Origin of the sequence: Nocardioides sp. Root151 (genome assembly GCF_001427925.1) — a bacterium.
In the GTDB taxonomy this organism is placed as follows: domain Bacteria; phylum Actinomycetota; class Actinomycetes; order Propionibacteriales; family Nocardioidaceae; genus Nocardioides.
The window spans coordinates 452438-565393 of record NZ_LMGG01000007.1 but is presented as its reverse complement, the minus strand read 5'-3'; the positions used below and the strand labels follow the sequence as shown (position 1 = coordinate 565393).

The window sequence follows — 112956 nt, the reverse complement described above, 5'->3', positions numbered from 1 at the left end:
GCGTCGGCGTACCTCGGCGACCGCGTCGCGGAGCGCCGCCCGACCGATGCCGCTCAGCGTGGCAAGGAGGTTCAGCTGATAGACCGCGGTCTGGTAGGGGAAGCGCTCGGAGAAGACCAGCACGTTTGCCGCCTCGACCCACACGTTGTCGAAGGTGGCCGTGCCACTGCCGGTCCCCCGCTGCCCGAAGCCGTCCCAGTCGTCAGTGACGCTGAAACCCGGCTCATCGGTGCGCACCAGGGCGATCACGAAGGTTCCGTCCTCGCGCAGGGCATAGACATCGGCCCACTCGGCGAAGATCGTGCCGGTCGTGTAGTACTTCGTGCCGTTCAGCCGGAAGCCCTCGCCGTCGGCGCTGAGCACGGTCTGCTGGGTGTCGATCGCCGTCGACCCGACCTCCGACCAGGCATTCCCACCGATCTCACCGGCCACGAAACGGGCGAACCAGGTCGTCTGGTCGACACCGATCACGTGCTGGTGGAGCCGGTCCTCGGCCAACGCGAAGTGACCTCGCAGGGCCTGCGGCAGGTTGTTGTCGACCGCGGCCAGGTCGATCCACAGCTGGGTGAGCTCGGGCCAGCTCAACCCGGCCCCGCCATGCTCGACCGGCACGCGCAGTGCGCCGTACCCGGCCTCCTTCAGCCAGTCGACCTGCTCGCTCGGCAAGGTGCCGTCGCGCTCGCGCTCGACCACCCCGGCGGAGATCTTCTCGAACAGCGGCTGGTACGACGTCCGCACCTCGGCGAGCTTCGTGTTCAGCGCCGCCGCGTTCAGCGCGCCTTCATGCGGAGTCGTTTCGTTCAGGGCCGTTTCATTCAGGGTCATGCGGTTCACCTCGGAGGTAGTGAAGGGAAGTAGTGGTGGGACGGGAGACGGAGAACGGCCGGACGACCGCCGGGAGCGCACCCGCCGATCGTCCGGCCGCAGCTCAGGAGGACGGTCCGATCACGTGTACCAAGTCGGCTCGGGGATCTCGCCGAGCAACGCGTGACGTCCGACCTCGGCGCGCTTGTGGGCGACCGGGTCGTGGAGGCTGTGGGTGCGGATGTTGCGCCAGAACACGTCGAGGCCGACCGAGTTCGCGGTCGCCCGGGCCCCGGTGACCTCGAAGATGCGGTTCGTGACCTCGAGGCCGGTGTCGATCGCCACCTGCTTCGCGGCGGCGATCACGACGGCCGCCTCACCGCGCTCCTGCTCAGTCACCGTGTCGGCGTGGGCGTTGATCCGCTCGATCAGCACGGCGGCACGCTCGGTGATCGCCTCCGCGGCCCACAGCTTGGACTGCAGGTCGCCGTACGTCTCGAGGATGTAGAACTCCTCGTGAGCACTGGCCTTCACGTCCGTCGCGTAGGGCCAGGCGCGAGTCTTGTCCCGGGTGTAGGTCGTCGCGGTCGACAACGCGCCCTGGGCGATGCCGACATAGATGTTGGCGAAGATCAGCTGGATCAGCGGCACGTTCAAGGTGTTGTAGACCCTCGGCCGGAACACCCGGTCGACGTAGCCCGCAGCGGCCTCCCACGGCACGTGGACGTCGACGATCTCGACACCGCCGCTCTCGGTGAGGCGTTGGCCGAGGTTGTCCCAGTCGCCCAGGAAGCGAATGCCGTCCTGGTCGGTGGGCACGATCGCGAAGACGTGGTTGTCGGTGCCGTCCAGCACGCCTTCGAGCACGGTGACGTCGGAGACCTGCCCACCGGTCGAGAAGGACTTCTTGCCGTTGTAGACGAGCTCGCCGTCGACTTCCGTGATGACCAGGTCACTGTCGCGCGGGTTGACCGCACCACCGAAGAACCACCGGTTCTCGACGGCCTGCTGCTCGACGGCCGCGACCTGCTCGGGGGTGCCGACCAGACGGACCGCCCAGAACCACAGGTAGTGGTACCCGATCAGCTGGCCGATGGAGCCGTCCCCGGCGGAGATCGCCCGAATCACCCGATTCGCCGTGGTCCAGTCCTGCCCGCCTCCGCCGTGCTCGACCGGTCCGAGGAGGGTGACCAGACCCGAGTCCTTCAGCAGTTGGACCTCGGCGTGCGGCGTGGCGTTCGCGCGGTCACGCTCCACGGCGTCGATGGCCAGTTGAGTGGCCACGGCTTCGGCACGAGCCACCCACTCCGCGGGGCTGCTGGGCAGTGGGTCGGCCCAGGTGGCGGTGGCCGGTGTGGTGATCGACATGTGTTCGCCTCTCAGAAGGTACGCAATTTGAATTATGTCTAGTGAACTAGTCTACAATTCTGAATGCAAGGAAAAGGCACGCACGGCCGGTCAGCGAATCTCCGAGGGGGCGAGCGGCGCGGCCTTCCGCCGGTCGGTTGTCCAGAAGGAGTCACAGGGTGCGGATCGAACAGCTGCAGTACATCGCGGCAGTGACCCAGCACGGGTCCCTCCGCAAGGCCAGTGAGTCATTGCACCTCTCCCAGCCGGCCCTCAGCGAGGCCGTGAGCAAGCTGGAACGCGAGCTCGGCGTCACCCTCCTCGACCGACGCCGCTCGGGCTCGAAGATCAGTCGCCAGGGACGCGACCTTCTGCAGAACATGGTCGAGGTGCTCGAGGCGGTCGGCCGCCTGCGCACCGCCGCCGGCGACCAGAACCTCACCACCCGGATGGTGCGCATGGGCACGGTCAATGCCGCCACGTCCACCCTGCTCGTGCCGGCCGTCCGCGACTTCCAGCAGGCCAACCCGGCCACCACCGTCGAGGTGGTCAACACCCAACAGGCCGAGATCCACCAAGGCCTCGCCGAGGGCGCGCTCGACCTCGGCCTGATCAACGTGCTCGAGGGCGACGACGTTCCGGTCGACCTCGACGGCACCCGGCTGATCCACGGCCGGCCGGTCCTCATCTGTCGCCACGACCACCCGTTGGCGGCGTACGACGAAGTCACCGTCGGCCAGCTGCGCGAGCACCAGTTCGTCGTGATGCGCGCCGGCTACCTGATGCACCGGTTCGTGCACCGGCTCTTCGGCAGCGACATGCCGCCAGTGGCGTTCAGCACCGACGGGGCCGAGATGGGCAAGGTGATGGTCGCCGAGGGGCTCGGCGTCACCGTGCTGCCCGACTACAGCGTGATCGGCGACCCGATGGAACGTGCCGGCCTGATCACCCACCGGCCGATCACCGGCGACTCCACCGGTGTCGCCCTGATGATGCTGCAGCGCCGGGGCGAGCATCTGCCCCAGGCCGTGCGCGACCTGCAGGCCAGCCTGGTCGCGCACTCCCGCGGGTACCACCGCGCCAGCTGAGCCCACCCTGCCCGAGGGAACCGGTGGTACGCCGCGGGCGTCCCATCCTCATGAAGACCTCTCCCACGAAGTTCGCGGTGGCCCTGCTGGCCGCCGGACTGATTGCACTCACGGGTTGCTCCTCGGGCGACTCCGACTCCTCCGGCGACACCAGCCGGAATGCGGTCGCGGCCGATGGCCTGGCCGCCGAGGACGCGCCGAGCGAGGGCGACGGCGAGGCGACCCTGAAGACCCAGTCCGATTCCGGCTCGGACGCCGGCGGCACCCGCGACAACGGCGGCGCCAACCGACCGGCGCCGGCCACCAAGGCCATGATCAACACCGGCACCGTCTCGCTGGCCAGCCCCGACACCGAGAAGGCGCGTTTCGACCTCCAGAAGGTGGTCGACAGCCATGGCGGCACCATCGCCGAGGAGGAGACCTCGACCGAGGACGACGGCACCATCCGTCGCTCACGCGTGGTCGTTCGCGTGCCGGCGAGGGAGTTCGCCGACGCAATGAAGGAGCTGAAGAAGGTCGCCGAGCTCACCGGTTCCAGCCAGGGCTCGGAGGACGTCACCACCCAGGTGATCGACACCGAGGTGCGGGTCCGCGCCCAGGAGAAGAGTCTCAAGCGCATCGAGCTGTTGCTGGCCCGGGCCGAGAGCATCGCCGACATCGTCTCGATCGAGGCCCAGCTGACCTCACGCCAGGCCGAGCTCGACTCCCTCAAGTCACAGCAGGCCTACCTCGAGGACCAGACCAGCCTCTCCACGATCACGGTCCACCTCGAGCACCAGACCGCGGCGGCGGCCAAGGAGAAGAAGGACGACGAGCACAACGCGTTCGTCGGCGGCCTGCTCGACGGGTGGCACGCGCTCACCGGCGTCGGTGCCGGCCTCGCCACGGTGGTCGGGGCGCTGCTGCCCTTCGCCGTGGTGCTCGGCATCCTGGGCTACCCGGTGCTGGTGCTGGCACGCCGACTGCGCACCCGTCAGCAGGTCGCCCCGCAGGTCGCGAACGCCGAGTAGGTCAGAGCGGGTACGCCTGGACGAACTCCGTCAGCGCCTTCAGCTGGTCGGGGTTCGTCGAGGGGATGACCCCGTGGCCGAGGTTGAAGATGTGGCCCTTGGCGGCCCGGCCGGCCTCGATGATCTCGGCGGCACGCGCGGTCATCACGTCGGTCGGTGCGAAGACCAGGGTCGGGTCGAGGTTGCCCTGGACGGCCCGGTCACCGACCGCCCTGATGCCGTCCGCGAGCGGCGTACGCCAGTCGACACCGACCACGTCGGCGCCGGCCTCACCCATCAGCGGCAGCAGGTTCGACGTACCGACGCCGAAGTGGATGCGCGGGACGCCGAGCTCGCCGGCAGCGGCGAGCACCTTCGCGGAGTGCGGCATGACGTGCTCGCGGTAGTCGCCCGGGGTGAGCGCGCCGGCCCACGAGTCGAAGAGCTGTACGGCGGACGCACCGGCCTCGACCTGCACCTCGAGGTACGCCGCGGCGATGCCACCGATCTTGCGCATCAGCGCGTCCCACACGTCGGGGGCGCCGAACATCATCGCCTTGGTCTTCGCGTGCTCCTTCGACGGACCGCCCTCGACCAAGTAGGACGCCACCGTGAACGGGGCGCCGGCGAAGCCGATCAGTGGAGTGGCGCCGAGCTCGGCGACCAGGTTCTGCACGGCCTTGGTGATGAAGGGGACGTGCTCGGGAGTGAGGTCGGGGATCGCGGCGACGTCGGCCAGCGTCTCGACCGGCTTCGCGACCACCGGGCCGATGCCGGGCAAGATGTCGAGGTCGACACCCACCGCCTTGAGCGGCAGCACGATGTCGGAGAAGAAGATGGCCGCGTCGACGCCGTACCGGCGGACCGGCTGGAGGGTGATCTCGGTGACCAGGTCGGCGTCCATGCACGACTCGAGCATGCCGATGCCCTCGCGGACCTTGAGGTACTCCGGCAGGGAGCGCCCCGCCTGCCGCATGAACCACACCGGGGTGTGCGGAACGGGCTCGCCGCGGGCGGCCCGGAGGAAGGCGGAGTCGTGCAGGTCGGTGGAGGCAGTCACACCGCGAATCTTCGCAGGTCAGGCGGCGTGGCACACAACGGACCCTTCGGACTCGCCCTACTGTGGAGGGCATGGTGGTCCGTCAAGAGGCGCACCCCGGGTCGGGTGCGGGCCTACCCCCCGAGGATTTCCGGGTTGCGGTCGAGAGCATGCGAGCAGCCCGGCTGCGTCCCGAGGTGCTGTGTGAGTCAATGCCCGCGCCCCAACGCATCGCTCCCTACGCCAGCGCACTCTCCGCAGACGTCACCGTCGACGACGCCGACATCGGCACCGGGCGCATCATCTTGTTGCACGACCCGGCCGGCAACGACGCCTGGGCGGGCACGTTCCGCTTCGTGGCCTACGCCCGCGCCGAGATCGACCCCGAGATGGTCACCGACCCGATGCTCGGAGCAGTCGGCTGGTCCTGGCTGACCGAGGCCCTCGAGGCCCACGGCGCCGAGTTCGTCGCCCCCTCCGGCACCGTCACCCGCGTCGCGACCGAGAGCTTCGGCTCGATGGCCGACGAGGACGCCACCGCACAGCTCGAGGTGCGCGCCTCATGGACGCCGGCCGGTCCCGACAACGGCAACTTCGACGTCTCGGCCCACGTCGAGGCGTGGGGCGAGCTGCTCTGCACGGCGGTCGGGCTCGAGCCCGTGCCCGAGGGAGTGACCGCCATCCCGAGCCGTCGCGGCCAGCGCGGTCCCGCCCAGTGAGCGATCCGGGCGACACACCTGACGAGGCCTCCGCCGAGGCGGCTCCGGAGGGCACCACCGACGCGGCCCCGGAGCCCGAGCCGGCTCCCCTGCTGACCCTGCGTGACGGACTTCCTCCGGTGATCGACACCGACGCCGGGCTGGCCGACGTGGTGGCCCGCTTCGCCGCAGGCACCGGGCCGGTGGCGATCGACGCCGAGCGGGCCTCCGGCTACCGCTACTCCGCCCGCGCCTACCTGATCCAGCTGCGGCGCGAGGGCTCGGGCACCGCACTGGTCGACCCGATCGCGTTCGACAACCTCGACGACCTGCAGGTCGCCCTCGAGGGCGTGGAGTGGATCCTGCACGCCGCCACACAGGACCTCGCCTGCCTGGCCGAGGTCGGCCTGCGCCCGTCGTCGCTCTTCGACACCGAGCTCGCCGGCCGGCTGCTCGGCTATCCCCGCGTCGGGCTGGCCACCCTCGTCGAGACCACGCTCGGCATGCACCTGCGCAAGGAGCACTCCGCGGCCGACTGGTCGAGGCGCCCGCTGCCCGAGTCGTGGCTCGAGTACGCCGCACTCGACGTCGAGCCGCTCATCGAGCTGCGGGCCGTGATGGCCTCCGAGCTCGACGAGTCGGGCAAGGCCGGCTGGGCCCGCGAGGAGTTCGACCACCTACTCGACTTCACCCCGGCCGTGCGCGCCGAACCCTGGCGCCGTACGTCGCAGCTGCACCGGGTGCGTGGACGTCGCGCGCTGGCCGCCGTACGCGCGCTCTGGGAGACCCGCAACCGCATCGCCGAGCAGCGCGACGTCACGCCCGGCCGCATCCTGCCCGACTCGGCGATCATCGCCGCCGCGCTGGCACTGCCCGTCGACAAGGCCGCCCTGCTGGGCACCAGCGGCTTCCACGGCCGCGGCGCCGACCGCTACTCCTCACAGTGGGTGGCCGCGCTGGCCGAGGCCCGCGGGCTGTCCGAGAGCGAGCTGCCGCAACGCGGACCGCGCGGCGACGGGCCGCCGGTGCCGCGCACCTGGATCGACAAGGACCCGGTGGCCGCACGCCGGCTCACCGCGGCACGCGCCGGGATGGCCACGCTCGCGGAGACCAACAACCTGCCGGTGGAGAACCTGCTGACCCCCGACACGCTGCGACGCGTGCTCTGGACCCCGCCCGGGACCCGCGAGCCGGCTGCGCTGGCGCAGGCCGTGCAGGAACAGCTCGCCGGTCACGGCGCGCGGCCGTGGCAGATCGGGCTCGTCGAGCCGGTCCTCACCGCCGCCATCCTGGCTGCCGACGAGGAACCCGAGGACGCAGACACGCCAACCGACGCCCCGTCCTCCGACGGATAGTCCCCAACGCCTGGCTCCCGGGAGGGGTCAGACGTTGGGGACTGTCGGTCAGTTGGTGGCGGTCTCGGAGGGTTCGTCCTGGTTCTCCAGGATCGACTTGGAGGCCTCGTCGATCGCCTCGGTCAGCTCCTCGAGGTTGAGCACCCGGTTGAAGAACAGCTTGTAGATCGGGGCGTGCACGGCCTCTTCGAGGTCGTCCCACGAGTCGAGCAGCGGCGGCTGGACGATGTTGCGGACGGTCTGGTTGAAGACCGCGGCGTGGGCCGGCAGCTGGTCGGGCTGGAGGAACGCCTCGCCCTCGGCGACCTCGTTGTTCGACGGCACGAGGTAGCCGGCCTCGGCGACCCGCTCGACCGCCTCGGTCGAGATGATGTCGACGATGAAGTCGGCCGCCGCGGAGACGCTGGAGGGTTCAGCGCTGATGCAGAGACCGCTCACATCGCCCACCGTCGTCTGGCTGTCGAGCACCGGCATCGGCATCACGTCGAAGCTGAGGCTCGGCGTCTTGCGCAGCTCGGGCACCATGTTGCGGTAGCCAGCGATCATGCCGAGCTTGCCGGTCTTGAAGCGGTCGAGCGCCGACTCCTTGCGCAGCTGGCGCGGGGTCAGGTTCACCTTCGACGGGCGCAGCACCCGCAGCGTGCGCGACAGTGCGTCACGGCTCGCGTCGTCGGAGAGGGTCAGCGTGGTGGGGTCGGCCGGGTCGTCGAACAGCTGGCCGTCACCGGAGTAGACGAACGGGGCCAGGCCCTCGAGCGTCGGGTCGATGTAGACACCCTTCGCACCGGGGCGGCTGGCGGCGAACTCGGCGGCCGCGTTGAACTGGTCGAGGGTCCAGGCGGCGTGCGAGGCCGGGGAGTCGAGGCCCTGCTCCTTCATCGCATCCCAGTCGATCAGGTTGGTGTTGTAGTAGATGACCATCGGCGAGACGCCGTACGGCATGCACTGCAGGCGACTGTCGAGGGAGAACGAGTCGATCGCGTCGCGCTTGTAGTAGTCGCCGAAGTCGACGCCGCGCGAGTCGAGCAGCTCCTCGAGGGGCTGGTTGAGGCCCTGCTTGGCCACCTCGGCCAGGTCTCGCTGGGAGAGCAGGTAGACGTCCGGAGGGTTCTTCGCGTTGAGTCGGTCGATGACCTCGTCGGCGTCCGCGGCGTGCTGCAGGGTCACCTTCATGGTCGGGTGGTCGACGTTGAACTGGTCGACGGTCGACTGCATCGCCTCGACCTCTTCGTCGGCTCCATAAGCCATGAAGCTCAGCTTGACCGGGTTCTTCACGGTCCCGACCGGGTCCTGCTGGGGCTCACCCGTCTCGGTGTCGCACGCTCCCGCCAGCATCGCCAACAGAACCGCTCCACACACCATTGCCGCACGAGTCTTCACGCCCGAACGCCCTTTCCTCGCTGCACCATGTCCCGACACGATATCGGGACACACCGAAGCGTCGACCTGCAGCACATGCATTCACCCCTACGCTGACCGCATGGCATCCCTTCCCCGCCCCCTGTCCCGCGTGGCAGTCGGTCTCTTCGCCGCGCTGGTGCTGACCTCCTGTGGCAGCGAATCGGGCCCCGACGACACCTCGGGTGCGGACCCTTCCGACACCGCATCGGTCGAGGCCTCCGACGTGCCCAGTGAGAGCGCCCCGACCGAGACCGAGTCCTCCCCACCGCCGAGCTCGTCGAGCGCCTCGTCCGCACCGAGTACGACGACCGAGGCTCCGGTGACCTCTCCCGTCGACGACCTGTTCCTCACCGCCGACGAGATGCCCGGGCTCAACGACATCACCGTCTGGACCGACGCCGGAACGAAGCCCGAAGGCAGTGACCCGTTCGGCGACTGCGCGAAGTTCTCGCTGGTCGACTCGGGTGCCGACGAGGCCTGGATCCGCACCTTCAAGGCCGACGGCAACCAGCGCGCCGCCCAGCTGATCGCCACCTTCGCCGATGACAAGTCGGCCTGGCGGGTGGAGCAGGTGCTACGCGGGTGGCACCGTGACTGCGCCGCCCAGCTGAACGCCGACGTCGAGCAGGTCAACCCGCTGCAGGCCGCGCAGGTGTCGGCCGGCAAGTCGTTCACCTACCTGCTCCAGTTCGGTCAGAAGGACGCCCAGGACCACCACTTCAACGGCGTCGCGGTGAACCGGGTCGGCTCACGCCTCTCGATCGTGCTGATCGACAACCAGGGCCAGGACTACAACTACGAGCCCGGCCAGGAGCCGGCCCAGCAGGCCGCCCGCGCGGTCGCGGAGAAGCTCGGCTGACGTCCACGAGCGGGTCAGGCGTTCAGGCGGGCCAGCTCGTCGGCGCTGAGCTCGAGGTGGGTGGCCTCCGCCGTGTCGCGGATCGACGCGGGGCGGCTGGCCCCGGGGATCGGGATGATGCTCGGCGAGCGGGCCAGCAGCCAGGCGATGCAGGCCTGCTGCGGGCTCACGCCGTGGGCCTCCCCCACCTCGGCGAAGGCCTTGAAGTCGTCGGCCAGGTCGGCCGCGTGGCGCATGCCGCCCATCGGGCTCCACGGCAGGAACGCCAGCCCGAGCTCCTCGCAGAGCTCCAGCTCCGGCTCGCTGCTGCGGAAGCTGGGGCTGAACTGGTTCTGCACGCTGACCAGCGCGTCACCGAGGATGCCGTGCGCCTCCCTGATCTGGTCGGGGTCGGCGTTGGACAGCCCGACGCGCTGCACCAGCCCGTCGTCGTACAACTCCTTGAAGGCGCCGATGGTCTCGGCGTACGGCACCGCCGGGTCGGGGCGGTGGTGCTGGTAGAGGTCGATCGACTCGACGCCGAGCCGCTTGAGCGAGCCCTGCACGGCCTCGCGGATCCATTCGGGACGCCCGTCGACCGGCCAGTCGGCACCGTCGCGACGGATGCCGCCCTTGGTGGCGATGAGTACGTCGGGTGAGCCGGCGGCGCGCAACGCCTCGGCGATCAGCTCCTCGTTGTGGCCCAGCCCGGGGCCGTCGGGCGCGTAGCAGTCGGCGGTGTCGATGAACGTCACGCCGACCTCGAGCGCCGCGTGCACGGTCGCGATCGCCTCGTCGCGCGGCGGCAGCTCACCGGTCGCGAAGCGGACGCGGGACAGCGGCATCCCGCCGAGTCCGATGGCACTGACGGAGCGGTCACCCAGCTGTCGTGTCTGCATGCCTCCAGACGCTACCCGTCGAGTGTGCCGTGGGCCCGTGCGCCTTCGACGACCCGCTCGAAGACCTCGCGGTCGAGGGCGGCACCCTCGCGACGGAGGCCGCTGTCGGGAAGCCGCAGGAGACGGTTGAGGCGCACCTCGCTCGGCCGGCCCTCGCGGTCCCAGCCGCCGGTGCCGACGTCCATCCAGAACCGACCCTCCTCGGCCTCCTGGACCTCGTCGCGGTCGTGGTCCTTCGAGGTGAGCTGCAGGGCCAGCCACGTGTCGCCGTCCTTGCCGAGCAGCACGACCGGACGGTCCTTGCCCTGGCTGGCGTCCTCCTCGTAGGGAACCCAGGCCCACACCACTTCACCCGGATCCGGCTCGCCGTTCTCGACCGGTGCGTACGTCGCGTCCATGCGAGCGACCCTAACTTCCCGGTAACCGGCGAAGTTGCCGCGGATGGTTGGTGCGGCGATTACAATTGCCGAAGTACGCCGGACCGCGGCAGCCCCGGGTCCCAAAATTAGCCGCTTAGAGCGGCCACGCGCCGTGAGGCGCTCCCGGTCCGGCGTACTCAGACCACGTTGCTGAACAGCGCGGAAGATCCCAGTCACCTGATGACCGGGATCGTCCGCGTTGTCCGGAATGCCGCGATCAGGCCAGGCCGACGGCCAGCTCCTGATGGGCGGCCGTCTCGAGCTGTTCGGAGAGCACCAGCATCTGCCGCGCATCGGGACTGTGCAGGTGGGCGCGACCGACCGCCACCACGCGGGCGAAGGCCGAGGCCCGCAGGAGCACGTCGGCGAAGGCGCTCTCGGAGATGCCGGTCAGCACCGTGTCGATCATCGTGCGGACCTGGTCGGGCCCGGGCGGGTCGGCGACCCCGGCCACGACGCGGGCGACCTGGGCGGCGGCGCGTCCGGCCTCGAACTGGGACGACGCCAGCTGCGGCGAGGCGTGCACCCAGGCCCGCAAGACGTAGAGACGCCAGAGGCACCCCGCCAGCGAGTCGGACGGCGCACCGGACCACAGGTCGGCCAGCGTCTCGAGTCCCTCGGTCTCGGCCAGCCGCAACAGGCGCTGCGCCACCTCGCGGTCGTCGCTGTCCCGGGCACCTCGCACGAGGAGGAACGCGGCGCGGTCGGCCGCCTCGGAGACCAGCGCCGGATCAGTGCCGCCGACCATGCCGTCGAAGAAGTCGGAGGTCTGCATGGTCGGGCGGTGGTGCGGGCGTTCAGTCACCCGACCACATTACCCACGGGCCGCGAAGCCGGTGGGCCGGCACTTGTGCGGTGCTGTGGTCGCTTCCGCCGCGTCACAACGCGTGTGGAGCGACCATAACCCCGCGTTACTTGGGCAGGGCGGGGTTCAGCCGAGGGCCTTGCGGATCCGGGCGTCGCTGACGGTCTGCGCGGTGCCGAGGTGCTGCGCCCACAGCGAGACGCGGTACTCCTCCAGCATCCAGCGCACCTTGCGCAGCGCAGCACCCGGCGGGCGCCCCTGGGGCAACGCCTCCACGCGGTGCAGCCACGCGTTCTGCAGCTCGCTCATCTGGTCCATCACCTGCCGGTCCTTGGCGACCTGCGAGTCGAGCCGCTCCCGTCGTACGTCGATCGCGGCGAGGTAGCGCGGCAGCTCACGCAGCTGCGGCAGCCCGGCGTCGGCGACGAAGCCCCGGTGCACCAGCCGGTCGAGCTGGGCCCGCATGTCCGTGATCGCGGAGAGCGTGGACATGTCGGCCCGGCCGCTGAGCGTCCTGTCGGTGCGCCGCCACGCCTCCAGCACCCGGAACACGTCGTGCATGACGCCACGCACGTGGGCGGGCAGGTCCGTCGCCACGACCGCGGCGAGGGCGGCGTACTCCTCCGGTGTGCGAACCGGGGGGCGGGCGTCGATGGCCTGCTGCAGCACGGCCGCGCGGCAGTCCTCGAGCAGCTCGGTGACGTTCGGGTACGGCGACCCGGCCAGTGCCAGCTTCTCGGCATTGCCCAGCGAGTCGAGGATCTCCTTGACCGGCGACGGGGTGCCGAGCAGCAACAGGCGGCGTACGCCGAGGCGGTGCCGGGCCTCCTGCTCGTCGGCGGAGCCGAAGACCTGCAGGCCCACGGTCGAACCCTCGTCGACCAGCGCCGGGTAGCCGCGCACCTCGTGGCCGGCGCGCACCTGGGTGAACGACGACTCGATGACGCCGAAGGTCCAGGAGGTCTGGCCGGTGACGGTGATCCCCGAGTCGGCGGCGACCTCGGCCATCGCGGCCGCGAACTTCGGGCGCAGCGGTTCCTTGAGCGCCTCGAGGTCCTTGCCACGGGCCTGCTCGCGACCCGACTCGTCGACCACGCGGAACGTTGGCCGCAGGTGCTCGGGGACCTTGTCCCAGTCCCACGCGTCGCGGGGCACGACCACGCCCGTGGTGGCGCGGAACCAGCGTTCGAGCGCCTCGAGCAGCGGTTCGTCACCGGCGGGTACGGCGGCCAGGAACTCGCGGGCCTTGTTGGGTGCGGGGACGAAGTTGACCCGCAGGTTCTTCGGCAGGCTGCGGATCAGCGCGGTGACCAGCTCTTCGCGCAGGCCGGGCACGTTCCAGCTGAACTGGTCGGCCTCGACCCGGTTGAGGGTGGCCACCGGGACATCGATGGTCAGGCCGTCGTCGACCGAGCCGGGCTCGAAGTGGTAGCCGATGTCGAACGTCAGGCCCTCGGCGTGCCACAGCTCGGGGTAGTCGTCGGCCTGCACCTCGTCGGCTGTGTCGTGGGTGAGCATGCGCGGGTCGAAGGTGAGCAGGTTTCCGTTGCGTTGCCGCTCCTTCTTCCACCAGGTGTCGAAGTGCGCGCCGCTGACCACGTCGGCGCCGATCCGCGCGTCATAGAAGTCGAACAGCGTGTGCTCGTCGACCACGATGTCGCGGCGACGGGCGCGGTGCTCGAGCTCCTCGGCCTCCTTCAGCAGGGCCAGGTTCTTCGCGTAGAACTTGTGGTGCGTCGACCACTCGCCATAGACCAAGGCGTGCCGGATGAAGAGCTCGCGGGCCAGCTCGCGGTCGACGTTGCCGTAGTTGATCAGTCGATCAGCGACGAGCGGTACGCCGTACAACAGGACCCGCTCGCGGGCCATCACGGCGGCCCGCTTGGCCGACCAGTGCGGCTCGGAGTAGTTGCGCTTGACCAGGTGGGCGCCAAGGCGTTCGGCCCACTCAGGGTTGATCGCGGCGTTCTGCCGGGCCCACAACCGGCTGGTCTCGACGAGCTCGGCGGCCATCAGGAACTGCGGGTTCTTCCGGGCCAGGCCGGAGCCGGGGAAGATCGCGAAGCGGGCACCGCGGGCACCGAGGTACTCGCGCATCGGACGACGGCCACTCTTCGGCTTCCCGGCGGGCTCCTTCTCCTCCAGCGCGCCGATGTGGGAGAGCAGACCGGAGAGCAGCGCCTGGTGGATGCCGTCGGAGTCGGGAGTATCGGCAGTCGAGTCTTTTTCGGTGGTCGAGTGGCGAGCGCCAGCGAGCGTATCGAGACCCATCTCCCTGCACACCTGGCGCAACTGGGACTCGAAGTCCTGCCATTCGCGCACGCGCAGGTAGTTGAGGAACTCCTTCTTGCACATGCGGCGGAACGCGCTGGACGACAGGTCCTTCTGCTGCTTCTTGAGATAGCGCCAGAGGTTGAGCCACGACATGAAGTCGGACTCAGGATCCTTGAAGCGGGCGTGCTGCTGGTCGGCCTGGGCCTGGAGGTCGGCCGGACGCTCGCGCGGGTCCTGCAACGACAGTGCGGCCGCGATGACGACCACCTCGCGCACGCAGCCGAGTCTTTCGGCCTCGAGGATCATCCGACCCAGGCGCGGATCGATCGGCAGTCTGGCCAGGCGTCCGCCGAGCCTGGTCAGCTTGGGGCCGGTCACGGCGCCGAGCTCTTCGAGAAGCTGGGTGCCGGCCTGCACGTTGCGCTTGTCGGGCGGCTCGACGAACGGGAAGCGGCCGACCTCACCCAGGCCGAGCGAGGTCATCTGGAGGATCACCGAGGCCAGGTTGGTGCGCAGGATCTCGGGCTCGGTGAACTCGGGACGCGCCTCGAAGTCCTCCTCGGAGTAGAGCCGGATCGCCACACCCGCCGCGACACGACCGCAGCGGCCTGAGCGTTGGTTGGCTGAGGCCTGGCTGATCGCCTCGATCGGCAGCCGCTGAACCTTCGTGCGCACCGAGAACCTGGAGATGCGGGCGACACCGGAGTCGACGACGTAGCGGATGCCGGGCACGGTCAGCGAGGTCTCGGCGACGTTGGTGGCGAGTACGACGCGGCGCCCGCGGCCCGACCTGGGCGCCTCGAAGACCCGGTGCTGCTCTGCGGAGGAGAGCCGCGAGTAGAGCGGCACGACCTCGAGCCTGTCGCGCAGGTTGAGGTCTCCCAGCACGTCGGCGGTGTCGCGGATCTCGCGCTCGCCCGGCAGGAAGACCAGGATGTCGCCGGGGCCCTCGGCGGAGAGCTCCTTGACCGCCTCGACGATCGCCTCGGTCTGGTCGCGTACGACGACCTCGCCCTCGTCGTCGACGCCGTCCTTGTCGGTCGTGCCCGCCTGGATCAGCGGCCGGTAGCGCACCTCGACGGGGTAGGTACGGCCGGAGACCTCGATGATCGGCGCGGGGGTCTCGATACGCTCGCTGGCGCTCGCTACTCGACCACCGGAATCGAGTCCGAAGTGCTTCGCGAAGCGCTCGGGGTCGATCGTCGCCGAGGTGATGATCAGCTTGAGGTCGGGCCGCTTGGGCAGCAGCCGCTTGAGGTAGCCGAGGATGAAGTCGATGTTGAGGCTGCGCTCGTGGGCCTCGTCGATGATCAGGGTGTCGTACTTCTTGAGCATCCGGTCACGCTGCAGCTCGGCGAGCAGGATGCCGTCGGTCATCAGCTTCACGCGGCTGGCCCGGCTGGTGCGGTCGGTGAACCTGACCTGGTAGCCGATCACGTCACCGAGCTCGGTGCCGAGCTCTTCGGCGATGCGCTCGGCGACAGAACGCGCGGCGATCCGCCGGGGCTGGGTGTGCCCGATCAGCTTGCCCTCGCGGCCGCCCAGACCACGGCCCAGCTCGAGGCAGATCTTGGGCAGCTGGGTGGTCTTCCCGGAGCCGGTCTCGCCGGCCACGATCACCACCTGGTGGTCGCGAATGGCCGCAGCGATGTCCTCGCGACGGTCGCTGACGGGGAGGTCTGGGTAGGTGATCTTCAGGTCTGGCTGCACAACGTCGACCATTATCCCGGTCGACGCCACCGGGTTTCGCGGCGGCGCCGAACCCGGGCCAACCGTCGGGCCGGCGGACACGGGTCAGGAGGTGGTGCTGTCCTGCTGGCCGCCCTGGCCGGGCGGCGTCATTCCGTTCTGGCCGGGCATCTGCTGGCCGTTCTGGCCGGGCATCTGGCCGAAGTTGCCGGGGCCGTTGCCTCCGGGGCCGCGCATTCCTCCGGGCCCGTCGTCGGATCCGTTGCTGATCGCACCGAGCGCCGCACCACCCGCGCCGCCGAGGATCACGCTGGCCAGGGCCACCGCCGCCACGCCCCGGTAGCCGAGCACGCGGTCCTTCCACGGCCTCCGCTCGGCGGGTACGGCGGCCGGCGCCGGCGCCGCGAACTGCTGCGTCGACTCCTGCGGGACCGGTCGGTCATCGGGCTGCTGGGCGCCGTACGACGCGGCGTCGCTCCCCGTGGCCCGTCCGGGCACGTCGGGGTGCTGGTTCTCGTCAGTCATGTCTCCGAGCGTGCGCCGGAGACCTGTGCGCAGGCTGTGTGGGCGATGAAGCCAGCCTGTGCTTGCACAGGTTCACAGGGAGCACACAGGAACCTGACAGACTCTGCCCATCGGCGCGCGAGAGGTTGGTCACCATGGAGCTCACCAGACCTGACGGATCCCCCTTGCGCGTGCTCGTCGTTGACGACGAGGTCAACATCGCCGAGCTGCTCGCGATGGCGCTGCGCTACGAGGGACTCGACGTACGCCAGGCCCACACCGGCAGCAAGGCGGTGGCCGAGTCGAAGGCCTTCCGCCCCGACGCGGTGGTGCTCGACATGATGCTGCCCGACTTCGACGGCCTCGAGGTGCTCAAACGGATGCGCGGCACCGATCCCGACGTACCGGTGCTGTTCCTGACCGCGCGCGACGCCGTCGAGGACCGCATCGCCGGCCTGACCGCGGGCGGCGACGACTACGTCACCAAGCCGTTCTCCCTCGAGGAGGTGGTGGCCCGGCTGCGTGCCCTGATGCGGCGGGCCGGGGCATTGAACGCGCAGCAGGACAACGTGCTCACCGTCGGCGACCTCACCCTCGACGAGGACAGCCACGAGGTACGCCGCGGCAAGGACGAGGTCTCGTTGACCGCGACGGAGTTCGAGCTGCTGCGCTTCCTGATGCGCAACCCACGCAGGGTGCTGAGCAAGGCGCAGATCCTCGACCGGGTGTGGAACTACGACTTCGGCGGCCAGGCCAACGTGGTCGAGCTCTACATCTCCTACCTGCGCAAGAAGATCGACGCCGGCCGGGAGCCGATGATCCACACCATGCGCGGCGCCGGCTACGTCCTGAAGCCGGCATGATGCGCTGGCGCAGCCTGACCTGGCGACTGGTCGGCATCGCGGTGCTGCTGGTCGCGGTGACCAGCATCCTGATCGCCACGGCGACGACGCTGGCGATGCGGGCAAACCTCAACGCCCAACTGGACAAGGAGATCCGGACCACGTTGGACCGCGTGTCCGACGCGCCCCGAGTCCCAGCCGGCCAGACTGCGGGCCCCCTCCCCGACGGGGAACGAATCGGTCCCCCGCTCGGCACGATCACCCTGCAGGGCACCGGGGCGGGGTGGACGCGCGGAACCGTGGTCGTCGAGGTGAACGGCGCAACCTTCGGTGCGGCCGTCACCCTGTCCGACGAGCAGCTCGCCGCGTTCGCCGATGTCACCGACGACTCCCCCGAAACCCTGAACGTGCCCGACCTGCCCCGCTACCGCGTACTCGCGAAGACCACCAGGGACGGCGAGCGCGTGCTGGTCGGGATGACGACGGAGGAGGTGGACGGCACCCTGAGCGACCTGGTGCAGTGGGAGATGCTGGCCACCGTGCTCGGCGTACTCCTCGCGGCGACAGCCGGCAGTTTCGTCGTACGCCGGCAGCTGCAGCCGCTCAACGACGTCGCCGACACCGCCCACCGGGTGGCCGAGCAGCCGCTGGCATCCGGCGAGATCGACCTCACCGACCGGGTGCCCGAGCACCTGACCGACGAGCGCACCGAGGTAGGCCGCGTGGGAGCAGCCCTGAACACGCTGCTCGCCCACGTGGAGTCGAGCCTCGATGCCCGGCACCGCAGCGAGCAGCAGGTCCGCCAGTTCGTCGGCGACGCCTCGCACGAGCTGCGCACGCCACTGGCCACCATCAAGGGGTACGCCGAGCTGGCCCGGCGCCGACCGGACGACGCGGCGGGTGTGCTCGCCGCGCTCGACAAGGTGGAGGCCGAGTCCGGCCGGATGACCACGCTGGTCGAGGACCTCCTGCTGCTGGCCCGACTCGACTCGGGACGCCCGCTCGACTCCGCCCCGGTCGACCTGACCCGCCTGCTGCTCGAGGCGGTGGCCGATGCCCGCGTGCTCTCCCCCACCCATCAGTGGCGGCTCGACCTTCCCGCCGAGAGCGTCACCGTGCTGGGCGACGAGCAGCGGCTGCACCAGGTGGTGACCAACCTGCTCACCAACGCCCGCAAGTACACCCCCGCCGGCACGACGGTCACGGCCCGCGCCCGGCCCGGTGAGATCACGATCATGGACGACGGCCCGGGGTTCGCGCCGGAGCTGGCCGACACCGCGTTCGAGCGTTTCGTCCGCGGCGACGAGGCCCGCAACCGCGCGGGCGGCGTGGGCCTCGGCCTCTCGCTGGTCAAGGCGATCATGGAGGCCCACGGCGGCACGGTCGAGCTGTCCAGCCGGCCCGGCGAGACCCGGTTCACGTTGAGGTTCCCGACTCACAGGTGAGGGACAGGTTCCACCCACGGCTGACCCAGCCGAGCCGCCGAATGTTGCGGCATGGACACCCAGACCCTGCTGCCCGTCGTACGACCACCTGACCCGGGGACACCAGCCCGGCCAGGACCGCCCGCTCCCCGCGCGGTCCCCCGACCCGTGTGGGAGCGGGCGGCCCTGGCCGGGTTGCTGCTCGGCACGGCCGTGCTCTACCTGTGGGGCCTGTCGGAGTCCGGGTGGGCGAACTCGTTCTACGCCGCCGCGGCGCAGGCCGGCTCGGAGTCGTGGAAGGCGTTCCTCTTCGGCTCCTCCGACGCCGCCAACTCGATCACCGTCGACAAGACGCCCCTGTCCCTGTGGCCGATGGCACTCTCCATCCGCATCTTCGGGCTGTCGTCGTGGAGCCTGCTGGTTCCCCAGGCGCTGATCGGCGTCGGCTCCGTGGCCCTGCTGCACGCCACCGTGCGCCGTACGACGGGATCGGTGGGGGCCGGACTGCTGGCCGGGGCGATCCTGGCGTTGACCCCGGTGGCGGTGCTGATGTTCCGCTTCGACAACCCCGACGCGATGCTCGTGCTCCTGCTGATCGGCTCGATCCACGCAACCGTCCGAGCCCTCGAATCACCGCGCGCCATGCGGTGGTTGGCCCTCGGCGGGGCACTGGTCGGGCTCGCCTTCCTCACCAAGATGCTGCAGGCCTTCCTGGTGCTGCCGGCACTTGCGGCGGCGTACGCGCTCTTCGCCGTGGTGCCGTGGCGCCGTCGCATCGGCCACCTGCTGGTCGCCCTCGGGTCGATGATCCTCGCCGCCGGCTGGTGGATCGCGGTCGTCGAGCTCTGGCCGGCGTCGTCGCGGCCCTACATCGGCGGCTCGCAGGACAACTCGATCCTCGAGCTGACCCTGGGCTACAACGGCTTCGGCCGGCTGACCGGCGACGAGACCGGTTCGGTCGGCGGCGGCAACGGCTGGGGAGAGACCGGCTTCTGGCGGATGTTCAACTCCGAGATCGGCGGCCAGGCCTCCTGGCTGCTGCCGGCCGCGCTCGTCCTGGGCATCGCCGGGCTCTGGTTCTCCCGGAAGAACGGAGTCGCCGGACGCCGGGCCCGGGCCGGTCTCACCCTCTGGATGGGCTGGCTCGTGGTCACCTGGCTGACGTTCAGCTACATGGCCGGCATCTTCCACGCCTACTACACGGTCGCCCTGGCCCCGGCGGTCGCGGCAGTCGTCGCCATCGCCCTGCACGGGCTGTGGCAGAAGCGCGAGTCGCTCGTCGTCTCGGGGGTCCTCGCCTTCGTCACCGCCCTCACCAGCGCCTGGGCGTTCGTGCTGCTCGACCGGGCCGGCGACTGGCACCCCTGGTTGAAGTACGTCGTGGTCACCGTCGGCCTGGCCTGCGCGCTGATGCTGGGCGTCGTACGCATCCTCCCGCAAAGGGTGGCCGTCGTGGTCGCGGCCGGCGCACTGGTCGCCGTCCTCGCCGGGCCGTTCGCGTTCTCCCTCGCCACCGCGGCGACGCCGCACACCGGCTCGATCCCGAGCGCCGGGCCGAGCGGCACGGGCGGGATGGCTGGCATGGGCGGCATGGGTGGCGCACGCCCGGGCGGGGCGGGTGGCCCGGGCGGCACCGGCACCGGCACCGGCACCGGCAGCCTGCTCAACGGCAGCGACCCCTCGACCGCGCTGACCGAGCTGCTGCTGCAGAACTCCGACGCCTTCACCTGGGTGGCCGCGGCGTCCGGATCCAACGCGGCCTCCGGCTACCAGCTGGCCACGGAGGAACCGGTGATGGCGATCGGCGGCTTCAACGGCAGCGACCCGAGCCCGACACTGGCGCGGTTCCAGGAGTACGTCGCCGACGGCGAGGTCCACTGGTACATCGCCGGCGGAGGCATGGGCGGCATGGGCGGTGGCATGCGCGGTTCCGGCGCGTCGTCCGAGATCTCGCAGTGGGTGCAGGAGAACTTCACCGCGCAGACCGTCGACGGGGTCACGCTCTACGACCTCTCCGAAGGCGTCGCGTGAGTGCCGTCGAAGCCCTCGAGCCGGCACCCGTGCTCGAGGTGGTGATCCCGGTCCACAACGAGGAGGTCGCCCTCCCCCGGGCCGTCGCCATGCTGACCCGCCACCTGGCCGAGCTGCCGTGGACGTGGCAGGTCACCATCGCCGACAACGCCTCCACCGACGCCACTCCCTTGGTGGCCCGCCGACTCGCCCATGAGTACGACGGCGTGCGGGTCGTGACGCTCGCCGAAAAGGGCCGCGGCCGTGCGCTCAAGCAGGTCTGGCGCGAGTCGCAGGCCGACGTGCTCGCCTACATGGACGTCGACCTCTCGACCGACCTCAACGCCGTGCTGCCGCTGGTGGCCCCGTTGATCAGCGGGCACTCCGACGTCGCGATCGGCTCCCGACTCTCCCGCGGGGCACGGGTCACAAGGGGGCCGCGGCGGGAGCTGGTCTCCCGCTCCTACAACGTGATCCTGCGCTCCACGCTGCGGGCCCGGTTCCGCGACGCGCAGTGCGGCTTCAAGGCGCTGCGGCGCGACGTCGCCGAGGTGCTGCTGCCGTTGGTGGAGGACGACACGTGGTTCTTCGACACCGAGCTGCTGGTGCTGGCCGAGCGCTCGGGGCTGCGCATCCACGAGGTGCCGGTCGACTGGGTCGACGACCCGGACTCGCGCGTGGACGTCGTACGCACGGCGCTCGACGACCTGCGCGGCATCCGGCGGTTGGCGTGGTCGCTGGCGACCGGCCGACTGCCGATGGAGGCGGTGCGCGCCCAGCTCGGCACGGCCCGCGCGCAGGGTCGACCGGGTACTCAGCTCGCGCTGTTCGCCTGCGTGGGCGTGCTCAGCACCGCGGCGTACGCCGTGCTCTACCTGCTGTTCCGGCAGCTGATGCCGGGGCTCTGGGCGAACGCACTGGCCCTGCTGGTCACCGCGATCGGCAACACCGCCGTCAACCGTCGCTTCACGTTTGCGGTCAGCGGCGGCGGACACCTGCGGCACCATGCCCAGGGGCTCGCGGTGTTCGGCGTCGGGCTGGCGATGACCAGTGGGTCGCTGTGGCTGCTCGAGGCGGTGGAGCCGACCGCGTCGCATCGCGCCGAGGTCGTCGTACTCACGATCGCGAACCTCGTGGTGACCGTGATGCGCTTCCTGGCGATGCGGCTGTGGATGTTCGCGCCGCGACTCAGGACGGCTGGACGACCTCGACCAGGGCCGGCAGCGAACCGGCCAGCAGTTCGAGCACCTCGTCGCGACTGACCCCGTCGGGGTTCTCCGCCCAGGTGAGTGCCACGTCTTCGGCGAAGGCCGACCAGGCGTGCACCATCAGACGCGTCGCGGGAGTGTCGGGCAGGATCATGCCCTCGGCGTCCTCGTCGAAGAGCCGGTCGGTCAGCGCCCTGCGCGCCTCGTCGTAGATCGCGCGGATCGACGCGGTGCCGGCGGCCGCACCCTTGACCAGCGAGAGGTAGCCCTCGTAGTTGGCCACGACATAGTCGAGGTAGGCCGCCATCGAGGCCAACAGCCGTTCGAGCGGCTCCCCCTCACCCGGCGGCGCGGTCTGGGCGATCAGCTCGTCGGCGGCACGGCGTACGACGGCCTCATGGAAGTCGTGCTTGTTGCCGAAGTAGTGGTAGAGCAGCCCGCGCGAGATGCCGGCCTCCTCGGCGAGGATCTCGATCGAGAGCTCATCGAGCGAACGTGTCGCGAGCAGGGTGACCCCGAGGTCGAGCAGCTGCTCGCGGCGGGTCTCCGGGTTGAGCCGGATCCGCGGGGTGCTGGTCATGCGCCCCACCCTACTGAATTCTTTTCAACAGGACTATTGACGGTTGTTCAGTAAGCCGCGTACCGTCACTTGGCATGACCACGACCACCGTCAAGCACCTCGTCGTCGGCGCCGGCTTCGCCGGCCTCGGCATGGCCGTCAAGCTCGACGAGGACAACGAATCCGACTTCCTCGTCGTCGAGAAGGGCTCCGACGTCGGCGGCACCTGGCGTGCCAACGACTACCCCGGCGCCGCGTGCGACGTACCGAGCCAGCTCTACAGCTACTCGTTCGCGCCCAACCCCGACTGGTCGATGTCCTTCTCGCCGCAGCCCGAGATCCAGGCCTACATCCGGCGGGTGGCCGACGAGTCCGGCGTGCTCGACCGCTTCCGCTTCGAGGTCGCCGTCGAGAAGGCCGTGTGGGACGACGACGCCCAGCAGTGGCAGGTCACGCTCTCCGACGGCAGCGAGGTCACGGCGACCAACCTGATCTCCGGCGCCGGCGGCCTCTCCGAACCCCGACTCCCCGACATCGACGGCATCGAGGGCTTCCAGGGCGAGGTCTTCCACTCGGCCCAGTGGAACCACGACATCGACCTGACCGGCAAGCGCGTCGCGGTCATCGGCACCGGCGCCTCGGCGATCCAGATCGTCCCCGAGCTGCAGAAGGTCGTGGGCCACCTCGACGTCTACCAGCGCACCGCGCCGTACGTCATCCCGCGCAACGACCGGCGCTACACCGGCCTCGAGAAGCTCGCCTTCCGGCATCTGCCGCTCGTGCAGAAGGCCTACCGCACGGCGATCTACTGGGGTCGCGAGCTCTACGTGCCCGGCTTCACCCTCGAGCCCAAGCTGGCCTGGCCCGCGAAGCAGATGGCCCTCACCAACATCGCCCGCGGGATCAAGGACCCCGAGCTGCGCGCCAAGGTGACGCCCGACTACGAGATCGGCTGCAAGCGCATCCTGATCTCCAACACCTACTACCCCGCCCTGGCCTCCGACAACGTCGAGGTGGTCACCGACGGCATCTCCAAGATCACCGGCGACGCCGTCGTCACCTCGGACGGCGTCGAGCGCCCCATCGACGTACTCGTCGTGGCCACCGGGTTCTTCACCACCGAGCAGCCGATCGCCGAGGCCATCACCGGTCGCACCGGCGCGACGCTCGCCGAGACCTGGCGCGACACCGGCATGGTCGCCTACAAGGGCACCACCGTGCACGGCTTCCCCAACCTGTTCCAGATCGTCGGACCCAACACCGGCCTCGGCCACTCGAGCATGGTGTTCGTCATCGAGTCGCAGATCGCCTACATCCGCGATGCGATCCGCACGATGGAGCGCGAAGGCTACGCCAGCGTCGAGCCCCGCACCGACGTGCAGGACGAGTGGAACGACGACCTCCAGCGGCGCCTGAAGAAGACGGTGTGGAACACCGGCGGCTGCGCCAGCTGGTACCTCGACGACGAAGGCCGCAACACCACCCTCTGGCCACGCACCACGTTCACCTTCCGTCGACTGCTCGCGCGGTTCGACGTAGCGTCGTACGACGTGACCGCCTCCTCGCCCACCCCCTCCAAGAAGAAGGTGTCCGCATGAAGTCGCTCGAGAACAAGGTCGTCGTGATCAGTGGGGCCGGGTCCGGCATGGGCCGCGAGCTCGCGCTGCTGGCTGCCGGCAAGGGCGCCAGGGTCGCCGTCTCCGACTGGAACCCCGACGGCCTCGAGGGCACGGTCCAGCTGCTGAAGGAGCAGGGCGCCACCGACCTGCGCTCCGACGTGGTCGACGTGTCCGACCGCGCCGCGATGGCCACCTGGGCCGCGGCCGTCGTCGAGCAGTTCGGCGTCGTGAACGTCGTGGTCAACAACGCCGGCGTCACGATGACCGGCGACTTCGAGGACATGACCTACGAGGAGTTCGACTGGATCGTCGGGGTCAACTTCAACGGCGTCGTCAACGGCACCAAGGAGTTCCTCCCCCACCTGATCGCCTCGCGCGACGGCGCACTGATCAACATCTCCAGCCTGTTCGGCCTGATCTCGATGCCCGGCCAGTCGGCGTACAACGCGACCAAGTACGCCGTCCGCGGCTTCACCGAGGCACTGCGCGAGGAGATGCTGGTCAACAAGCACCCGGTCACGGTGACCTGCATCCACCCCGGAGGGATCAAGACCGGCATCTCGCGCAACGGTCGCAAGACCGCCGGCCAGGACGGCAGCACGATCGACCGGCTCTTCGAGGAGAAGCTGGCCCGGATGCCGGCCGACAAGGCCGCCGCGATCATCCTCGCCGCGGGCATGAAGGGGAAGGCGCGCCAGCTCGTCGGCATCGACGCGCACCTCCTGCACCACTTCGCCAAGGTCACCGGGTCGCGCTACCAGGACATCGTGGCGCTGACGTCGAAGCGCGTGATCCCCGCCAAGAAGTAACGCTCGATCTTCACGACGTCCTGCGTTCCGGTTGCTCCGACAGCCGGAACGCAGGACGTCGTGCGTGCTAGGAATGGCGGATGGAGTTCGGGGACCCGATCGATGTCGCGATGACCAAGTGGCGCGACCGTCCGCACTGGGCCTACCGAGCGCACTACCTCGGTCGCGACGAGCACGGTGACTGGCTGGGCGTCCCGGCCGGCACCCGCATGGCCCGGCCGGGCGTCGAGATGCTGTCGGCCGTCGACCAGGTCTGCCTCGCCCCGACCACCGGCGATCTCTCGCAGAGCGGTTGGTTCGCGACGTTCCACGCACGTCGCGCCGACGGCACCGGCGCCGGGTTCGAGCCCGCCTTCCCGGTCGAGGTGTACGTCGACATCGCCACCCAGCCGGTCTGGGACGGTACGACGGTCCGCTCGGTCGACCTCGACCTCGACGTGGTGCGGGCGTTCAGCGGTCGCACGTGGATCGACGACGAGGACGAGTTCGCCGAGCACCGGGTGGCCCTGGGCTATCCCGACGAGGTCATCGAGCTGGCGCTGGCCAACTGTGCCGCCGTACACGCCGCAGTGCTCGGGCAGGTGGCGCCGTACGACGGCCCGACCGCCGCAGCCTGGCGGGCCATGTTGGACGGCCTGTCGTGAGTTCGGATCGACCCGTCGTGAATTCTGGTTGGCCACCGAACTCACGACAGGTCGGCACGAACTGGCGACAGGTCAGCGCTTGCTGCGGGCGCGGAAGGGACCGACCAGGCGCGGGCCGGAGAGACGACCCTCGAGCTTGCGGGCCTCACGCTTGAGCGGCTGGGCGATGTATTCGCCCAGGATCACGCCGGAGGCCAGGGCGATCGCCACCGAGGCCGCGGTGATGATCGCCACCAGTCCCCGCGAGGTCTCGCCGCCCTCGGCCATCAGTGAGAGTCCGCGGTAGATCGAGAGGCCGGGCAGCAGCGGCACGATCGCCGAGACCACCACGACCAGCGGTGGCACCTTGACCCGACCCGAGACCGAGTAGCTGACGAGACCGATGAACAGGGCGGCCGCCGCCACCGACCACGTGCGCCCGAAGCCGGCACCCTCGATGCCATAGGTGATCGCGAGCGCGACGCCGGCGATGAGGCCGATCGGGGCGAGGATGCGCTTGGGCGAATAGGCACTGAACGCGAAGGCCGCAGCTGCGACGGCTGCCCCGACGGACATCGTCGCGAGAGTGGTGAGGCCGCCGCGACCGGGCTCGAGGCGTCCGATGTCGACGCCGACCACGTCACCCAGCGCCAGGCCGCCACTGACCCCCGCGATGATGCCGGCGGTGGAGAGCAACGCCTCGGTCATCCGGGCGTTGCTCGTGACGTAGAAGCCGGAGAGTGCGTCCTGGAGTCCGCCCATGAAGCCGATGCCGGAGAGCAGCATGATGATGTTGGCGGTCACCACGACCGACGGGTCGACGTCGAGCTCCGCGGCGGCTGCCGCCAGCGCGAGCAGGGTCGCGACGGCCCCACCGGCCACCTGGAGGTAGAACGTCGGCAGCCGCTGGCGCGACAGGAGCATCTGGGTGCGGTCGATGAGGACCGCGGCGATGAAGGCGATCAGCACCACCAGTGTGTTGCCGCCGAGCATCATGCCGACGCCGGCCGACATCACACCGGTGCCCGCGGTCACCGCCCAACGATGCCGTGCGTGGCCCGACGAGCTGATCCGGGCAACCGTCGCTCGGGCCTCGACCAGGTCGATGCGGTCGGCCAGCAGGTCACGCACCAGGTGGTCGATGCGGGTGAGGTCCTCGTAGTCGATGTCGCGTTGCTTGACCTGCCGCATCATCACCAGTGGTACGTCGCCGGGCTCGGGCTGGTAGCTCATCGACAGGCTGGTGAAGGTCACGTCGACGATCGGGTTGCGCAGGCCCAGGTGGTAGGCCACTGACTGCATGGTGGCGGTGACGTCGGCCGCACCCGCGCCGTTGGAGAGCAACATCTCGCCGATGCGCAGGCTCAGGTCGACAGTGAGAGCGATCTCGCGTGGCTCCGCCATGGTCGACATGCTTTCACGGGGGTCGGACTGTGGTTCGCTTGAGTCGTGCACATCGACTTCCACCGTTCACCCCGGCCCACACTCGGCGTCGAGTGGGAGTTCGCGCTCGTCGACAAGACCTCCCGCGATCTCGTCAACTCCGCCGCGGACCTCTTCACCGCGGTGGGTCCCGAGCTCGCCGACGCGCGCAAGTTGCACAAGGAGCTGCTGCGCAACACGGTCGAGGTCGTCACCGGCATCTGCACGACGGTCGACGAGGCGATGGCCGACCTGCGCAGCACCTTGGACGTCGTACTGCCGGTGGCCGACGAGCTGGGCGTCGACCTGTTCGGCGCCGGCACGCACCCGTTCGCGAACTGGTCGGCCCAGCAGCTGACCGAGGGGCACCGCTACGAGGAGCTGATCAACCGCACCCAGTGGTGGGGCCGGCAGATGCTCATCTGGGGCGTGCACGTGCACGTCGGTCTGCCCGAACGCGACAGGGTGCTGCCGGTGATGTCGGCGCTGCTCAACCAGTACCCCCACCTGCAGGCGCTCTCGGCCTCCTCCCCCGTCTGGGCGGGCACCGACACCGGCTACGCGTCCAACCGGGCGCTGATGTTCCAGCAGCTGCCGACCGCCGGACTGCCCTTCCAGTTCGAGACGTGGCCGGAGTTCGAGGTCTTCGCCCAGGACCAACTGACCACCGGGGTGATCGACGAGCTGTCCGAGATCCGGTGGGACGTCCGGCCGGTGCCACGGCTCGGCACGCTCGAGAACCGGGTCTGCGACGGCGTCTCGACGATCGACGAGATGGCCGCACTGGTCGCCCTGATGCACTGCCTCGTCGTCGACCTCGACACCCGGTTGGCCGCCGGGGAGAGGCTTCCGGTGATGCCGCCGTGGCACGTGCAGGAGAACAAGTGGCGGGCCGCCCGGTACGGCCTCGACGCGATCATCATCCTCGACGCGGCGTCCAACGAACGCCTGATCACCGACGACCTCGACGACCTGCTCGATCGCCTCACACCGGTGTCCAAGCGCCTCGGCTGCGAGGACGAGTTGCGGTCCGTCGCGGAGATCCCGCGGCGCGGTGCGTCGTACCAGCGCCAGCGCGCGGTCGCCGCCGACACCGGGGGCGACCTGGTCGCGGTGGTCGACTCGGTGGTCGGCGAGCTCCGGGCCTCACTGCATCCCTGAGCGCGCACCACCGCAAGAATCCACGGCTCGCGGCGCAAGAACCCACGGCTCGCGCATCAACAATCCACGGTTCGCGTCAGTAGCCGCCTTCGGGAGGGACCATCTCGGCGCGTACGCCGAGCAACCGGATCGCCCGGTCGTCCTCCAGTGCGGCGAGCAGGTCGAGGGCGGTGCGGGCGATGACGTCCACGTCGTACGTCGGCTCGGCGAGCTTGCGCACCTTGGTGAACGTGAAGAACGGCACGAACCGCACCTTCAGGTGCACGCGTTGGCAGGGTCGGCCCTCACGACGGATGTCGGCGACGACCTGGACGGCCAGCGCGTGGACCGCCGCGGCGATCTCGTCGGGGGTGGTGAGGTCCTGCTGGTACGTGGTCTCGCGGCCGTGGGCCCGCGGCACCCACGGGGTGTCGTCGACCACGGCGCTCCCGGCGCCGGTGCCGAGCCGGTGCACGTGCACGCCGGTGTTGGGCCCGAACTCCGCGGTCAGCACGTCGACCGGTGCCGCGGCGAGCTCACGCACCGTGGTGATGCCCAGGTCGGCCAGCCGTGCGGAGGTGCGTGGTCCGACGCCCCAGAGGTCCTTGGTCGGATGGTCGCCGAGCACCTCGAGCCAGTTGTCGCGGGTCAGCCGGAAGGTGCCCCGTGGCTTGCCGAAGTCGGTGGCGTTCTTCGCCCTGATCAGCGTGTCGCCCATGCCCACGGAGCAGTGCAGCTCGGTGGCCGCCAGCACGCGGGCCTGGAGGTCGTGGGCGGTGGCCAGGACATCCTCGGTCTCGATGCCGACGAAGGCCTCGTCCCAGCCGAGCACCTGCACCACGGCGCCGGGCGTCTCGCGCAGCGCCTGCATCACCCGCTCGGAGGCAGCCTCGTAGACCGGGAAGTCGACCGGCAGGAACACCGCGTCGGGGATCTTGCGCCGCGCCACCCGCAACGGCATACCGGAACGGACGCCGTACGCCCGCGCCTCGTAGGACGCCGTCGACACCACCGCGCGCTCGGTCGGGTCGCCCCGGCCGCCGACGACGACCGGCTTGCCGGCCAGCTCGGGGTTGCGCAGGATCTCCACGGCGGCCAGGAACTGGTCCATGTCGACGTGCAGCACCCAGCGCATGATCAGCGCTTCGTCGGCGGCAGCGCGTCGGTCGACTCCAGGGTGCCCATGCCGGTCAGCACCAGCAGGTCGGCGATCACCGACCGGATCTGGGCCAGCACCACCTCGACGGACAGGTCGTCGGTGCGCTCGACGGTGCCGGTCGCCTTGCCGACGGCGAGCAGGGCGCCCTGTGCGTCGGCGGCCATCCGGTTGGCGGAGAGCTCACCAGCCACGACCTTGCACGCATCGGCCAGGTCGCGGCACAGCAGTGGGTACGACGCGGGCACGGGGCGTCGTCGGTACGCCGCCACCGCCGTACGCCGGACCAGCACACGGGTGCTGCGCAGGGCCCGGTCGAGGGGCTCGACGAGGTCGGCCATCCGTCGGACGGAGCCCTTGTGCCGCACCCGGAACGGCGAGCTGGCCACCACCGAGAGCCCTTCGTCGGCGGCCGCCTGGAGCTCACGGATCAGGTAGTCGGTGGCGCGGGCGTCGGCGAGCAGGTCGAGCGCCGGCTCCACCTCGCCGTCGACCATCACGTCGGCGGCGGCGCGGAGCAGTGTCGCGATCTTGTGCACGACCTCCGCAGCCTGCTCGCGTGGCCGCCGCAAGGGCGCGGCCGGCACCGCCGTGGCCGCCACCAGCGCCACCGCACCACCGATCAGGGCGTCGGTCCAACGGGTGAGCGCCTGCCCCGAGGACGGGACCAGGGTCGCCACCACGATCGACTGCACGCCCGCCTGGGTGACCAGCAACGGTCCACCGTCGAGCAGGAAGGCGCTCGACATGGCCAGCGCGACGATGAAGGTGAGCTGCCACCAGCCGGTGCCCACGGCATAGACCAGCAGGTCGGCGATCAGCACCCCGACAGCGACACCGATGCACACCTCGACCACGCGCCGCAGGCGCTGCCCGAACGACGTGCCCAGGCAGACCAGGGCAGCGATCGGTGCGAAGAACGGCGTGGGGTGCCCGAACACGTCGCTGGCCAGGAACCAGGCGACGCCGGCCGCGATCGAGCACTGCGCGATCGCGAACGACTTGGTCCGCAACCGGCGCAGGCGGGTCCGGGCCGACGTGCGACCGCGTTGCCAGGCGCGATCGAGCGGGTGGACCTCCATGCGCTGATCGTGTCAGATGCCGCCCCTAGGGGTGGTGGGCATACCGCAGGGCGAGCTTGAGCTGGCCGAGGTCGCGGTACCAGATGCGCACCTCGGTGCGGCATCGCACGCGGGCCACGCGGGTGTCGTACTCACCGCACTCGGCGAGGGCCTCGGAGTCGGTCGGCGGGTAGATCGAGCTGCCGTCGTAGTAGTGGATGCCGAAGCCGTTGGCCTTGTCGCCCTCGACGGCCACGATGGTGTGCGCCGGGGGCTCCCAGGCGGCGGGCGCCCGGGTCTCGGCGTGTCCGGCGCCGACGGTCAGGCCCATCAGCAGGCCGCACCCGATGCCGAGCGTCAGGGCGAGCAGGTGGAAGGTTCGTGTCATGCAGGTCTCCGTGGGTCACGGGCCGGCTGCTCCGGCCCTTCACCACGAGACGCTAGGGACGACCAGCGCCACCCGGAGCCGGGCGCGGGCCGACCTGTGGAGAACCGGTACGCGAACTCACCTGTGCACGATCAGCGGCCCGGATCAGCGAGCCAGCGTCACCGTGATCGTGGTGTTGGTGCAGGTGCCGGCGAGCGTGGTCATCGCCGACTTCTCGCCGCTGTCGACGCTCAGCCGCCACCGGTGCTTGACCGCCACGAACTCCCGCAGGTAGCGGCACTTGTCGTACGTCGGCAGCCACTCCCGCACGTCCTGGTCGCCCTTGGCCTGGTTGACGTTGTCGGTGACACCGACCAACGACCGCGAGTCGCCGAGGTCGTTGGCATAGCCCTCGCGCTCGGCCGCACTCCACGTGCGGGCGCCGGAGTCCCAGGCCTCGGCCAACGGCACCATGTGGTCGATGTCGATGTCGGACGGGGCGTACCAGGAGACCCGGTCGTAGTAGCTGTACCAACGCCCACCGCTCAGCGTGCACGTGCCGGTGCGGGTGGGCGGGTCGTCGGCCTCCGCGAGGAGCACCTCGTTGCGGGTGTTGCAGCCGTCGCCGTCGGCGTCGATCCAGTGGTTGAACTTCGACCGGTCGTAGCCGGTGCGGACCTCGGTGGCGACGGGCAGGTCCGAGACGGCGGTCTGCAGTGGTGCCGAGTAGTCGTCGGCGTACGCCGTGACCGGCAGGCCGATCAGCAGTGCGGTGAAGGTGAGGACGGTGGCAAGGCGAGGCAGCATGAGGACGTCTCCCGAGTGAGATGCGTGGTCGACCTCCAGACAACACCGAATCGGTCCGCGCCGGAACCCCCTGCCCCCGGACCTCGGCCCGGACCGGGCAGCTGCCTCGTCACGGTTGCTGCTGCTCGAAGTCGGGAAGGTCGATGTCCGCTGCCTTGCCGGCCTGGCGTTCCATGATCCCGCGCATCGGCCAACGCAGCATCGACCGCATCGAGGCGGCCTGGAGACGGATTCCGGTGCGGGTCATCGGCGCGAAGCTGCGGACTCCCCCGGGAGGCAGCTGCTGGCAGGCGTCCGCATAGGGGCGCAGCCGCGACTCGTACTGACGGAACGCGCGGGCATGGTCGCCGCCGGCCGCGGCCAGCTCTGCGGCCAGCAGGTAGCCGCCGACCAGGGCCAGGCTGGTGCCGAGGCCGGTCAGGGGTGTGGGGCAGTAGCCGGCATCCCCGACCAAGGCGGTCCGTCCGCGCGTCCAGTGCGGCATCCGCACCTGGCCGAGTGGGCTGAAGGCGAGGTCGGGAGCCTCCTGCGACGCCTCGACCAGTAGGCGCACCCGACCCTCGAGGTCACCGAAACGGTCCCCCAGCTCGCGACGCTGGTCGGCGAGGTCGAGCCGCTGCCACGGCAACGGGGCCGACCGGAAGCTCAGCGACGCCTTCGACTCGACGGCATCGCGGCCCGGCCGGACCGACGCGACGCGGCCACCGGGTGCGTTGTGCATCTGGTACCACCCGTCGAGCTCGGGGATGCCCGGCGCGGTGAACCAGGCCGTGTAGCAACCCAGCGGCACGACGGTGCCCGAGTCGTCGCCGAAGGCCAGTCGACGCACCCTCGAGTGCAGTCCGTCGGCTCCGACGACCAGCCCGAACGACTCCTCGGTGCCGGACCGGAACCGGACGTGGACGGCGTCGTCGCGATCGTCCATCGCCTCGATCGAGTCGCCGAACCGGTAGTCCACGTGGGGCGAGGTGGCCTCGAAGAGCAGGTGGACGAGGTCGCCCCGGAGGATCTCGACCTCGGAGATGAGGCCCTCCCCACCGAAGGCGTCGGCCGGCATCCTGACGGTGACCTTGCCCTCGGCGTCGACCCATTCGATGCCGCGCTGGTCGAGCGAGAGCTCGCGAGCCCGGTCGAGCAGGCCCATCCGCTCGATCACGGTCCGGCCGGCGCCGCGCAGGTCGACGGCCTGACCACCCGGTCGTACGTCGGGGGCGAGCTCGACGACCGTGACGTCGTACCCGGACCGGTGCAACCAGTGGGCCAGCGCCGGGCCGGCGATGCTGGCCCCCGAGATCAGTACCCGCCCGTTCGCCGTGCTCACCATCTGACCCTCCTCGACGCGACGATAGACCCGGCCCCGGGGGCGTCCAAGGTATTTTCCGCCGCCCGGAACGCAGGGCCGGGCGCGGCGGGACGCGACCGGCGTACGCTGGAAATTCCCCGTCAGCGAGGAGTCCCGCGGATGCCCGACGAGCGAGTGAAGAGGTTCCATCGCCTGCACGCCTCGGGCTGTTTCGTGATGCCGAACCCGTGGGATGCCGGCAGTGCCAGGGTCCTCGAGGAGATGGGCTTCGAGGCACTCGCGACGACCAGCGCCGGCTTCGCCTGGACCACGGGCGTGGGCGACAACCAGGTCGGGCTCGAGGCGTCCCTCGAACACCTGCGGATGATCGCGGACTCCGTGGACGTGCCCGTCAACGCCGACTTCCAGGGCGGGTTCGCGGTGGACCCGCAGGGCGTCCACGACCATGTGCTGCTCGCCGCTGCCACCGGCATCGCCGGCCTCTCGATCGAGGACTCGACCGGGGACCAGTCGGACCCGCTGCACGAGTTCGACCTCTCGGTGGAGCGGGTGCGGGCCGCACGATCCGCCATCGACGACAGCGGCACCGGCGTGCTGCTCACCGCGCGGTCCGAGGGGTTCGTGGTCGGCCGCCCCGACATCGACGAGACGGTTCGCCGGCTCGAGGCCTACTCCGCGGCCGGTGCCGACTGCCTCTACGCGCCCCGCATCACGACCGTCGCCGAGGTGGCGGCGGTGCTCGCGGCGGTGTCCCCCAAGCCGGTGAACCTGCTGATCAACGCGCCGTTCCTGAGCGTCGCCGAGGCAGCCGCACTCGGCGTACGCCGGATCAGTGTCGGCGGCACCCTGGCCCGCGCCGCGTGGCGAGGATTCCTGGACGCCGCGCAGGAGATCAAGGACGACGGAACGTTCACCGGGTTCACCCAGCTGCCCGACGTCGAGGGGCTGCTCTCGGCCCCGAGACCGGGGCGAGCGGGACGTCACACGTAACCCGCGGCCCCGCCGCTGCGTTGGCACGTTGTCGATGCCCTCGACAAGCAGTTCCGCTCACGCAAGGATCGAACTTCCGGTGCAGTCCGGGAGAAAGCAGAGGTACACAGAAGTGGCCACGCCGATTGACCCGACTTCGACCGCCTTCCTCGTGGCGGAGAACCGCAACATGCCCATGCACGTCGGCGGGCTGCAGCTGTTCGAGAAGCCGGAGGGCGCCGGCCCCGACTACATCAAGGACCTCTACGAGCAGATGCGCTCCCCGGAGGCGATCGCACCCCTGTTCCTCAAGCACCCCCGCAGGTCCCTGGCCACGGCCGGCCAGTATGTCTGGGCGGAGGACGAGCTCTTCGACATCGAGCACCACGTGCGCCACAGCGCGCTCCCCCAGCCCGGGCGCGTGCGTGAGCTCCTCGACCTCTGCTCGCGCCTGCACAGCACCCGCCTGGCCCACGAGCGCCCGCTGTGGGAGGCCCACGTCATCGAGGGCCTCAAGGACGGGCGCGTCGGTCTCTACACCAAGATCCACCACTCGCTGGTCGACGGCGTCTCGGCAATGCGCCTGACGCAGAGCGTCCTTTCCGGCGACCCCGACAAGCGCGACATGCCGGCCCCGTGGGCCCAGCGGCCCCGCCCACCCAAGGCCGTGCAGACGGCTGCCGAGGCGGAGCGCAACCTCGCCGTCGTACCCATGAAGGCACTGCGTAGCGCGCTCGGGATGAGCGCCGAGGCAGCGGGCCTCCCGAGAGCCCTGCTGCGCACCCTCAACAGCGGCGTGCGCAACGAGACGTCGGCGGTGTCTCTCTACGCCCCGCGCACGATCTTCAACCAGACCATCACCGGGTCACGCCGTTTCGCCGCCCAGGACTGGCCGATCGAGCGCATGCGGGCGATCGGCAAGGCGACCGGCACCACGATCAACGACGTCGTCCTCGCCATGTGCAGCGGGGCGGTGCGCGCCTATCTCGTCGAGCTCGACGCGCTGCCCGACACCACGCTGGTCTCGATGGTGCCGGTGGGCCTGAACGCCAAGCAGGCACAGGTCGCCTCGGCCGAGGGCGGCAACGCGATCGGCACCGTGATGGTCAAGCTCGGCACCGACCTGGCCGATCCCGCCGACCGCCTCCGCAGCATCCACAAGTCGATGCTCGAGGGCAAGCGCGCGCTGTCGTCGATGAGCCCGATGCAGATCCTGGCGATGTCCGCGATCGGAATGGCCCCGGCGATGCTCACCCCGATGCTGCGCATGCAGGGCGTGATCCGGCCGCCGTTCAACCTGATCATCTCCAACGTGCCCGGCCCGCGGACGACGCAGTACTTCAACGGCGCCAAGCTCGTCGGCATGTACCCGCTGTCCATCCCGATCCACGGCATGGCGCTCAACATCACCTGCACGTCGTACGACGGCCAGATGGGCTTCGGGCTCACCGGGTGCCGCCGGACCGTGCCGCACCTGCAGCGGCTGCTGACGCACCTCGACAACGAGCTGTCCGCGCTCGAGAAGGCCGCCGGCGTCCAGTAGGCCGGTCAGCGGACGGCGTTCGCCACCCCGGTGTACGTCGATCCGTCGGCCAACAGGCCCAGGTGACCCACGCAGCCGGTCTGGGTGTTGGTCGCGCCGCTGAGGATCACCGACGTGTCGGGGTTGATGATCTCGTCGCACGGCGACCAGAAGGTCCGGTAGTTCACCGAGCCGGGCGTCTCGTCCCCGGAGTTGAGCGCGGTGAGGAACGTCGATCCCGGTCGCATGTCTCCGCAGGACGTGGTCCAGCAACCCCACGCGAAGTTCGTGCCGTGGTTGGGGCCGCCGATGCTCACCCAGTCGTCGACCTTGGCGGTGCCGCCGAGGTTCTTCAGGTAGTAGCGCGAGGACAGCCCGCCCATCGAGTGGGTGACGATGTCGACCTTCGACGCGCCGGTGCGGGCCAACACATCGTCGACGTACGCGCGCAGCTGGCCAGCCGTGGTCACGTTGGACTGCGTGAAGTCGTAGTCCCAGGCGTAGAGCTCGTCGGCCGACCAGCCGTCGGCCTCGAAGCGGCCGACGTAGTAGTCCCAGTTCCACGAGGCGCCGCTCCAGCCGTGGACGAAGATGACGGGGTCGTGCCCGGCCGCCGTTGCCGTCGAGCGTGGCGCCGCCTGCGAGGCGGTCGGTCCGAGCACTGTCAGGAACAGGGCGAGGGCGGCGATGACGGCAATTGCGATCCGACGCATGGGACCTCCGAGATGAGTGAGTGAGCCGTCGCCGAACCTAGTGTGACGGCAGTCACTACGACAAGGGTCGGCGTACGTCGAGTCCGCCGCCGAGCGTCTCGGCGACGGCCCGCAGCCTCGCCTCGGTGATCGCGCTGACCGTCTCGAGTCCGGCCAGCTGCGCGTTGGACCCGGGCCGAGTGGGCTCGGGCGAGTTGATCGAGATGCACGTGCGGCTGCCGCCGTCGTCGGCGTTGGCCAGCGCCGTGGCGTGCCCCGTCGTACCGCTGCCGGCGAAGAAGTCGAGCACGACCGCGTCGTCGGGGAAGCACTCCAGGATCCGGCGGACCAGGCCGGTCGGCTTCGGCGACTCGAAGACGTGGCCCACGATCGCCTTCAGCTCGGCCACCGCGGTGTCGGTCGAGCCGACCTCCTCGGCCAGCCAGATCGTCTTCAGCTTCTTGCGCCGACCGTCGTGCAGCCAGTCGCGCTGGAAGATGTCGACCCGCTCCCCCAGCCGGCCGCGGATCTCGCGACACACCAGGTCGTCGGGGCGGGCCTCGATGCGCGGCACCGACCAGCGCCAGACCGCCGGGGTGCCGTCGCCGAAGATGGGCAGCACCTCGACGGCTCCCTCGAACGGCGCGGTCGCCACCTCGCCGGTCACCGGCGAGCCCCACAACGGGAAGTGCAGCGTGCGCGCGGTCGCCGGGTTGAACTTCTTGTTGGTGTTGCGCAACGGGAGGTGCCGGAACCGGCGGCCGTCGACGGCCTCCTGCGGGAAGTCGGCCGGGTCGACGTGGTGCGTCGAGGTCGCGTCGAGCACACACGCGTCGATGTCGCGGGCGTAGACCAGCAGGTACTCGTGGGAGGTGGCGAAGAAGTTGCCGAGCTGCCTGCCCTTGGGGTTGAGGTTCACCACGATCTGGGCGATGAAGTTGCGTTCGTCGTACACCTCGTCCATGAGCAGGCGCAGGTGGGCGACCTCGTTGTCGTCTATGGAGACGAAGATCGCGCCGCCGTCGGAGAGCAGGTCGCGCGCGGCCTCGAGGCGCGGCCGCATCATGTCGGTCCAGGCACGGTGCCGGTCGCGGCCGGTGCCGTGGCGGTCGTTGTAGGCGAAGTCGTTGCCGGTGTTGTACGGCGGATCGATGTAGACCACGTCGATGCTGCCCGGCTCGAGAGTGGGCAGCACGTCGAGGTTGTCGCCCTCGACGAAGACGTTGGTCAACGCCGTCCTCGCGGCAGCACCCGACGGGCCGGCTTCGGCTCCGGGTGGATCCGCTTGGCGAGGTCGGTGTGCGCCAGCAGCACCTCGAACGGCAGCTCCGACGGCGGGTACGTCGCGATCGGCTGGTCGCCGGTGAACACGACGTACGACGTGGTGCCCGACGGCGCCACCTTGAGGATCGAGCCGTCGACCACCGTGGCGGCATGGGCCAGCGCCTTGCGTCGTGCGGTGAGGCTGCGGGCGCGTTTCGTGGCCGAGGCCGCGGCCTTCCTGCCGCCGTTGTCCCAGGCGATCTTGGCCTGCGGGCCGTACTTGACGGCGACCTTCACGCCGGCGCCGATCACGACGACAGCGGTCTTGGCCTTCTTGCCCATCGGAATCCCCTCTGCTCGACTGGGGCAACCCTAACGGGGTCTCCCGCGGCGGGCGTCCGCGTGCCAGTCTGGGGACATGAGTGACGCACCCCCTTCCCTGAGCCCCCTGGACGAGACCTGGGAGCGTGCGCTGTGCATCGTGGCGCACCCCGACGACATGGAGTTCGGTGCGGCCGCGGCGGTGGCCCGATGGACCGGCCAGGGGAAGCAGGTCATCTACTGCATGGTGACCAGCGGCGAGGCCGGCATCGACGGCCTGCACCCCGACGAGTGCCGCAGCGTCCGTGAGGCCGAGCAGGTCGAGTCGGCGCGCATCGTTGGCGTCGACGAGGTGGAGTTCCTCGGCCTCCAGGACGGCGTCATCGAGTACGGCGTCGCGTTGCGGCGGGTGCTCGCCGAGGTGGTGCGGCGGCATCGTCCGGAGATCGTGGTCACCGGCAACTTCCACGACACGTTCGGCGGCCGGAACCTCAACCAGGCCGACCACATCGCCGTCGGACGTGCCGTGCTGGACGCCGTACGCGACGCGGGCAACCGGTGGATCTTCGCCGAGCAGCTGACCGACGGACTCGAACCGTGGGGCGGCGTACGCGAGGTCTGGGCGGCGGGCTCACCGCTGGCCGAGCACGGCGTCGACACCACCGACACGTTCGAGGCGGGCGTCGACTCGCTGCGCGCACACGGCGCCTACATCGACGGCCTGGGCTGGGAGAACTTCGACCCGGCCGAAATGCTCGAGGGCTTCGGCCGGGCCACCGGCACCCGCATGGGCGTCACGTTCGCCGCCCCCTTCGAGGTCTTCCCCATGGGCTGGGGCGACTGACCCACCGATACTCCCTGACGTTTCGGCCCCTCCGTGGGGATACTCCCTGACGTTTCGGCCCTTCCGTGGGGATACTCCCTGACGTTTCGGCCCCTCTGTCGGGATACTCCCTGACGTTTCGGCCCCCTGGGACGGAAGTTTCAAGGGCCCGAACGTCAGGGACTATCGAGACTTGAGGGCCCGAACGTCAGGGAGTATCGGGAAGGTTCAGGCGAGGAGGGTGCGGTAGGTGGCGTCGACGATGGACGTGACGTGGCGCCAGTCGCGGTTCTCCAGCACCCAGTCGCGAGCCGCACCACCGAGGCGGTCCCGCAGCGCCGGCGACTCGAGGAGCCGTTCGAGCGTGTCGGCCAAGGAACGCGCGCACCCCTTGTCGAAGACCAGTCCGGTGCGGCCGTCGTCGACGATCTCGGTCAGCGCGGCCACCGACGAGGTCACCACGGCCTTGCCCATCGCCATCGACTCGAACGGCTTGATCGGCGAGATCGCCTCACACACCGGCAGCGGCAGCCGCGGGAACGGCGTGATGTCGAAGAGCGAGAGGTACGACGCCACCTGGTCGTGGGGCACGCGTCCGGTGAAGGTGACCACGTCGTCGAGACCGAGCGAGGTCGAGAGCGCGTGCAGCTGCGACTCGAAGTGACCGTCGCCGACGACGACCACGTGGAAGTCCGGACCCGATGAGCCCGCGCGCTCCTTGAGCAGCGCCACCGCCTCGAGCAGCAGGTCGAGCCCCTCGTAGTCGACCAGCCCGCCGGCGTAGCCGATGACGGTCTTGCCGGTCAGCCCCAACGAGGCGGCCAGGTCGGCGTCGCGTGGCCGGGGCGTGAACTGGTCGGTGTGCACGCCGTTGGGCAGCACGACCAGCTTCTCCGCGTCGACCCCACGCTCGATCATCAACGCACGCAGGGCTTCGGTGATCACGAAGACCCGGTCGGCGGCGTGGCAGATCGTGGTCTCGAGGTCGGCGGTGAACCGGTGGCGGTCCGAGGACTCGAAGGCCGGGTCGCGCGAGACCTTCATCAGCTCCTCGAGCCCGCGCATCTCGTAGACGAACGGCAGCCCGAGCCGCGCGGCCGCCTGTTGCGCGGCCAGCCCGTTGACGTGGAACGACGACGCGTGGATCAACGAGGCACGATGACGCCGCGCATGGGCTTCGATCGCGGCGGCGTACTTGTCGACGTACGACGTCAGCGGGTACTGCCGATAGACGCGGGCGTCGGTGAGCACCCGGTGGTAGCGGATGCCGTCGATCTCGTCGACCGGCGGCACGACGCGGGTGTCGTGCTTGGACCAACGGTCGTAGGGGAAGCCCGGGCGGGTCACGGCCTCGACCGACCACCCGTCGGCGACCAGACCGGTGAGGACGCCGTGGGTGCGGGTCGCGTAGCCGCCGGAGAGGTGCGGCAACGACTGGGCCAGCACCGACAGCACGTGCCGCGGGGCGGCGTCGAGGCGCAGCTCCCCGCGCGGCGTCGGCGTCCAGCCCTCACGCACGACCCGCAGCTGGTCGGTGGCGCTGGACCAGGTGTCGCGCGCCCAGAGGTCGTCGGGACGCAGCGCGAGCGAGTGGTTGACCAGCGTCTCGGCGGCGGAGGTGTAGCCGGCGGTCAGCGCCCGCGCGGCGGCCTTGCGCAGCTCGAGGGCGGCCTCCTTCACCAACGCCGGTACGTCGTCCGCGGCCGGCGGGTGCGCGCTCACCTGGGCGGCCAGGCGGTCCCAGTCGCGCCGCCGGTCGAGGGCGCGTGCCACGGCGGGCGTGGGCCGGCGCAACTGCTCCCACCAGTGGGCGAGCACCGGGTCGAGCGGGTCGGCCCCCACCAGCGCGATCTCGGCCTCCACCTCGGCGAGCCGCTCGTCGAGACCGTCGATGCCCCAGCGCGCCAGGTGGGTGCGCCAGGCCTCGACCGACTCACGATCTGCGGAGCGGAGCGCCTCCACCACCAGGGCGATCTGCGCGCGGTTCCGCGGCCGTTGGCCCAACGCGCGGGCCAGGGCCGTCGCCGCCTCGTCCGGAGAGGTGGACTGCGCCAGGCGTCGATGGATCAACGAGGTCTCGACGTCGTCGTCCAGCGCGGCCGCCGTACGGGCCGCCTCCAGGGCGGAGCCGTGCTGTCCGGCGGCGGACCTGGCCTCCGCGACCAGCGCCCAGGCCCGGCCACGGACCCTCGAGTCGGCGTCGGCGTCGAGGAGCGGTGCGACCACCGCCTCGGCGTCGCCGCCCGCCTTGAGCACCCGCCTGGCCTCGGCGACACGGGCCCGGCCCACGAGCTGGCCGGCGCGGCCCGGGGCGACCGGCAGCTTGCCGAGGGCAGTCGCGCCCCGGGTGCGCAGGGCGCGCCTGGCGCGGCCCCTCATCTGGACGAACGGAGTCACGGACATGTCAGACCTCCACGTGCTGGCGGGGATCGCCGTAGAACTCGAGCCGCCCGTGGGCGGTCATGAAGGACGCGTCGTCGACGGTCCAGGTGTGCGCGTGCCGGTCGAGGCCGCGCACGGAGACGAAGTTGAACCGGTCCGCCGACCAGATCTTCACGCCGTCGGAGATGGCCCGGTCGAGGATGTCGCTGTCGACCGCGCGCGGGATGTCGGAGAACCGCAGGCCGCGCACCACGTCGCCGTCGAAGAGCATCGAGCCGCCCTGGATGCGGCGTACGTAGCTGTGCTCGGTCTCCGGGTAGCGCAGCACCACGGCCCCGGTCGACCGCAACCACACGTAGTGCGCCCACTTGCCGACGATGCCGGCACCACTGCTCACCCCGGCGTCCAGCAGGTCGGTGAGGTAGTGGGTGCCGTAGTGGTTGTCGTCGTCCATCTTCGCCACGAACGCCCCGCTCGAGGCCCCGAGACCGAGGTTCATGCAGGTGCCCAGCGTGGCGGTGCGCGGCGCGTCGACCACGGTCAGGTGGGGTACGCCGGCCGCCTCCGCGCGCACCACGAGGTCGGCCCGGTCGAGGTCGATGCCGTGGAGGACGAGCACGAGCTCGACGTCGCGGTGGGACTGGCGACCGACGTTGGCCAGCACGTTGTCGATCTCGTGGGGCCGGTTGGTCGGCACAATGGCCGAAACGGAGCGGACGGTCAGCCGCGGTGGCGCGATGCCGTCCAGCAGCAGGTCGACGCGGTCGTCGAGGCGATGGCCGGCCTGCACCGCGCGGTGCAGCGCCAGCCCTTCACGGTCACGGAGCTCCGGCTGCTCGACGCGGGCGATGATCTCGCTGCGCAGGGCACGGGCGTCACGGGCGCGGACGACGTGTGCCTCGAGGTCGGCAGGCACGGGCAGCCGGTCGAGGGTGACCACCGGCGTGCGGAGGGCGCCTGCGTCGAGCAGCGTCGAGACGTCCTCGACGCGGTGACGTGGCGCGTCGACGAGCAGGGCCGCCTGGTCGAGCGGCACCGGGTGCGGCGCCCGGCCGCGCAGCACCCTGCTCACCGGGGCGTCCGGGTCGCGCAGGTGCACCGAGACACCGTCGAGGGGCCGGACCGCCTTGACCACGTCGGCCGCCACTGCCCCGGCGACACGCGGGTCGACGGGTCCGTCGACGACGAGGACCGCACCACTGCGGTCGACACCGGCCGCGGTGCGGCGTACGTCGACACCGACCGGCAGCTCGGTCACCTCGTCGGACACCGACTTCCACGCGTCGAGGTGCGCCGGGTCGGCGACGAAGACGCGGGCACCGGCCTCGACCAGCGCGGTCACGTCTGCCGGTGGTCCACCGGCGGTCGCCCAGGCCACGACGGGTACGCCGGCCCGGGCCGCCGAGCGCAGGGCCGCCGAGACGACGAGGTCCTCGTGCCCGGGCACCGCACCGTCGACGTACTCGACGAGGAGGAGGCCGGCGTCCGTGAGCTCCTGCCCACCCACGGAAGCGCCGACCAGATCAGGTAGCACGCTCTGGCGCCACTGGGCGGCCAGCCCGTCAGTCAGGCGACGACCCGCCAGCACCACCGCGCGCACGTCGGGCCTCAGAGGCCCTCGCTCCGGCGGCAGCGCCCACGCATCGGTGGTCGCGGATTCAGCGGGGCGAGGCCGGAGGCCCGAGGCCACGTCCCGGAGGCGGGCGAGGCGGCTCATCGCACACCCGCCTTCGCCAGCGCCTCTTCGACCCGTGGTGCGAGCGTCTCGATGTAGGTCTTGGTGATGTGCGAGCCCTGGCGGTAGACCAGCACGTTGCCGATCACCGGCGCGCACTCGTCGGTCGGGCAGATCGCGTCGACCAGGTCGAGGAAGTAGAGGCCCGTGTCGCCGGCACCGCTGTCGGACGCGGCGCCCGGAGAGATGTCGACCGCGCCGAGCTCGTCGGCGGCCGCCTTCTGCACCCCGACGCCACTGGCCTCGACGCCGTGGTCGCGGTCGTAGGTGCACTGGGTGAGGTCGTCCTGGTGCTCGGAGACGCAGGCGTAGACGTCGCTGCCGGTCTGCGGGGTGTCGGCGAGTACGACAACCTCGATGCCGGCGTCACGCAGCTGGGTCCAGGCATCCTCCAACCCGGCCTGCATGGTGTCCTCGCTCATGTCGTCGCCGTCGCCGGTCAACGCGGAGTCGCGCTGGCCCGCGGTCACCACGACGTCTGGCTTCTCGTCGCCCGTGAGCCGGTCGAGGACGTCGCCACCCCATTCACGGCAGGTGTCGTAAGGCTCGCCGTCCAGCACGGAGGTGGCCGTGGAGAACTGGCAGGCCGACTTCGTGTAGGTCACGATCCGCCAGTCGTGGGTCTTCGCGAGCACCTGGAAGGCCGGCACCCACTGGGCGGCCTTCGAGTCACCGACGATCGCGATGGTGGTCTTCGCGTCGGCCGCGCCGTACTCGCAGGTGGCGACCTCGGCCACGTCGGAGTCGACCTGGCAGCCCTCGGCGTACAGGTCGGGCACGTCCTTGGGCGCCTCGAGCGGGTTCGGCGTGATGCCGCCCTGCACCGAGTCGACCGGTTCGCCGGCCGGGTCGTCCTTTGGTGAGCTGGCCGAGAGCGCCATCGAGCCCTTGACGTTCGCCGGGTCGATGGTGGGTCCGGCCGCCTTGCCGAAGAGCGCCACCAGCATCAGCCCGGCGACGACCGCGATGAGGGTGCAGTTGACCCCGAGGGACAGGGACACCTTGGTGTTGCCGACGAACTTCGAGTTGCGAAGCGGGTTCTCGACGAGGTGGAAGGTCAGCCAGGCCGGGATCACCGACGCCGTGACGATGACCAGTCCGGTCAGCACCGAGATGCCGCCGAAGTGCTCGCGGGCCACGATCAGCAGCGGCCAGTGCCACAGGTAGAGCGAGTAGGTGAGGTAGCCGATGAACAGCATGAACCGGTTGCCCAGGATCGCCACCGGCCCCTTCGGACCGGCCGCGACACCGGCCGCGATCATCAGGCCCGCGCCCACGGTCGGCAGCACGGCGTAGTAGCCGGGCCAGGTGATCTCGGAGGTGTAGATGCGCCCGGCCAGCAGGATCATGCCGAGGCCGGCCCAGGCCAGCACGATGGCCAGGCCCTTCGGGATCCGGTCGAGGCGGGTGGCCAGGATCGCCACGAAGGCGCCGATCGTGAACTCCCACATGCGTGTGGTGGTGATGAAGTAGGCCCGCTCGCTGGCGAAGAACGACTGGTGCACCGCCCAGGCGAAGGACGGCAGGGCGACCAGGGCGAGACCGACCAGCAGCGCCGGCTTGCGTCGTACGCCGAGTCGCGCGGCGAGCACCACGGCGCCGAGCAGCAGGATCGGCCACACGAAGTAGAACTGCTCCTCGACCGACAACGACCAGTAGTGCTGCACGGCCGACGGAGTGATGTCCTCGGCGAGGTAGTCGACCGAGCGGTCGGCCAGGCGCCAGTTCACGAAGTAGAGCGCGGACGCGACGATGTCGCCGCCGGTGGTCTCCCACCTGATCTTCGGCACCCACAGCCAGGTCATCACGGCGGTCGCGCCGAGCACCACGGAGGCGGCCGGCAGCAGGCGCTTGGCCCGGCGCGCGTAGAAGCCGAGGAGTCCGACGCGTCCGGTGCGGTCGACCTCCTTCATCAGCTGACCGGTGATCACGAACCCGGAGATGACGAAGAAGACGTCGACGCCGACGAAGCCGCCGGGGAAGAGCATCAGCCCTGCGTGGTAGGGCAGGACGAGGAAGGTGGCGACGGCGCGCAGGCCCTCGATGTCGCGGCGGATCCGACTGTTGCCCTTGGCCGCCTTCGTCGTGTCGTTCCTGCCGGCTCGGCGCTTGGGGCCGTCGGCGCGGTCAGGGCTGTCGTTCGGGTCTACCTTCAGACCGTCAGCGATGAGCGTCATCATGCCTCCGCATGCGGGTAGGGGTTGCCGTAGAACAGGAGCCGCGACGAGCGCGCCATCAACTGCTTCTCGGTGATCGGCCAGGTGTGGCTGCCGGGGTCGACCCGGCGCACGGACACGAAGTTGAAGCGGTCCGCGGAGTAGGTGGTCAGGCCGCGCGCCTTGACCTTCTCGAGGAACGTGGTGTCGACCCGGCGCGGCAGGTCCTCGAAACGCACGTCGCGGGCCAGCTCGCGACGGGTCAGCAGGGTGCCGCCCTGCACCAGGTCGGTGAACCGGTGCTCGGCGTGCTCGAAGCGCAGCAGCGTGGCGCCGCTGGACTCGAGGTGCACCAGGTGCGCCCACTTGCCGGTCACGTCGGCGCCGGAGTAGTCCAGCGCCCGCACCAGGTCGGTCAGGTAGTGCCGGCCGTAGAAGTTGTCGTCGTCGACCTTGGCGACGAGCTCACCGTCGGCCGCGTCGACGCCGAGGTTCATGCAGGCGCCGAGGGTGAGCGGCGCGTCGGCGTACCTGGTGACCACGTTGTCGAGCCCGGCGCGTGCCGCGCGCACGGCCAGGTCGGCCGGCGCCTCGAAGCCGTGGGTGACCAGCACCAGCTGGAGGTCGCGGTGGCTCTGGCTGCCGAGCATGGCGAGCACGTGGTCGAGCTGCTCGGGCCGCATCGTCGGGACGACCGCACTGACCTGCGTGGTGGTCGAACCAGTCGAGACCACCTCGCCGGGTCTCGAGACGCTCGCTGACGCTCGCTCCTCGACCAACGGAAGATCGAGACCGAGGGAGCGCAGCACGGTGTCCACGCGGTGCGTGCAGAGGTGCTCGTCGAACACCCGACGGTGCGCCTTGAGCGCCTGGCGGTCGCGGTACTCGTCCTGGCCGAGCAGCACGTCGATCGCGGCGCGCGCCTCGTCGGCGTCGCGGACCACCTCGAGGTCGGAGCCGAAGAACGGCTCGATGCTGGCCGCCGGCGTGGTGATCACGGCGGTCTGCGCGGCAGAGAGCTCGAAGAGCCGGCGGCTGCACATCGTCTTGGAGCCGGTCACCGAGTTCACGTTCAGGAAGACCTTGTACGCCGAGTAGGCCGCGAGCATCTTCGGATAGGGCAACGACCCGACGACGTGGCTGCGGTAGGGCGCCGGGAACCGGTAACGCTTGTCGCCACGCTGCATGCGCGACCAGATGTGCAGTCCGCGGTCGAGCGCCGGGCGCAGCAGCTGCTCCATCTGCTCGCGACGCTCCGGGTGCTTCTCGGCGAACCAGGTGCCGGCGAACGCGATCGGCAGCACCCGGCCCTTGCCGCGGCGTACCGGGTTGTGCAGCCGCGGCTGGGCGGAGAAGGGCAGCAGGTCGATGCGCTCGTGGCCGAGGTCGCGCTGGTAGACCGGGATCCGGTCGGCGTCGACGGTGAAGACCTGGTCGAAGAGCCGGGCGGTCTCGAGGAAGACGTCGTAGTTGGGCGGGTCCTCCTTGTTCCAGAACACGGTCGGGATGCCCTCGTCGCGGCACCACGCCACCAGGGCGCGCAGCTCCGGCGACGGCTGGTGGTCGCGGGTCATGTGCAGCCGCCAGGCACCGTCGTTGCCGTTCCACGCCGACTCGACGAAGAGCAGGTCGGGGCGCTGCTCCGTCAGGACCGCCCGCCAGTCGGTCGGCGTCACCTTCACCTGGTGCCACTCGTAGCCGAAGGCCAGCTCGGAGAACGGGTCGAGGATCACCGCCGCCTTCGTCGTCCGGGCCGGGTGCACCTCGGGCAGCTCGAACGCCGGCAGGCGGGGTCGGCGTACCCGGCGCAGCAACCGGCTCACAGGAACTCCTGGAGCACGGCGGCGATGCGGGCACCGGCCTGGCCGTCCCACAGCGGCGGCACCCGGTGGGCCGTCGCAACAGGCGCAGCGAGCACGTCGGCGAGGACGAACGGGACGTCCTCGCGGGTGACCAGCTGGTTGGTGCCGTGGGTGATCGTCACCGGGCGTTCGGTGTTGGGTCGCAGGGTCAGGCAGGGGATGCCGAGGATCGTGGTCTCCTCCTGGACGCCGCCGGAGTCGGTGACGACTGCCCGGGCGCCGCGGACCAGGCCGAGGAACTCGACGTACCCCTGGGGGTCGAGCACGACCACGCGCGGGTGGTCGAAGAGGCCGACCGCCTCGAAGGCCGCACGGCCGCGCGGGTGCAGGGGCAGCACGAGGTCGACCTGGTCGGCCACCGCGTGCAGTGCCTTGACCAGTGCCGATGCGTCGGCCGGGTCGTCGACGTTCGCCGGACGGTGCAGGGTGGCGACGGCGTAGTCACCCTCGAGGCCGTGTCGCGCGCGGGCGGCGGCGACGTCGAACCGGTCGAGGTTGGCCAGCAGGGTGTCGATCATCGGGTTGCCGACCAGGTGGATCCGGTCGGCGGCCACACCCTCGTTGCCGAGGTGAGCGACCGCGTCGGGGCTGGTCGCGAAGAGCAGGTCGGAGAGCCGGTCGGTGACCAGGCGGTTGACCTCCTCGGGCATGGTGCGGTCGAAGGAGCGCAGGCCGGCCTCGACGTGGGCGATCGGGATCTGCAGCTTCGCGGCGACCAGGGCGGCGGCGACGGTCGAGTTCACGTCGCCGTAGACGACCACGATGTCGGGCCGCTGGGCGAGGAACAGCTCCTCGAGGCCGGTCATGATGCGGGCGGTCTGGGTGGCATGGCTGCCCGAGCCGACGCCGAGGTCGACGTCCGGGGTGGGCAGGCCGAGCTGGCGGAAGAACACCTCCGACATCGCCTCGTCGTAGTGCTGGCCGGTGTGCACCAGCGTCTGCTCGAGGCCGAGCTCGCCGGCGGCCGCGATCACCGGAGCCGCCTTCGGGAAGTTGGGGCGGGCTCCGGCCACATGGGTGAGCTTCGTGGTCATGGGGGCCTCTCCTGGTGGATCTACGACGTGGGACCTGGGCGGCGACACGACTCGATTCGCCGCTTCGGTACTATATCTAGTAAGTTACTGTACTTAGTAATCGAGGGACGCCATGGCGCGCCCGTCACCACACGAGAGGAGCAGCCATGACCGCGTCACGCACGACGGCCCGACTGCTCCTCGCCGCCCGCAACCTCCCGATCGCCGCCTCGGTGGTCCGGAGGCATCTGGCCCGCGGGCGCGGACACACCGCCTCGATCGGCGCACGTGTCCTGCCCGGCGTCGCCGGCCCGCTCACCCGCCTGGTCACCACCTCCGGGCGCGGGCCGGCGTACGCCGAGGCACAGTCGGCGTACGCCGCGGGCGAGCTGAGCCGGGCCCATGAACACGCCACCCACGCCGGTCGATCCGGCGCCCGCCTGCGCGAGCACCTCGCCGGCGAGCTGTCGGTGCTGACCGACCCCCAGACGTCGGCTCCGGAGCGCCCCCTGCACCCGGGCACTCCGGAGCCGACTCCCTCCGTCCTGCACCTGGTGACGAACTCGCTCCCCCACTCCGTCGCCGGCTACACGACCCGCACCCAGGGCCTGCTGGCCGCCCAGCGCGCCGCGGGCACCGACGCGCGTGCGGCCACCCGCATCGGCTACCCGGTGACCCGCGGCCACCTCGCCGTCCCGGCGGTGGAGTACGTCGACGACGTCCCCTACCACCGCATCCTCACCACCGTGCCGTTGCGCGCCGACCGGGCGCTGGCCAAGGACGTCGAGCGCACCGCCCGCCTCGTGGAGCGGATGCGGCCCGCCGTACTGCACGCGCACAGCAACCACCTCAACGCCCGGGTCGCCCTGGCCCTGCGTGAACGGTTCGACCTGCCCGTGGTCTACGAGGTGCGCGGCTTCCTGGAGGAGACCGAGCGCTCCCGCCGCGGGCCCGACGCGTTGCCCAACGAACGCCAGCGGCTGACCCGGGCGGTCGAGACGCACTGCATGCGCGAGGCCGACGCCGTCCTCACGATCAGCGAGGTGATGCGCGAGGCGATCGTGGCCCGCGGCATCCCGGCCGCCAAGGTGCACGTGGTTCCCAACTCCGTCGGCGACCAGTTCGTGGCGCCGGGTCTCGATACGCTCGCTGGCGCTCGCTACTCGACCACCGAAAAGCAGGAGGCTCGGAGGTCGAGTGCCGCCGAGGCACGAGGCGGTGTATCGAGACCGGTCACCGTCGGCGCGGTCGGCACCCTCAACGACTACGAGGGCCTCGACGTCCTCATCGACGCGGTGGCCCTGCTGCCCCCGGGCACCGCGCGCCTGCTCCTGGTCGGCGACGGGCCGGCCCGCACCGCGCTCCAGGCCCGGGCGTGTGCCGCAGGCATCGACGCCGAGTTCACCGGGCGGGTCAACCCCGACCGGGTCGTGGCGCAGCACCAGCGCATCGACATCCACGCCACGCCCCGCCTCGACCTCCCGGTGACCCGACTGGTGCCGCCGATCAAGCCGGTCGAGGCACTGGCGCTGGGTCGTCCGGTGGTGGCCAGCGACCTGCCGCCGCTGCGCGAGCTGGTCCGCGACGGACACAACGGCCGGCTGGTCCGCGCCGGAGACGCGCACGCCCTGGCCGACGTGCTCGCCGAGCTGGCCGCCGCCCCCGACGTACGACGACGGCTCGGCGCCAACGGCCGGGCCGACGTGCTCGCCCACCGCACCTGGGAACGGGCCGCACAGACCTGCGCCCGCCTCTACGACGAGATCCGCACCGGCACCTGCCTGATCGAAGGAGTCACCTCATGACCCGGACCACTGACCTCGACCTCGTGGTCGTCGGCCTCGGCTACGTCGGGCTGCCGCTGGCCCAGGCCGCCACGGCCGCGGGCCTGCGCGTCGCCGGCCTCGACCTGAACCGCGCCGCCGTCGACGGCCTCAACGCCGGCGTCTCCCACGTCGACGACCTGAGCGACGACGACGTCGCTGCCATGGTGTCCACCGGGTTCCGGGCCACCGACGACCCGGCCGTCCTCGCCGACGCCGACGTCACCGTCATCTGTGTGCCCACCCCGCTCAGCCCCGACGGCGGCCCGGACCTCGGCGCGGTCACCTCCGCCGTCCGGGCCATCGCCGAGCACCTACTGCCCGGCCGGCTCGTGGTGCTGGAGTCGACCACCTACCCCGGCACCACCGACGAGCTGGTCCGCCCGATCCTCGAGGAGGCCTCCGGACTGGTCGCCGGCGAGGACTTCGCGCTGGCCTTCTCCCCCGAGCGGATCGACCCGGGCAACCCGACGTACGGCCTGGTCAACACGCCCAAGGTCGTCGGCGGCCACACGGCGTCGTGCACCGCGCGGGCCGCGGCGTTCTACGGCAAGTTCGTGCACACGATCGTCGAGACCGCCGGCACCCGCGAGGCCGAGACCGCCAAGCTGCTGGAGAACACCTACCGGCACATCAACATCGCGCTGGTCAACGAGATGGCCCGCTTCTGCCACGAGCTCAAGATCGACCTGTGGGACGTCATCCGCGCCGCGTCCACGAAGCCGTTCGGCTTCCAGGCCTTCCACCCCGGGCCCGGCGTCGGCGGGCACTGCATCCCGATCGACCCGAACTACCTCTCCCACAACGTGCGCGCCAAGCTCGGCTACCCGTTCCGGTTCGTGGAGCTGGCCGAGGAGATCAACGCCACCATGCCGTCGTACGTCGCACACCGCGCGCAGAACCTGCTCAACGACCACGCCAAGGCGATCCACGGCTCCACCGTGCTGCTGCTAGGCGTGACCTACAAGCCCAACATCGCCGACCAGCGGGAGTCCCCGGCGGTGCCGCTGGCCAAGGCGCTCGACACCCTCGGAGCCCGCGTGGTCTACCACGACCCGCGCGTCGAGGAGTGGGACGCCGGCGTGCCGGTCACCCGCGCCGATGACCTGGCCACCGCGATCGCGTTCGCCGACCTGGTCATCCTCGTGCAGGCCCACGACGAGTACGACGTCCCGTCGCTGGCCGCCGACGCGCGCCTGTTCTTCGACACCCGTGGCGTGACCACCGGGCCCGAGGTGAACAGGTTGTGAGCACGGCGCCCAGCCCGCTGGCCGCGCTGGCCGCCGAGCACGGCCTCCAGCGGGTCGGCGTACGCCCGCCCCTGCGTCGCTACCTGGCCACGATGTGGCAGCGGCGGCACTTCGCGGTGTCCCTTGCCGGGTCGAAGGCCTACGCGCGCAACCAGGGCAACTACCTCGGCCAGGTCTGGGCGCTGCTCAACCCGGTGCTGTGGGCGCTGGTCTACCTGCTGGTCTTCGGCGTGCTGCTCGACACCAGCCGCGGCGTGGAGAACTTCATCGGCTTCCTGGTGGTCGGCGTCTTCATGTTCCACTTCAGCTCGGCCAGCATCACCACCGGCTCGAACGCCATCGTAGGCAACCAGGGCCTGATCACCTCCCTCCAGTTCCCGCGGGCACTCCTGCCGATCGCGTCGGTGCTGGCCGAGCTGGTCACTCTGGTCCCCGCGCTCGTCGTGCTGCTGGTCCTGGTGCCGCTCACCGGCGAGCCGTTCGCCTGGACCTGGCTGCTGCTCCCCCTCGCGGTGGGCCTGCAATGGGTCTTCGGCACCGGGGTCGCCCTGGTCTGCGCGCGGCTCGTCTCGCAGTGGCGCGACGTGAAGCAGCTGATCCCGTTCGTGCTGCGCGCGCTGATGTACGTCTCCGGGGTCTTCTTCTCCATCGACCACTACGTCGGCAGCGGCACCGCGGCCGCCGTGCTCTCGCACCAGCCGGTCGCGGTCTACCTCGAACTGGTGCGCGGCACGCTGCTCTCCGAGGTCCCTCTCACCCCTGCCCTGTGGGGCTGGGCTGCCGGGTGGGCCCTGGTCACCCTCGTGCTGGGCTTCGTCTTCTTCTGGCACGCCGAGGAGAGGTACGGCCGTGGCTGACCGTCCCTCCCTCATCGTCGACGACGTGCACGTCACCTATCGCACGTACGGCGGGCGCCGACTGACCGCGCGACAGCAGAAGACCTGGCACACGATCGGCCGCCACGTCGGGGCGGTCGACAAGGTCCGCGCAGTCCGCGGCATCTCGTTCGTGGCCGACCACGGCGAGTCGATCGGCGTGATCGGCCACAACGGCTCCGGCAAGAGCACGCTTCTGCGCGCCATCGCCGGCGTCCTGCCGACCGAGTCCGGCGCCGTGTACGCCGACGGCACGGCCTCGCTGCTCGGGGTCAACGCGGCCCTGATGCGCGACCTGACCGGTGAGCGCAACATCGTGCTCGGCGGCCTCGCCCTCGGGCAGACGCCAGCCCAGGTTGAGGAACGCTTCGACGAGGTCGTCGACTTCGCCGGCATCGGCGACTTCCTTCAGCTGCCGATGCGGGCCTACTCGTCCGGCATGGGATCGCGACTCCGGTTCGCGATCTCGTCGGCGGCCCGCCCCGACATCCTGATGATCGACGAGGCGCTCTCGACGGGCGACGCGGAGTTCCGCCGGCGCAGTCGCGAACGCGTCGACCAGATCCGCTCGGAGGCCGGCACGGTGCTGCTGGTCAGCCACTCGATGTCGACGATCCGCTCCATGTGCGACCGGGTGCTGTGGGTCGACGGTGGACGACTCCGCTTGGACGGCCAGGTCGACGAGGTGCTCGAGGCCTATGCCGAGGCGACCGGCCGGCCGGTCGCCCGCCGTACTCCTGCCCGGTCCCGGGCCGACGGCCGTTCGTCGGAGCAGGCGGTCGCGGGATGACGCTGCCCGCACGCGCCCTGGTGGTCACGGTCGTCCACCACCCGGAGGACGCCCGCATCCGGCACCGCCAGATCGCCTCGCTGCTCGAGGCCGGTTGGCAGGTGACCTATGCGGCGCCCTTCTCCGGCTACGGCCTGCCGGTGCCGCCTCCGACCGCGCAGCTGACCACGGTCGACGTGCCGCGCGCCCTGGGCACGTCACGGCTCGCCTCGATGCGCGCGGCCCGGGCGCTCCTCGACCGGCTGGGCGCCGACCACGACATCGTGCTGCTGCACGATCCCGAGCTGCTCCTCGCGGTCGGCAGCTTCCACCACCCGCATGTCGTGTGGGACGTGCACGAAGACACCGCCGCCGCGATCTCGCTGAAGCCATGGCTGCCCGCCGGGCTCGGTCGTCCCGCGGCCTGGGCGGTCCGCCGGATCGAGCGCCGTGCCGAGCGCCGCCACCACCTCCTGCTCGCCGAAGAGGCCTACCAGCTCCGCTTCCGCAAGCGGCATCCCGTCGTGCCCAACACCACGCGCGTGCCGCAGGACCCGGCCCCGCCCGATGACCCGCGGGTGGTCTACGTCGGCCATCTCTCCCGGGCCCGTGGCGTGCACGAGCTGGTCGCGCTGGCACGGCTGCTGGCGCCCGCCGGCATCATGGTGCAGGCCATCGGCCATGCCGACCAGGAGGCCACCGCGGCGCTGACCGACGCGTCCTCACGGGTCGACTGGCTCGGCTTCCTGCCGCACGACGAGGCGATGAAGCACGTCGACGGCGCCCTGGCCGGGCTCTCCCTGCTGCACGACGAGCCGAACTACCGGCACTCCCAGCCGACCAAGGTCGTCGAGTACATGGCGCACGGCGTCCCGGTCATCACGACTCCGCTCCCCCGGGCCGAGCACCTGGTCACGTCGGTCGGGTCGGGCGTCGTCGTACCGTTCGGCGAGCCGTCAGCCGTGGCCTCGGCCGTCGCGGACGCCGTACTGGCGTTGCACGCGGAACCCGCCACCCGCCTGCGGATGGGCACCCTCGGCCACCGCCACGCCGCCGACCACCTCGACTGGGCCCGCCGATCCGGCGAGTTCGTCAGCCGGCTCGGCGCCATCGCCAACGCCCCCGATCGATAGTCCCTGACGTTTCGGCCCCCAGAACTGGATACTCCCTGACGTTTCGGTCCCCCCACCCCGGTGGAGAAGGGCCGAAACGTCAGGGAGTATCGGGAGATCAGGGCCGAAACGTCAGGGAGTATCGGGATCAGCGGCGGGAGGAACGGGGGATGGAGCGGAGGAATCCACTGCCCCACGAGAGGTGCATGGTGGCCACCACGAACGGCAGCAGCACCCGCGCCCGCCAGGGCAGCCGACGCCGGCGCCCCATCTCGTACGTCGCACCCAGCACTCCGAACGCGTAGCCGAACGGCGCGAGGAACCCGAGGGTGAGCCAGGCGGAGCCGGGGACGTGCAGCCCCGGGACCAGTGCGAGCACGAGACCGACCAGTCCCAGGAGGGAGCCGAGGGCGACCAGGCCGGTGACGACGGGCGCGGCCAGGTAGCGGAACGAGGCCGTGTCGGGGTGCTCGTCGACGATCTGGCGGCGCCACTGCCCGGACCCGAAGAACTGCCGGCGCAGGGCGTTGAAGTCGCGCCGCGGTCGGTAGACCACGGCCAGGTCGGGGGTGAACCAGACGGTCTCGCCGGCCTGCCGCAGCCGGTAGTTGAGCTCCCAGTCCTGGGCGCGCAGGAAGTGCTCGTCGAAGCCGCCGACCTTGACCAGCGCGTCGCGCCGGAACGAGCCGAGGTAGACGGTGCGGGCCGGCCCGGGCTCACCACCGACGTGGAACTTCGACCCGCCGATGCCCAGCGGCGAGGACATCGCCGCCGCGACCGCGTGGCCGAACGACGTGTCGCCCTCGACCCGCATCATGCCGCCGACGTTGGCCGCACCGGTGGACTCGAGGAGGTCGACGACGTCCTCGAGGTAGCCGTCGGGCAGGAAGCCGTGTGCATCGACGCGGACGACGAACGGATGGCTGGTCGCCGCGATCGCCGCATTCAGGGCGTGGGGCGTGAAGCCCGTCGGGTTCTCGACGACGGCGACGCGCGGGTGGGTCTCGGCCAGCGTGCGCGCGATCTCCATGGTGCGGTCCTTGCTGGGCCCGACCGCGAGCACGAGCTCGACCTCGCCGTCGTAGTGCTGGTCGAGCACCCGGCGTACGGACTCCTCGAGGTAGCGCTCCTCGTTGAGCACCGGCATCACCACGGAGACTGCCGTGCGGACCCGGGTCAGCGTCGGCGCCTGCGGGCCGATCGACGGTCCGGCCAGCGGGCTGGTCACGACGTCCGTCATGCGACACCGAGTCCGCGGTAGGTCCAGCCGGCGCCGCGCCAGCGGTCCCGGTCGAGGCAGTTGCGGGCGTCGATGACGTTGAGCTCGCCGACCACCTCGGCCAGGGCGGCCGGGTCGACGGCGCGGAACTCCGGCCACTCGGTCAGGTGCAGCACGACGTCCGCACCGCGGCAGGCCTCGAAGGCGCTCTTGTCGAACGACAGCTGCGGCGCGGCGGCAGCGGCCACGCCGTTGGCGACCGGGTCGTAGACGTGCACGTCGGCACCGACCAGGGCGAGCTGGGTGGCCACGTCGAGCGCCGGCGAGTCGCGGACGTCGTCCGAGTGCGGCTTGAACGACGCGCCGAGCACGGCGATCCGTCGACCGCGGACGTCGCCGCCGACCAGCTCGTGGGCGAGCCCGACGACCTTGTCGCGCCGGCGCAGGTTGATCTGGTCGACCTCGTCGAGGAACCGGAAGGAGGCTCCCGCGCCGAGCTCCTCGGCGCGGGTACGGAACGCCCGCACGTCCTTGGGCAGGCAGCCGCCCCCGAACCCGAGGCCGGCGTTGAGGAAGCGGCGTCCGATGCGGGCGTCGAGCCCGATCGCGTCGGCCAGGGTGGTGACGTCGGCGCCGGTGACGTCGCACAGGTCCGAGACGGCGTTGATGAACGAGATCTTGGTGGCCAGGAACGCATTGGCGCTGGTCTTGACCAGCTCGGCGGTGGCGTAGCCGGTGACGATGACCGGGGTGCCCGACTCGATCGTCTCGGCGTAGACGCGCCGCAGGGTGGCCTCCGCGTCCGGCGAACGGACTCCGAAGACGAGGCGGTCGGGGCGCAGCGTGTCTTCCACGGCGTAGCCCTCGCGCAGGAACTCGGGGTTCCAGGCGAGCTCGACGCCCGGCCCGGCGAGCTCGGTGAGCCTGGCCTGCAGCACGTCGGCGGTGCCGACCGGCACGGTCGACTTGCCGACGACCACCGCGGTGCGCCCGGCCAGCAGCGTGCCGAGGGTCTCGACGGCGGCCTCGAGGTAGGTGAGGTCGGCGGCGGTCGAACCGCTGCGCTGGGGCGTGCCGATGCACAGGAAGTGCACGTCGGCGTCGCGCACGGTGGCGAAGTCGGTCGAGAAGCGGAGCCGGCCGCTGGAGCCCACATGCTTGCGCAGCAGCGGCTCGAGGTCGGGCTCGTAGAACGGCGCGCGGCCCTCCTGGAGCGTGGCGACCCTGCTCTCGTCGACGTCGACACCGACGACGTCGAAGCCCAGCTCGGCCATTCCGGCCGCGTGTACTGCACCGAGATATCCGGTCCCGATCACGGAGACACGCATGTCTACCCCTCTGGATGCACCCGGGTGGGCGGGGTCTGCGACACCCGCGATCGGGCCACTTCGACCCAACTGAGAGTTAGTCTACTGATTTTATCAACTTAAACTCAAAACGGGCGTGTCGCGCGCGTCCTTCACGGCCACGCCGGCACGTGTCGGGCGAGCAGGTCCTCCAGCCGGGCATCGAGCTCTCCCAGCCGCCACAGGCCCTCGCGGGTCAGGTCGGGCAACGACGGCGGGCCGGTGTCGTCGACCAGGGCCTCCGGGTGCCCCGAGGCGATCGCGGCCAGGTTGTGCTGGCTGGTCGACCCGTCGTCGAAGTACGACGAGTGCCCGTGCCCGCCCGACGTGCCCCACTCGGGGCTCGCCTCCGTCGAGAGATGGCGCATGTCCTCGAGGAACGACGGGTCCCGGCCGAACAGCCCGGCGTCGCCGACCACGTCGCCACTGGCCTCGAGGTGGAACGCATGGCCGCGCGGCAGGTCGAGGTCGCCGAGGTCGTCGGTGCCCGTGCCGGGAGACCCCAGGAAGGCGCCCTCGTCGACACCGGTCGAGTGCCGCAGGGCGAGACCCGTGACCAGCGACCCGTAGGAGTGGCCGGCCACCCCCAGGTGCGGGTCATCGGCGCGTGATCCGTCGACCCCGTCGAGGAAACCGGCCAGGTCGTCCGCCGCCGAGCGGGCCGCGTCGTCGCGCAGCACGGTGCGGCCGGGCACCAGCGTGTCGTCGAGCTGCGGCGGCGCGTGGCCGAGCCACAGCACCGCCGCGTGGTCGGAGGCCGGCCCGCCGTCGAGCGCCCGGGACCTGGCCAGCAGGTCGACCAACCGGTCGTCCCAGGCATCGAGATCGCCGGCGACGGTGGTGCCGAAGCCGGGCGTCACCACCAGCACGTGGCGGGCCCGGTCGAGGTCTCCGACGCCGAGCACCACCCGCAGGTCCCGACCCGTGGTGTCAAGGGCCAGCAGCTGCCGCTCGCCCGGGTGCGCGGCCAGCAGCCGTTGCAGGGCGCGCAGGCCGGCGGTCGGCGTACCCCACCGGGCAAGAAGGCGCAGGTTGGCCAGGTGTCGGGCCCGGGCCGGGATGCCGTCGGTGTTGCCGATCCACTCCGGGTGCAGGGCGATGATGCGGCGCTGCTCACCGTCGGTGAGCCCCCACCACCACGCGTTCCAGTCGCCGACGCGACCGCCGACCGGAGGCGTGAGCAGGGTGCGCTCGCCCTCCCGGGTGCCCAGGGTCGCGGCGCCCGACAAGCGCCCGGAGCCACCGTCGACCAAACCCAGGGCCACCACGCCCAGCAGACCGGCGAGCTCCTCGTCGGTGTGCCGGGCCGCGACCAGCGCCTGCTCGACGTGGTCGCTGATCTCGTGGTGCCGACGCAGCCGGTCGGCCACCGCGTGCGGGTCCGGCGACGGCGGGCGTACGTCGAGCACGGCTCCCGCCAGGTCGACCGCGAAACCCTCGGCGCGGGCCCACTCCATCGCCTCCACGAGCACCCGTCGCGCATGGGCCGCCCCCTCGGCCGCCACGTCGAGGCCCCGCACGACACACGCCGTCGAGGCCACGAGGTCGTTCATGGCGTGCACGAGCCGAAGCCGATCGGCCTCTGCGGAGGCACCGGCGGACCCGGTCCAGAGGCCGATGACCGAGGCGTCGTCGAGCTCGTCCTGGAGGGCGCGCAGGGAGGCGCCGGTGCCGGCCAGGGCATCGGCCGCGGCCGCCAGGTTGTGGGGCAGCCACGCCAGCAGGTCACCGGTCGAGAGGGTCACGGCTCCCCCTCGACTCGAGGCGAGCAGCGGCCCGTGCGTCGACGGCCTCGTAGTCGTCGGCCCCGGCCCGCAACGCGACGCCGTGGCGCCGTGCGGCCGCCTCCCACTCCGCGTACCCCTTGCGCCAGACCCGGGCCAGGTCGCGGGCCGCCGCAGCGCTGGCGGAGCCCGGCATTGCCCGCTCGATCCGGTTCAGCGCCGAGGCGGGCTCGAGGGCGCCCACGCGTTCGGCGGCGCGCGCAATCGCCCCTGCGGCGTCACGCAGCGCCGGCGGTCGTACGCCGAATCCGGCGTCGTTCGACATTGAAAATCCTCCCCGTCGATGAAGGGAACCAAGTCTGGCGCGATCTCCCGACCGGTCATCCGGTTCTCCACAGGCCACTCGTGGGAGGATCCGGGCATGTCCTCCGAGCGCAACGTGAACGGCGGCGAGCTCGAGCCGTGCGGCGATGATCCGGTGACCGGTTTCTACCGCGACGGACTGTGCTCCTGCGGGCCCGAAGACGTCGGACTGCACGCGGTCTGTGCGGTGATGACCACGGAGTTCCTCGAGCACCAGAAGTCGGTCGGCAACGACCTCACCACGCCACGTCCCGAGTGGCACTTCCCAGGCCTGGTGCCGGGCGATCGCTGGTGCGTCGTCGCGCCACGGTGGCTCCAGTCCTACGAGGCCGGCGCCGCAGCACCCGTCGTACTCGCGGCCACGAACGAGCGCGCCCTCGAGGCGATCCCCCGCGAGCTGCTCGAGGAGCACTCGGTCGACGTACCCGCCGACCCGAGCTCGCTCGAGTGAAGCTCACTCGGAGCCGGGAAGGCTCCGCGTGCGCAGACACGCCACAGACCTGAGGAGACCGTCGAACGTGCGCGGGTCCCACCCGGTCAGCTGCGCCCAACGCTCGAGGCGGTAGGTCACCGAGTTGGCATGCAGGTGCAACGCCCGCGCGGCCGCACTCACCGAGAAGCCGTTCTCGGCGTACGCCGTCACAGCGTCGGCCAGGTGGGTCTGCTCGCGCGCCGCAGCGTCCCCCGCAGCCAGGAGTGGGCGGCACTGCGCCGGGTGGGCCGCCAGCAGCGCGGCGATCCAGTCATCCTCGAAGTACGCGACGGACCCGGCCGGGGCGGCGCGTGCCGCGAGCCGGGCGTCCTCGATGCTGGCGGCGGCGCCGGCCAGGCCCGAGCGCGGCATCCCGACCCCCACGGAGACCGCGCCGCGATGCCCACGCAGGGACTCGACCAGCCTCCCGGACGCGCTGTGCTGCGTGAGGGTGATGACGAGATCACCCACCCGGCTGCACTGGACGAGACCTCGGTGGCCGTCAGTGCCGCGATGCGTTCGCTCCAGGACCGCCTGGACGGACTCGACGTCCACCTCACTCCATTCCGCGGCGGACGTGACGATCGCCGCGAAGGGGCCACTCACGTCGAAGCCGAGGCGGTTCGCCAGCCCCTCCAGGTCCGCGCCCACCGACCCCGACCCTTGGGCGAGTGCCTCGAGGAGGCGGTAGCGCAGTCCGACCCTGACGGCCTGGGCACTGCGCGTGGCCTCACCATGACCCACCGCGACGGCCGAGGTCAGCACATGCACGTTGTCCCAGAGGTAGCTGGACGCGTCGAGCAGCGCCGGGCCGGCGTCCCCGCCCTGCTCCACCAGGGACGACCAGATCTCCTTGAGCCCGAGGTGGTAGCTCTGGACGACGTCCTGCAGGGTCATGCCCTGCTGCGCGCGTCGCTTCCCGACCTCGCGGGTCTTCTCGACCAGGTCAGCAGGGAGCGCCGCGCCCCGGGCCAGGCAGTCCAGCATGGTGGCGAACTCGCTGCGGATGTAGTCGAACTGCTCCTGGTAGGCCACGACCGAGTACGCCGGAACCACGGAACGTATTCGGGAGACGACGCGTCCGACGAGCCCGTCGAGGTCCTCGGCGACCCGGGCGCATGCCCGGGCGAGGGTGTCGTCCGCGGCCACGGTTCCTCCTTGGTGAATTTCACGAAATCCGACGCACAGGATCGTGCATTCGCAGTGGCCCGTCCGGCGTGACCGGGGACACACTGAAATCAGTTTCCCCCACTCACCTGGAGCACACCATGTCCAACGAGCTCAAGAGCGTCCTGCTCTCCATCGGGGTGCCCTCCGTGGGCGTCCTCGGTGGAATTCTCATGTTCGCCGACTCGACAGCCCAGGTTGCGGGCTTCCCGGTCCTCTTCGCCTGGCTCTTCCTCTGGATGCCGTTGACCGCCCTGTGCATCCACGTCGCGTGGAAGTGCTACGACGAGGCCGAGTACGTCGAGCGCGAGCTGCAGGACGCGGAGGAGCTCGCATGATCCTCCTGACGTTCAGCCTCGTCCTCGGCCTGGCGCTCGCCGCCGGCATCATGTCCCGGCGCGCCAGCAGTGCCGACATCGACGACTACCTGGTCGGTGGCCGGTCGTTCGGCCCGATCCTGATCTTCGTGCTCGGTGCCGGTGAGGCCTACAGCATCGGCACGCTGCTCGGCTTCCCCGGCGGCGTCTACGCCTTCGGGGCCAACTACGGCGTGTGGTTCATCGCCTACATCCTGCTGGCCTACCCGATCGGCTACTGGCTGGCGCCCTACCTGTGGCAGGCCGGCAAGCGCTACGGCGCGATGACGCTGCCCGACGCCGCCGGCTCCCACTTCCGCTCGCGTCCGCTCGAGCTCACCATCGCGATCTCGTCGGTCATCTTCCTGATCCCGTGGGGCCAGCTCCAGCTGACCGGCCTCCAGGTGGCGATGAGCGCGCTCGGCATCCGGATCGACCCGACCGCCGCGGTCCTCGCCGGCGCGGGACTCACCATGGTCTTCCTGCTGCTCTCGGGGGTCCGCGCGCCCGCGTTCGTCTCGTTCGTCAAGGACGGCGCACTGCTCCTCGGCGCGATCCTCGTGGGCCTGGCCGCCGTCGCCAAGTCGGACGGCACGACCGCGCTGTTCGACAAGGCGGCCGATGCCGGCGCCGTACCGTCGACCCACTACACGCTCACGGGCTCGTCGCTGACGTTCACGATGACGACCGTGGTCTTCCAGGCGATGGGGTTCTTCGTCTTCCCGTTCATCGCCCAGGCCATCTTCGCCGCCAAGTCCGAGGGCACTCTCAAGCGTGCGGCGCGATTCAACCCGCTCTACATGCTGATGTACCCGTTCCTGGTCGCGGCAGCGTTCGCCGCCGTCGTACTCCTGCCGCACCGGCTGGAGGGTCCCGCCTCCAACCAGGCGCTGCTGCAGCTCTCACGCCAGGTGCTGCCGGACTGGCTGACCGGCCTGGTCGCCGGTGGCGCAGCGCTCTGCGCGATCGTCGTCCTGTGCGGCTCGGCCCTCGGCATCGGCTCACTGGTGTCCCGCAACATCATCCGCGGCATCCCCGCCGAGAAGCAGCGCAGCTGGGTGCGAGTCGTGATCTTCGCCTATCTGATCGTCTCGCTGGTGCTGACCCTGGAGCTGCCGTCGCTGCTGCTCACGCTGGTCAACACCTCGTACTACGGCGTCACCCAGGCGCTCATCGTCTTCCTCGCCATGATCTTCGGCTGGAAGGTCCGCCCCGCCGCGCTGGCGCTCGGCGTGATCGTCGGCGACGTCCTCGTCCTGGCCATGTTCATGGTCCAGGAGGGCGCGGACACTCCGCCCTGGTGGGCCGAGCACGGTCTCAACATCGGGTTCCTGGCCCTGCTGGTCAACGCGACCGTGGTGATCGTCAGCCGCGTGGTGTGGCCGGCCGAGCACCCCGTGCCGGGCCTGCGCGCTCTCCGCCCCCGGTCGCACTCGACGCGTTCGCCCCGCCCCACGGCGAAGGTGGTGGAGGCTCGATGAGCGAACTGCTCCTCGTCGGCGCCGACGTCGTGACCATGGATCCCGATCGGCCGGGGGCCGAGGCGATCCTGGTCCGGGACGGGGTCGTGGTGGCCGTCGGCACGGAGTCGGAGGTGGCCACTCTGGCCTCCGCGCACGTCGAACGCCTCGACCTCGAGGGCGCCACCGTGCTGCCGGGCCTCATCGAGTCCCACGTGCACCCGGCGTACACCGGACTGACCGACCTGTGGGCCGACTGTCGCTCGCCCGGTGTCGGCACCATCCCCGACCTGCAGGCGGCGCTGGCCGCCCTGCCCGTGGAGAGCGGGGCCTGGATCCGCGGGTGGGGGTACGACGACACCCTGCTGGCCGAGGGACGCCACCCGACCCGCGACGACCTGGACGCCGTCAGCAGCACCGACCCGGTGATCGTCTCGCACATCTCCGGTCACTTCCTGGTCGCCAACACGGTCGCTCTGGCGTTGGCGCAGGTCGATGAGGAGACCGTCGCGATCGACGACCCTCGGTTCCCGCGGGACGCATCGGGGCGACTGACCGGCATGGCTTGGGAGATCGACGCGGTGAGCCGGGTGCTCGCGGCGGTGCCGGCACTCTCGGACACGGACCTGGAGGACGCCCTGCTCCGCGCACTGTCCCGGGCTCGTGAACGCGGCATCACCACCGTGCACGACCTCGGTGTCGGCCTGATCGGCGGCCCCGAGGAGCTGGACGCCTACCGTCGGCTGGACGCCGAGGGCCGGTTGCCGGTCCGCGTCGTGGGCTTCCTGCGGGGAGACCTGCCCCTCGACGGCGACACGGTCTTCGAAGCGGCGGGGCAGTCCGTCGGCCGCTTCCGCCTCGCCGGCGCCAAGTTCTGGGCCGACGGCTCGATCCAGGGGCTGTCCGCGGCCCTGCGCGCGCCGTACCTCTGCGACCCGGGGCACCACGGCGAGCTCCTGCAGCCCCAGGAGGTGCTGGACGCGATGGTGGCGCCCGTCGCCGCGGCCGGCGGCCAGCTCGCCGTCCACGCGAACGGCGACGCCGCGGTCGGCGCTGCGCTGACCGCGATCAACCGCGCCGGGCAGGGCACGCACGACCCGCGGCACCGGATCGAGCACTGCCAGGTGACGAGCACGGCCGACCTCGACGCGTTGAAGGAGGCGGGTGTGGGGGTGAGCTTCTTCGTCAACCACGTCTACTTCTGGGGTGACCGGCACCGCGAGAGGTTCCTGGGTGACGTGCGCAGCGACTTCCTCGACCCGCTCGCCTCGGCGGCTGCTGCGGGCCTGCGGTTCGGGCTGCACTCCGACTGCCCCATCACGCCGATGGATCCGCTCGCGACCCTGCGCACCGCCGTCAACCGCCTCACCAGCGGCGGCTCGGTGCTCGGCGCGGCCGAGCGCATCGACGTGCACCGTGCGGTTCAGGCAATGACGGTCGACAGCGCCTACCTGGTGCACGAGGAGCAGTACGTCGGCACCCTCGCACCCGGGATGCGTGCCGACCTGGTCGTCCTCGACGGTGACCTTTCCCAGGTCGCCGACGCCGCCGCGCCCATGCCCAAGCCGGTTCGCGTCATGGTCGGTGGCAGCTGGGAGTGAGGGCTAGCGCCAGGCCTGGTGGCTGCGCTGCGGCACCGGCTGCGGTGGGCGGGCCAGCTCGGACGGCGCGTAGACCTCGCGGCCGAAGTAGTCGGCCACCCTGGTCATCGCGCGCGACGAACGACTCATGATCACGTAGCGCTTGCGCATCGCCTGGCCCACGAGCGGCGCGCGGAAGTCGAGGTGCACGCCGGCCCGGTCGGCCACCAGCCGCAGCGCCTGCGGCGAGTAGTACGACGTGTGGTCGGGATAGAAGATGTAGCGGTCGGCCGCGAGCTTGCCGCCGTCGTGGATGTTGGTGCCGCAGATCAGCAGCCCGTCGCGCCGCACGAGCCCGAGCAGCCGGGCGAAGTCCTCGTGCGGGTCGCGGAAGTGCTCGATCACCTCACTGGCCACGACCACGGAGAACTTGCGCTTCGGCGGGTCGTTGGCGTCGATGAACTCGGCGTCGTCGCGCACCTTCATGATGTCGCTGATCGCCACGCGCTCGACCTCGGGAAGCTTGGCCACGTGGTGGTTGTCCATGCTGCGCCCGGCGCCGAAGATCAGCGCCTCGTGGCCGGTGCCGCCGAGGATGTCGACGCCCATCTTGACCATGTGGAACTCGCGCCCGGGCACCTCGAGGTCGCCGAGGCGCCCGTGACCGGCCGGCAGCTGCTCGATGTCGGTCTTGGCTGCGTAGCGGCTCTCGATGTGGCCCGGCATGTGCACGAACCCGCAGTGCTGGCAGACGCGTACGTCGCACGTCTTCGCCGGCTCACGCGTGTAGGCCACCGTGCGCTCGACGTACTTCTTCGAGCCGCAGACCAGGCACGTCGGTGTGTCACCGCGGGCGGTCAGGGTGCGTAGTCGGGGACCGAGCCGGGCACGGGCCCGGGCGCGGAGCTGGTCGAACGCAGGTGCAGGCATGCCGGGGACGCTAGCACCCGCTCATGACGTGACAGGGATGTCCTTGTGCCACGACTCGGTGACGTATTTCGTCTTCCAGCCCATGCCGACGTACAGCTGGTCGGCGCCGGTCGAGGAGTCGGCGTCGACCTCGAGGCCGACACGGTCGCGACCCCTCGCCGCGGCGTCGGCGATGATCGTCTTGAGCAGCCCCTTGGCCACTCCGCGGCCGCGGGCGGACTCGAGCACGCCGAGGTAGGACACGTAGGAGCCGTCGGGTCCGGTCGAGCTCTCCGACACCGTGCCGACCAGCGCACCGGCCGGTTCGGGCTCTCCCTCGCCGTCGACGATCTCGGCCAGCCACCAGTGGTCCCAACGGTGGCCCGGGTCCTCACGCACCCGGTGCACGAACTCCGCGAAGGTCTCCTCGGAGGAGTTGAAGTGGTCGGTGAAGGCGCTCTCGAGAATCTCGTGCACGGCCCTCAGATCGTTGACGTCGGGCATGCCGCCGCCCTCGCGACGCACCTGCCGGAAGACCACGCCCTTGCGCTCCCAGTGCTCGGGATCGGGCACCAGGCCGGCCTCGTCGGCGGTGACCGGGCGGCTCATCTGCCACCAGGTGCGGACCCGGTTGAAGTTCGCCTCCTCGAGCATCTTGTGCTGGCGCTCGTCGTCGGCGAAGGCTCCCGTGTCGATCTGTTGCACGTCGAGCCCACGGGCCGCGCCGACCTCGCGCGCCTGGCCCTCGGCCCAGGTGAAGAGCACGTCGGAGCAGCGCTCTGCCGCGCCGGGCGAGAGCGACCGGTCGAGGATGTGGACGTAGAGCATGCGGTTGAGCGAACGGTCGTGCACGCTGGCCCAGGCGCGGATCGTGCCGGACTTGTCACGGATGACGAGGTTCTCGCGCATGCGCAGCCCGTGCTCGGAGACCTCGACCAGGACGTCGTCCTCGGAGGCACCGGCCCAGCCGCGGCCGGAGTCCTCGTGGGCGCGCAGCAACTCGGTGAGCCGGAGCACGTCCTCGGAGTTGTCCGGGTCGGGGATTCCCGCCTCCCAACCCACCGGCAGACCGGGGTCATCGGGAAGAACCTCCTCGGGATCGCTCTCGAAACGGTTGTCTTCGGGCAGTGCGTAGTCAGGGGTCATCGGCACTCATTCTGCCGCATCGCGCGCTGGGCGCCCGATCGTCGGTCTCAGGTGACCGCGTCGGAGTCGACCAGCACCAGCGCCACGGTGGTCACCGGGGCGAGGCACTCGGGCAGCGGTGAGGCCACCTTCTTCGGGGTGATCGTGAGGCTGTCGGCGGCGCTGACGGTCACCCCGGGGGGCACGTCACAGCCGATCGAGATGACGCTGCCGACCATCGTCCGGCCGTCGGGAACCTTCGTCGCGTCGTACGTCGTCTGCACCTGCTGGCCCAGGTCGCCCCGGGTGAACGGGGCCACGAAGTCGGCCACCGCGGCGTCCGAGTCGAGTACGACGGGCGCCGCGCTCGTCTCACCCCCGGCAGCGGTGGCGTGCAGGATCGCCACCTCGTCGAAGTCGACGCCTCCCCCACCCGTTGACGGACTGGGCGACGTACTGCCCGGGCCGGTGGAGGGAGTCGTCTGTGTCGTGTCCTCCGCGCGGGTGTCATCGTCGCCGTCCGACTCCGAGCCGCAGGCGCCGAGGGTGAGCGCGAGCAGGGTGGTCGGCACGGCGAGCAGGAGGCTGGTCCGTCGAGCAACAAGTGAACGCATCATGGTGATCCGACGATAGGGGCTCCGGAACGGTTCCCTCACCAGGAGCACCGCTCAGACGACCAGGCCGAGGGCAAGCACGAAGACCAGGCCGGTCACCGAGAGCAGCGTCTCCATGAGGGACCACGACTTGAGGGTCTGCGTGACGGACATCCCGAAGTACTCCTTCACCAGCCAGAACCCGGCGTCGTTGACGTGGGAGAAGAACACCGACCCGGAGCCGATCGCCAGCACCATCAGGGAGACCTCCGGCTGGGACAGCCCGGCCGTCAGCGGGGTCAGCAGGCCGGCCGCGGTCACCGTCGCGACGGTCGCCGAGCCGGTGGCCAGGCGGATCAGTACGGCGACGAACCAGGCCAGCAGCAGCACCGAGACACCGCTGTCGGCCACCCACCGGGCGACCAGGGTGCCGACGCCGGTGTCCACGAGCGAGGTCTTGAAGCCGCCTCCCGCGGCCACGATCAGCACGATGCCGGCGATGCCGGGAAGCGAGCTCTCGACCGACTTCGAGATCTGGTCGCGGCTCATCCCCGACGCACGCCCCAGGGTGAACATGCCGACGATGACGGCGATCAGGAGGGCCACGATCGGCGTGCCGAGCGCGTCGAGCACCTTCTGCACGGCGTTCGACTCGTCGTTGATGATGATCTCGGCCAGGGCGCGGGCCATCATCAGCACGACCGGGAGCAGCACCGAGAAGAGCGTCAGCGCGAAGCTCGGACGGTGGTCGGCGATGCCGGCGCCGGCGTCCGCGTCGTCACTGTCACCGAAGCGGCCCTCGGGCACGAACACGTCGCCCACCCAGCGGTCGGCCACCTTCGCGAAGACAGGTCCGGCCAGGACCACGGTCGGGATGGCGATCGCGACACCGAAGGCCAGGGTGATGCCCAGGTCGGCGTCAAGGTAGTTGATGGCGGTCAGCGGTCCGGGGTGCGGGGGCACGAGGCCGTGCATGGCCGAGAGGCCAGCCAGGGCAGGGATTCCGACCGCGATCAGGGACAGCTGCGCCCGCCGCGCCACGAGGTAGATCACCGGCATCAGGAGCACGAGGCCGATCTCGAAGAACATCGGCAGCCCGATGATCGCGCCGACTCCGGCCATCGCCCACGGCAGGGCCCGCGTCGAGGCCCGGCCGATGATCGTGTCGACGATCTGGTCGGCACCACCCGAGTCGGCGAGCAGCTTGCCGAAGATCGCGCCCAGCGCGATCAGCGTGCCGACGCCGGCAGTTGTCTCGCCGAAGCCCTTGGTGAAGCTCGCGATGCCGTCGGCGAGGGGTACGCCGGCCACGATGCCGACGGTGAGCCCGCCGAAGGTCAGGGACAGGAAGGGGTGCAGCTTGGCCCAGGTGATCAGCACGACGATCACCGCGATGCCGAGGCCGGTGGCGGCCATCAGCTGGCCCGACGAGGCGACCGGCTCGATGATGTCGTCGGTGGCGAGGGGAAGGATCAGGTTCATCGGGTGCTCCCGGTCTGGTCGACGTACTCCTGGACGATGGCGTCGATGCTCTGGTCGATGTCGATGACGAGGCCGCCCTCGTCGGGGCTGAGGCGTTCGAGGGTCTGCAGCTGCGAGGTGAGCAGCGAGGCCGGCATGAAGTGGCCCGGGCGACTGGCCTGCCGGGCGGCGATGACGTCGCGCTTGCCGTCGAGGTGCACGAAGCCGACCCGGTGACTGTGGTGGCGCAGTTGGTCGCGGTACTTGCGCTTCAGGGCCGAGCAGGCCACCACGCCACCGCCCGACTCATGCTCGGCCAGCCACGCGCCGATCGTCTCCAGCCACGGGTGCCGGTCGCGGTCGTCGAGGGGGTGACCCGCGGACATCTTGGCGATGTTGGCCGCCGGGTGCAGGTCGTCGGCGTCGACGAACGGGACCCGAATCCTTTGCGCCAGGGCCGCGCCCACCACGGACTTCCCCGACCCGGAGATGCCCATCACCACCAGCAGTGGTTTCCGGTCTGTGCTCATCTGCGGTTCCTCCCGCGGGTCCGAATTCGTGGGGACGTGTTGTGCCCCGCGTCACAGCATGCAACGATTGATCTGCTCTTATCAAGACCTTGTGGCATTAAATCTGATCTTTGGGGATGACCATGGACGACCCGGGCGGCCTGCACTCCACGGTGCTGGAGGCCCTCGGCCTGCGCATCGTCTCCGGCGACCTCACCCCCGGGCAGGTGCTGACCCTCGACTCCGTCGACACCGAGTACGCCGTGTCGCGCTCGGTCTCCCGCGAGGCGGTGCGGGTGCTCCAGTCGATGGGGCTGGTCACCTCTCGCCGCCGCGTCGGCGTGACCGTCTGCCCCCGCGACAACTGGCACGTCTTCGATCCGCGCGTGATCCGCTGGCGCCTGGCCGGCGACGATCGCACGAACCAGCTGCTCTCACTGAGCGAGCTGCGCTCGGGCGTCGAGCCGGTGGCCGCTGCCCTGGCCGCCGAACGTGCGTCGCCGGAGCAGTGCTCGGCGCTCTCCGGCGCGGTGATGGACATGGTGGCCCACCGGCACTCGGGTGACCTGGAGGCCTACCTGGTCGCCGACACGATCTTCCACCGCACGATGCTCGAGGCCTCGGGCAACGAGATGCTGCGCGCCCTCGGGGACGTCGTCGCCGAGGTGCTGGCCGGCCGGACCCACCACCACCTCATGCCCGCCACCCCGCGAGCTGACGCCGTCGCGCTGCACGAGCGGGTGGCGAACGCGATCCGCACCGGTGACGCGGACGACGCCCGCACGGCCATGCAGGCGATCATCGACGAAGCAGCTGCCGCCCTCGCCGACCCGTCGTGAGTTCCGATCGACCCGTCGTCAATACCAATCGACCCGTCGTGAGTTCCGATCGACCCGTCGTGAGTTCACGCCATGCGCCAGAACTGGCGACGGGTCGACAGGAACTGGCGACGGGTCAGAGGACGAACCAGGCGCCGATCAGGGCCGGGACGGGACCGAGCAGCAACCAGGGCGTGAGCATCGAGCGCTGGTGGATGACCCGGCCGACGGCGACCGAGAGGACGCCGAAGATTCCGGCGATGACCAGCAGGCCGATCTGGGCGTCGAGGCGGTCGTCCTCGACCATCGCGGCGGCGAGGACAAGTCCGACCACGAGGTGCAGGATCGTGGTCACCGCGAGCACCGACATGACCCACTTCTGCACGTGCGAGACGTGCATCGCGTCCTTGCGAACGGACGGACGCGGGTTGTTCGGGTCCATCAGGTGCTTGGCGCGCTTGACGGGCTTGGTCTCGGACATGCACTGATTGTCTCACCCGCCCCGGCGCCCGGGTTCCACACCCACGTCCCGCGATACGCCGAGTTCCCCAAGTTGGCCGATGACAGCCCGGACTCCTGCTGCTTGTCTGGGTGCGCGGCGGGAAGACAAGGCTGGGAGGCCTCAATGCTTCACTCGAAAGCACGAACCGCGGCGGTGGGCCTGGGAGTGGTCGCACTCGTCGCTGCCGGCGTGACACCGGCCCAAGCCGGACACCGGCACGACAGGATCTCCACCGTGGTCGACCTCTCGGGGCCTCGTGGCGTCGAGTCGATCAGACCGGGAATCACCCTGGTGACCGAGGACGACGGCAGCTTCAGCCTCGTCGTCGAGCGCCGCAACCGACCGGCCCGGGTGATCCGGCTCGGCGGGATCGACGAGGCCGCAGGGTTCGCGTCGGACGCCTCGCAGTCGCGGGGCAGGTTCTACTTCCTCACCGGTGGCGGCGGGGCGGCCGAGGAGCTGCCGCCCGGTGCGGCCACGCTCTACAAGCTGCGTCACGGTGAGCTGCAGCCGTTCGCGGACATCAAGGGCCATCAGGCCACCGACCCCGACCCCGACGACCAGGAAGGCGTGCCCACAGACACCAACCCGTACGGCGTGCTCGCCCTCAAGGACGGCACGGTCCTGGTCGCCGACGCCGGCGGCAACGACCTGCTCCGGGTCTGGCCGGACGGCACCGTCAAGACGGTGGCCCGGTTCAGGCCGCGCATGGTCGAGGTGCCCGAGGGCCTCCCCGACGTCGACATGGAGGGCAACCCCACCGGCCTGCCGCCGGCCGGCACCCCGATCAACTCGGAGGCCGTGCCCACGTCGGTCACGGTCGGACCGGACGGTTACTGGTACGTCGGCGAGCTGCGCGGCTTCCCGGCCAACCCCGGCACCTCGCAGATCTGGCGGATCAAGCCGGGCTCGCTCGACGCGGTGTGCGACCCGGAGGTGCCCGACGCAGGCACCTGCACGCGGTACGCCGACGGCCTGACGTCGATCGTGGACCTCACCGCCGACAGCAGGTCGGTCTACGCGGTGAGCCTGTCGAAGATGAGCTGGCTCGCCATGGAGCTCGGACTTCCCGGCTCCGAGGTCGGCGGCCTGTTCAAGGTCAGCCGGAGCGGCAACCACACCGAGATCGCCAAGGACAAGCTGATCATGCCCGGCGGCGCCGACGTGGCGAGGAACGGGACGATCTACGCGGTCGGCCCGGTCTTCGGTCCGGGAGCGTTGGTCAAGATCCGCTGACCCGGACCTGCGCGGCGGCTCGGAGTCATGAGTCGCCGTGCAGGTTCTTCGCGGTCGCCGACGCCGGCACGCTCGCCGGGTCCGGGTAGGTCCCGAACAGGCGGTCGGCCGTGTTCGTGGTGGTGACCGTGAACCAGTAGTGCTCGTCGCGGTAGTGGTGCAGCCGGTGGTTGCGCCACACCGCCTTGTAGGCGCGCGAGACCGGCCGGTAGTCGCTGTGGATCAGGTAGTGGGTCCACTCGTAGGCCAGCCCCACGACGGCGACCGAGACGGTGAACGTGAGCGCCTGGCCCAGCCGCGGGAACGCCAGCAGCGCGATCGCGTGGTAGCCGACGATCACCCACACCAGCGCACGCCACGGGATGAAGACCAGCGGCACGTCACGCGGGTCGGCGTGGTGCTCACGGTGCTTGCGGGCCAGCAGGGTGTCGACCGTGACGCCGGCCACCCGCCGGGGGCGCCAGTGCAGGACGAAGACGTGGATCAGCCATTCGAGCACCGGGAAGAGCGCGACCAGCACCACCGGCGCCCACAGGTCACTCCAGCGCCAGTCCCCGACGAGAGCGCGCGCGGTCACCCCGGCCACGAGCACGGTCATGACCATCCACGGCGAGGGGTGGGCCCAGAACGCGCGGAAGCTCGAGCCGAGGGAGACCTTCGGCCTGCGGGAGACGCGCGCCTCGTCGGCCGCCAGGCGCTGTTCGGCCACGTCGGGTCGGTCCGTGCTCATTCGACGCCGCCCTCGAAGTCGTCGATGGCCGCATTGACCGCATCGGTCGCCACCGCGAGCAGGGCGGCGGCCCGGCGCTCCGCGAGCCTCGCGTTGCCGGCCACGACAGCCTTGGCGACGGCGCGGTAGGCCTCGATGCGGTCGACCTCGGATGAGAGCACGACCGCCAGCGCCTCGAGCGCCGGCTCGTAGGCGGCACGCATGCTGTTGAACATCAGCCGGAAGGTGATCGACTCCGCGCCGTCGACCAGGAGGTCCCAGAACACGAGCGCGCAGCGTTGGCGGGCGACCGGGTCGCTCTCGGCGGCAAGTGCGGCCACGGCGGCGTCGAGCGCATCCGCCAGGCCCGCGCCCGCACGCTCGGCCGCCAACGCGGCGATCCGTGGGCCCACGTGCAGCCGGGCCTCGAGGATGCTTCGCGCCACGGAGAGGTCGAGGTTGCCGCCGGCGAACAGCAACCGGGGCAGCAGCTCCAGCCCGCCGACCTGCCGGAAGTCGCGGACCGTGGTCGCGCCGCCCTGGCGTACGTCGACCAGCCCGGCCTGCGCCAGGCGCTGCAACGCCTCCCGGACCGCAGGTCTCGAGACGCCCAGCACCTCGGCCAGGCGTCGTTCGCTGGGCAGGCTCTGGCCCGGGCCGAACCCGCCGCCGGTGAGCTCGCCGACCAGCTGGTCGAACACCTCGTCGGGCACGGACCTGCGGTTGACCGGTTGCAGTGGCATGCCGGCAACGCTAGGCCGCGGAACGGCAGGTGGTCAAGTGGTCAGACCAGTTGGTCTCGGCTCGGTCAGCGCCACACCTTCACGTAGTCGACGTACGTCGTGGCCGGCAGCGGTGCGTCCGCGGGCAGGGCATTGGTGCCGTGGCCGAGGGCCTGGGTGAGGGCGACCATGAACGGCGAGTCGAACGGCGCGTAGGGCACCGTGGTGTTGTCGGCCTGGTAGTTGTCGACCAGGCACACGCCGCCGTTGACCAGGATCGTGAGTCGGCCGGGCTCCCACTCGAGCGTGTAGGTGTTGTACGCCGACTGGTCGATGACGCAGTTGTACGACGTCACCACGTTGGTGCTCGTGAGCCGGTTCACCGTCGCCGGGTCATAGCTGTAGTGGATCCGCGGGATCACGTGGTCGGGGTGCAGGCTGTAGAACTCCGCGAAGTCGATCTCCCCCGAGTCCGGATGGGGGCCGTACTTCGTGGGGTTCACCGGCCACAGCCACAGCGTCTCCTGCAGGCCCTGGAGTCGGCTCGCCGGAATGCGGGCCCGCACCTCGAAGCGCCCGTTGGTCTGACTGAACCGACCATGGGTGGAGACCATTCCGGCGGCGTACCTCGTGGAGAAGGGACTGCTCGCGTTGCAGGTGAACGCGGTCGCCTGCCGCACCACCGACAGACGCAGGTTTCCGCCTGCCACCCTCACGGTGGACGGCGAGTCGAGGTAGCACGCGCGCGCGCCGCCGGGCTCGCCCGTGGTGAAGTTGCTGGTCGCGGTCCGCTGCACGATCCACTTGTCGGTGTTCAACGCACTGGTGGAGAAGGTGTCGACGAACGTGCAGGTCCACGGCTGGCCGTCCGGCTTGAGCACCGTGGCTCCACAGGCCCCGGCCGCGACGGCGGCGCGCACACTCGTGCGTGCCACGGCTGGGTCGCCACCGTTGGCCATCGGCGTGCCCAGGAACGCCACCGCAAGGGCGGCGGCGGCGAGGCCGATCCGCCGGAACATCTGTGCCTTCATGGGTCTCACACCTTCGCTCGACCCTCCCGCCCAGAAGGATTCCAGAAGATGGCGCGTCTGGACAGTCCCAGCCCACGACCTGCCGTGCGATGACCGGGTCAGGCCGGCCGGGGCACGGCCGCCAGCTGCATCTGGCCGAGCCAGCGCGGGACCTGCCGCACCACGGAGGTCGGACCGGTCACCGACGCGGCTCCGGAGCGCAGCGCGTCGACCCACTCCCGGTCGCCACGCCAGATCTCGGTCAACGTGCGCAGCCCAGCCCTGATCGTGGCATCGACGTCGAAACCCGGGTCGTAGTCGCAGACGTCGGCCTCGGCGCCACTCACGACCAGCCACCATCGCGCCACCCGCGGCGCGACGTCGTCCAGCTCGAAGGCCAGCACCGTGCGCTCGCGCGGCCACGCGTCGACCGCCACGGTGCGCCGGATGTCCCACATCAGCAGGTGCGGGTCGAGGTCCTCGGTGCCGAGCTCGCCGATCCAGCGCACGCCCCACGCACCGAGCGCCTCCACGATCGGGCGCAGCTCCTCACCGCTCTCGGTCAGCCGGTAGCTGGTGCGGCCCGCGGCGTCACCCGTGCGCCGTACGACGCCCACCCGCTCGAGGGTCCGCAGCCGCTTGGAGAGCAGCGCCGGCGACATCTTCGGGTTCCCCCGGCGCAGCTCGTTGAAGTGCGTGCTGCCCGCCAGCAGCTCGCGGACGACGAGCAGCGTCCACCGCTCGTCGAGGATCTCCATCGCCTTCGCGACAGGACAGAACTGGCCGTACGACGTCATCTGGGCTCCCGGTGCTCGAACCCCCTCGACCAGTACACCGCCGTTCCGGGCACCGCACCAGTACAGATCGTGAACCCTCGGTGGTTCAGACCTGGGACTGGTCGTACGACGACCGCGCGCGGACGCTGGAAGCACCACCGACCAGCAAGGAGAACACCATGACAGTCACCCCCGACCTCAAGGCGAAGCACCGGGCGATGTGGGCGCTCGGCGACTACCCGTCCGTGGCCACCGACGTGATCGCGGACCTCGGCGAGACCCTCGTCGCCGCCACCGGAATCACCGCCCGCGACACGGTGCTCGACATCGCCGCCGGCTCCGGAAACGCGTCCATCCCCGCGGCCCGCACCGGCGCCACCGTGGTTGCCAGCGACCTGACCCCCGAGCTGCTCGAGGCCGGACGGGTGGAGGCCGCCGACCAGGGACTCGAGCTCACCTGGGAGGTCGCCGACGCCGAGGACCTGCCCTACGCGGACGGCCGGTTCGACGCCGTGATCTCCTGCGTCGGCATCATGTTCGCGCCGTTCCACGAGAAGGCCGCCGCCGAGCTGCTGCGGGTGACCCGTCCCGACGGCCGGATCGGGCTCATCGCCTGGACGCCGGAGGGCTTCATCGGCCAGATGTTCGCCGCGATGAGGCCCTACGCTCCCCCGCCGCCGGCCGGTGCCACCCCGCCCCCGCGCTGGGGCGACCCGGAGCACGTTGCGTCACTGCTCGGCGACGGTGTGTACGACGTACGTGCGGAGCGGCGCGACCTCGTCGTCGACGCGTTCGCCACCCCGGAGGGCTACCGCGAGTTCTTCAAGGAGCGCTACGGCCCGACGATCGCGGTCTACAGGGCGATCGCCGACGATCCGGTGAAGGTGGCCGCGCTCGACGAGGCCCTGGCTGACCTGGGCCGCAGGCACCACCGACCCGACGCGACGATGAAGTGGGAGTACCTGCTGGTCACGGCGCGACGATCCGGGTGAGCGCGGCGCCGGCCAGCATCGACCCTCACGTTTCAGACTTCACGACCGGGGAAGTGATGGGTCACTACGATGTTGGTCGGCGCCCGCTCGGGGAGCCCACGGCCGATCGTCACTCGGCACACCACACGTGGAGGCATGCATGACCGTTCCACCCGGCCTGCCGCCGGATCAGGCGATCCAGGCGATGATGAAGCAGGCCTCCGAAGCCGCGGCACGTGCCAAGGTGGCCGGCGAGGAGATCTCCGCCCTCGAGGTCTCGGTGACCTCGCGCAACAAGGCCGTCACGGTCACCGCCGGCAGCGGCGGCATCCTCAAGAGCGTCCGCCCGGGCTCGGCCGCGTCGAACATGACCGCGGTGCAGATCTGCGAGGCAGTGATGCAGGCCTACGCGTCGGCCGCACGTCAGGCCGCCGAGCAGGCGTCGGAGATCATGGGCCAGGCGCTCGGCAGGGACACCCAGGCGATGCGGAAGATGCGCGAGGCACTGCCGCCCGACCCCGACGCGGACGAAGAGGGCGACCGCTGATGTCGGGCGGGTTCTACGTCGACCACACGGCCCTCGCCGCGAAGTCGAAGCAGGTGGAGGCGGTTGCCGGCCCGGTCCGCGACTGCAAGGACGCCTCCGAGACCGTGGGGGTGGGCGGGCTGATCTACGGCGTCATCTTCGACCCCACCGCGCTGCCGATCCTCAACAGTGCCCAGAACAACTACACCGAGCTGATCGGCACCGCAGCCGACGTCGGCGACTCGATCGCACAGGGACTCCAGTCGAACGCGAACTCCTACCAGGCAGCCGAGACGGCCCTCCAGGAGGCGATCGACAAGATGAACGGCGAGGTCGAGAACGTTCCGAACCCGGGTGGTCCCTATGGCTGCTGAGGACCTGATCGTCGGCGAGGAGTCCAAGGGCTGGGCCGAGGGCGCCGGCATCCTGAGCTCGATGTCGAACCTCTACGGCGACTTCACCTCCGACAGCGACGCGATGGACTTCACCATCGACGGCGTCTCGGCCGGACTCGACGTGCTCATCACCGTTGTCGACCCGTTCGGCGCCGCGATCTCGGCCGGCGTCGGCTGGCTGCTCGAGCACGTGCCGTGGATCAGCGACCTCTGGGACCGGCTGGCCGGCGACCCGGGTGCGATCCAGGCCGTTGCCCTGACCTGGGACAACATCTCGACCCAGCTGGGCACCTCGGCCGATGCCTTCAACGACCTGGTCAGCGGCATGTCGAACTGGACCGGCCCGGCCGCCCAGACGTTCTTCAAGGCCGCCACCGACTACGACACGATCCTGCGTGGCGTCGCCGGCGAGACCCAGACGATGTCCTACTGGATCACCGGCATCGGCGCCGTCGTCGCCGCCCTGCGCGAGGTCTGCTACTGGGTGATCGCGAGCTGGCTGCAGCCCCTGATCATCGAGGCCCTGGCCGCCCTCGCCGCGTCCTGGGTCAGCTTCGGCTCGAGCATCGCGGCCTTCCTGGCCTGGATGACGATCTCGACGTCCATCACCTACGGCGTACTCGGGGAAAAGGTCGCCGCCGCCTCGGTCAAGGTGGCCGAGATCTACGCCAGGATCGGCGTCCTGCTGGCCAGCGCCGAGGCCGGTGCGCGCACCGGCCGGGCCGTCTCGCAGGGCCTCATCAAGCTGGCCGAGCAGGCCGACCAGTACGCCAAGCCGATCATCGCCGGTGGATCACACGTCAACAACCGTGACGAGGACTGACCGGGTCACGGGGCTGCGACGATCCGTGCTGGCACGGATCGTCGGTCCCGACCTGCTGCAGGTGCTGGTGCTGACCGTGGTCGTCATGATGACGGTCCTCGTCGTCGCGCTGAGGCCCTCGGTCACCGACCCGGCGGTGCTGTCCTCCCTGGGGATGGGCGTCGTGGCCCTCCTCTTCCTCCTGGCCGGCGCGACCGGTGGCGCCTCGGTCGGCCCCGAGGGCCTGCGCTGGAGGCTGCGCATCCCGGTCAAGGCCTCGTGGTCGCCGCGGAGCCCGGTCGAGTTCCGGGAGATCAGCTACGGGCGCTATCTCCGGCCGGGGCCGCTCTCGCCGCCCGCCCTGCTGATCCGGGTGTGCGGTCCGGTGAAGCCAGCCTGGTTGCCCCTCTCCACCCACGTGGTCGCCCCGGCCGCGACCCGCGCGCCCGGCACCCCCGACCTCGACTTCGCCCGCTCCGTGGTCGAGCACGCCCGGGCCCACGACGTGCCGGTCGAGGTCACCAGCCAGCGCTGGGCCGCCCTGCTGGCCGGCGCGGGCGTCGTGCTCACCGACGCCGAGCTGCAGACCGACCGGCGCCATCGGCCCACCAGTCGTCGGACCCGCGTGACCGGCGCCGTCCTCCTGGTCCTCGCCGTCTGCGCGGTCGCCCTGGCCGCCACCGGCTGGCAGCTGCCCGACGTGGGCGAGCGCGTCGTGCTCGGCGTGCTCGGCGCGGTGATGCTGGTGCTCGGCCTCTCGCTGACGTTCCTGGTCAAGCCGGCAGCCGAAGAATGACCTCCGACCTGCACTGGCCACTCCCGGACCGCACCGCGCTCCGGGACCGACTGCTCGCCGCCTGGTCGACCGACCGCGGCTACCACGACCTCCTCCACCTGACCGAGGTGCTGGACCGCCTCGACGAGCTCGGCGCGAGCGACAACGTCGAGGTTGTGCTGGCGGCGTGGTTCCACGACGCGGTCTACGACGACTCCGGCGACAACGAGGAGCGCTCCGCCGTGCTCGCCGAGCACGAGCTGGCGGGTTCCGGCGTCGACGTCGCCGAGGTGGCCCGTCTGGTCCGGCTCACCGAACGCCACCGGCCGGAGGCCGGCGACCACGACGGCGAGGTGCTCTGCGACGCAGACCTGGCCATCCTCGCCGCTCCCGCCGATCGGTACGCCGACTACGTGGCCGGCGTACGACGGGAGTACGCGACCGTGCCCGAGCCGGACTTCCGAGCCGGACGGGCCGCCGTACTCCGTGACCTGCTGGCCAAGCCGACGCTGTTCCACACGGCGTACGCCCGCGCGCACTGGGAGCCCGCGGCACGCGCCAACCTGTCCCGCGAGATCTCCGCGCTCGAGTCCTGACCACGGGCCTACGCTGACCCCGTGAGCTTCGACCTGAGCGACCCGACCTTCGACGTCACCTCCCCCGCGGTGCATGCCGCCCGCGACGAGGACTGGTACGTCGAGACCAACCTCGGCTGGGCCGTCCTGCGCCACGAGGAGGCCAGTGCCCTGCTGAAGGACCGCCGGTTCCAGCAGGGCAATGCGAAGTGGCCGGCGCAGAACGGCATCCACTCCGGCATGTTCTCCGACTGGTGGAAGGAGACGCTGCTCAGCCTCGAGGGCGAGGACCACTCGCGCCTCCGCCGGCTGCTGATGCCCGCCTTCCGCAACAAGACCATCGCCGCGATGCGGCCCCGGTTCCAGGCGCTCGCCAACGAGCTGATCGACGGCTTCGCGCCCCGCGGCGAGGTCGAGTTCGTGAGCGAGTTCGCCGAGCCGTACGCCGCCCGGATCATCTGCGTGCTGCTCGGGCTCCCGGAGGACGACTGGGCCCAGGTCGCGCACTGGGCCGACGACCTCGGCGGCAGCTTCAGCATCGACGTGGCCAACCAGGTGCCCCGCATCGAGGCCGCACTCGACGGCCTCCGTGACCATCTCGACGCGGTGGTCGCCGATCGTCAGGCCAACCCGCGCGACGACCTGGTCACCACGTTGCTGCAGGCCCAGGAGACCGACGGCAGGCTGAGCCGGCACGAGCTGAGCGTGTCGCTGGTCTTCCTCGCGTTCGCCGGTATGGAGACCACCCGCAACCAGCTGGGCCTGGCCCTGCAGACCCTGCTCGCGCACCCCGACCAGTGGCGGCTCCTGGGCGAACGCCCCGACCTCGGCAGCCAGGCCGTCGAGGAGGTGATGCGGGTCAACCCGACCGTCACGTGGGTCACCCGCGAGGCGATCGAGGACGTCGACTTCGGCGGCCTGCACATCCCGAAGGGCGGCATCGTGCAGATGTTGTCGCACGCCTCGGGGACCGACCCGCGGGCGGTGCCCGACCCGAGCTTCGACATCACCCAGCTGCGGACGCCGCACCTCGGCTTCGGGTCCGGTGTGCACCACTGCCTCGGGCACTTCGTGGCCCGCACCGACATGGCCGTGGCGCTGCCGCTGCTGGCCAGCCGGATGCCCGACGCGGTGCCCGACGGTCCCGGCGAGTGGATGCCGGTCTCGGGCAACACCGGGCCGCTGAAGTTCCCGATCAGGTTCACCGCCTCATGACCGCCTAGCTGAGCGCGGCCGACCTGGCCCACCTCCGCCGCTGCGTCGAGCTGGCCGGGCAGGCCCTCGACGCCGGCGAGGAGCCGTTCGGCTCGGTGCTGGTCGGCCCCGGCGGCACCGTCCTCCAGGAGGACGTCAACCGCACCTCCGGTGGTGACCAGACCCGGCACCCGGAGTTCGAGCTGGCCCGCTGGGCCGCTGCGCACCTGAGCCCCGAGGACCGCGCCGGATCTACGGTCTACACCTCCGGCGAGCACTGCCCGATGTGCGCCGCCGCCCATGGCTGGGTCGGCCTGGGGCGCATCGTCTACGCCGTGTCGACGGCCCAGCTGACCGAGTGGCGGTCGGGCTGGGGTGCCCCTGACTCGCCGGTGACGCCGTTGCCGGTCGGCGACATCGCGCCCGGAGTCGTCGTACAGGGTCCGGCAGCGGAGCTCGAGGAGCAGATGCGCGCGCTGCACCACCGCTCGCTGGGCTAGTCGCGTCGCTCGGCGGCCTTCGGCCGACGCAGCCCGGCGGCCCGCAACCGGGTGGCGATCTCCCGGCTGCGCACCGGTACGGCGCCCGCGGCGACGGCGTCGTCGTAGTACTCGGCGGGTACGTCGTAGTGGTCGCGGTCGAAGCCACGCTCCGGGACACCGAGCGCCCTGGCGAACGCATGCAGCTCGTCGTAGGAGGTGTCCGAGGCCAGGTGCGACCACAGGCGTCCGCGCCACGGCACGCTCGGCGGGTCGATCAGCACGGTCACCCCCACAGCATGCCCGATCGGCTGCGACTGAGGCCGAGAGGCCGAGTCCCCCAGCCCGAACGGACCATCCAACATGCAGTTCGCCGACTTCGGCGCAGTCTCACGCTCAACATCCGGGCCACCGGGCCGAACTGCATGTCGCACGGGCCGCCTACCCGGCGCTGCGATGGCCCAGGCGCCTCTCCCGTACGGCGACCGCCCGAATCAGCTCGTCCCGGACCCAGTCCGGCTTGAGCATGACGTCCTCCCAGACGAAGCGGACCACCATCCAGTTGTCGACGACCAACCACGTGTAGCGGCGGGTGTCTGCCCGGAACATCTCCTTGCTCCCGTGGAAGGCGTAGGACTCCGCCTCGATCACGATCCTCAGGTCCGTGTCGGCCAGGTCGACCCGGTGTTGCCCGATCACCACCTGCGGCGTCACGGTGAGGCCAGGAACGCTGCGCGCGATGTGCCGCAGGCACGTCTCGAACGCGGTCGCGGCCCGGCCGTCGCCGAGTTCGATGACGCCGCGCACCCGACTACGGCAGGACCGCGGAAGCTCATCGGCGCGGGCCAACAGGTCGTCCCGCAGGACACCACGGCGCAGGGCGGCATCCACCACACACAGGGCGTCCACCTCCGGGAGGTCGCGGCAGCAGTCGAGCACGGTCTGCACCAGCGACGTCACCCGGCCGCCCGCGGCACCGCGCGTCACCGACGCAACGTCGACCACGCTGCCCTGCGAGAGGTCGCGCCACTTGAGGTCGACACCGACGCGACGTCCGGGTTCGACACGCCTGTTGCGGGCAACGGTGACCACCGGCGTGACCTCCTCACCGGGCACGAGCCGCAGATTGAGTCCCCAGAACTGGGCAGCGCTCCGACCGGAGACCACACCGCTGAGCCGGTGGGCCTCGCGCCACGCCGCCTCAAGGCCGGGGACGGCGTACCGCCCCTTGCCGACCGCCACGATCCGCTCGCGGGAGACCGCCTTCGCCAGGCTGCGCTTGGTGCAGTGCTTGCGCAACTCACCCGAGCTGGCGATGCCCCCGAGCTGCCGAAGGACGTAGAGCGGATCCACCCGCCCAGTCTCGTCGCCAGCCGGCTCAGGCGCGAACCGTTCTCCACAGGCCCATGGGCGGACCGTTCGACATGCAGTTCGCCTGATTCGGGACACAGCCAGGCGTAACGGCTCGTACTGAGACCCGAACTGCATGTTGCACGGTCCGTCAGCCTGCCAGCCTCAGTGCTCGTGGGCCGCGCGTGTCCCGAGCATGACGCCCCAGCCGATGACGGCGACGCAGAGGCACACCTGCGCCGGGACCACGAGCACCAGTGCGATCCCCAGGGAGTCCGCCGACGAGAGTGCGAATGCGGCGACCAGTGCGAGGAAGATGCCGGCGACGAAGAGGAAGGTCAGCGTCGACTGGGCCCCACCTCGCTCGGGCAACGGCAGCCCGCGTGGTGCGACCGACCGCTCCCGGCGTACGACGAGGAAGGCGGCACGTTCGTCCTGCCCCGCGAACCCGAAGCGGTAGGCCTCGCCGCCGGAGCGCAGCACCATGAGGTCGCGCTCGCCCAGGGGCACGGCGTCGTCGAGCGCCGCCCACGGCATGGTCCAGGTGCTCCTGGCGAAGCGCCACACGGCTCCGCCGTCCGTCGCGACCAGCAGTCCGGACTGTCCGTCCATCGTCACCACCCACGCGCGGGCGTCGTCGTCCCAGCCGGACCGGGCGTCGCGCACCACGGCGTCGGGGACGTTGCTGAGGTCGAGCTCGTCGAGGTTCACCTCCGCTTCCTTCCCCGCGCCGACGTCACCCAATCCCTCGCGCTCCCTTGACCCAACGGACATGATGGAGCCCGTCAGGGACGCACATGCGAGAGGTGACCGATGCAGCTGAAGTTGTCCGAGGAGGATGCCGCGTTCCGTGAGGAGCTGCGCACCTACTTCACCACCAAGATCCCCCAGGAGATCCGCGACGCCGTCGCCGCGCGGCACGAGCTCACCAAGGAGCAGATCGTCGAGGCCCAGCGGATCCTCAACGCCGGCGGGTACGCCGTGCCGCACTGGCCCGTCGAGTGGGGCGGCCGCGGCTGGACCGAGCTGCAGCGCCACATCTGGCACGAGGAGCTGCAGCGCGCCTGCGTCCCGATCCCGCTGGCCTTCAACGCCTCGATGGTCGGCCCGGTGATCGCCGCGTTCGGATCGCAGGAGCAGAAGGAGAAGTTCCTCCCCAAGACGGCGAACCTCGACATCTGGTGGTCGCAGGGCTTCTCCGAGCCCGACGCGGGCTCCGACCTGGCGTCGCTGCGTACGACGGCCGTCCGCGACGGCGACGACTTCATCGTCAACGGGCAGAAGACGTGGACCACGCTCGGCCAGTACGGCGACTGGATCTTCTGCCTGGTCCGCACGGACCCCGACGCGAAGAAGCAGGCCGGCATCTCGTTCCTGCTGATCGACATGACCACGCCGGGTCTGACCGTGCGGCCGATCGAGCTGATCGACGGCGGCCACGAGGTCAACGAGGTCTGGTTCGAGGACGTGCGGGTGCCGGCGGAGAACCTGGTCGGCGAGCTCAACCACGGCTGGGACTACGCCAAGTTCCTGCTCGGCAACGAGCGCGTCGGCGTCGCCCCCGTGGGCGCCACCAAGCGGGTGCTGGCCAACGCCAAGAAGTGGGCCGGCGACCAGCTGTCCGACCCGCTGGTGGCCAGCCGCATCGTCGAGCTCGAGAACGAGCTGCTCGCCCTGGAGCTGACCGCCCTGCGGGTCGCGGCCAACTCCGCCGACGGCAAGCCGCACCCGGCCTCCTCGGTGCTGAAGCTGAAGGGCACCGAGCTGCAGCAGGCAGTCAGCGAGCTCGTCGTCGACCTGGCAGGCTCGGCGTCCCTGGCCTCGGGCGCCGCCGACGACGCCACCGACCTCGACTTCTGGACCCGCCGGTCGACCCCGGCCTACCTCAACCTGCGCAAGGCCTCGATCTACGGCGGATCCAACGAGATCCAGCGGCAGATCATCTCGCGCACGATCCTGGGACTGTGAGGAGCTGACATGGACTTCACCTACGACGACGAACAGCAGGCCCTGCGTGACGCCGTACGCGGACTGGTCGGCAAGAAGTACGCCGACTTCGAGAACCGGCGCCGTACGGTCGCCGACGACCCGGGCTTCGACGAGGACCTCTGGAAGGCGCTCGCCGAGATGGGCATCCTCGGGCTCCCGTTCGACGAGGAGGACGGCGGCACCGGCGCCGGCCCGGTCGAGACCTCGATCGTGGCCCAGGAGCTCGGCCGGGTGCTGGCACCCGAGCCGTTCCTGTCCTCGGTCGTGCTGGCCGGCGGACTGGTCGCGATGGCCGGCTCCGACGAGCAGCGGGCCGACGTGCTCGGTGCACTGTCGGCCGGCGAGAGCGTGCTCGCCTTCGCCCACGACGAGCCCGGCGAGGCGGTGGTCGCCACCGACTCCTCGGAAGGCCGGGTGCTGTTCGGCGTCAAGGAGCCCGTGCTGCACGGCGCCCGCGCCGATCGTCTCGTGGTCAGTGCCGCGCTTCCTGAAGGCGGCACCGGGCTGTTCCTGGTGGACGGGTCCGCGACGACCCGCACCGGCTATGCGACGTACGACGGGGGTCGGGCGGCGCGGGTCACCTTCGACGCCACGCCCGCAGTCGCCCTGGGCGAAGGCGACCAGAGCACCGTCATCGCACTGGTCCTCGACGGCACCCGTGTGATGGCCGGCAACCAGGCCGTCGGCGCGATGGAGGTGGCGCTCGAGACCACGACGGCGTACCTCAAGAGCCGCAAGCAGTTCGGCGTCACGCTCAACACCTTCCAGGCGCTGAACTTCCGGGCGGCCGACATGTACGTCTCGCTCGAGCTGACCAAGAGCATCGTGGCGTGGGCGACGATGGTGCTGGCCGAGGGCACACCCGAGGAGGTCACCGACGCCGCGGCCCGGGCGTCGCTCCAGGTCAGTCGCGCGGGCCGGCACGTCGGCCAGGAGGCGATCCAGCTGCACGGTGGCATCGGCATGACCGCGGAGTACTCCGTGGGCAGCTACACCAGCCATCTCACCGCGCTCGACCACATGTTCGGCGACGGCAACCACCACGTCCGCGCGCTGGCCTCCCGGGTCGGCGACTACGACGAGGTCGACCCGCTGGCCTGACCCGGCTGCCCGATGGGTGGATGCACCCATCGGGCAGCTGAGCGGATGGGTCATCCGCCCGACGCGGAAAGAGGTCTCGCGTTCCTAGCGTGGAGCTCCCGAACCACTGGAGGAGCCATGCACACCACGCACATCGAGACCGTCATCATCGGCGCCGGCCAGGCCGGACTCGCCACCGGCCACCACCTGCAACGCGCCGGTCGGAAGTTCGTGATCCTCGACGCCGCGAGCCGGGTCGGGGACCAGTGGCGGCGGCAGTGGGACACCCTGCGGCTCTACTCCCCCGCGAAGTACGACGGCCTGCCGGGAATGCCCTTCCCGGCCAGGCCGTGGTCGTTCCCGGGCAAGGAGGCGGTGGCCGACTACCTCGAGGCCTACGCCGCGAAGTTCTCCCTGCCGATCCGCTTCGACACCCGGGTCACGGGACTCGACCCGCACCCCGGCGGGGGCTACACGGTCACCACGGAACGTGACACCTTCACCTGCGACAACGTCGTCGTCGCCACCGGCACCTTCGGCCGTACGCCGCGACTTCCCGACTTCGCCGACCAGCTCGACCCGGGGATTCTGCAGCTGCACTCGAGTGAGTACCGCCGCCCGGGCCAGCTGCGCGACGGCCCGGTGCTGGTCGTGGGCGCCTCCCACTCCGGCACCGACATCGCCTACGAGGTCGCGCAGACCCACACCACAATGCTGGCCGGGAGGGACTGCGGCCAGATCCCGATCCGCATCGAGAAGCCCGTCGGACGTGCGATGTTCCCGCTGATCGTCTTCGCGTGGCGCCACGTGCTCACCCGGCGTACGCCGATCGGGCGCAAGCTGATGCCCGAGGTCCGGTTCCACGGCGGCCCGATGATCCGGGTCAAGCGGTCCGACCTGGCCGCCCGCGGGGTCGAGCGCGCCACCGACCGGGTGACCGGCGTTCGCGACGGACTGCCGGTGGTCGGCGACGACGTGAAGGACGTGGCGAACGTCGTGTGGGCGACCGGTTTCCGGCAGACGCTCGACTGGATCCACCTGCCGATCCTCGGCGACGACGGCTGGCCCACCGAGATGCGCGGCGTCGTCGAGAAGGCGCCCGGCCTGTTCTTCTGCGGCCTGGCCTTCCAGTTCGCGTTCAGCTCGATGGTGCTCCCCGGGGTGGGCCGCGACGCCGAGTTCCTGGCCCGCCAGATCGTGCGCCGCGCCGCACAGCCGCAGAGGTCACCGCGCCCGGCCCGTGCAGCCTGAGCGAACCGGCGCGCCCGGCCCCGATCCCGCCGTATGCTCGCACGAGGAGGTTCGCGCGATGGGCGTGGTCGACGATCTGGTGCGCGCTCGGGAGACCTTCGAGCGCGGTGACTGGGCGGCCGCGTTCGAGGCCTGGACCACGGTCGCGCCCGACGCGTTGGCACCGGAGGACCTCGCCGAGTTCGCCACGGCAGCGTTCCTGCTGGGCCGGCGCGAGGTCGCCGTACAAGCGCTGCAACGGGCGTTCGGACTGCAGGTCGCAGCCGACGACACGCGCGCTGCGGTGCTCACGGCGTTCCGGCTCTGCATGACCTTCGACACCGGTGGGGAGCACCAGGTGGCCGCCGGTTGGGCGGCCCGCGCGCAACGCCTCGTCGAGCAGGTCGACGGTGAGGCCGTCGAGCGGGGCTACGTCGCGTACCTGCAGATGCACCAACGGATCGCCACCGCCGACTGGGCCGGCGCCGCCCTGTTGGCTGGGTCGGTGGTCGAGCACGGACGCCGGCACGGCGACCCGGACCTCACCGCGATCGGGCTCGCCTCCCTCGGCCGCCTGTCGATCTACTCCGGCCGGGTTCCCGAGGGGCTGGCCCTCTTCGACGAGGCGATGGTCGGAGTGGCCTCCGGCGAGGTCGGTCCGATCTTCGCCGGCAACGTCTACTGCGTGATGGTCGAGGGCTGCCAGGAGATCTCGGACCTCGGCCGCGCGTCGGCCTGGACCGCCGCCCTCACCCGCTGGTGCGCGGCGCAGCCGGGGCTCGTCACGTTCACCGGCCAGTGCGCCGTCCACCGTGGCCAGATCATGCGACTGCACGGCGACTTCGCCCGCGCGATCGAGGAGTACGACGCTGCGGTCGAGCGCTACCTGGCGGCGGACACCCCAGAGGCCGCCGGACTTGCGCTGGCCGAACGCGGCGACGTCCTGCGGATCATGGGCGACCTCGACGCAGCGGAGGCCAGCTATGACCGCGCCGCCGACCGCGGGTTCGAACCCCAGCCCGGGTTGGCGTTGCTGTGGTCGGCCCGCGGCCGGGACGAAGCGGCCTCCGCGGCGATCCGCAGGCTGCTGGCCGAGACGCCGGACCCGGTGCACCGGTCACGGCTCCTCGAGGCCGCCGTCGAGATCCTGCTGGGCACCGACCCGGAGGAAGCACGCGGGCTCGCCGTCGAGCTCGAGCAGGTCGCCGCCGACTTCGGGTGCGAGGGCCTGCAGGCGATGGCGGCCCACTGCCTCGGCCGGGTCGAGCGGGCGGCCGGCGACGCGTCGGGCGCGTTGCCCTACCTGCGCAAGGCCGCCGCCCTGTGGGGCGCGATCAACTGTCCCTACGAGGTGGCGCGGGTCGACGTGCAGGTCGGCCTCGCGCTGCGTCAGCTCGGGGACGTCGAGAGCGCCACGCGCGCACTCACCCACGCCCGGCGTACGTTCGTCGAGCTCGGTGCGCGTGACGCCGCGGAGGCGACGTCCCGACTGCTCGAGCCGGCCGGCCTTCCGGACGGCCTCACCGGCCGGGAGGTCGAGGTGCTGCGCCTGGTCGCCGCCGGTCGCAGCAACGCACAGATCGCCGCCGAGCTCGTGCTCAGCGAGAAGACGGTGGCCCGGCACCTCAGCAACATCTTCACCAAGGTGGCCGTGGGTTCACGCACCGCCGCGGCGGCGTACGCCTTCGAGCACCACCTGGTGTGAGTCAGCGCCGCCTGCGCCTCTCCTTCTCCGTCGCGCCGTCGCGCTTGTCCTTCACCGGCACGAGCTCCAGCGACTGCACCCGCCAGGTGCGCTTGTGCCGCACGAGGGTGAACCTGATCGGCGCCACTCCGGGCTTGATCTTCTCGACCTGTCCCTTGCCCCGCTTGATCTTCACCGGGTAGCGGATCACGAAGAACTTCACCTGCGCGGTCTTCTCGCGCTTGTTCATTCGCACCTCCATCGGCACACTCTCGATGCCCAGCGAGGTGACCTTCGCCTTGCCCTCGTGCGCGGCCTCCATGGCGTCGGCCAGCGTCGCGCAGGCCACGCAGTCCGGCGTGCTCAGGCCGCGGACGATCTTCGTCCTCCCCGTCCGCAGGCCGTAGTTGTAGGCGTCGATCCAGTAGCCGACGAAGTACTTCGCACCCGACTCGGTCATGCTCATGTTCTTCGGGATGGGCGGCGGCCCGCCGGGCTTGGGCACGTCGACCCGACTGTCGACCTTCGCGCCGGTCTGCGGCGGGTCCTCCGCGCAGCCACCGAGACCCAGTGCGCCAAGAAACAATGCACCCATCGTCAGCATGCTGGCCAGCGATGTGCCGCGGCCTCGGCCGAGAACCATGTCCGCCCTCTCGTGGTCTGTTGTGGGGACTCCCGGACCAACGCAGGAGACGCCGGTTCGTCACGGGTGGCGCGCACGACAGCGTCAGACCAGGCGGTCCCCGACGGGAACCGGAAGCGTGAACGTCTCGTGGTCGCCACCGATCGCCTGGGCCGCGCCGAACTCGTCGTCGACCACGGTCACCCACTCGCGGGTCACCTCGACGATGCGCACGCGGCGGCGGTTGCCGTCGTCCACCAGGGTGTGCGGCTCAAGGAGCATCGCGAGCCCGCGCTCCTCGAGGACGTCCTCCGCCTCGACCCACTCCCCCGGACCGGCGACCGGCCGGCCGAGGATGTCGAGTGCCTGCCACAGCTCACCCGCGGCGACGACGTAGCCGACGGTCTCGCCGTCCTCGCGCTTGTGGGGGTACCACTCGTCTCGAGACATGTGGGGAGCCTAGGCGGCTCCCCACCGCACGTCATCCGGGAATCGGTCCTCAGATCTCCTCGGCCCCCAGCGTCTTCGGGTTCTCCGCCAGGTCCTTGCGCACCCGCGGGTCGTCGGCGTCGGCGTGGTAGTCGTACGCCGTGGTCTCGTCGGTGCCGTTGTCGACCTTGCCGGCCCGCAGCAGGACCGTCGCGGCCACCGTGACCAGGAGGTTGAGCACGAACGCGGTCAGCGCGATGTAGCCCAGGTCTCCGATCACCGGCATCACGTCGAGCGATCCACCGAAGTGCTTGCCGGTCGCGGGGTTGACGACCTGGTAGGCCTGGACCGTGCCGTAGACCATGCCGACCGCCCAGCCGAGCAACAGCGCCCACTTGTGGAACCAGCGCGTGTAGAGGCTGAACACCACCGCCGGGAAGGTCTGCAGGATCCAGATGCCGCCAAGCAGCTGGAAGTTGATCGCATTCTGCTTGTCCATCGTGAAGACGAAGACCAGCGCGAACGCCTTGACCAGCAACGACATCAGCTTGGAGACCTTGGCCTCCTGCTTGTCGGTCGCCCGTGGGTTGATCCACTCCTTGTAGATGTTGCGGGTGAAGGTGTTGGCCGCTGCGATCGACATGATCGCCGCCGGCACGAGCGCCCCGATCGCGATCGCCGCGAACGCGACCCCCGCGAACCAGGCCGGGAACGCGTCCTCGAACAGCTGCGGGATCACCAGCTGCGCATTGGGTTCGCCGTCCAGGCCGACCGGCTTGGTGCCGGCCGCGATCGCCACCCAGCCGAGCAGGGCGAGCAGCCCGAGCACGAAGCTGTACGCCGGCAGGATGGCCGCGTTGCGACGGATCGTGTTGCGACTGCTCGACGAGAGCGACGCGGTGATCGAGTGGGGGTACATGAACAGGGCGAGCGCGGACCCGAGCCCGAGCGTCGCGTAGGCCCACATCTGGCCGTCACCGGGCACGAACGAGCCGGTCGGCTTGCCGGTGGTCTCGCTGGTGGCCGCCATCTTGTCCTCGGCGGCACCGAATATGTGCTCCCAACCGCCGAACTTCGTGGGCAGGTAGATGATCGCCACGATGATCACGAGGTAGATCAGGGCGTCCTTGACGAACGCGATCATCGCCGGCGCCCGCAGGCCCGACGTGTAGGTGTAGGCGGCCAGGATCACGAACGCGACCAGCAGCGGCAGGTCGGCGGCCAGCCAGTTGTCGCCGCCACCGACACCGGCCACCTCGAGCACGGCCTGGATGCCGACGAGCTGCAGCGCGATGTAGGGCATGGTGGCCAGGAAGCCGGTGACCGCGATCGCCAGCGACAGCTCACGCGAGCCGTAGCGCCCACGCACGAAGTCGGCGCTGGTGACGTAGCCGTGCCGGTGGCTGACCGACCACAGCCTGGCCATGAAGACGAAGATGATCGGGTAGAGCACGATCGTGTAGGGCACCGCGAAGAAGCCGGCCACCGAGCCGGTCGCGAACATCGCCGCCGGCACCGCCACGAACGTGTACGCCGTGTAGAGGTCGCCGCCGAGCAGGAACCAGGTGACCCAGGTGCCGAACCGGCGTCCCCCGAGGCCCCACTCGTCGAGCGAGTCGAGGTTGTCACCGCGGCGGAACCGGGCGGCACTGAAGCCGAGCACGGTCACCACGAGGAACAGGATGATCAGCACTGCGAGGGCGACGCCGTTGACTCCGGTGTCGGCCGCCATCACGGTCACGTCCGCGCTCACTTCAGCACCTTCCCGTTCTGGCCGCGTGCCGCGAGCACCAGGCGGTGCGCGGAGTAGGTCATCGCGGAGCAGAGGAAGACCCAGACGAACTGGTACCAGAAGAAGAACGGGATGCCCCAGAGGCGGGGCTCGATCTTCGCGTAGCTGCCGACCCACATCAGGGCGACGACCGGGATGAGGAGGAGCACTCCTGCGGCGACGAGCATGAACTTGTTGGCGGGCGGGACGACGCGCGTCTCCCCGGAATCCGATCCGAGTGGCATGTGACCGACGTTACTCACATCGGACGTGGGGTGTCACACACGCATTTCCGTGGAGCGCCCGACGGTAGGTCCGACGGGACGAACGGTCGGTGCCTCAGCGCTCGTGGGCGGCCGGTGCGCTCAGGCCGGGTCGAGGTCCTTGCTCCACAGCACCGCGCCGGTGATGTCGCGCAGGCTCACCGTGAGCAGTCCGTCCCGGTCGATCTCGGCGTGGCCGAAGAACTGGTGACCGGCCCGCGGCGACTCGTTGGGAGTGTCGGCGTGGGCGGAGAACACCACCTCGGGTCCGAAGGTCGCGTCCATCTCGTTGGGCCCGAAGGTGCCGGCCGCGATCGGGCCTGCCACGAACTCCCAGAACGGGTCGAAGTCGGTGAACGCGGCCCGCGACGGGTCGTAGTGGTGGGCCGCGCAGTAGTGCACGTCGGCGGTGATCCAGACGACGTTCTTGATGCCGTGCCGCTTGAACGCGGAGAGCACCTCCGCGATCTCGAGCTCCTTGCCGAGTGGTGCGCCGGGATCGCGGTTCGAGAGGCTCTCCTGGTTCACCGGCCCGTCGGGGACGACGATCCCCAGCGGCAGGTCCGCGGAGATCACCTTCCAGGTCGCCTTCGAGCGGCGTACCTCCCTGATCAGCCAGTCGACCTGCTCCTCGCCGAGGATGCGGGTGCGCTCCTTCTCGAGGCCGGGGGTGTTCTCGTCCTTGAACGTGCGCATGTCGAGGCAGAACACGTCGAGCTGCGGGCCGCGTTCGACCTTGCGGTAGATGCGGGCCGGGGCGAAGCCGTGGTCGCGTCGGTGCGCCCGGGCATCCGCGATCGGCATGTACTCCTGCCAGGCCTGGCGTGCCCGCGCAGCGAGTACGTCGACGGAGCGTTCCTGCGTGTAGCGCGGGTCCTCGAGAACCTCGCCGGGCCACCAGTTGTTGGTCGTCTCGTGGTCGTCCCACTGCGCGATCACCGGCACGTCGGCGTACATCGCCCGCACGTTGTGGTCGAGCAGGTTGTAGTTGTGCCGGCCGCGGAACTCGGTGAGCGTCTCGGCGACCTTGCTGACCTCCTCGGTGACCAGGTTGCGCCAGACCTGACCATCGGGCTCGACCACCTCCGCGACCATCGGGCCGTCGGCGTAGATGGTGTCGCCGGCGTGGATGAAGAAGTCGGGCCGGGTCTCGTGCATCGCGCGGTAGCCGAGCAGTCCGCCGAGCTCCTCGTTGATCCCCCAGCCCTGGCCGCAGGTGTCGCCGGTCCACACGAAGCTCGTGCGCGCCGGGTGCACTGCCGCGGTCGAGAACCTCGCTGTCTGTCGCTCCCCGAGGTTGCCGTCGCCGTCCTCGAAGGCCAGCTCCACGGCGTACTCCCGGCCCGGCGCCAGCCCGTCCAGCGCGATCTTGGCGGTGAAGTCGGTCTCCGCGGTGGCCCAGGGCCCGCGCACCACGCGGGTGCTCCGGCCACTGACGACTCGCGCGACGAGGCGGCCCGGTCGGGAGGCCCGCGCCCACGTGACCGCGGACCGGGTGGTCACGTCGCCCGTCTGGACGCCGGAGGTGAGATCGATGCGGCCACGCACCAGGGCGGGCGACGCGAGGGCCGGGCCGGCGCCCAGTGCGACGACGCCTCCCGCGCCGACCTGGAGGAGCGTACGACGGTCGAGGTGCCTGCCCAGTTGAGTCATGGCCTCAGCCAAGCGTGACGGAATGGCCGTGGGGTGACGTGCAGGTGACAGGTTTGGCGGCGACGCGTTCGGGTCACAACAGCAGGCATGTCGCCGAGCCCACCCACCCGTTCGCCGCGTTCTGCCAGACACGGCTTGGCCCATCTGACAGGCTGCACCTCGTGACCTGGGGAGCCGCCGCGACGAAACGAATCCTGCTCGAGATCGTGGGCTGGACGCTGGTGCTTGCCGGCATCGCGGCCCTGGTCCTGCCCGGCCCCGGGCTGGTCCTCCTGTTCTGCGGACTCCTCGTGCTCTCGCAGCAATACGAATGGGCCGAGCGCCGCCTCGAGCCAGTCGAACGCCGGGCCATGCAGGCTGCTGCCGAGGGCGTCCGGACCTGGCCTCGCATCATCGGCTCGACACTGGGCGCGCTCTGGCTCGTCGGCATCGGCATCTACTGGATCGTCTCGCCGCCGGCACCGGACTGGTGGCCGGTCCCCGACCGCTGGTGGCTCTTCGGCGGCCTGGGCACCGGCATCACCCTGGTGCTCTCCGGAATCCTGGCCTTCGGCCTGCTGATCTACAGCTACCGCCGGTTCCGCGGACAGGTGATGAGCGGCATGACGGCCGAGCAGGCCGTCGCCAGCACCGAAGAGGACGATTGACAACTTCCCCGGATTTGGGGTCTCCCGGCAGGTCCCTGCCGACATAGCGTCGTGGTGTCCGGCGCAGGTGGACAGAGGGTGCACGCGCGTCCGGCTGGGAGAACATGTGAACACCGAAGAACTGGGCGACCGCCTCTTCGCGTCCTTGCTGGGCTGCCTGGACATCATGAGCGTGTACGTCGGCGACCGCTTCGGGCTCTACCGCCTGCTGCGGCCCGGCGCGCTGACCTCCCACGAGCTCGCGGCCGCGTCCGGGATGCATCCCCGCTACACGCAGGAGTGGCTGGAGCAGCAGTGCGTGGCCGGCTTCGTCGCGGTCGACGATGCGGGCGCGGATCCCGCCGTACGCCGCTACGGCCTGCCGCCCGGCCACGTGCCGGTCTTCGCCGACCCGGACAGCGAGGCCTACTTCACCGCGTTCGCCCGACTGGCGGCGGCGGCCGTGGCCCAGATGCCCGCCCTGCTCGAGGCCTACCGGACCGGAGGCGGTGTCGGGTGGGCCGAGTTCGGCGCCCAGATGCGCACCGCGCAGGCCGAGGGAAACCGGCCGCTCTACCTCCACTCGCTGGGCCGCGACTGGCTGCCGGCCGTACCGGAGATCCACGCCGCCCTCGGCCGCGGTGGCGCCGTGGCCGACATCGGGTGCGGCGAGGGGTGGTCCTCCATCGGGATGGCGTTGGCCTACCCGAAGGCCGTCGTCCACGGCTATGACGTCGACGAGGCCTCGGTCCTCGCGGCCACCGAGCACGCACGGTCGTACGGCGTCGACGGCCGGGTCACCTTCCACCACAGGGACCTGGTCTCCCAGCCCCTGGGCATGACCTACGACGTGGTGACCGCGTTCGAGTGCATCCACGACCTGCCTGATCCGGTCGCGGTCCTGGCTGCGGCCCGCGAGATCCTGGCGCCCGGCGGGACGGTGCTGGTCATGGACGAGCGGGTGCCCGAGGCGTTCAACGGGCCGGGCGACCCGGTCGAGCACCTGATGTACAACTTCTCGATGTTCGTCTGCCTGCCCGACAGCATGTCGCACACGAACTCGGTGGCGACCGGCACCGTGATGCGTCCGGCGACACTCGAGCGCTATGCGCGTGAGGCCGGGTTCAAGGGGGCCGAGGTGCTGCCGATCGAGAACGACATGTTCCGCTTCTACCGGCTACCGAGCGCCGACTAGACGAGCTGGACACCCAGTCGGCGGGCCACCGCGTCACCGCCGACCTCGCGGATCACCGCCGGGTCCCCGACGACCACCAGGGCGTCGGTGGCCCGCGACATCCCGACGTACAACCGCTCGCGGGCGCGCTCGCGCACCTCGGGTTCGTTGACGCAGAGCACGACCGCCTTCCGCTCGAGGCCCTTGCACCCCAGCACGTGGCCGTAGAAGACCTCGTCGGGGTCCCAGAAGGATCGCCAGTAGCCGTCCTGGTCGTGGAAGTCGGTGCGCTCGACCTGGATCGGGTGCCGCTTGCCGGTGGTCAGCAGCATGATGTTCGCCGGCTTCCAGCCCTCGTCGAGCATCTGGTCGACCACGTCGTCCGCAGTGCCGATCGAGTCGTCGGCACTGGCGGCCACGAAGCGCACGTCGGGCCCGTCTCCGCCGCTGGCGTACATGCGTGAGGGAGCCAGCGGGCCGAACGAGTCGTGGATCTGCCGGGTGTTGCGCAGGTTGTGGTCGAGCACCAGCGGCACCAGTTGCACGGGCGGCCGGCCGAACCTGGCGAAGATGCGCTGGTTCTCGTCGGAGTAGACGTAGAGCCCGCCCTCCTCCTCGTCGCGCAGCGCCTTGAGCACCGGGCGCCACCACGTGTCGGCGAAGTCCTGCGCCTCGTCGACGATGATCGCGTCGAACTTCGCACCGTCGTCAAGGCCCTCGGCGAGGTCGCCCATGAGCTGCGGAAGGTCGACCTCCCAGAAGTCGCTGTTGGTGCGGTCTCCTTCAGGGGCACCCCACTGCTTGCCGAAGTCGTGGAAGGTGCCCACGAATGCCGGCCGCTCCTTGCGGTTCCAGGTCGACACCTCGCGCTTGAGGTGCTCGGCGAGGCCGAGGGAGTAGCAGAGCACGGCGACCCGTTGTGCCTTGCGGTCGCCGCGTCCCCGGGTCAGCTGCTTGGCCTGCTGCAGGGCCAGCACGGTCTTGCCGCTGCCGGCGCCGCCGCGCACCTCGACCCGCTTGAGCAGCCGGGTCACCTGGAGGATCGAGGCCTGCTCCTGCGTCAGCCGGTCGACGGTGGCCGCACGGTCCTCGGCGTCCGCGTTGACGTCGTACGACGTGGGCAGCCGCCCGTTGAGGATGTCGACGATCGCCTCGATGTCGTCGTACGTCGGCGGGCGCTGCCCGTGCTGCATGTCGCGCGCGTTGATGCGCAGCCGCTCGACGAGCGTCTCCATCGCAGCCTTGCCGTGCAGCGCCCAGTGCGGCAGGTCCGGCACCTCGGCGTCGAGCTCGATGTCGGTGTACGGCGTGATCACACCATGGGCCCATGCGATCCGCTGCCGGCTTCCCCAACGCGGGTCGCGCTCGACGTACGTTCGCAGGGAGTACTTCGAGCCGCGGGCCTGGTCGACGGGGTGGATCTCGGCGGTGCGCCCGCGCCGGGTGATCCACCACTTGTCGTCCTCGCGCCAGACGCTGCCGCCCTTGATCTCGAGCACCAGCGCGCCGAGGTCGGGCATCAGCACCAGCAGGTCGATCTCGTGGTCCTTGGTCTCGTCGGTCAACCGCCGGTTGGCCACGAGGACGTCGTCGTCACCGAGCGTGTCGCGCAGCAGCTCCCACACCTGCTGCTCGGAGGTGGTGGTGAAGACGGGGCTCTCGGGGATCAGGCGGACCATGCCCCGCACCTTGCCACGGGCGCAACGCACCGGTGGGTGGATTGGCATTTCGGACCGGGGCTGTGGATAACTTCCGCGCCGTTCGAGCGATCCGACCTAGCCTCCCGGCATGCCAATTCTTCTCGGGATCGTGCTCGCTCTCTGTTGTCTCTCGGCCTGCTCGAACGACGGCTCCGATGGCTCCGACGGACCGCCCGCAACTGAGGGCTCCGGTGTGACCGGGCTGTTCGTCGAGGGGCACGTCGAGAGGGCCTGGACCACCAGGCTCCGGGCGATCGGTCAACCCGTGGTGGTCGGCCGGACTGCCGTCGTACTCACCAGGGCTCCCCGCCACAGGCTGGCCATCGTCGGGCTCGACACCGACAACGGACGACGCCTGTGGCGGCATCCGTTCCAGCCGAGCAACATCGCCACGGGCTACTACACGCGGCCCTTCGTGGGCACCTCGAAGTCCGGCCACAGGTTCGTCGTCTTCCAGCGGCCTGACGACGTCGCGAGGTCTGACCAGTGGGCCGAACCCCTGGTGGCGGTGGCTCCGCGCTCGGGCAGGGTGGTCCACTCGACGGAGCCCGTCGACGTCACCGACGCGGTCGACACGTGCCTCGACGGCGAGGACATGTGCGTGGCGATCGTGCGCGACGGCGGCTCCGAACGCGTGCGGTTCCGTCTCGACAAGGGCGGTCTTCGGCCTGCCCACGACGGCGTCACGATCGGGGCGCGCATGCTCGCCGACGGTGGGCTCTACTCGAGCGGCGGCACTCCCGAGAGCTTCGGACGAGCACACGCAGGCAAGGTGCAGTGGGTGCGCAGACTGGCCGGGACCTTCGGTGCGGCCCACACCAGCGACCAGGGTTGGAGCCTGGCGTACGACGAGAAGGCCGGTGTCTTCTGGGGCAGCGTCGGCAGGACGTACACCTCCGACGACATCGACAGCCTGTGGCGCAACCGGCGACCGCTCAGCCCTTCCGACACGGGGGTGGTCGGCTTCGACGCGGCCACCGGAGAGGTGCTGTGGCGTCGGAAGACAGCCGACAACTACTGCGGCACCCAGGCGGACGACGACCTGCCGGTCCGTTGCTTCCACCTCATGCGCTTCACGAAGTACGTTCCCGGCCAGTCGATCAGCGGGAAGGTCCGGCGCCTGCGCATGGAGGGCTTCGACGTGAAGACCGGCCGCACCACCTGGTCGGTGTCGGTCCGCGGCAAGGCTGCTGAGAACGCCAACGCCCAGAAGGGGCGAGTCGCGGGACGCATCACGAACCTGCATCTCAAGCAGGGTTGGCGAATCGTCTTCCTCACCGACGGCAGGACCCGGGCGGCCGAGCCGGGCGAGGTGTTCCTGTGCGCCGGCAAGGTGACGACCTACGCCTATCACCTCGACGACGACGCGTCCGGAGTCCGACGCACCGGGGACAACCTGCGCTCGACCTGCACCGTGCGTGGCAAGCGGGTCTCGGGGGTTCCGTCGGTCTCCGCACTCACGTCGGGCGCGGCGGAGAAGGCGCCGGGCGCCACCTGGCTGGTGGCCACTGCCCGTGGCGTGACCGCCTACCGCATCACGCAGTGAGGATGGACCTGGCGACTGCGCTCAGGCGGCGTCGTCGATGAGCTCGTACTCCTCGAGGAGATCGGTGGGGTCTTCTGGTTCGACCACGGTCAGATGTCTCGGTTCGAGTTCGGCCCAGCCGGGTAGTGGTGGTGCGGTGGAGACGTAGGTGTGCCCGGTCGGGGTGGTGGTGGTGACCTGATGTCGCCCGTCGGGTGGGTGGTGGCCATTGGCGGTCCAGCCGGGTGCTTGTTTGGCGTAGTTGCAGCCCTCGCACAGTCCTTGGAGGTCTTCCTCCACCGTCTGCCCGCCGTTGGCGATGCCGGTGGCGTGGTCGATGTGTCTGATGGGTGCGTCGCAGAACAGGGTGCGGCAGATGCCGCCGTCGCGGGTGCGGATGAGGGTGGCGAGTCCGTGGGGGACGGTCCGGGCCCGGGAGTCCATGGCGGTGAGGCCGCCGTGGGGTGAGGCGTAGACCTTGCGCAACCAGGTCTGGACGCCGGCGTCGAGTGCGGTGGCGACCAGGTGGCGGGCCAGGTCGGCGGGGATGGTGCCGTGCCCGTCGAGGTGCGCGGGGTCGTGACTGGTGCCGAGGAGGGTCTGGTCGGAGACGACGAGGTTGATCATCACCGGCACCGCCGGGGCCTGGGTCTTGCCGGTGACGCGTTCGACGAGGGTGTCGGCCATGATCTGTGCCCGGGAGCGTTCGTCGCCACCGGCGATCAGGGTGTCGGCGGCCTTCTTCAACGCCGCGTACACCTGCACGCCTTGTCCGACCGGCAGGTGCCCGGTGAGGTAGGTCATCGTGTCCGGTGCGGGGCGGATGGTGACCCGGCGGTCCTTCTCCGCCTTCGCCCGCCGGTGCGCGACCGAGGCGGGGTCGAGCTTCGCGGCGAGCTTGCGGGCCTGGTCACCGACCTGCTTCTCCGACAGCTTGGCCACCTTCTCGAGGTTGCCGGCGATCTCCTTGTCCACCTTCGCGCGGTCGTCGACCTCCAGGCACGCGGTCTCGCGTGCCATCNCCCGGGTGTGCGGCAACTCCTTGCGGAGCAGCTTCGCCAACCCGAGGTGACGTTTCCCGCGGTGCGGGGACTCCCGGCGGGCGAGGGCGAGTTGTTCGGGAATGCCGCGACCCTGGCGGCGCTTCCCGACCCCGGAGGCGGCGGCCTTGGCACACATCGACTCGTCGAAGTCGACCGAGAGCTCGGCCTGGGCCGCGGCGATGGCCGACTTGAGAGTTTCCAGTGCGCCGATCACGTCGATGCGGGCGTCGTCGTCGCCCACCGCCTCCGAGACGTTCAGCAGGGCCTGAGGTCCACGCGGTCACTGTCGAGGCGTCCAGCACCACTCCAGGGGCCGCGGTGGGCTCCTGGGGCGGGGTGACTTCCGACGCTTCGAACATGTGTTCGAGTCTATCGAGAATCGTCAACCCTGGCAAGGGATTCTCGACATCTGTGGACAAGAAGACCCAGTCCCCGCAAGGACAGTTCAGTGGCCCGCGCCACGGCCAGTCCAGAGGTCAGCTCTCGGGTGGCCCGGGTTCGTCGCGCAGCCGCGGTTCGACGCGTGACTCCGGGTTGAGGCCACGCTTGTCGGCGTAGAACGCACGGATCTTGTCCATGTCGCCGGCCACGTCATCGGTCATGTGCAACGTCGGACCGAAGCCGAGGGAGCGACTGGGTCCGTCGATGAAGCCGAACGACACCGGCAGTCCGGTCTGCCGGGCCAGTCGGTGGAACCCCGACTTCCAGTGGTCGGCGTGGCCCCGGGTGCCTTCGGCGGCGATGACGATGACGAACTTCTCGTCCTGCGCCGCCTCCTTCTCCAGCTCGGCGACCACCTCGGACGCGTTGGAGCGGTCGATGGCGATGCCACCGGTCGAACGCAGGAGCCAGCCGACGGGGCCCTTGAACAGCTCCTGCTTGACCAGGACGCGCGGCGACACCTCCTGCGACCACAGCAGCACGAGCATCGCCACCCAGTCCCAGTTCGACGTGTGGGGGGCTCCGACCATGATCCCGCCGGGCGGCACCACGCCGACCGTGCGCCAGCGGGTCACCTTCAACGCGGCCCTGGCGATGCTGCGGCGGACGATCATGCGGTGGTCTCCATGGCTGAACAGTAGGGCGTCACGGAGATGGATGCCTCGTCCCTACGGACCGTCGACCAGCGTCGGCTTGCCTTCGACCACGCGCAAGGGCACCGACGAGCCCTCGGAGGTGACCGTTCCGGACACGTCTCGCCACGGCCCTCCCCGCACCCGGAAGCGCGCCGAGTACGTCGTCGACACCTGAGGCTTCACGGTCACGTGCGCGTCGACGTACTCATGGCTGACGTAGGCGGTCATCGGCAGGCTCGCGTCGAACGCGACGCCCGGTCCGCTCGTCGTCTGGGTGGTGCCGTCGCCATGGGTCCAGGTGTACGACGTGGGCGTGATCTCCAGGTCGACCCGGATTCCGAGGAGCCGAACCGAGCGCACGAATGGCTTCGCGTCGGTGTGGAAGATCGTCTCGAAGTTCACGAGGGTCTTGCCACCCGGCGGCTGGATGACGATCGCCGGCTTCGGAAGAGTGATCCGCTGCAGTGCCCGCAGCACCATCACCTGTGTGATCTGCTGCTGTGGTGGCGCCTGGCACACGTCGCCCGTGTCGCCATCCGTGGCAACCGAGACGGATGCACACGCTGCACCATGAAGGGCCCACTTCATCAATTCTTCTGGTGTCGGCGCGCGCGTGGGGCAGGAGTTGGAAGTATCAGAAGTCTCCCCTCCAAGAGCGAACGCATCGAGAGTCGCCTCAGCGTGAACGACCTCGGATATCGCGCTCTTGTCGCACGGATCCCCGGCGGGTGAGCCTTGAGCATCAACAGCGACTGCGAGCGCGCACTGGCACATAGACATCACCGCCGCGATCACCGACGCCACCAGCCACCTCATCCTCCGTTGACCTCCAGCCAACCCACTGCCCATTCGCCCGAGTACTTGCGCAAATACAGGCGAAACCCTCGATAGCCCGGTGGCGTCGAGGAAAGAACTCGTCCCTGACGGTCAAGCTTCTTCTGGCGCGTCGCGTGGACCACGAGACCAATCATCCGAACGCTTGGTTGATCCGTATCCACAGCCTTCAAGGACGTGATCTTGTACTGGCCGCCCACCATGGACTTACCGTTCGCGTACCCCTCATCCACTGCCTCAACGCCACCGGAGCAAGGGGTGCATTTTTCTGAGTGCAGGGCCTTGAGGGGCTCGGTGTCGCCCGTCGCCTGGGCGTAGTTGACCATCGCGACCCAGTAGCGCGCGAAGGCCTGGGCAGCCTTGTCGCCTGAACCCTCTGCCGCAGCAGGCATCGTCGGCGCAGTGATCGGCTCAGGGGTGGTCGACTCGGAGGGCGAGGTGCTCGACGACGGCATCGTCACCGACGGGCTCGGCTCGTCCTTGGCGTTCGGCTCGTCGTCCGAGCACGCTGACAACGCCAACAACGGCAGGCACAGCGCCGCCGCAACCCAACGACGTACGACCATCGGCTCACCTTCCCGAGATTCAGCGCGACCCCAGAACCGTACGCAAATCGGACAACGGTTGGAAGTCCCAGCTCGCTGACCTGTGGACGAGCATGGGACCGGACTTGGCATTCTCTGGAGAAGGCTTGGGTCGATGACCGAGAATGCTCAACGTGACGAGGGATCCGGACGACCGCGCCCGGCGAGCGCGCGCCCGCGAGCTCGCCCGGCTCATGAAGGAGCTCGACGAGGCCGACCGCAGGGGCGGCCTCGGCACCTGGCCCCCGCCTGCTCGCCCCAGGCGGACGCACACCCGTCGGACCACGTTGCTGCTCTCCGGCACGATCACGCTGTTGGTGCTCAGCATCGTCGTCGCGCTCCATCCCGGACCTCAGGCCAGCGCGCTGCGCAGGGTCCTCGGCTTCGGCGATGAACGGATCCTGGCCGCCCCCGACGTCCCGGACACCGGCGGGTCGTACCAGTTCGTCGAGACGCAGCGCGACGGCAAGACGCCGGTCGGCTACGACCCCTGCAAGAAGATCGAGATCGAGATCAATCCCGAGGACGCACCCGACGGATACGAAGAACTCGTCGAGGACGCCGCCCGCCACACCTCCTCAGCCACCGGTCTGGCCTTCGACATCGTGGGCACCACCGACGACCGGCCGACCTTCGAGCCCAGCGTTCCGCGACGGGAACCGGTGCTCGTCGCCTGGGCCTCGGAGGACGAGGTCGAGGAGCTCGCCGACGACGTCGCCGGCGTTGCCGGGAGCCAACGCACGACGGTCGGCGGCCGGCTCTACTACGTGACCGGGCACGTCGTCCTCGACACCGAGGTGTTCGGCGACGAGGACGTCGACCGCGACCAGTTGCAGGCCGTCGTCGACCACGAGTTCGGGCACCTCGTCGGCCTGGCGCACGTCGACGATCCCTCCGAGCTGATGTACGCCGAGAGCGTCGGCGTCACCCGATTCGGACCGGGCGACCTGCGCGGGCTGGCCCTGATCGGCCGAGTCCCCTGCCAGTAGGGACGCTCCGCGCAGACCCGACACGACCTACCGGCTCCACCACCGACCCGATCGCATCGAACGGGGCACCGCGGACGGCGGAAGCGTGGTCGGCGAGCGATGTTCGTGCCTCGCCACCGTTGCCTCGTCCATGGTTTCCGGGAGCGACGCGAGCAGCGCGACGAGCTTCGACGGAGAGCAGACCAGGACGTCGTCGGCCCAGGCCTCGATCGGTTCGTCACGTTCGACGCAGACGACGGCGGTCGCCTCGACCCCACCCATCGCCTCGGCGACCGCCCTCGCGGCCTCGGCAGCATCACCGACGACCTTGTCGCGGGTGCGCCCGTTCTGGCGCAGCAGACCGTCCTGCACGTCGACCCGTCCCGACCACCCGACGCGACGGATCACGAAGACCCCGCCCGGACCGAAGACGACGTGATCGATGCTCGCCCTCGGGCGGCCCGGCCACGCGACGTCGTGCAGTGCGACCCATCCCTTCGAAAGCAGCGGCTGCATCACGGTTCCCGCCGTGGGTGCATCCTTCTTTTTCGCGCGCTCGCGCGTTCTTTCCCCTGTCATCCCCCACCTCCAATGACTTCTTCGAGGCTAGGACCGGCCGTCCTCGTCGTGTGCCGGAACGCCGAATTCCGCACAGGTATTGGGGTCTCGGTCTAGACCTCCGTCGTCGAATCCGGTGCCGCAACTGGTCTAGACAGGTGGGCCCGGTTGTCGGTGGCGCCGTGCAGAGTCCTCGACGTACAGACAGACAAACCGGGGGGTTTCACATGTGCAACACCGACTTCACCATGCCGCACGACAGCATCGAAGAGCTCGCGCCGACGGTCGGGCTCACGCAGCTCCAGTTCGCCGAGCTCTTCGGCGCCGACTGGTCGCAGTCATCGGGGCCCATGTCCCATGACTTCGACAGCGACCCGTCCGGCGGGTACGACGCGGAGGTGACGCCGTGGCACATCTCCGGCGAGCCGCCGCTGCTGATGATCCGGGTGTTCCACCACGGGGTCTTCCTGGCGGTGCCGCACGGATCCTGGTCCTCGGTGAGCCGGCTCGAATACCAGCCGAGCCATCAGGTCTACCTGCCCCGCGCGGACTTCGCGACCGGCAGGGCAGAGGCGGTCGTCTACACCCAGCGCCTGCGCCGCAAGCGGGCGATCAGGTACTGCACGTTCTGCCATCGGCCCACACCACCGGAGCTCCGGTTCGGCGACGACGTGTGCATGGGCTGCGCCTCGCGCTGGTACGCCGTCATCCACTGAGCGACCACGCACACAGCACTGCAGTGACCGACACGCTCGTCGACGATCACATCTCCCAGCGGTGCTGCCCACTCGTCGCGTCGACAGTGACGGTGACTGACTTCGCCTTCGCGTCCTCGGGTACGGCGACGACGACCCGGCCGGCCAGAGCCTTGCCGGGTTTGACCCGTGGTCTGCCGGGAAACACCGCTCCCCCGGCGGTCACCGAGAGTCGGGGATCGGCGTGGTAGATCCGGCCGTCCACCGTCGCGATCGAGATGTCCGGCACACGCTTCGCGATCCAGGGCGTCGATCCGGTGTTCTCGAACCTCACGCGTACGGCGACCAGGCGGCTTCCCTTGGCCGGCTTCACGCCACCGGCCCTGGCCATCTCGTCGACCGACCTGACCGTCACGGACAACTCCGGTCGTGCGCCGGTGCCTGGCACCTCGACAGCCTCGCCGACCTTCGTCACGTCGGGCGCCAACCCCTTGGTGAACAGGTCGACCACCGCCGTGCCCAACCCGGGCGCCGCGACGGCCAGCACCCCCAGGCACCCGAGAGCGACCGCGAACCTGACCAGCGCGGAACGCCTCCGGCGCCTCGACCGGCTGCGGAGTGCGACGCGTCGCCTCGGCGTACGCAGGCCGACACCGTTGGCAGCCTTCAGCTTCGTGGCCCGGGGCCCGGTCGCCGGCGGCAACGCGACGATCGCGTTCCTGGCGAAGCGGTCCACTGCCTCGCGATGCAGCGTCGGAGGTCGTGCGGCCAGCAGCTCTGCGACGTTGTCGGTGGAGCAGACCAGGACGTCGTCCACCCAGCCCTCGAGCGTGGTCTCGCCGGTGAAGCAGAGCACGCCCGTGACCGGCACTCCACCGAGCGCGGCCGAGACCGCGCGGGCCGCCTCCGCGACACCGTCCACCGCGCTCTCCCGGGAGCTGCCGTTCTGCCGGAGCACCCGGTCGCGTACGACGACCTCTCCCGACCAGTTCTTGCTGTCGATGACCAGGACGCCGCCCGGACCGATCGCGACATGGTCGATGTTGGCCCGCGGCCGGGCCGGCCAGGCGACGTCGTGGCGCACCACCCAGCCCTGCGCATGCAGCGGCTCGAGCGCCTCCGCCGTAGCCCGCTCGCCCTGCGCGCCGCGCTGGTAGCGCTCTCCCGCGCGTTTGTGGCGTGCGGCCTTCTCGAACTGCCGGCGTGCTTGGTCGCGCGCAGACTCCCCAGCCATCGCACCCCCGGTGCTTCGTTTCCAGGAGGCTAGAACGCATCAGCCCGGCGCGTGGCGAAATGCGAGAAGTCAGAACTCAGGCTCCGTCGAGCACTCGGGCGCGTGCGGGTCGGGGACTCCGACCCAGTCGCGGGGGTCGAGGTCGGTGGGGTCGTAGTCGGGATCGAGCCAGGGCCAACCACTGTTCTGGCTGGTCACCGCGATCCGTTGGTCGATCTGGTTCATGATCTGGTCTCGCCACCGCTGCCTCGGCGGATCACCAGGACCGGCGGGCGGATCGGGATCGTCCAGCGGCCCCGGGTCGTCCGGGGGCCGCGTGTGCAGGCATCCGTCGAAGTCACCACGGACGTCACCGGGCCGAGTCACCTCACTCGTGCCCGTGCCGTCGCGCAGGTAGCGGTGCCCATGCGGTGAGGTCCACAACCACGTGCCGACCTCCACAGCGTGATAGCCCCACCCGGTATGAGTCTTGAGACGGTGATGACGCCGACACAACGGCGCCAGATTGCAGGAACAGGTGCGCCCACCGGCCCCGTGCGCCACGACGTGGTCGCAGTCGCACGCCCGCGCCGGGCGGGTGCAGAACGGAAACACACAACACCCGTTGACCCCCGCAACCTGCGCCTTGAGCCGCTCAGGCACCTCGTAGGAACCCACCATCTCGTGATCAGCCAGGTCAACGACCGGGCGCACCGTCACCCGGGTGTCGCCGCGGCCGGCCCACTCGGCCACCATCGCCGCCGCCACCGGCTGGTCACCCCGCTCGAACCGACCCACCGGGCCGATCCCGTGCACCGCATCAGCGGAGAGGTGCATCACGATGGTCATCTGCTTGCGCCGCGGCCTCGGTGCCTCCTCGCCCTCCAACAAGGCCAACGCCCGGGCCGGATCAGCCAAGATGCCGACCGCCAACGCCCGGCGTACATCCAGCGGCTCCTCACAACCCCCGTCAGCCAACGCCCGGGCGAGGGCGGTGACCGTGTCGTTGAAGTCGTAGGCGTCCTTGAGATCCGCCGAGATCAAGATCGAGGCGACCCCACCGGCCGAGACACCCTCCAGGAGCCGCACCTGGCGCTGGTCCAGGGCCGCGGCCCGCTGCTTCTCCCGCTCCAACGGGTAGAGCTTCAACAACGCCTCGTCGAGCAGCCTCTCCAGCTTGATGAACCCGACCTTGTGCACGATCGGGTGCACGTGCTCGTCGACGAACACAGCCACGTCGTCGGGCTGCCCGATCGTGGTGGCAGCAACCCGACGGGCCCGCCAAGCAGTGACCTCCCCGGCCAGCAGGCGCGACCAGGTGCGCTCACAGCGGTGCCGCAACTCCAACGCCTCATGGATCAACCGCTCACCCGCCGACGTCGACAACCCGAGGGCCGCAGCGAACTCCGCGACCGCCGCCCAGTGCACCAGCGGCAGGCACTCGGCCGCCTCCTCACCGAACGCCGCCTCCGCCACCACCTCGGTGGGGTGCGTGTCGGCCCACTGCACCGCACGGACCAACAGCACCCGCTCCGCCTCATCGGCCAGCCCTCGCGCCCGCACCGCATCGGCCAGCACCGCACCCGCACCCCCGTCGCCGGGCAACGCCTGCGAGAGCGCGCCCGACAGCGCGCTCGACCCGTGACCGGCGGTGGCCGGGAACGGGGTGTCGAAGGTGGTGGTCATGGCAGCAATTCTTCCCGAGACCANAACTATTTCCGCAGGTCAGACCCACAATTGCCGTCCCACAGGCTTCTGTGGAGAACCCACTCCCAACACCCCCTCACGTCACACCAGACCCAGGTTCTCCACACTCGATCCACAGGCTCGTCATGCCCCGAGCCACGGCAGCGCGCCGGCGACATGGTCGCCCGTCACCGGGAGCCGCTGGATCACCCAGAAGCTGCCGACCAGGATCACCGCCACGGCCATGCCCGTGAGCACCGGCCGCTCGAGTTTCGTACGCCGCAGCGCGAGGATCACCGGGAACGCAAGCAGGATCAGGCCCACCTGGGCCACTTCGATCCCGACGTTGAAGGCGAGCAGCGACCACACCAGCTCCCACGAGCCGGGCTCGTCGATGCCCAGCGCCGACGCGAAGCCGAGCCCGTGGAGCAGGCCGAAGCCGAACGCCACAGGCAGTTGCCAACGGCTGTGTGGTCTCGACACTTCGGCCTGGCGCCCCGGCTGGCTCGACCACCGAGAGGACACGAGACCGAGCACTGCCACGACGACGATGGACAGGGCGATGACGGGTTCGACGAGCGCGGGCGACACGGTCACCAGGCCCAACGACCCGAGGGCGAACGTCACGCTGTGGGCGACGGTGAACGCCGTCGCGGCCAGCAGGACCTCCCGCCAGCCGCGCACCCCCAGCAGCAACGCCAGGAGGAACAACAGGTGGTCCGGTCCGAGCCGCAGGTGCTCGGCACCGAGCTTGCCGAACTCCCACAGATGCCCTGCCCTGCTTGACGATGACGGGGTCACCGAACCTTCGGGCGCATCGGTCACGTCGAGCTGCGGGTTGCCCGGGTCGAGCGTGACCGCGCCGGTGTGACCGTCGACGTCATAGGTGAGCACGGTCTTCGTGCTGTGCACGAAGTTCTCCTCGTCGGGAAACAACGAGGAGTAGAACGCATGCCGCGCCTCACTGGAGGTCGGGCACGCGTAGTCGATCGACAACCGCACGAAGGCGCGGTCGTTCCGCGAGGTGATCGAACCCGTTCCGTCGGTGCGACCTACGCACCGCTGGTCACCGTTGGCGACCTGGAACCGCTCGACCACATAGGTGGAGACGGCCTCGAAGTTCTTGCCCAGCTGGCGTTCCTGCTCCGCCCGGTCCGTCGCGCGGTAGGCGTCGGCGTACAACCAGGCCGACTTCATCAGCAGGTCGTACTCGAGATCGAGCACCACCCGCACGTCGGAGCCGGAGCCGGTGACGTCGGCGTACGCCGTGGAGGTGGCGTCGTGCGCCACCGCCGGCGAGGTGAAGAGCCACCCCGCCAGCGGTGCCAGCAGCAGGAGCAGGAGGAGACGCCTCATTCGGCCAGGAACTCCAACCCTGCAAGGGCCTTCGACGGACGACCCTTGGCGTCGGCCGTGGCGAACACCTGCGGCCGTGAGGTGTTCACACCGCCACCGGACGAGGTCGACGTGACGATCCAGGCGTACGCCGTGTCGGGGCGCAGGCCCTGCCACGTCACCGAGGCGACCTGGCCGGAGGGCACCGTGACCTCACCGACCACCTTGGTCGGCGAGTAGAGCCCCAGCGACTCGGTGGAGAAGCTGGTCGTGCGCGAGCCCAGCTCGACCGGCAGCACCATCGTGTCCTCGCGGCCGTCGTAGCGCTTGAGCGGATCGAACTCGGTGGCGCCGAAGTCGTCGAGCAGCGGCGAGTAGGTGTCCACCGACATCTCGCCGCGGTCGACGTCGAACTGCAGCATCCGGAAGTAGCTCGCCCCGAACCGCAGGCCCTGGTCGGGCTGGTAGCCGCCGATCTCGTCCAGGCCGAGCATCGACGCCGGAGTCTCGTAGAACTGGTAGTCGGCCAGCAGCTCGACCACGTTGTTGCCGACCACGCCGACGTCGGGCTTCACGTTGGTGGCCACACCGTGCTCGTGGCCCGCGAGGATCAGGAAGACGTTGGGGTTGTCGAGCACCAGCGTGTTGTAGAGCAGCGAACCGTCGGGCGCGGAGAACGTGCCGTCACGACCGTCCGGCTTGGTCGACGGCTTCAGGTAGTCGTGCGAGAGCAGGATCGCGTTGCGGTCCGCATAGCGCTTGAAGACGGCGTCGGCCCACTCGGCCTCCTCGCGCGTCACGCCGTACGACAGCCCGACCACCACGAAGTCCTGGCCACCGGCGGAGAACAGGTCGAAGTGGTTCTGGTTGTCGCCGGCCTTCCACGGGCCGCCGTACGACCCGTTCTTCCAGCGGGTCGCGGACTCCTCGTAGCGGCCGGGACCGTAGTACTGGTTGTAGATCGCCTCCGGCCCGTCCTCGCGGCCGGACTGGTTGTCGTGGTTGCCGGCGATGACACCGTTCGCGACTCCCGCGTCGTCGAGCACCTTCTGGTGCTCGGAGGAGACCTCGAACTCGCCGACCACCTGCTGCTCCATCTCCTCCGTCGCCGGCGGGCGGATGTTGTTCTCGATGATGTCGCCGGTGTGCGCGACGTACGCGATCTTGCGGGCGTCGGCGTTGTCACGGATCCAGCGCGCGACGTCGCCGTACGCCTTCGACCAGACCGCGCGCTCCTCGGCAGTCTCCTGCTCGACGGCGCCCTCGGAGAGGTACTGCGTGTCGGTGTAGTGGACCATCGAGAAGTCGTACGTCGACGGGTCGTCGAAGCCGGTCCGGTCCGTGGCGTCGAGGTCGTCGGCGAACGGGTCCTCGCCGGTGACCATCACGTGCACGGTCTTGCCGTCGACGTACTGACGGCCGACACCGGCGTTGAGCAGCGTGTTGCCGTCGACCGCGCCGCGTGCGGAGTCGAGCGGGTCCCACGTGCGGGTGAGCAGGTTCCAGGCGCGCAGGGTCACGACGCGGGTCGGGTCGGTGACGCCCTCCCAGCGCAGGACCGGTGCCTCACGGGTGGAGTTCACCTGCACGTCGAAGCGCTGGTAGGAGACGTCGCCGCTGGCCACCGAGTCGAGCGCGCCGTTGTTGCCGGGCTCGAGCACCCGGGTGTCGCCGACGTTCTTCTCGCCCGGCACCTTCAGGGTCGTGGGCACCTGCGGCGCCTCGCCCTGCCAACCGCTACGGGGCGTGAGGATCTCGGCGGCGGAGAACGTCGCGTTCACCTCGCCGCCGTCGGGCTCGGCGACGCGGGCCTTGAGGTCGACCGTCGTGCCGAGGTCGTTGTCGCCCGAGGTGGGCGAGAGGTCCTTCGCGTCGTCGGGGATGCCGGCCGAGGTGAACACGACCGTGCGGTCTGCCTTGTTGCCCAGCGAGTCCGTCGCGGTCAGCGCGATGGTGTGCTCGCCCGCGGAGAGGCCGGGGCCGACCAGGTCACCGGCCGCGACCGGCTTGCCGTCGAGCGTGACCGCCGGGTCGCCGAGCACGCCGGAGTCGTCGGACAGCTCGAGGGACAGCGGCACCGAGGTGGTGATCTTCTTCCCTGCCTCGGGGGTGCTGCCGGTGATCTCGGGGGCGGTGTTGTCGGTGACCAGGGTGCGGGTGGCCGCCTCGCCCGTGCTCGAGGTCGCGCGCACCGTGTGCGTGCCGTCGTCGACCGTGGTGGTGTCGAGGTCGGCGCGCACGCCCTGTGCCGCGGCGCCGTCGATCTGGAACTTCAGCACGGCCTCGCGCGGCCTGGTGCTCGAGCCGCAGTTGCCGTCGCCGAGGTCGTACTTCGGTTGTACGCCGACCGCCGTCGCCGTACCCGTCGCGGGAGCCAGCGAGATCGACGAGATGGTGAAGTCGTCGCGGTTGTCGCCACACGTGCCCGGGTAGGTGCCGGTGACGAAGCGGATCACGTTCTCCCCCGGCTGCAGCCACTCGTTGGGGATCACCAGCGGCACCGCCTGGCTGACCCAGTCGCCGCCGACGTCGACCGGTATGCCGTTGACCGTCAGGTAGTTCTTGTAGCGGGCCTCGATCGAGTTCGTGCCGACGGTGAAGGTGAAGGTGGCGTCGCCGGAGCCGAGCGTCGGCGTCGTGGGCAGCGCCCGTCCGTCGACGGTGAGCGTGTCGACCGACGTGTCGCCACCGACAGGCAGGTTGGCGAACACCTGCTGGGTGCCGCGGGTCAGGTGACCGTCCTGCGGCGTGATGTCCGGAGCACCGGCGGGCGCGTTGTTCACCGTCACCGTGTGCGTCACCGACTCGCCGGTGAGGGTCGTGGCGGTGATCTCATGGCTGCCGTTGTCCAGCTCAGTCGTGTCGAGCTCGGTCTCGAGGCCGGTGGAGGCCTTGGGGTCCCCGGTGATGAAGAAGCTGAGGCTGGCCTCCTTCACCCGAGCCGTGTTGGTGCCGCAGGAGCCGTCGCCGAGCGAGTAGTTCCACTCGTTCTCCTCGCCGTTCGCGCTCTCGCCGAGCAGCTCGAGGCGCACGTTGGAGAGGTCGTAGTCGTCGTAGTTCATGCCGCACGACGTCTCGATCGCACCGACCTTCAGCTCGACGGTGTTCTCCCCGGTCTTCAACCAGGTGTTGGGAATCGGCTCGCGCACCGTCTCGCTGACGTGGTCGCCGAGGTCGATGCTGTGCTCCCCGTTGATCACCAGCTTGCTGCCGTAGCGCGCCTCGATCGAGTTGTCGGCCACCTCGAAGGTCAGCATCGAGTCGCCGTACGTCGTCTCGGCGTCGAGCTCCTCGCCGTCGACGGCGAGCGAGGTGACGTCGTCCTCGGCAGCGGTCGGCGTGCTGGCGACCTTCTGGGTGCCGGCGAGATAGGCGCCGTCCTTCGGGGTCAGGGTCGGGGCTGCGCCGACCTCGGGCGGGGTCGGGTCGGCATGGGCCGTGGACAGCAGGCCCAGCGACGGGGCGGCACTGGTCAGCGGAACGGCGACCAGGGCGAGGGCGAGGGAGAGACCTGCGAATTTCGAGAGTGACCGGCTGGACGCGATCGTGCGCATCGGGCATCAATCTTCCGAGTGAGGGATGATGCCGCCGACGCTTTCGTCAGTTGGTGAACACAAGGGATCAACCGCGCGAACCGTGGATTCTTGTTGCGCGAACCTGCAGTCGTTGCGCCTCGAACCGGCAGTTCTTGCGGTTCCTCCCGCCACCGGCGAAATTGGTTGGCTGACCCACCTGTCTTCCGGCTAGCGTTTGCGCCATGTTCGGTGCTCTCGGTCGACTCGTGTCGCGTCATCCCTGGTATGTCATCGCCACGTGGGTGGTGATCGCGATCGTGGTGGTGCTCACCGCGCCGGCACTGACCTCCACCACCGACGAGTCGGAGTTCCTGCCCGACCACTACGAGTCGATCAAGGCCGCCAACCTGCAACAGGAGGCCTTCCCTACCGCCACCACACCCGGCGCGATCCTGGTCTTCGAGCGCAAGGACGGCGCCAAGCTGACCGATGCCGACGTCGCCGACGTGACCACGATCGGCAAGGAGCTCGGCCCGAAGCTCGGCGAGAAGACCTTCGTCAAGCAGGTGGCCACGGTCGGCGCCGACGGCAAGCCCTCGGTGTCGGCCGACGGACAGATCGCGATCGGCTTCATCGGGCTGGCCGACAAGGCCAACGGCTTCGACACCCAGGCGATGGACGACGCCAAGAAGATGCGCGACGACCTCGAGCCGCTCACCAAGGGCACCGACCTCGAGGTGAAGAGCACCGGCGCGGCCGCGCAGAGCCTCGACTCCCAGGAGTCGAGCGAGTCGACGATGGCCATCGTCGGCATCGCCACCGTGGTGCTGATCGTGCTCCTGCTGGCGATCATCTTCCGCAGCGTGATCATCTGCCTGATGCCGATCGTGGTGGTCACGGTCGTGTCGTTGATCGCCACCGGACTGATCGGTGCCGCGAACGAGGCCTTCGACCTCAAGGCCGACTCCTCGATCCAGGTGATCCTGATCGTGGTGCTCTACGGCATCGGCACCGACTACATCCTGTTCTTCCTGTTCCGCTATCGCGAACGACTGCGGCAGGGCGACGAGACCCGATCGTCGGTGGTGCACGCGCTCGAGCGCGCCGGTGAGGCGATCGCGTCGGCCGGTGGCGCCGTCATCGTGGCGTTCCTGGCGCTGCTGCTCAGCTCGTTGAGCATCTTCCGCTCGATCGGCCCGGCGCTGGCCATCGCGGTGGCGGTCACCCTGGTCGCCGCCCTGACCCTGGTGCCTGCCGTGGTCACGGTCCTCGGGCGCTCCCTGTTCTGGCCGTCGAAGAAGTGGCGCAAGGAGCCCGAGGCGGCCCACTTCGGCAGCGTCGGCAAGGCCCTCGGTCGCCGGCCCGGTGTGTTCGCCGCCGCCTCCGGACTGGTGCTGGCCGCGCTCGCGGTTTTCGGCCTCCAGTTCAACCCCAGCTTCGACTTCAACTCCAGCCTGCCCAAGGGCGTGGAGTCGACCGAGGCGATCAACACCTTCCAGGACCACTTCGCCGCCGGTGCCAGCGACCCCGTCCCGGTGCTGGTGACCAGCAAGGACGGCGGAGCCCTCGACCCGGCCGCGGCCGACGCGGTCGGCGCTGCGCTGAAGGACGCCGAGGGCGTCGACCAGGTGCAGGGCCCGCAGCTGTCGAAGGACAAGGCCACCGCGCAGTTCTCTGTGATCCTCGACCACGACCCCGCCTCCGACGAGGCGCTGGCCGACGTGAAGGGTCCGATCCGTACGGCGGTCCACGACGCCGCACCCGAGGGCACTTCGGCGTACGTCGGCGGCACGCCCTCGGTCTTCGCCGACCTGCAGAAGGCGATGGCGCGCGACTACTCCGTGGTGTTCCCGGTCGCCGCCCTGGTGATCATGCTGATCCTGGCGATGCTGCTCCGGAGCCTCGTCGCGCCGTGGTACCTCATGCTGGCCGTGGGACTGGGCTTCGGCGCCACCCTGGGGGCGACGGTGATCGTGTTTCAGCACATCCAGGGCGAGCCCGGCCTGATCTTCATGCTGCCGATCTACATCTATCTGTTCGTGACCGCACTGGGCACCGACTACAACATCTTGATGGTGGCGCGACTACGCGAGGAGGCCCGCGAGGGCCGCAACCCGCGCGATGCCGCGGCCGAGGCGGTCCGGCACGCAGGTCCGACGATCGCCGCGGCCGGCGTGATCCTGGCCGGCACGTTCGCCTCCCTCATGCTCGGCGGGAACTCGCTGATCGTGTCGATGGGCTTCGCGCTGTCGTTCGGCATCTTCGTCGCTGCCTTCGTGATGGCGATGTTCTTCACGCCGGCGCTGACCGCCCTGGTCGGGCACGCCGCATGGTGGCCGGGCCACGGCGACGAGAAGCGCGAGGAGACCGTCGCACCCCGCGAGGAGGTCGCGGCCCGGGACTGAACGGTCCCGAGGTGCGACCATGACGAGATGCTCGAGTCGATTGGTGTCCCACCGGACGACGAGGCGCTCTACCGCGAGTTGCTCTCCCGGAGTGAGGCGTCGCTCGACGAACTGTCACGGGCACTCGACCGCGGGAGGTCGAGCGTCCAGGGCTCGCTGACCCGACTCGAGGGCCTGGGCCTCGTGCACCGGCTGCCCGGTCGTCCGCTGCGGATGCGGGCGGCCCGCCCGGACGTCGCGATCGACGTGCTGGTCAGCAGGCGCCAGGAGGAGCTGGCCCGCGCCCAGTTGGCGGCCCGCGACCTGCTCTCGGTGATGCCGGCGCAGGAGCGCCACCGTCCCGAGGACATCGTCGAGGTGGTGGTCGGGCGGGAGGCGATCGCGTCTCGCTTCGAGCAGGTGCTCACCGGCACCCGCGAGGAGCTGCTCGTGCTCGACCGGCCGCCGTACGTCGCGGACGCGCAGAGCTCCGACTCCTCGGTCCGCTCACTGTTGCGCGACGAGGTGACGGTGCGCGGCATCTATGCGCCCGAGGCCCTCGAGCTGCCCGGTGCTCTCGAGGCTGCCCAGGACGCGGCCCGGGCCGGCGAGCTGTCACGGGTGCACGCCGACGTGCCGATGAAGCTGGCCATCGGGGACCGGACCGTGGCGATCCTGCCGGTCGGCGTGGACGAGGCGGTCGAGGCCGCCCTGTGCATCCGTCCCTCTGCCCTGCTCGACGCACTCGTCCAGCACTTCGACCTGCTCTGGGACCAGGCCACCCCGCTCATCGCGCCCGAGGCCGACCCCCACGTGAGCGACCGGCAGCTCGCCGCGCTCCTGGCCTCGGGCTCCAAGGACGACGTGCTGGCCCGCCACCTCGGCACCAGTACCCGCACCCTGAGCCGGCGGATCTCCGAGCTGATGAACCGTCTGCACGTGCGCACCCGCTTCCAGGCCGGCGTGCAGGCGGTGCGCCTGGGCTGGCTGCCCGACGACGACCGCCCGCCGCCGGGCTGAGCCGGTCAGCCCGGGCCGTCAGCGCGCGACGTACCAGGCTCGGACGATCGTCTGGTCCAGCGTGGAGCCCGCGGTGTCGGCCGCGTGCAGCCGGAGCGAGACGTGGCCG

General features: G+C 70.4%; 104 protein-coding genes (2 of these 104 only partly in view). 46 read left to right on the top strand and 58 right to left on the bottom strand.

Annotation, left to right across the window (positions count from 1 at the left end):
• Positions 1-825, bottom strand: the 5' portion of a protein-coding gene (locus tag ASD66_RS20215; protein WP_082599633.1) for an acyl-CoA dehydrogenase family protein. The gene continues 441 nt to the left of window position 1, outside the view; only the first 825 of its 1266 coding nucleotides appear in the window; the start codon lies at positions 823-825; the stop codon falls past the left edge of the window.
• A gap of 120 nt (positions 826-945) precedes the next feature.
• The gene (locus ASD66_RS20210) at positions 946-2172 is read right to left on the bottom strand and encodes an acyl-CoA dehydrogenase family protein (RefSeq protein WP_056685846.1); all 1227 of its coding nucleotides are present in this window, start codon (positions 2170-2172) and stop codon (positions 946-948) included.
• 158 nt (positions 2173-2330) lie between these two features.
• Here ASD66_RS20210 and ASD66_RS20205 point away from each other — a divergent pair, with 158 nt between their 5' ends.
• On the top strand, positions 2331-3239 hold the full coding sequence (locus ASD66_RS20205; RefSeq protein WP_056892035.1) for a LysR family transcriptional regulator: 909 nt from the start codon (positions 2331-2333) through the stop codon (positions 3237-3239).
• 50 nt (positions 3240-3289) lie between these two features.
• Complete coding sequence (locus ASD66_RS20200; RefSeq protein ID WP_056892034.1) at positions 3290-4249, top strand: DUF4349 domain-containing protein; 960 nt, start codon at positions 3290-3292, stop codon at positions 4247-4249.
• Position 4250: 1 nt separating this feature from the next.
• Here the strand turns inward: ASD66_RS20200 and hemE are convergent, their stop codons facing one another.
• Entirely contained in the window at positions 4251-5288 is a 1038-nt protein-coding gene (gene hemE, locus ASD66_RS20195) for a uroporphyrinogen decarboxylase (RefSeq protein ID WP_235530175.1), read from the bottom strand.
• A 71-nt stretch (positions 5289-5359) separates the two neighbouring features.
• Between hemE and ASD66_RS20190 the strand changes: the two genes are divergently transcribed.
• Together ASD66_RS20190 and ASD66_RS20185 are read left to right on the top strand one after the other, a co-directional pair.
• Positions 5360-5986, top strand: coding sequence for a DUF3000 domain-containing protein (locus tag ASD66_RS20190; protein ID WP_056892033.1), 627 nt, complete (start codon positions 5360-5362; stop codon positions 5984-5986).
• A complete protein-coding gene (locus ASD66_RS20185) occupies positions 5983-7320 on the top strand; it encodes an HRDC domain-containing protein (RefSeq protein WP_056892032.1) in 1338 nt (445 codons plus the stop codon). The genes ASD66_RS20190 and ASD66_RS20185 overlap by 4 nt, the downstream gene beginning before the upstream one ends.
• Positions 7321-7368: 48 nt before the next feature.
• Here ASD66_RS20185 and ASD66_RS20180 read toward each other — a convergent pair whose 3' ends face one another.
• Complete coding sequence (locus ASD66_RS20180; RefSeq protein WP_156393725.1) at positions 7369-8700, bottom strand: ABC transporter substrate-binding protein; 1332 nt, start codon at positions 8698-8700, stop codon at positions 7369-7371.
• Positions 8701-8800: 100 nt separating this feature from the next.
• On the opposite strand from ASD66_RS20180, the gene ASD66_RS20175 reads away from it, so the two are divergent.
• Positions 8801-9580, top strand: coding sequence for a hypothetical protein (locus tag ASD66_RS20175; RefSeq protein ID WP_156388814.1), 780 nt, complete (start codon positions 8801-8803; stop codon positions 9578-9580).
• 14 nt (positions 9581-9594) lie between these two features.
• Here the strand turns inward: ASD66_RS20175 and ASD66_RS20170 are convergent, their stop codons facing one another.
• From ASD66_RS20170 to ASD66_RS20150, 5 genes are all read right to left on the bottom strand, one after another.
• A complete protein-coding gene (locus tag ASD66_RS20170; RefSeq protein ID WP_056685826.1) occupies positions 9595-10458 on the bottom strand; it encodes an aldo/keto reductase in 864 nt (287 codons plus the stop codon).
• Positions 10459-10469: 11 nt separating this feature from the next.
• Positions 10470-10856, bottom strand: coding sequence for a type II toxin-antitoxin system PemK/MazF family toxin (locus tag ASD66_RS25055; RefSeq protein WP_056892030.1), 387 nt, complete (start codon positions 10854-10856; stop codon positions 10470-10472).
• A gap of 238 nt (positions 10857-11094) precedes the next feature.
• Positions 11095-11682, bottom strand: coding sequence for a hypothetical protein (locus ASD66_RS20160; RefSeq protein WP_235530174.1), 588 nt, complete (start codon positions 11680-11682; stop codon positions 11095-11097).
• Between the two features lie 126 nt (positions 11683-11808).
• The gene (gene hrpA / locus ASD66_RS20155; protein WP_056892028.1) at positions 11809-15678 is read right to left on the bottom strand and encodes an ATP-dependent RNA helicase HrpA; all 3870 of its coding nucleotides are present in this window, start codon (positions 15676-15678) and stop codon (positions 11809-11811) included.
• 72 nt (positions 15679-15750) lie between these two features.
• Positions 15751-16170 carry a hypothetical protein gene (locus ASD66_RS20150; protein ID WP_056892027.1) on the bottom strand — a complete coding sequence of 140 codons (420 nt, stop codon included), beginning with the start codon at positions 16168-16170 and terminating at the stop codon, positions 15751-15753.
• 134 nt (positions 16171-16304) lie between these two features.
• On the opposite strand from ASD66_RS20150, the gene ASD66_RS20145 reads away from it, so the two are divergent.
• From ASD66_RS20145 to ASD66_RS20130, 4 genes are read left to right on the top strand one after another with little or no spacing between them, the layout of a single operon-like run.
• On the top strand, positions 16305-17012 hold the full coding sequence (locus tag ASD66_RS20145) for a response regulator transcription factor (protein ID WP_056685808.1): 708 nt from the start codon (positions 16305-16307) through the stop codon (positions 17010-17012).
• The gene (locus ASD66_RS20140) at positions 17009-18436 is read left to right on the top strand and encodes a sensor histidine kinase (protein ID WP_056892026.1); all 1428 of its coding nucleotides are present in this window, start codon (positions 17009-17011) and stop codon (positions 18434-18436) included. Before ASD66_RS20145 ends, ASD66_RS20140 begins: the two co-directional genes overlap by 4 nt.
• Positions 18437-18487: 51 nt before the next feature.
• Positions 18488-20446, top strand: coding sequence for an ArnT family glycosyltransferase (locus ASD66_RS25580; RefSeq protein ID WP_056892025.1), 1959 nt, complete (start codon positions 18488-18490; stop codon positions 20444-20446).
• Positions 20443-21687 carry a bifunctional glycosyltransferase family 2/GtrA family protein gene (locus ASD66_RS20130; protein ID WP_056892024.1) on the top strand — a complete coding sequence of 415 codons (1245 nt, stop codon included), beginning with the start codon at positions 20443-20445 and terminating at the stop codon, positions 21685-21687. The genes ASD66_RS25580 and ASD66_RS20130 overlap by 4 nt, the downstream gene beginning before the upstream one ends.
• Here the strand turns inward: ASD66_RS20130 and ASD66_RS20125 are convergent.
• Entirely contained in the window at positions 21614-22213 is a 600-nt protein-coding gene (locus ASD66_RS20125; protein ID WP_056892023.1) for a TetR/AcrR family transcriptional regulator, read from the bottom strand. The two genes, ASD66_RS20130 and ASD66_RS20125, sit on opposite strands and share 74 nt — an antisense overlap.
• Before the next feature lie 74 nt (positions 22214-22287).
• Between ASD66_RS20125 and ASD66_RS25575 the strand changes: the two genes are divergently transcribed.
• From ASD66_RS25575 to ASD66_RS20110, 3 genes are all read left to right on the top strand, one after another.
• Positions 22288-23790, top strand: a complete 1503-nt coding sequence (locus tag ASD66_RS25575; RefSeq protein WP_056892022.1) for a flavin-containing monooxygenase — start codon at positions 22288-22290, stop codon at positions 23788-23790.
• Positions 23787-24620: an SDR family NAD(P)-dependent oxidoreductase gene (locus ASD66_RS20115; protein WP_056685790.1), complete on the top strand. Its 834-nt coding sequence runs from the start codon at positions 23787-23789 to the stop codon at positions 24618-24620. Before ASD66_RS25575 ends, ASD66_RS20115 begins: the two co-directional genes overlap by 4 nt.
• Before the next feature lie 80 nt (positions 24621-24700).
• Entirely contained in the window at positions 24701-25264 is a 564-nt protein-coding gene (locus ASD66_RS20110; protein WP_056685787.1) for a DUF402 domain-containing protein, read from the top strand.
• Positions 25265-25336: 72 nt separating this feature from the next.
• Here the strand turns inward: ASD66_RS20110 and ASD66_RS20105 are convergent, their stop codons facing one another.
• A complete protein-coding gene (locus ASD66_RS20105) occupies positions 25337-26647 on the bottom strand; it encodes a threonine/serine ThrE exporter family protein (protein ID WP_056686099.1) in 1311 nt (436 codons plus the stop codon).
• Between the two features lie 45 nt (positions 26648-26692).
• Here ASD66_RS20105 and ASD66_RS20100 point away from each other — a divergent pair, with 45 nt between their 5' ends.
• A complete protein-coding gene (locus ASD66_RS20100) occupies positions 26693-27826 on the top strand; it encodes a glutamate--cysteine ligase (RefSeq protein WP_056892021.1) in 1134 nt (377 codons plus the stop codon).
• A 76-nt stretch (positions 27827-27902) separates the two neighbouring features.
• Here ASD66_RS20100 and ASD66_RS20095 read toward each other — a convergent pair whose 3' ends face one another.
• The 5 genes from ASD66_RS20095 to ASD66_RS20075 form a co-directional block, all read right to left on the bottom strand.
• Positions 27903-28940, bottom strand: a complete 1038-nt coding sequence (locus ASD66_RS20095; RefSeq protein WP_056892020.1) for a DNA polymerase IV — start codon at positions 28938-28940, stop codon at positions 27903-27905.
• 2 nt (positions 28941-28942) lie between these two features.
• A complete protein-coding gene (locus ASD66_RS20090; protein ID WP_056685778.1) occupies positions 28943-30043 on the bottom strand; it encodes an FUSC family protein in 1101 nt (366 codons plus the stop codon).
• Between the two features lie 25 nt (positions 30044-30068).
• Positions 30069-30410: a hypothetical protein gene (locus ASD66_RS20085; RefSeq protein ID WP_200950134.1), complete on the bottom strand. Its 342-nt coding sequence runs from the start codon at positions 30408-30410 to the stop codon at positions 30069-30071.
• Positions 30411-30554: 144 nt separating this feature from the next.
• Positions 30555-31196, bottom strand: coding sequence for an HNH endonuclease family protein (locus ASD66_RS20080; protein WP_056685775.1), 642 nt, complete (start codon positions 31194-31196; stop codon positions 30555-30557).
• Between the two features lie 109 nt (positions 31197-31305).
• On the bottom strand, positions 31306-32520 hold the full coding sequence (locus tag ASD66_RS20075; protein ID WP_056892019.1) for an FAD-dependent monooxygenase: 1215 nt from the start codon (positions 32518-32520) through the stop codon (positions 31306-31308).
• Positions 32521-32658: 138 nt separating this feature from the next.
• On the opposite strand from ASD66_RS20075, the gene ASD66_RS20070 reads away from it, so the two are divergent.
• Entirely contained in the window at positions 32659-33489 is an 831-nt protein-coding gene (locus ASD66_RS20070; RefSeq protein ID WP_056892018.1) for an isocitrate lyase/PEP mutase family protein, read from the top strand.
• A gap of 112 nt (positions 33490-33601) precedes the next feature.
• Positions 33602-35011: a WS/DGAT/MGAT family O-acyltransferase gene (locus ASD66_RS20065; RefSeq protein ID WP_082564010.1), complete on the top strand. Its 1410-nt coding sequence runs from the start codon at positions 33602-33604 to the stop codon at positions 35009-35011.
• 5 nt (positions 35012-35016) lie between these two features.
• Here the strand turns inward: ASD66_RS20065 and ASD66_RS25420 are convergent, their stop codons facing one another.
• From ASD66_RS25420 to ASD66_RS25410, 3 genes are read right to left on the bottom strand one after another with little or no spacing between them, the layout of a single operon-like run.
• The gene (locus tag ASD66_RS25420) at positions 35017-35703 is read right to left on the bottom strand and encodes an esterase/lipase family protein (protein ID WP_082599631.1); all 687 of its coding nucleotides are present in this window, start codon (positions 35701-35703) and stop codon (positions 35017-35019) included.
• A gap of 55 nt (positions 35704-35758) precedes the next feature.
• Positions 35759-36913 (bottom strand): site-specific DNA-methyltransferase, encoded by a 1155-nt coding sequence (locus ASD66_RS25415; protein WP_056892017.1) that lies wholly within the window; start codon positions 36911-36913, stop codon positions 35759-35761.
• On the bottom strand, positions 36910-37287 hold the full coding sequence (locus ASD66_RS25410) for a hypothetical protein (protein WP_056685759.1): 378 nt from the start codon (positions 37285-37287) through the stop codon (positions 36910-36912). The genes ASD66_RS25415 and ASD66_RS25410 overlap by 4 nt, the downstream gene beginning before the upstream one ends.
• Positions 37288-37363: 76 nt before the next feature.
• Between ASD66_RS25410 and ASD66_RS20045 the strand changes: the two genes are divergently transcribed.
• Complete coding sequence (locus ASD66_RS20045) at positions 37364-38110, top strand: PIG-L deacetylase family protein (protein ID WP_056892016.1); 747 nt, start codon at positions 37364-37366, stop codon at positions 38108-38110.
• Between the two features lie 207 nt (positions 38111-38317).
• On the opposite strand, the gene ASD66_RS20040 is transcribed toward ASD66_RS20045, so the two are convergent.
• From ASD66_RS20040 to wecB, 5 genes are read right to left on the bottom strand one after another with little or no spacing between them, the layout of a single operon-like run.
• Complete coding sequence (locus tag ASD66_RS20040) at positions 38318-40492, bottom strand: glycosyltransferase family 4 protein (protein ID WP_056892015.1); 2175 nt, start codon at positions 40490-40492, stop codon at positions 38318-38320.
• A gap of 1 nt (position 40493) precedes the next feature.
• On the bottom strand, positions 40494-42188 hold the full coding sequence (locus tag ASD66_RS20035) for a glycosyltransferase family 2 protein (protein WP_156388812.1): 1695 nt from the start codon (positions 42186-42188) through the stop codon (positions 40494-40496).
• Positions 42185-44383 carry an acyltransferase family protein gene (locus ASD66_RS20030; protein ID WP_162254297.1) on the bottom strand — a complete coding sequence of 733 codons (2199 nt, stop codon included), beginning with the start codon at positions 44381-44383 and terminating at the stop codon, positions 42185-42187. The genes ASD66_RS20035 and ASD66_RS20030 overlap by 4 nt, the downstream gene beginning before the upstream one ends.
• The gene (locus tag ASD66_RS20025) at positions 44383-46185 is read right to left on the bottom strand and encodes a glycosyltransferase family protein (RefSeq protein WP_200950133.1); all 1803 of its coding nucleotides are present in this window, start codon (positions 46183-46185) and stop codon (positions 44383-44385) included. The genes ASD66_RS20030 and ASD66_RS20025 overlap by 1 nt, the downstream gene beginning before the upstream one ends.
• Positions 46182-47258 carry a non-hydrolyzing UDP-N-acetylglucosamine 2-epimerase gene (wecB, locus tag ASD66_RS20020; RefSeq protein WP_056892013.1) on the bottom strand — a complete coding sequence of 359 codons (1077 nt, stop codon included), beginning with the start codon at positions 47256-47258 and terminating at the stop codon, positions 46182-46184. Before wecB ends, ASD66_RS20025 begins: the two co-directional genes overlap by 4 nt.
• A gap of 146 nt (positions 47259-47404) precedes the next feature.
• Here wecB and ASD66_RS20015 point away from each other — a divergent pair, with 146 nt between their 5' ends.
• From ASD66_RS20015 to ASD66_RS19995, 5 genes are read left to right on the top strand one after another with little or no spacing between them, the layout of a single operon-like run.
• Positions 47405-49042, top strand: a complete 1638-nt coding sequence (locus ASD66_RS20015) for a glycosyltransferase family 4 protein (protein WP_056892012.1) — start codon at positions 47405-47407, stop codon at positions 49040-49042.
• Positions 49039-50310, top strand: coding sequence for a nucleotide sugar dehydrogenase (locus ASD66_RS20010; RefSeq protein WP_056685740.1), 1272 nt, complete (start codon positions 49039-49041; stop codon positions 50308-50310). Before ASD66_RS20015 ends, ASD66_RS20010 begins: the two co-directional genes overlap by 4 nt.
• On the top strand, positions 50307-51167 hold the full coding sequence (locus tag ASD66_RS20005) for an ABC transporter permease (RefSeq protein ID WP_056892011.1): 861 nt from the start codon (positions 50307-50309) through the stop codon (positions 51165-51167). The genes ASD66_RS20010 and ASD66_RS20005 overlap by 4 nt, the downstream gene beginning before the upstream one ends.
• The gene (locus ASD66_RS20000; protein ID WP_200950132.1) at positions 51160-51975 is read left to right on the top strand and encodes an ABC transporter ATP-binding protein; all 816 of its coding nucleotides are present in this window, start codon (positions 51160-51162) and stop codon (positions 51973-51975) included. The genes ASD66_RS20005 and ASD66_RS20000 overlap by 8 nt, the downstream gene beginning before the upstream one ends.
• A complete protein-coding gene (locus ASD66_RS19995) occupies positions 51972-53087 on the top strand; it encodes a glycosyltransferase (RefSeq protein ID WP_056892010.1) in 1116 nt (371 codons plus the stop codon). Before ASD66_RS20000 ends, ASD66_RS19995 begins: the two co-directional genes overlap by 4 nt.
• Positions 53088-53214: 127 nt before the next feature.
• Here ASD66_RS19995 and ASD66_RS19990 read toward each other — a convergent pair whose 3' ends face one another.
• The 4 genes from ASD66_RS19990 to ASD66_RS19975 form a co-directional block, all read right to left on the bottom strand.
• A complete protein-coding gene (locus ASD66_RS19990; RefSeq protein ID WP_056892344.1) occupies positions 53215-54213 on the bottom strand; it encodes a glycosyltransferase family 2 protein in 999 nt (332 codons plus the stop codon).
• A gap of 89 nt (positions 54214-54302) precedes the next feature.
• On the bottom strand, positions 54303-55613 hold the full coding sequence (locus ASD66_RS19985; protein WP_056892009.1) for a UDP-glucose dehydrogenase family protein: 1311 nt from the start codon (positions 55611-55613) through the stop codon (positions 54303-54305).
• 131 nt (positions 55614-55744) lie between these two features.
• The gene (locus tag ASD66_RS19980; protein ID WP_056892008.1) at positions 55745-57376 is read right to left on the bottom strand and encodes an alpha/beta hydrolase; all 1632 of its coding nucleotides are present in this window, start codon (positions 57374-57376) and stop codon (positions 55745-55747) included.
• Positions 57357-57680, bottom strand: a complete 324-nt coding sequence (locus ASD66_RS19975) for a hypothetical protein (protein WP_056892007.1) — start codon at positions 57678-57680, stop codon at positions 57357-57359. The genes ASD66_RS19980 and ASD66_RS19975 overlap by 20 nt, the downstream gene beginning before the upstream one ends.
• A gap of 96 nt (positions 57681-57776) precedes the next feature.
• On the opposite strand from ASD66_RS19975, the gene ASD66_RS19970 reads away from it, so the two are divergent.
• A complete protein-coding gene (locus tag ASD66_RS19970) occupies positions 57777-58169 on the top strand; it encodes a DUF2237 family protein (RefSeq protein ID WP_056686084.1) in 393 nt (130 codons plus the stop codon).
• A 3-nt stretch (positions 58170-58172) separates the two neighbouring features.
• On the opposite strand, the gene ASD66_RS19965 is transcribed toward ASD66_RS19970, so the two are convergent.
• On the bottom strand, positions 58173-59339 hold the full coding sequence (locus ASD66_RS19965; protein WP_056685719.1) for a PucR family transcriptional regulator: 1167 nt from the start codon (positions 59337-59339) through the stop codon (positions 58173-58175).
• A 119-nt stretch (positions 59340-59458) separates the two neighbouring features.
• Here ASD66_RS19965 and ASD66_RS19960 point away from each other — a divergent pair, with 119 nt between their 5' ends.
• From ASD66_RS19960 to ASD66_RS19950, 3 genes are read left to right on the top strand one after another with little or no spacing between them, the layout of a single operon-like run.
• Complete coding sequence (locus ASD66_RS19960) at positions 59459-59695, top strand: DUF3311 domain-containing protein (protein WP_056685716.1); 237 nt, start codon at positions 59459-59461, stop codon at positions 59693-59695.
• Entirely contained in the window at positions 59692-61194 is a 1503-nt protein-coding gene (locus tag ASD66_RS19955; RefSeq protein WP_056892006.1) for a sodium:solute symporter family protein, read from the top strand. The genes ASD66_RS19960 and ASD66_RS19955 overlap by 4 nt, the downstream gene beginning before the upstream one ends.
• The gene (locus ASD66_RS19950; protein ID WP_056892005.1) at positions 61191-62774 is read left to right on the top strand and encodes an amidohydrolase; all 1584 of its coding nucleotides are present in this window, start codon (positions 61191-61193) and stop codon (positions 62772-62774) included. Before ASD66_RS19955 ends, ASD66_RS19950 begins: the two co-directional genes overlap by 4 nt.
• 3 nt (positions 62775-62777) lie before the next feature.
• On the opposite strand, the gene ASD66_RS19945 is transcribed toward ASD66_RS19950, so the two are convergent.
• The 5 genes from ASD66_RS19945 to ASD66_RS19925 are packed head-to-tail and all read right to left on the bottom strand — an operon-like array spanning position 62778 to position 67371.
• Complete coding sequence (locus ASD66_RS19945; RefSeq protein WP_056892004.1) at positions 62778-63683, bottom strand: methyltransferase domain-containing protein; 906 nt, start codon at positions 63681-63683, stop codon at positions 62778-62780.
• A 21-nt stretch (positions 63684-63704) separates the two neighbouring features.
• Entirely contained in the window at positions 63705-64808 is a 1104-nt protein-coding gene (locus ASD66_RS19940; protein WP_082564006.1) for a GNAT family N-acetyltransferase, read from the bottom strand.
• A gap of 47 nt (positions 64809-64855) precedes the next feature.
• Positions 64856-65404: a hypothetical protein gene (locus ASD66_RS19935; protein WP_156388810.1), complete on the bottom strand. Its 549-nt coding sequence runs from the start codon at positions 65402-65404 to the stop codon at positions 64856-64858.
• Between the two features lie 51 nt (positions 65405-65455).
• The gene (locus ASD66_RS19930; protein ID WP_056892002.1) at positions 65456-66862 is read right to left on the bottom strand and encodes a GntP family permease; all 1407 of its coding nucleotides are present in this window, start codon (positions 66860-66862) and stop codon (positions 65456-65458) included.
• On the bottom strand, positions 66859-67371 hold the full coding sequence (locus ASD66_RS19925) for a gluconokinase (protein ID WP_056685697.1): 513 nt from the start codon (positions 67369-67371) through the stop codon (positions 66859-66861). The genes ASD66_RS19930 and ASD66_RS19925 overlap by 4 nt, the downstream gene beginning before the upstream one ends.
• A 122-nt stretch (positions 67372-67493) precedes the next feature.
• Between ASD66_RS19925 and ASD66_RS19920 the strand changes: the two genes are divergently transcribed.
• Positions 67494-68189: a FadR/GntR family transcriptional regulator gene (locus tag ASD66_RS19920; protein ID WP_235530173.1), complete on the top strand. Its 696-nt coding sequence runs from the start codon at positions 67494-67496 to the stop codon at positions 68187-68189.
• A gap of 115 nt (positions 68190-68304) precedes the next feature.
• Here the strand turns inward: ASD66_RS19920 and ASD66_RS19915 are convergent, their stop codons facing one another.
• On the bottom strand, positions 68305-68649 hold the full coding sequence (locus tag ASD66_RS19915) for a hypothetical protein (RefSeq protein WP_056685692.1): 345 nt from the start codon (positions 68647-68649) through the stop codon (positions 68305-68307).
• A 144-nt stretch (positions 68650-68793) separates the two neighbouring features.
• Between ASD66_RS19915 and ASD66_RS19910 the strand changes: the two genes are divergently transcribed.
• On the top strand, positions 68794-69906 hold the full coding sequence (locus tag ASD66_RS19910; protein WP_156388809.1) for a ScyD/ScyE family protein: 1113 nt from the start codon (positions 68794-68796) through the stop codon (positions 69904-69906).
• Positions 69907-69931: 25 nt separating this feature from the next.
• Here the strand turns inward: ASD66_RS19910 and ASD66_RS19905 are convergent, their stop codons facing one another.
• From ASD66_RS19905 to ASD66_RS19890, 4 genes are all read right to left on the bottom strand, one after another.
• Positions 69932-70636: a sterol desaturase family protein gene (locus ASD66_RS19905; RefSeq protein WP_056891999.1), complete on the bottom strand. Its 705-nt coding sequence runs from the start codon at positions 70634-70636 to the stop codon at positions 69932-69934.
• Positions 70633-71358, bottom strand: coding sequence for a FadR/GntR family transcriptional regulator (locus ASD66_RS19900; protein ID WP_056891998.1), 726 nt, complete (start codon positions 71356-71358; stop codon positions 70633-70635). The genes ASD66_RS19905 and ASD66_RS19900 overlap by 4 nt, the downstream gene beginning before the upstream one ends.
• A gap of 65 nt (positions 71359-71423) precedes the next feature.
• Positions 71424-72368 carry a family 16 glycosylhydrolase gene (locus ASD66_RS19895; protein ID WP_056891997.1) on the bottom strand — a complete coding sequence of 315 codons (945 nt, stop codon included), beginning with the start codon at positions 72366-72368 and terminating at the stop codon, positions 71424-71426.
• A 98-nt stretch (positions 72369-72466) separates the two neighbouring features.
• Positions 72467-73144, bottom strand: coding sequence for a winged helix-turn-helix transcriptional regulator (locus tag ASD66_RS19890; RefSeq protein ID WP_056891996.1), 678 nt, complete (start codon positions 73142-73144; stop codon positions 72467-72469).
• 158 nt (positions 73145-73302) lie between these two features.
• On the opposite strand from ASD66_RS19890, the gene ASD66_RS19885 reads away from it, so the two are divergent.
• The 8 genes from ASD66_RS19885 to ASD66_RS19850 all read left to right on the top strand — a co-directional run bounded on the left by ASD66_RS19885 (position 73303) and on the right by ASD66_RS19850 (position 78861).
• Positions 73303-74115, top strand: coding sequence for a class I SAM-dependent methyltransferase (locus tag ASD66_RS19885; RefSeq protein WP_056892343.1), 813 nt, complete (start codon positions 73303-73305; stop codon positions 74113-74115).
• A gap of 139 nt (positions 74116-74254) precedes the next feature.
• Positions 74255-74641, top strand: a complete 387-nt coding sequence (locus ASD66_RS19880) for a YbaB/EbfC family nucleoid-associated protein (RefSeq protein WP_056685651.1) — start codon at positions 74255-74257, stop codon at positions 74639-74641.
• Positions 74641-74994 carry a type VII secretion target gene (locus tag ASD66_RS19875; protein ID WP_056891995.1) on the top strand — a complete coding sequence of 118 codons (354 nt, stop codon included), beginning with the start codon at positions 74641-74643 and terminating at the stop codon, positions 74992-74994. Before ASD66_RS19880 ends, ASD66_RS19875 begins: the two co-directional genes overlap by 1 nt.
• On the top strand, positions 74984-75838 hold the full coding sequence (locus ASD66_RS19870; RefSeq protein WP_056891994.1) for a PPE domain-containing protein: 855 nt from the start codon (positions 74984-74986) through the stop codon (positions 75836-75838). The genes ASD66_RS19875 and ASD66_RS19870 overlap by 11 nt, the downstream gene beginning before the upstream one ends.
• Positions 75839-75863: 25 nt before the next feature.
• Entirely contained in the window at positions 75864-76613 is a 750-nt protein-coding gene (locus tag ASD66_RS24575) for a hypothetical protein (protein ID WP_056891993.1), read from the top strand.
• Complete coding sequence (locus tag ASD66_RS19860; RefSeq protein WP_056685640.1) at positions 76610-77188, top strand: hypothetical protein; 579 nt, start codon at positions 76610-76612, stop codon at positions 77186-77188. Before ASD66_RS24575 ends, ASD66_RS19860 begins: the two co-directional genes overlap by 4 nt.
• A gap of 21 nt (positions 77189-77209) precedes the next feature.
• Positions 77210-78382, top strand: coding sequence for a cytochrome P450 (locus tag ASD66_RS19855; RefSeq protein WP_056891992.1), 1173 nt, complete (start codon positions 77210-77212; stop codon positions 78380-78382).
• A gap of 8 nt (positions 78383-78390) precedes the next feature.
• Complete coding sequence (locus tag ASD66_RS19850) at positions 78391-78861, top strand: nucleoside deaminase (protein WP_056891991.1); 471 nt, start codon at positions 78391-78393, stop codon at positions 78859-78861.
• On the opposite strand, the gene ASD66_RS19845 is transcribed toward ASD66_RS19850, so the two are convergent.
• The 3 genes from ASD66_RS19845 to ASD66_RS19835 form a co-directional block, all read right to left on the bottom strand.
• Positions 78858-79130 carry a DUF4031 domain-containing protein gene (locus tag ASD66_RS19845; RefSeq protein WP_056685631.1) on the bottom strand — a complete coding sequence of 91 codons (273 nt, stop codon included), beginning with the start codon at positions 79128-79130 and terminating at the stop codon, positions 78858-78860. The two genes, ASD66_RS19850 and ASD66_RS19845, sit on opposite strands and share 4 nt — an antisense overlap.
• Positions 79131-79281: 151 nt before the next feature.
• Entirely contained in the window at positions 79282-80193 is a 912-nt protein-coding gene (locus ASD66_RS19840; RefSeq protein WP_056891990.1) for a DUF559 domain-containing protein, read from the bottom strand.
• A 162-nt stretch (positions 80194-80355) separates the two neighbouring features.
• Positions 80356-80901: a hypothetical protein gene (locus ASD66_RS19835; RefSeq protein ID WP_056891989.1), complete on the bottom strand. Its 546-nt coding sequence runs from the start codon at positions 80899-80901 to the stop codon at positions 80356-80358.
• Between the two features lie 102 nt (positions 80902-81003).
• On the opposite strand from ASD66_RS19835, the gene ASD66_RS19830 reads away from it, so the two are divergent.
• The 4 genes from ASD66_RS19830 (at position 81004) to ASD66_RS19815 (ending at position 86194) form a co-directional block, all read left to right on the top strand.
• Positions 81004-82158, top strand: coding sequence for an acyl-CoA dehydrogenase family protein (locus ASD66_RS19830; protein ID WP_056685622.1), 1155 nt, complete (start codon positions 81004-81006; stop codon positions 82156-82158).
• A 9-nt stretch (positions 82159-82167) separates the two neighbouring features.
• A complete protein-coding gene (locus ASD66_RS19825) occupies positions 82168-83280 on the top strand; it encodes an acyl-CoA dehydrogenase family protein (RefSeq protein WP_056891988.1) in 1113 nt (370 codons plus the stop codon).
• Between the two features lie 117 nt (positions 83281-83397).
• A complete protein-coding gene (locus tag ASD66_RS19820) occupies positions 83398-84510 on the top strand; it encodes a flavin-containing monooxygenase (protein WP_056891987.1) in 1113 nt (370 codons plus the stop codon).
• Complete coding sequence (locus ASD66_RS19815; RefSeq protein ID WP_235530172.1) at positions 84500-86194, top strand: LuxR family transcriptional regulator; 1695 nt, start codon at positions 84500-84502, stop codon at positions 86192-86194. Before ASD66_RS19820 ends, ASD66_RS19815 begins: the two co-directional genes overlap by 11 nt.
• Before the next feature lies 1 nt (position 86195).
• Here ASD66_RS19815 and ASD66_RS19810 read toward each other — a convergent pair whose 3' ends face one another.
• The 5 genes from ASD66_RS19810 to ASD66_RS19790 all read right to left on the bottom strand — a co-directional run bounded on the left by ASD66_RS19810 (position 86196) and on the right by ASD66_RS19790 (position 90911).
• On the bottom strand, positions 86196-86768 hold the full coding sequence (locus ASD66_RS19810) for a DUF6318 family protein (RefSeq protein WP_156388807.1): 573 nt from the start codon (positions 86766-86768) through the stop codon (positions 86196-86198).
• Between the two features lie 132 nt (positions 86769-86900).
• On the bottom strand, positions 86901-87245 hold the full coding sequence (locus ASD66_RS19805; protein ID WP_056891984.1) for a hypothetical protein: 345 nt from the start codon (positions 87243-87245) through the stop codon (positions 86901-86903).
• Between the two features lie 49 nt (positions 87246-87294).
• Positions 87295-88977 carry a monocarboxylate uptake permease MctP gene (gene mctP, locus ASD66_RS19800; protein ID WP_235530171.1) on the bottom strand — a complete coding sequence of 561 codons (1683 nt, stop codon included), beginning with the start codon at positions 88975-88977 and terminating at the stop codon, positions 87295-87297.
• Complete coding sequence (locus ASD66_RS19795; protein WP_235530170.1) at positions 88974-89240, bottom strand: DUF3311 domain-containing protein; 267 nt, start codon at positions 89238-89240, stop codon at positions 88974-88976. The genes mctP and ASD66_RS19795 overlap by 4 nt, the downstream gene beginning before the upstream one ends.
• Before the next feature lie 120 nt (positions 89241-89360).
• Positions 89361-90911, bottom strand: a complete 1551-nt coding sequence (locus ASD66_RS19790) for an alkaline phosphatase D family protein (RefSeq protein ID WP_056891983.1) — start codon at positions 90909-90911, stop codon at positions 89361-89363.
• Positions 90912-91072: 161 nt separating this feature from the next.
• Here ASD66_RS19790 and ASD66_RS19785 point away from each other — a divergent pair, with 161 nt between their 5' ends.
• Complete coding sequence (locus ASD66_RS19785) at positions 91073-91558, top strand: PGPGW domain-containing protein (RefSeq protein WP_056685607.1); 486 nt, start codon at positions 91073-91075, stop codon at positions 91556-91558.
• A 106-nt stretch (positions 91559-91664) separates the two neighbouring features.
• On the top strand, positions 91665-92732 hold the full coding sequence (locus tag ASD66_RS19780; protein WP_235530169.1) for a class I SAM-dependent methyltransferase: 1068 nt from the start codon (positions 91665-91667) through the stop codon (positions 92730-92732).
• Here the strand turns inward: ASD66_RS19780 and ASD66_RS19775 are convergent.
• Positions 92729-94390 carry a nuclease-related domain-containing DEAD/DEAH box helicase gene (locus ASD66_RS19775; RefSeq protein ID WP_056891982.1) on the bottom strand — a complete coding sequence of 554 codons (1662 nt, stop codon included), beginning with the start codon at positions 94388-94390 and terminating at the stop codon, positions 92729-92731. The two genes, ASD66_RS19780 and ASD66_RS19775, sit on opposite strands and share 4 nt — an antisense overlap.
• Before the next feature lie 109 nt (positions 94391-94499).
• Between ASD66_RS19775 and ASD66_RS19770 the strand changes: the two genes are divergently transcribed.
• Complete coding sequence (locus ASD66_RS19770) at positions 94500-95957, top strand: hypothetical protein (RefSeq protein ID WP_156388806.1); 1458 nt, start codon at positions 94500-94502, stop codon at positions 95955-95957.
• Positions 95958-95978: 21 nt separating this feature from the next.
• Here ASD66_RS19770 and ASD66_RS25730 read toward each other — a convergent pair whose 3' ends face one another.
• From ASD66_RS25730 to ASD66_RS19750, 4 genes are all read right to left on the bottom strand, one after another.
• Positions 95979-96956 (bottom strand): DUF222 domain-containing protein, encoded by a 978-nt coding sequence (locus ASD66_RS25730; RefSeq protein WP_414858581.1) that lies wholly within the window; start codon positions 96954-96956, stop codon positions 95979-95981.
• A gap of 499 nt (positions 96957-97455) precedes the next feature.
• Positions 97456-98034 (bottom strand): 1-acyl-sn-glycerol-3-phosphate acyltransferase, encoded by a 579-nt coding sequence (locus tag ASD66_RS19760; RefSeq protein WP_056891979.1) that lies wholly within the window; start codon positions 98032-98034, stop codon positions 97456-97458.
• 54 nt (positions 98035-98088) lie between these two features.
• The gene (locus tag ASD66_RS24570) at positions 98089-98859 is read right to left on the bottom strand and encodes a hypothetical protein (protein WP_156388805.1); all 771 of its coding nucleotides are present in this window, start codon (positions 98857-98859) and stop codon (positions 98089-98091) included.
• Positions 98860-98867: 8 nt separating this feature from the next.
• Positions 98868-99455, bottom strand: coding sequence for a DUF6318 family protein (locus ASD66_RS19750; RefSeq protein ID WP_056891977.1), 588 nt, complete (start codon positions 99453-99455; stop codon positions 98868-98870).
• Between the two features lie 152 nt (positions 99456-99607).
• On the opposite strand from ASD66_RS19750, the gene ASD66_RS19745 reads away from it, so the two are divergent.
• The gene (locus tag ASD66_RS19745; RefSeq protein ID WP_156388804.1) at positions 99608-100462 is read left to right on the top strand and encodes a matrixin family metalloprotease; all 855 of its coding nucleotides are present in this window, start codon (positions 99608-99610) and stop codon (positions 100460-100462) included.
• 27 nt (positions 100463-100489) lie between these two features.
• Here ASD66_RS19745 and ASD66_RS19740 read toward each other — a convergent pair whose 3' ends face one another.
• Positions 100490-100957, bottom strand: a complete 468-nt coding sequence (locus tag ASD66_RS19740) for a nuclease-related domain-containing protein (RefSeq protein ID WP_056891975.1) — start codon at positions 100955-100957, stop codon at positions 100490-100492.
• 269 nt (positions 100958-101226) lie between these two features.
• On the opposite strand from ASD66_RS19740, the gene ASD66_RS19735 reads away from it, so the two are divergent.
• Positions 101227-101715 (top strand): hypothetical protein, encoded by a 489-nt coding sequence (locus tag ASD66_RS19735; protein ID WP_056891974.1) that lies wholly within the window; start codon positions 101227-101229, stop codon positions 101713-101715.
• A gap of 46 nt (positions 101716-101761) precedes the next feature.
• Here the strand turns inward: ASD66_RS19735 and ASD66_RS19730 are convergent, their stop codons facing one another.
• The 4 genes from ASD66_RS19730 to ASD66_RS19715 form a co-directional block, all read right to left on the bottom strand.
• Positions 101762-102928 carry an NERD domain-containing protein gene (locus ASD66_RS19730; RefSeq protein ID WP_056891973.1) on the bottom strand — a complete coding sequence of 389 codons (1167 nt, stop codon included), beginning with the start codon at positions 102926-102928 and terminating at the stop codon, positions 101762-101764.
• A 69-nt stretch (positions 102929-102997) separates the two neighbouring features.
• Complete coding sequence (locus ASD66_RS19725; protein ID WP_056891972.1) at positions 102998-104593, bottom strand: HNH endonuclease signature motif containing protein; 1596 nt, start codon at positions 104591-104593, stop codon at positions 102998-103000.
• Positions 104594-104737: 144 nt separating this feature from the next.
• Positions 104738-105949, bottom strand: coding sequence for a HupE/UreJ family protein (locus tag ASD66_RS19720; RefSeq protein ID WP_056891971.1), 1212 nt, complete (start codon positions 105947-105949; stop codon positions 104738-104740).
• Positions 105946-109482 (bottom strand): metallophosphoesterase, encoded by a 3537-nt coding sequence (locus ASD66_RS19715; RefSeq protein WP_056891970.1) that lies wholly within the window; start codon positions 109480-109482, stop codon positions 105946-105948. The genes ASD66_RS19720 and ASD66_RS19715 overlap by 4 nt, the downstream gene beginning before the upstream one ends.
• A 203-nt stretch (positions 109483-109685) precedes the next feature.
• Here ASD66_RS19715 and ASD66_RS19710 point away from each other — a divergent pair, with 203 nt between their 5' ends.
• Positions 109686-111848, top strand: a complete 2163-nt coding sequence (locus tag ASD66_RS19710) for an MMPL family transporter (RefSeq protein ID WP_056891969.1) — start codon at positions 109686-109688, stop codon at positions 111846-111848.
• A 27-nt stretch (positions 111849-111875) separates the two neighbouring features.
• The gene (locus ASD66_RS19705; protein ID WP_056891968.1) at positions 111876-112847 is read left to right on the top strand and encodes a helix-turn-helix domain-containing protein; all 972 of its coding nucleotides are present in this window, start codon (positions 111876-111878) and stop codon (positions 112845-112847) included.
• 18 nt (positions 112848-112865) lie between these two features.
• Here ASD66_RS19705 and ASD66_RS19700 read toward each other — a convergent pair whose 3' ends face one another.
• A protein-coding gene (locus ASD66_RS19700) for a PA domain-containing protein (RefSeq protein WP_056891967.1) crosses the window boundary here: on the bottom strand, positions 112866-112956 show its final stretch. It continues 2282 nt past the right edge of the window; the window shows 91 of its 2373 coding nt (coding positions 2283-2373); its start codon lies beyond the right edge, outside the window; its stop codon occupies positions 112866-112868.

Bases quoted from the DNA above. Each gene is read 5' to 3' on its own strand.
- ASD66_RS20210 (WP_056685846.1), bottom strand. From the start codon at position 2,172: ATGTCGATCACCACACCGGCCACCGCCACCTGGGCCGACCCACTGCCC.
- ASD66_RS20200 (WP_056892034.1), top strand. From the start codon at position 3,290: ATGAAGACCTCTCCCACGAAGTTCGCGGTGGCCCTGCTGGCCGCCGGA.
- ASD66_RS20190 (WP_056892033.1), top strand. From the start codon at position 5,360: ATGGTGGTCCGTCAAGAGGCGCACCCCGGGTCGGGTGCGGGCCTACCC.
- ASD66_RS20175 (WP_156388814.1), top strand. From the start codon at position 8,801: ATGGCATCCCTTCCCCGCCCCCTGTCCCGCGTGGCAGTCGGTCTCTTC.
- ASD66_RS20170 (WP_056685826.1), bottom strand. From the start codon at position 10,458: ATGCAGACACGACAGCTGGGTGACCGCTCCGTCAGTGCCATCGGACTC.
- ASD66_RS25055 (WP_056892030.1), bottom strand. From the start codon at position 10,856: ATGGACGCGACGTACGCACCGGTCGAGAACGGCGAGCCGGATCCGGGT.
- hrpA (WP_056892028.1), bottom strand. From the start codon at position 15,678: ATGGTCGACGTTGTGCAGCCAGACCTGAAGATCACCTACCCAGACCTC.
- ASD66_RS20150 (WP_056892027.1), bottom strand. From the start codon at position 16,170: ATGACTGACGAGAACCAGCACCCCGACGTGCCCGGACGGGCCACGGGG.
- ASD66_RS20145 (WP_056685808.1), top strand. From the start codon at position 16,305: ATGGAGCTCACCAGACCTGACGGATCCCCCTTGCGCGTGCTCGTCGTT.
- ASD66_RS20140 (WP_056892026.1), top strand. From the start codon at position 17,009: ATGATGCGCTGGCGCAGCCTGACCTGGCGACTGGTCGGCATCGCGGTG.
- ASD66_RS25580 (WP_056892025.1), top strand. From the start codon at position 18,488: ATGGACACCCAGACCCTGCTGCCCGTCGTACGACCACCTGACCCGGGG.
- ASD66_RS20125 (WP_056892023.1), bottom strand. From the start codon at position 22,213: ATGACCAGCACCCCGCGGATCCGGCTCAACCCGGAGACCCGCCGCGAG.
- ASD66_RS25575 (WP_056892022.1), top strand. From the start codon at position 22,288: ATGACCACGACCACCGTCAAGCACCTCGTCGTCGGCGCCGGCTTCGCC.
- ASD66_RS20115 (WP_056685790.1), top strand. From the start codon at position 23,787: ATGAAGTCGCTCGAGAACAAGGTCGTCGTGATCAGTGGGGCCGGGTCC.
- ASD66_RS20110 (WP_056685787.1), top strand. From the start codon at position 24,701: ATGGAGTTCGGGGACCCGATCGATGTCGCGATGACCAAGTGGCGCGAC.
- ASD66_RS20105 (WP_056686099.1), bottom strand. From the start codon at position 26,647: ATGGCGGAGCCACGCGAGATCGCTCTCACTGTCGACCTGAGCCTGCGC.
- ASD66_RS20095 (WP_056892020.1), bottom strand. From the start codon at position 28,940: ATGCGCTGGGTGCTGCACGTCGACATGGACCAGTTCCTGGCCGCCGTG.
- ASD66_RS20090 (WP_056685778.1), bottom strand. From the start codon at position 30,043: ATGGAGGTCCACCCGCTCGATCGCGCCTGGCAACGCGGTCGCACGTCG.
- ASD66_RS20085 (WP_200950134.1), bottom strand. From the start codon at position 30,410: ATGACACGAACCTTCCACCTGCTCGCCCTGACGCTCGGCATCGGGTGC.
- ASD66_RS20080 (WP_056685775.1), bottom strand. From the start codon at position 31,196: ATGCTGCCTCGCCTTGCCACCGTCCTCACCTTCACCGCACTGCTGATC.
- ASD66_RS20075 (WP_056892019.1), bottom strand. From the start codon at position 32,520: ATGGTGAGCACGGCGAACGGGCGGGTACTGATCTCGGGGGCCAGCATC.
- ASD66_RS20070 (WP_056892018.1), top strand. From the start codon at position 32,659: ATGCCCGACGAGCGAGTGAAGAGGTTCCATCGCCTGCACGCCTCGGGC.
- ASD66_RS25420 (WP_082599631.1), bottom strand. From the start codon at position 35,703: ATGCGTCGGATCGCAATTGCCGTCATCGCCGCCCTCGCCCTGTTCCTG.
- ASD66_RS25410 (WP_056685759.1), bottom strand. From the start codon at position 37,287: ATGGGCAAGAAGGCCAAGACCGCTGTCGTCGTGATCGGCGCCGGCGTG.
- ASD66_RS20045 (WP_056892016.1), top strand. From the start codon at position 37,364: ATGAGTGACGCACCCCCTTCCCTGAGCCCCCTGGACGAGACCTGGGAG.
- ASD66_RS20040 (WP_056892015.1), bottom strand. From the start codon at position 40,492: ATGTCCGTGACTCCGTTCGTCCAGATGAGGGGCCGCGCCAGGCGCGCC.
- ASD66_RS20035 (WP_156388812.1), bottom strand. From the start codon at position 42,188: ATGAGCCGCCTCGCCCGCCTCCGGGACGTGGCCTCGGGCCTCCGGCCT.
- ASD66_RS20030 (WP_162254297.1), bottom strand. From the start codon at position 44,383: ATGACGCTCATCGCTGACGGTCTGAAGGTAGACCCGAACGACAGCCCT.
- wecB (WP_056892013.1), bottom strand. From the start codon at position 47,258: ATGACCACGAAGCTCACCCATGTGGCCGGAGCCCGCCCCAACTTCCCG.
- ASD66_RS20015 (WP_056892012.1), top strand. From the start codon at position 47,405: ATGACCGCGTCACGCACGACGGCCCGACTGCTCCTCGCCGCCCGCAAC.
- ASD66_RS20010 (WP_056685740.1), top strand. From the start codon at position 49,039: ATGACCCGGACCACTGACCTCGACCTCGTGGTCGTCGGCCTCGGCTAC.
- ASD66_RS19995 (WP_056892010.1), top strand. From the start codon at position 51,972: ATGACGCTGCCCGCACGCGCCCTGGTGGTCACGGTCGTCCACCACCCG.
- ASD66_RS19990 (WP_056892344.1), bottom strand. From the start codon at position 54,213: ATGCCGGTGCTCAACGAGGAGCGCTACCTCGAGGAGTCCGTACGCCGG.
- ASD66_RS19985 (WP_056892009.1), bottom strand. From the start codon at position 55,613: ATGCGTGTCTCCGTGATCGGGACCGGATATCTCGGTGCAGTACACGCG.
- ASD66_RS19975 (WP_056892007.1), bottom strand. From the start codon at position 57,680: ATGTCGAACGACGCCGGATTCGGCGTACGACCGCCGGCGCTGCGTGAC.
- ASD66_RS19970 (WP_056686084.1), top strand. From the start codon at position 57,777: ATGTCCTCCGAGCGCAACGTGAACGGCGGCGAGCTCGAGCCGTGCGGC.
- ASD66_RS19960 (WP_056685716.1), top strand. From the start codon at position 59,459: ATGTCCAACGAGCTCAAGAGCGTCCTGCTCTCCATCGGGGTGCCCTCC.
- ASD66_RS19955 (WP_056892006.1), top strand. From the start codon at position 59,692: ATGATCCTCCTGACGTTCAGCCTCGTCCTCGGCCTGGCGCTCGCCGCC.
- ASD66_RS19950 (WP_056892005.1), top strand. From the start codon at position 61,191: ATGAGCGAACTGCTCCTCGTCGGCGCCGACGTCGTGACCATGGATCCC.
- ASD66_RS19945 (WP_056892004.1), bottom strand. From the start codon at position 63,683: ATGCCTGCACCTGCGTTCGACCAGCTCCGCGCCCGGGCCCGTGCCCGG.
- ASD66_RS19940 (WP_082564006.1), bottom strand. From the start codon at position 64,808: ATGACCCCTGACTACGCACTGCCCGAAGACAACCGTTTCGAGAGCGAT.
- ASD66_RS19935 (WP_156388810.1), bottom strand. From the start codon at position 65,404: ATGATGCGTTCACTTGTTGCTCGACGGACCAGCCTCCTGCTCGCCGTG.
- ASD66_RS19930 (WP_056892002.1), bottom strand. From the start codon at position 66,862: ATGAACCTGATCCTTCCCCTCGCCACCGACGACATCATCGAGCCGGTC.
- ASD66_RS19925 (WP_056685697.1), bottom strand. From the start codon at position 67,371: ATGAGCACAGACCGGAAACCACTGCTGGTGGTGATGGGCATCTCCGGG.
- ASD66_RS19920 (WP_235530173.1), top strand. From the start codon at position 67,494: ATGGACGACCCGGGCGGCCTGCACTCCACGGTGCTGGAGGCCCTCGGC.
- ASD66_RS19915 (WP_056685692.1), bottom strand. From the start codon at position 68,649: ATGTCCGAGACCAAGCCCGTCAAGCGCGCCAAGCACCTGATGGACCCG.
- ASD66_RS19910 (WP_156388809.1), top strand. From the start codon at position 68,794: ATGCTTCACTCGAAAGCACGAACCGCGGCGGTGGGCCTGGGAGTGGTC.
- ASD66_RS19905 (WP_056891999.1), bottom strand. From the start codon at position 70,636: ATGAGCACGGACCGACCCGACGTGGCCGAACAGCGCCTGGCGGCCGAC.
- ASD66_RS19900 (WP_056891998.1), bottom strand. From the start codon at position 71,358: ATGCCACTGCAACCGGTCAACCGCAGGTCCGTGCCCGACGAGGTGTTC.
- ASD66_RS19895 (WP_056891997.1), bottom strand. From the start codon at position 72,368: ATGAAGGCACAGATGTTCCGGCGGATCGGCCTCGCCGCCGCCGCCCTT.
- ASD66_RS19890 (WP_056891996.1), bottom strand. From the start codon at position 73,144: ATGACGTCGTACGGCCAGTTCTGTCCTGTCGCGAAGGCGATGGAGATC.
- ASD66_RS19885 (WP_056892343.1), top strand. From the start codon at position 73,303: ATGACAGTCACCCCCGACCTCAAGGCGAAGCACCGGGCGATGTGGGCG.
- ASD66_RS19880 (WP_056685651.1), top strand. From the start codon at position 74,255: ATGACCGTTCCACCCGGCCTGCCGCCGGATCAGGCGATCCAGGCGATG.
- ASD66_RS19875 (WP_056891995.1), top strand. From the start codon at position 74,641: ATGTCGGGCGGGTTCTACGTCGACCACACGGCCCTCGCCGCGAAGTCG.
- ASD66_RS19870 (WP_056891994.1), top strand. From the start codon at position 74,984: ATGGCTGCTGAGGACCTGATCGTCGGCGAGGAGTCCAAGGGCTGGGCC.
- ASD66_RS19860 (WP_056685640.1), top strand. From the start codon at position 76,610: ATGACCTCCGACCTGCACTGGCCACTCCCGGACCGCACCGCGCTCCGG.
- ASD66_RS19830 (WP_056685622.1), top strand. From the start codon at position 81,004: ATGCAGCTGAAGTTGTCCGAGGAGGATGCCGCGTTCCGTGAGGAGCTG.
- ASD66_RS19825 (WP_056891988.1), top strand. From the start codon at position 82,168: ATGGACTTCACCTACGACGACGAACAGCAGGCCCTGCGTGACGCCGTA.
- ASD66_RS19820 (WP_056891987.1), top strand. From the start codon at position 83,398: ATGCACACCACGCACATCGAGACCGTCATCATCGGCGCCGGCCAGGCC.
- ASD66_RS19810 (WP_156388807.1), bottom strand. From the start codon at position 86,768: ATGGGTGCATTGTTTCTTGGCGCACTGGGTCTCGGTGGCTGCGCGGAG.
- ASD66_RS19805 (WP_056891984.1), bottom strand. From the start codon at position 87,245: ATGTCTCGAGACGAGTGGTACCCCCACAAGCGCGAGGACGGCGAGACC.
- ASD66_RS19795 (WP_235530170.1), bottom strand. From the start codon at position 89,240: ATGCCACTCGGATCGGATTCCGGGGAGACGCGCGTCGTCCCGCCCGCC.
- ASD66_RS19790 (WP_056891983.1), bottom strand. From the start codon at position 90,911: ATGACTCAACTGGGCAGGCACCTCGACCGTCGTACGCTCCTCCAGGTC.
- ASD66_RS19775 (WP_056891982.1), bottom strand. From the start codon at position 94,390: ATGGTCCGCCTGATCCCCGAGAGCCCCGTCTTCACCACCACCTCCGAG.
- ASD66_RS19770 (WP_156388806.1), top strand. From the start codon at position 94,500: ATGCCAATTCTTCTCGGGATCGTGCTCGCTCTCTGTTGTCTCTCGGCC.
- ASD66_RS25730 (WP_414858581.1), bottom strand. From the start codon at position 96,956: ATGGCACGCGAGACCGCGTGCCTGGAGGTCGACGACCGCGCGAAGGTG.
- ASD66_RS19760 (WP_056891979.1), bottom strand. From the start codon at position 98,034: ATGATCGTCCGCCGCAGCATCGCCAGGGCCGCGTTGAAGGTGACCCGC.
- ASD66_RS19750 (WP_056891977.1), bottom strand. From the start codon at position 99,455: ATGGTCGTACGTCGTTGGGTTGCGGCGGCGCTGTGCCTGCCGTTGTTG.
- ASD66_RS19740 (WP_056891975.1), bottom strand. From the start codon at position 100,957: ATGCAGCCGCTGCTTTCGAAGGGATGGGTCGCACTGCACGACGTCGCG.
- ASD66_RS19735 (WP_056891974.1), top strand. From the start codon at position 101,227: ATGTGCAACACCGACTTCACCATGCCGCACGACAGCATCGAAGAGCTC.
- ASD66_RS19730 (WP_056891973.1), bottom strand. From the start codon at position 102,928: ATGGCTGGGGAGTCTGCGCGCGACCAAGCACGCCGGCAGTTCGAGAAG.
- ASD66_RS19725 (WP_056891972.1), bottom strand. From the start codon at position 104,593: ATGACCACCACCTTCGACACCCCGTTCCCGGCCACCGCCGGTCACGGG.
- ASD66_RS19720 (WP_056891971.1), bottom strand. From the start codon at position 105,949: ATGAGGCGTCTCCTCCTGCTCCTGCTGCTGGCACCGCTGGCGGGGTGG.
- ASD66_RS19715 (WP_056891970.1), bottom strand. From the start codon at position 109,482: ATGCGCACGATCGCGTCCAGCCGGTCACTCTCGAAATTCGCAGGTCTC.
- ASD66_RS19710 (WP_056891969.1), top strand. From the start codon at position 109,686: ATGTTCGGTGCTCTCGGTCGACTCGTGTCGCGTCATCCCTGGTATGTC.
- ASD66_RS19705 (WP_056891968.1), top strand. From the start codon at position 111,876: ATGCTCGAGTCGATTGGTGTCCCACCGGACGACGAGGCGCTCTACCGC.